We start from the raw sequence: 111,013 nt of genomic DNA on the forward strand, positions 1-111,013 counted from the left end.
GCAGCTCGCGGCGATGCTCGGGCTGCCTTACGCGTTCGCCAGCCATTTCGCGCCCGACGCGCTCGACGAGGCGCTCGACGTCTATCGCCGCCAGTTCAAGCCGTCGGAGCAGCTCGCCGAGCCCTATGCCGCGGCAGCGTTCAACATCTTCGCCGCCGACACCCGCGAGCAGGCCGAACTGCTCGCCTCGTCGCAGCAGCAGGCGTTCGTCGCGCTGCGCACCGGCAACCCTGGCAAGATGAAACCGCCGCTCGCGGGTTACAAGGACAGCCTGCCGCCTAATGCGCGCGCGATCCTCGACCATGTGCTGCAATGTTCGGCGGTCGGCACCGTCGATGATGTCCGCGACGGGCTCAAGGCGTTCGTCGCGCGCACCGGAGTGGATGAAGTGGTCGTGGCATCCTCGATGTACGATCACGAGGCGCGCAAGCACTCGGTCGCGCTGGCAATGGAAGCGGCGAAGAGCCTTTAGTTCCCGCACGCAATCCCTATTCCCATTCGTGTCGAGCGCAGTCGAGACACCCATGGGGAGCGCGTGCCCGCGCGTGTCTCGACTACGCTCGACACGAACGGGTCAATGGTTATTCCGGTCGAAAACTGAGGCTGGCTAACCGCCAAGCCTTATCACCCATGAGCTCTGCAGCGGTGGGAACAGCCGCTGGCGGCGCGCAATCGACTTCCGCGGCGATATAGCGGCCGGTTTCGCGCAGCCGCACCTCCCCATCGCCGAAGCGCGCCTTCAGCGCCGCGATCAACGCCTTGGCGTCGTCCGCGATCTCGTTCGAATCCAGCGCTCTTGGCGTCCCGTCGAGCAATTCGGCAACCGCTTGGCGCAGCGCCCCCACCGCATCCTTGATGATCGACAGCGCGATGAACAGCGCCGCGCTGGCGTCGGCCCACCACCAGCCGAGCCCGATGCCGGTAATCCCCGCAATCGCCGCGAGGCCGGTCTGCCAGTCGGCCTTTTGCATCAGCGCGTCGGTGTGGAGTACCTTGTCGTTGATGCGCTTCGCCACCGGCTGCTTGATCCGCCCGAGGATCAGCGGCGGGATCACCGAATAGACGAGCGCAGCCATCATCAGCCAGCCGAGCCAGATGGTGTGGCCGAAGAGGGTGATGCCCCCGACGGTCGGATGTTCCTGCCGCAGCAGCGTCGTGACGCTCTCATAGGCGAGGAAGCCGCCGACCGCGAGGAGGGCGGTCGCGGCGACGAGGAAGGCGAGGCTGTTGGCGCGGCGATAGCCGAAGGGGAAGCGGCTGTTGGCGTGCTTGCGCTCCCAATGCACCGACAGCAGGAAGACGATCGCGGGGATCAGGCTCAGCACATCCTCGATCACCGCCGATTTCATCGCCTGGCTCGCGCCCATCACCAGCGCCATCACGACGACGACGCTGCCGATCCACAGTAGAGTCCACCATTCGAGCCGCTCGCCGCGTCGGACGTCGGCTTCGATCGCCGCGGGGATTCCGCTGTGCAAGCTCATTGCGCGCTCTCGGCGACCAGCCGGTCGGTTGCGAGAATCAGCGCATTTTCGCCGTTGCGACGCGCGATGCGCAGCACCGGCCGGTGTTTGTCGTCCGGCTCTCCTCGCGCGACGGGTTTCGACAGGGAGATATCGGCCTGCCAGGGCGAGGCCTTGGCGAAATGACCGATCAGCGCGTCGATCTCGCCATCTTCCAATGCCTTATGCGCATGTTCGCCGTGGATCGCGACGAGCGTGACCCGCGCGTCATGCTTGCGCGCATAGCTGTCGAGCAAAGCCAGCGCTGGTCGTACATCTGGGGTGCCCGGCAGCACCGTGACGCGCATCGTGTGCGTCCGCTCAATTCCTTCGGTCGTACCGGCCGCATCGCGCGGCATCCCGTCGCAGCCGGTGAGCAGCAGCGCAGTGAAGGCAAGGGCGAACCGGTATCGCATCCTCGCTCATACGCCGCGCCTGTGCCTTGGTTGCCTTGCGCGGCGCCGTGTTGACGCGGCCAAGCGCGCGGCAGTATAGGGGCCGCCCGACCCAAGGGCGGCCCGTAGGGGGTCGCCTTTTTGCTTTGGCCGGTCTTTTTGATTTCTGGAAAGGTGCCCGACATGTCGATCACGCCGCTGATGCCCGTTTACCCCCGGTGCGGTGTGCGTCCGGTGCGAGGCGAGGGCGCCTATCTGATCGGCGAGCGCGGCGAGCGTTATCTCGACTTCGCGAGCGGTATCGCGGTGAATCTGCTCGGCCACGGCCACCCGCATCTGACCAAGGCGATCCAGGATCAGGCCGCGACGCTGATGCACGTGTCGAACCTGTACGGCAGCCCGCAGGGCGAGGCCTATGCGGCGCGGCTGGTCGAAAACACCTTCGCCGACACCGTCTTCTTCACCAATTCGGGCGCCGAAGCGGTCGAATGTTCGATCAAGACCGCGCGTGCCTATCATTCGAGCGCGGGCAATGCCCACAAACATACGCTGATCACCTTCAACAACGCCTTCCACGGCCGCACGCTCGGCACGATCTCCGCCACCAACCAGGAAAAACTGCGCAAGGGTTTCGATCCGCTGCTCCCCGGTTTCGCCTATGCGCCGTTCGACGACGTCAATGCCGCGCTCGACCTGGTCGACGACAATACGGCGGGCTTCCTGCTCGAGCCCGTGCAGGGCGAGGGCGGCATCCGCCCGGCGTCGCAGCCCTTCCTCCAGGCGCTGCGCGACATCTGCGACAAGCGCGACCTGATGCTGGTGTTCGACGAGGTCCAGTGCGGCGTCGCGCGCACGGGCTCGCTCTATGCCTATGAACAGTTCGGCGTCACCCCCGACATCCTCGCCAGCGCGAAGGGCATCGGCGGCGGCTTCCCGATGGGCGCGTGCCTCGCAACGGAAAAGGCCGCGCGCGGCATGGTGATCGGGACGCACGGCTCGACCTATGGCGGCAACCCGCTCGCGATGGCGGCGGGGCAGGCGGTGCTCGACGTCGTGCTCGAGGAGGGCTTCCTCGAAGGCGTCAAGGCGACCGGCGAGCGCCTGCGCGGCGCGCTCGAGCAGCTGATCCCGAACCACGACAATCTGTTCGAGAGCGTGCGCGGCATGGGGCTGATGCTCGGCGTCAAGATGAAGAGCGACAGCCGCGCCTTCGTCGCGCATCTGCGTGACGATCACGGGCTGCTGACAGTGGCGGCGGGCGACAATGTCATCCGCATCCTGCCCCCGCTCAACATCGAGGAAGCGCACATCAACGAGTGCATCGAGAAATTGTCGGCGGGCGCGGCGAGCTATACGCCGCCCGAGTCCTGATGGTTTCCGTTCCCGTGGAACGGAGGGCATAATGCCGAACTTCCTCAACTTGTCCGACGCGGGCGGGGATGCGATCGCGGCGATGCTGTCGGACGCGATCGACCGCAAGGCCGCGCGCGCCGGCTGGCCGAAGGCGAAGCCCGATGCCGACAAGCCGCTTGCCGACCATGTGCTGGCGATGGTGTTCGAGAAGAATTCGACGCGCACCCGCGCCTCGTTCGACATCGCGATCCGCCAATTGGGCGGCGTGGCGATGATCCTCGACGCGGGGACGACCCAGCTCGGCCGCGGCGAGACGATCGCCGACACCGCGCGCGTGCTGTCGCGCTATGCCGACGCGATCATGATCCGCACCGACGATCATGCGAAGGCCGAGGAACTGGCCGAATATGCTAGCGTGCCGGTGATCAATGGGCTCACCGACCTGTCGCATCCGTGCCAGATCGTCGCCGACCTGCTGACGATCGTCGAAAGCGGCAAGGCATTGCCCGGGCTCGAACTCGCATGGCTCGGCGACGGCAATAATGTGCTGGCGTCGCTGATCGAGGCGGCGGGGCTGTTCGGCTTCAACGTCCGCGCGGGCGTGCCGCAAGGTTACGAGCCCGAGGCGGCCTTCGTCGAGGCGGCGCGTGCGAAAGGCGCGCGCATCAACATCCTCCGCGACGCGCGCGAGGCCGTCGCTGGCGCCGACCTGGTCGTCACCGACACATGGGTGTCGATGGGGCAGGATCATGCGCACAACAAGGTCGCGGCGATGGCGCCCTATCAGGTCGACGAGCGGCTGATGGGCGCGGCGAAGGGCGACGCGCTCTTCCTCCACTGCCTGCCCGCGCACCGCGGCGAGGAAGTGACCGACGCGGTGATCGACGGCGTGCAGTCGCGGGTCTGGGACGAGGCCGAGAACCGCGTCCATGCGCAGAAATCCGTCCTGCTTTGGGCGCTGGGGAAGTTATGAGCGAGACCGTCGAAACCTGGTTCGACCAGCCTTTGGTCTTCACCATCGCCGAGCGCCATGTGCGCGGGCGCTTCGTGCGCCTCGGGCCCACGCTCAACACTATATTGAGCGCCCACAGCTATCCGCCGGTGGCCGAGAAACTGCTCGCCGAAGCGTTGGTGCTGACGGTCCTGCTCGGCTCGACGCTCAAGGCCGAGGGTGGACAGCTGACGCTGCAGGCGCAGACCGGCGGCGGGCCGGTCGAGCTGCTCGTGTGCGACTATCGCGGCGGCGAGCTGCGCGGCTACCTCAAGTTCGACGCCGAGCGGCTGGTCGAGGTCGGACCCGATCCGACGCTCTTCGCGCTGTTTGGAGAAGGCTTTCTCGCGATCACCTTCGACCAGCCGGCGACCGACGAACGCTATCAGGGCATCGTGCCGCTGGAAGGGACGTCGATCGGCGAGGCGGCCGAACATTATTTCGAGCAGTCCGAGCAGATTCCCAGCCTGATCCGCCTCGCCGCGCGCCACGATGCCGAGGCCGGCTGCGTCGCGGGCGGGCTGCTGCTCCAGCACCTGCCCGAGGGCGAGGTCGGGCGCGACCGGCTGCACACACGCCACGACCATCCCGAATGGGAGCATGCGCGCACCATCGCCGCGACGCTGAAGCCCGAGGAACTGACCGACCCGGCGCATTCGCTCGAAACGCTGGCCTGGCGGCTGTTCCACGAGGACGAGGTGCGGATCGAGCCGGGCGCACGCGTGTCGCGCGGCTGCCGATGCAGTGCCGATTATTATGCCGGCGTACTGCGCCAGTTCCCCGAGAGCGAGCGCGTCGACATGGCCGACGAGGCGGGCAATATCGTCGTCGATTGCGCCTTTTGCTCGCGGATTTTCCCGATCCCTCTCGAAGAGATCGCCACGCCTAACTGACCCCATTGGCGACGAAGCGAAGTGTTTCAGCGCCAAATGGTTGAAATCGCGCCGCCGAATCGCTACCTTGCGCTCACAGGGTCGCATTTGCCCGCGATAAGGGCAGCCGATGGATAGGGTGAAATGGCGATCTTCTCTCCCATGACGAAATATGGCCTCGCCGCGTGTGCCCTCGCGGGGGCGTCCGCTGTGCCTGCGCAGGCGCCGTCGCTGGCGATGCTCGATCGCCTCGAAAAGGGGCAGTGGCAGCTCAAGGGACGCGACAGCGACAAGGTCGTCCAGTCGATGTGCGTCGGCGACGCGCGGCGGATGATCCAGCTCTATCACCCGCGCGGCACCTGTTCGCGCTTCGTGATCGAGGATGGCGCGAAATCGGTCACCGTCCAATATACTTGCCCAGGCGCGGGGCACGGCCGCACGACGATCCGCTCCGAAACCAACCGTCTCGTCCAGATCGACACGCAGGGCATCGCCGAGGGCAAGCCCTTCTCTCAGGCGATCGAGGCGCGGCGCATCGGCGCCTGCCCCGCGGGCGACGGGCGCTGACCGGGCGCAACAAATTTGTTAACCATAGGCTGGTAAGAAGAGCGAACGACGCACCGATGTGTGTCCTTCTCCCTAACGGCTTTCATGCCGAACTGGGCCGTACGGAAACCCCGTGCGGCCCGTTTTCTTTGGTGCGGTGCAGCACTTGCGCCCCCGGCGGCGCGGGCCTATCTGGCGCCGATGCGCGATGTTGCCGGAAAAACCCTGATCGTCCTCCTTTCGGGCGGGCTCGACTCGATGGTCTGTGCGGGACTCGCGCGCGAGGCCGGGGCGCGCATCGTCGCGCTGACGATCGACTATAACCAGCGCCACCGCGTCGAACTGGAGTCGGCCGCGCGCATCGCGGACTATGTGGGGGCGGCCGAACATATCGTGCTGCCCCTCGACCTGCGCCGGTTCGGCGGCTCGGCGCTGACCGACGATATCGCTGTGCCCAAAAACGGCGTCGGCGACGACGTCCCCGTCACCTATGTCCCGGCCCGCAACCTGATCTTCCTGTCGCTGACGCTCGGCCTCGCCGAGGCAAGGGCGGCGCAGGACATCGTCATCGGGGTCAACGCGCTCGACTATTCGGGCTATCCCGACTGCCGCCCCGAGTTCATTTCGGGCTTCGAGAAACTCGCGCGGCTTGCGACGCGCGACGGCGACAAGGGTGTCGATTTCCGTATCCATGCGCCGCTCCAGCATATGACCAAGGCCGATATCGCCGCCGAGGCCGCGCGGCTGGGCATGGATGCCGGCATGAGCTGGTCGTGCTATGACCCGACCCCCGGGGGGCTGCACTGCGGCGCGTGCGACAGCTGCCGCCTGCGCAGTAAGGGCTTCGCCGACGCGGGGCTCGCCGACCCGACGCACTACGCCTGACCATGGCCTATGCGGTCAAAGAGATTTTCCTCACGCTGCAGGGCGAGGGGGCACAGGCGGGCCGCCGCGCGGTCTTCTGCCGCTTCGCCGGCTGCAACCTGTGGACCGGGCGCGAGAAGGATCGCGCCAAGGCGATCTGCCAATTCTGCGACACCGATTTTGTCGGCACCGATGGCACGCTCGGCGGCAAATATGGGGACGCGGCCGCGCTGGTTGCGACGATCGCGCAAAGCTGGGGCGAGGGAGCGGAAGATCGCTATGTGGTCCTTACGGGCGGCGAGCCGATGCTGCAGGTCGACGATGCGCTGATCGACGCGCTGCATGGCGAGGGCTTCACGATCGCGATCGAGAGCAACGGCACGCTGGCGATCCCGCGCAGCATCGACTGGATCTGCGTTAGCCCCAAGGCCGGCAGCGAGCTGGTGCAGACGAGCGGCGACGAGCTGAAACTGGTCTGGCCGCAGCCGGGCAGCGATGTCGCACGCCTCGCCGAACTCGACTTCGCGCATCGGCTGGTCCAGCCGCTCGACGATCCCGATGCCGCCGCAAACGTGCAGGCGTGCATCGACCTGGTGATGGAAGACCCGCGCTGGCGCCTGTCGCTCCAGACGCACAAGACCCTGGGGCTGCGCTAGCCTATTCGCCGGCCTTCTTCGCCGCCGGTGCCGAGGTTTCGGTCTTCTTGGCGACCGGCGTCGAAATCGTTTCGCCTTCGCCCGCGGTCTTCGACTCGGCGCTGCCTTCGGTCGCTTCCTCGTCCTTCTTCTCGGCGGGCTTGGCCGTGCCGTCGTCGGGGATGCTGTTATCGACCGCGGTGCCGTCGCCGCTCGCATCGTCGAGGATGATCATCGAATCGCTGATCGTGCCGGGCTCGACCTCGACCGCGTCGAGCTTGGTCGTGGTCTTGCCCGAGGGCTCGTTGCCGCAGGCGGCGAGGGCGAGGAGCAGCAGCGAGGCAATAGCGATACGGGTCATGGCTTTTTTCCTAGTCGCTGCCCGCCAGCTTGTCGAGAAAGGCGGGGAAGGCGGCTTCGAGCGCCGCGTCGACCTCGGTGAAACCTGCGGCCTTGCCGAGCGCGGCGAGGCTGGTCACCGGGAATTCGGCGATGCCGCACGGCACGATGCCGCCGAAATGCGCCAAATCGGGCGCGACGTTGAGCGAGAAGCCGTGCATGGTCACCCAGCGCTTCACGCGCACGCCGATCGCGCCGATCTTGGCCTCGCGGCCATTTTCGTCGTCGGTCCAGATGCCGATGCGCCCCTCGGCCCGCCGCGCTTCGACGCCGAGGCCCGCGAGCGCGTCGATCACCCAGCCCTCGAGCGCCGAGACATAAGCGCGCACGTCGCGCCCGCGCTTCGCGAGGTCGAGCAGGACATAGCCGACGCGCTGACCGGGCCCGTGATAGGTGTAGCGCCCGCCGCGCCCGGCGGCGTAGACCGGGAAACGCGGGTCGAGCAGTTCGGCGGGATCCGAGCTGGTGCCCGCGGTATACAGCGGCGGATGCTCGAGCAGCCAGATGCGCTCGCCGGCATCGCCCGCATAGATCGCCGCCGCGCGTTTTTCCATATCGGCGAGCGCGGCCGGATAGTCGGTCAGGCCCGGCGAGACGGTCCAATGGGGTGCGGGGAGGGCGTTCATCGCGCCGCCTGTTGCCCCCGTCCGCCGCGCGTTGCAAGGGGCGGTCGCTAAATCCCTGACAGGGCTGGACAAGCGGCGCCGACGCGGCCACTCTCCCGCGCCACGACATCATAAGAACAACGGGGTATCGATGCCGAAATTCGACTTGGGCGCGGCGTGGGACGACAGCATGGTCTTGCTGAAGTCGCATATCGCGCTGACTTCCACCGTCGCGGCGGTTTTCCTGTTTCTTCCGACGCTTGCTGTCAGCTGGTTCGGGCCGGTGCCGATCGAGCCCGCCGACACCGCGACCTTCGAGCAGATCATGACCGCGGCGCGCACCAGCGCGATGCAGGCGGCGCCGTACCAGGTGCTGGTCAGCGTGATCGCGGCGATCGGCGGCGTCGGCATCCTGCGGCTCTGGCTGTCGCGCACCGGGACGAGCGTCGGCGACGCTTTGGTCTTCGCGCTCAAGATGGTCCCGACGATGATCGCGATCCAGCTCATCCTCGGCGTCGGGCTCGGCCTTGGCGCGGTGCTGCTGATCATGCCCGGCATCGCCGCGGGCGGCGGCGCGATTTCGGTGCTGCTGCTGTTCGTCGGGGGGATCGCGCTGGTCGCCATACTGCTCTATCTTTGGGGCCGGCTCGCGGTCATCTCGCCCGCGCTGACCGACAAGACCCTGTACAACCCGATCGCCGCCATTCAGACGAGCTGGCAGCTCACCCGGGGCAATGGTTGGCGGATCTGCCTGTTCCTGTTCCTCGTCACCTTGGTCGTCCTGATCGTCGCGATCATGCTCGGCGGCGTGGTCGCGATCGTCGCTGGCACGGGCGAGGGTGTCGGGCGCATCTTGACCGGGCTGGTCGAGGCCAGCGTCGCCGCCGTCAGCGGCCTGGTGACCACCGCGATCGTCGCGGCAACCTATCGCCAGCTGGCGAGCGGCGACGGCAAGGACATCTTCTCCTGACCCTCGGGCGGGAACTGCGGGCTTTCCGTAACGTCGAGAAAAGTTCGCCAACGGGCCGGTAATCGGTTAACCAGAAAGCTCGGGACGCAAAAGAAGGATTGAAAGCAGGTTCAACAAAAGGGGGAAAAATCATGGTCAAGATGAGTATCGGTGCGGCCTTTTCGGAAACCTTCGCGTTTCTGCGGGCCAATTGGATGCAGATGCTGATATGGGTCGGCGGTGCGATGCTGGTGGTCGGATTGCTCGGCTATCTCTTGCTCGGATCGACCTTCACCGCTCTGGCGATGGCTCCCAACGATCCCACGATCATGATGGGCGCGTTCGGCAAGATCGGCTTGTTCGGACTGATCGCCATGGTCATCCTCTATGCCGCGTGCATGCTGATCTGGCGCGGCGGGCTGCATCCGGGTGAGGCTCCCAACTTCGGCTGGGCACTCCAGGCCGGGCCGGCCTTCGCATTCGGGATGCTCGTGGTGTTCATCGCCGCCTATATCGTCATCTTCATCGTGATGCTGATTTTCGGGCTGATCTTCGGCGCCGCGCTCGGCGGCATGGGCGGTTTTGGCGGCGGCGGCATGAACGCCGGCGCCGTGGGCGGCGGGGCGCTGGTGATCGGCGCGATCCTGTACATTGCCCTGATCGTCTTCATGCTCTGGGTGCAGGGGCGCTTCATCGTCGCCGGCCCGGTCATGGCGGACCGCCTGACCCGCAACCCGATCACCGGGCTCAGCGAATCTTGGAAACTGACCCAGGCTTCGCAATGGATCATCGTCGGCTTCTATCTGATCTTCACGATCCTGATGGTCGTTTACGGCTTCGTCGTCGGCATGATCTTCGGCGCGATCCTGGGCGGCCTTGCCGGCGGATCGGTCGGGGCGGCGATCGTCGCGATGGTGATTTCCGCGGCGGTCATCTATTTGCCGATTCTGATGCTGTCCTTCTCGATGCCGGTCGGCGTCTATCGGGCGCTCGGGGCGCGGTCTTCGGGCGACGTCTTCGCCTGATAGCTAGCGGGCTGCCAAAAAGGGGCGCTCCGGGAAACCGGGGCGCCCTTTTTCGTTCAGCTCCATTTGGCTAGCGGCGGCAGGCTCATCAGGATCGCGTCGATATTGCCGCCGGTCTTGAGCCCGAAGAGCGTGCCGCGGTCGTAGACGAGGTTGAATTCGGCGTAGCGGCCGCGCCAGATCAGCTGTTCTTCGCGCTCGGCCTCGGTGAAGGGCAGGCCCATGCGGCGCCGCACGATCTGCGGGAAGATATCGAGAAACGCCTCGCCGACCGCCTGCGTCAACGCGAAATTGCGATCGAACTCGGCATCGTCGCCGCATTCGAGATGGTCATAGAAGATTCCGCCGACCCCGCGATGCACCCCGCGGTGCGGGATGTAGAAATAATCCTCGGCCCATTTGGCGTAGCGCTGATAGACGTCGGGGCCGAAGGGCGCACAGGCGGCGCGCAGCCGAGCGTGAAAGGCGTCGGTATCCTTGGCATATTCGATCGGCGGATTGAGGTCGGCGCCGCCGCCGAACCAGCGCCGCGTCGTGACCAGGAAGCGCGTGTTCATATGCACCGCGGGCACATGCGGGTTGGCCATATGCGCGACGAGGCTGATTCCGGTCGCAAAGAAACTAGGGTCCTCGCCAGCGCCGTGGATCGACCCCGCGAAATCGGGGGCGAACTGGCCCGCCACGGTCGACACATTGACGCCGACCTTTTCGAAGACCTTGCCCGTCATCACCCCGCGCACGCCGCCGCCGCCTTCGCCCGGCTCCAGCCCTTCGGCCTCGCGGTCCCACGGGGTGTAGGCGAAGCGCGCGTCGCTGCCGGCCTCGGCCTCGATCGCCTCGAACTCGGCGCAGATCCGGTCGCGCAGCGACTCGAACCACTCGCGTGCGGCCTGTTGTTGGGGGTCGAGCGAAATCATGTGGGAAAGCCTTTCGTCTGCCGGAGCGCCTCGGCGAGCGCGATGCCAGCCGCGACCGCGACATTCAAGGAGCGAAAGCCCTCCTGCATCGGAATCAAGACCCGCGCCGCCGCGGCGTCATGAACGTGGGATGGAACACCCGAGGATTCTGCGCCGAGCAACAGCACGTCGCCTTGACCGAAGTCGAAATCGGGCAGGCGCGTTGCGCCGGCGGTGGTCAGCAGCACGATCCTCTTGCCCGCGCCGGCCGCCCAAGCCGTGAAGGCGGCCCAATCGGCGTGGCGCGTCACATTGGCGCGCGTCGCATAATCCATGCCCGCGCGTTTCAGCGCCGCGTCGGAAAAGGGAAAGCCGCACGGCTCGATGATATGCGCAGGCGTGCCGAGGCAGGCGGCGGTGCGCAGCGTGGTCCCGACATTGCCCGCAATATCCGGCTGAAACAGGGCGATTTCCATGGATGCTCCATAGAGCGCAAAAGCGCGCAAATCGAGGGCTGTGCAGACACTGTCTGCGACCGGTTCGCAAAGGGGAAATTGCCTGTTGGCAAGCCCCGGATGTGCGGCTATCAGGCCCGCAATTCCCGGAGGGGCCGCCGGGACGCGCCATTTCGTGCGCGTGCTGCGGGCGGCCGAAAAATCCGGGAAAATTGTCAGTTCAGCCATACAAGGGCAATCGAATGGCCAGTGAATCCGAACACAGCGCAGTCGTCGAAGATGGCGTGCGCCGCCGCGACTTTATCAATATCGCAGCGGTCAGCTTTGCCGGCGTAGGCGCGGTCGCGGTGGTCCTGCCGCTGGTCAACCAGATGAACCCGTCGGCGGACGTGCTCGCGCTGTCGACCACTGAAATCGACATCTCGGCGATCGGTGTCGGTCAGGCGATCAAGACCAGCTGGCGCAAGCAGCCGGTGTTCGTGCGCAACCTGCGGGCCGAGGAAATCGCCGAAGCCAAGGCGGTGCCGCTGGGCGACCTGCGCGATCCCGAAACGATCGACCAGCGCACCAAGCCGGGCAAGGAAAACTGGCTGATCACTCTGGGCGTCTGCACCCACCTCGGCTGCGTGCCGCTGGGCGCGGCCGAGGGCGAGAACAAGGGCGACTTCGGCGGTTATTTCTGTCCGTGCCATGGTTCGCACTACGACACCGCGGCGCGCATCCGTAAGGGCCCGGCACCCAAGAATCTGGTCGTGCCGCCCTATGAATTCACCAGCGACACCGTCGTGACGATCGGCTGAGGAGCGAGATAAGATGAGCTTTCCCTGGGCCAAGAATTACGAACCCAAGCAGCCGCTGATGGTGTGGCTGGACGAGAAGCTGCCGTTGCCGCGCCTCGTCTATAACGCCATCGGCGCCGGCTATCCGGTGCCGCGCAACCTCAACTATTTCTGGAACTTCGGCGTTCTCGCCGGCGCCGCGCTGGCGATCCAGATCATCACCGGCATCGTGCTGGCGATGCATTATGCCGCCAATGCGGGCGTCGCCTTCAACTCGGTCGAGCATATCATGCGCGACGTGAACGCCGGCTGGTTCCTCCGCTACGCGCATATGAACGGCGCGAGCATGTTCTTCATCGTCGTCTATCTCCACATCTTCCGCGGCCTCTTTTACGGATCGTACAAGGCGCCGCGCGAGATGGTGTGGCTGCTCGGCGTCGTGATCTTCCTCCTGATGATGGCGACCGCCTTCATGGGCTATGTCCTTCCGTGGGGGCAGATGAGCTTCTGGGGCGCGCAGGTGATCACCGGCTTCTTCTCGGCGATCCCGCTGGTTGGCGAACCGGTGCGCGAATGGCTGCTCGGCGGCTTCGTACCCGACAACGCCACGCTCAACCGCTTCTTTTCGCTGCACTATCTGCTGCCCTTCGTGATCGCGGGGGTCATCATCCTCCACATCTGGGCGCTGCACATTCCGGGGTCCAACAACCCGACGGGCATCGAGGTGAAGGACGAACAGGACACCGTCCCGTTCCACCCTTATTACACCGCGAAGGACGGTTTCGGACTTGGCGTGTTCCTGTTCGTCTTTGCGGCGCTGACCTTCTTCAGCCCGAACATGCTGGGCCATGCCGACAATTATATCCCGGCCAATTCGCTCTCGACCCCGGCGCATATCGTTCCCGAATGGTATTTCCTGCCCTTCTACGCGATCCTGAAGGCGTTCACCTTCAACTTCCTGTGGATCGACGCGAAGCTGTGGGGCGTCATCGCGATGTTCGCGTCGATCGCCGTGCTGTTCTTCCTGCCGTGGCTCGACACCTCGCCGGTCAAATCGTCGACCTATCGTCCGATCTATCGCTGGTTCTTCTGGGTTCTCGTCGCCGACGTGTTCCTGCTGGGCTGGTGCGGCATGCAGCCGGCGGAACAGCCGTGGGTGATCTTCAGCCAGATCGGCGCAATCTATTATTTCGCTCACTTCCTGGTGATCCTGCCCATCGTTTCGCGGATCGAACGTCCGCTGCCGATGCCGAATTCGATCACCGAGGCGGTTCTCGCCAAGCATGCCGACAAATCGTCGGCGGCCACGGCCTGAGCGCCGGACTTTAATAGGAGCTGATACAGCCATGGTTCGCCCGCTCGGTTTTCTCGTCGGACTCGGTTTCATCACCGCGCTCGTGCTCGCGATCTTGACGACGCCGCTCACGAATGAGCCCAATGTCGCGCATGAGATCCATAAGGACCCGCGCCACCTCGCGCTGACCAGCGACGGCCTGTTCCCGCACTGGGACAAGGCCCAGCTGCAGCGCGGGATGCAGGTTTACAAAGAAGTCTGCTCGGCCTGTCACAGCCTGAACCTCGTCGCTTTCCGCAACATCGCGGACCTCGGCTATACCGAGGGCCAGGTGAAGAGCTTCGCCAAGAGCTATGACACTATCCCGTCGGTCAATCCGGACACCGGCGAAGTGGCGACGCGGACCGGTCTGCCGTCGGATCATTTTCCGTCGCCCTATCTGAACGAGACGGCGGCGCGCGCGGCGAACAACAATGCGCTGCCGCCCGACCTGTCGCTGATCACCAAGGCGCGCGAAGGCGGCAAGGACTATGTCTATTCGCTGTTGACCGGCTATCAGAACCCGCCGGCGAACCTGCCGGCCGATCTGAAGCCGGGCACGGGGCTGCACTACAATCCCTATTTCGCGAACCTCAACCTTGCGATGGCCAAGCCGCTGAACGACGGTCAGGTGACCTTCGCCGACGGCAGCAAGAACGACGTCGAGCATATGGCGCGCGACGTCACCGCCTTCCTCGTCTGGACCGCCGAACCCAATCTGGTGAAGCGCGTGTGGACCGGCTGGGCCGTGCTGCTCTTCATCGCGATGTTCACGACGCTGACCTATTTGTCGTACCGTAATATCTGGGCCGACAAGAAGCATTGATCGGGCACGGAAGGGCGCGTCACCCATGATCGCCCTTCCTCCCGCTCCCGACCTGGACCTCGCGGCTCTCGTCCGCACCATCCCCGACTTTCCGAAGCCGGGCATCCAGTTTCGTGACATCACCACCCTGATCGGCGACGCCGCCGGCTTTACCGAAGCCGCGCGGCGTCTTGCCGTGCGCGCGGCCGAATACCGCCCCGACCTGATCGTCGCGGTCGAGGCGCGCGGCTTCCTGTTCGGCGCGGCGATGGCGACGATGATGGGGCTGGGCCTCGTCCCGGTGCGCAAGGCGGGAAAGCTGCCCGGCGTCACCATCGGCGTCGATTACGAGCTCGAATATGGCAGCGACCGGCTGGAACTGCACGAAGGCGCGGTGCTGCCGGGTCACCGCGTCGTGCTGGTCGACGACCTGCTCGCGACCGGCGGCACGATCCTCGCGACCGCCGAACTGATGCGCAATGTCGGGGCCGAGGTCGCGGCGGCACTGTTCGTGATCGACCTGCCCGATCTCGGTGGCTCGCAGCGGCTGAGCGCGGCAGGTCTGGCGTGCGAGACGCTGATCGCCTTCGACGGAGAGTAATGTCCGCGCCTCAAACGGTCAGTTGCGGCCCTCGACCCAGCGAATGACGCGAAGCCACAGCGGCAATATTGCCGAAAGGGCAATCAGGCCGAGGGCCGGCACCCAGATCAACACGGAATAGCTGTACAGCTGGAATGCCAGGCCCGGATCACTCCTGTCGAGCGGTTCGACAATCGGAAACGCGACGGCGCGGATGATCGCGACCACCAGGAGGATCATTCCCAATCTGAAAAGCCGTGCCGGTTGAAGCATGACCCCTGCCTATCATGAACTAGGCCCCCAGCAAAACGCCCGCGCGGTCAGGCACGGGCGTTCGCAGCGTCCAAGGGGGAAGGGCGCTTTAGAAGGGCATCCAGTTCTGCTTCTTGCGGAACTTCATATAGCCGACATTGGCGCCCAGCCGCGCGCCGACGCCGACGCGGATCGGGATCAGCACGACATCGCCGCGACGCAGGTACGAGGCGTTGAAGCCGCCGACGAGATAGGCAGCGCCTTCGCCCGCGGGGTAGCGCTTGTAGAGGTCTTCGCTGTCGAACAGGTTGTAGACGAGCACGAAAGTGTTGCCGGCGTTGGCGCCCGCGTCGAAGCCGATCGACGGGCCGGTCCAGTATGCGGGCTTTTCGCCTTCGACCTTGTGGAACAAGGTGCCCGAGCCGTAGCGCAGCCCGAGGACGAGCGCGCCGCCGGCCTCGCGGCCGACGATATAGGCATTGGGCTCGCCCTGCTTCTTGAGCACATCCTCGATCAGCCCGGCGAGCCCCTGCGCGCCCTTGCCGAACACGCCCTCGGCGGCGCCGATCAGATCGTCCTTCTTGTAGGTCGTGCCCGCGGGCGCGGCGTTGGTGACGGTGCCGGTATCCGATGTGACCGTCGTGTCGCCTGTGACGGTGACCTGGTCGTCGCCGGTCGCGAGGTCGCTGTCGTACGCGGTGTCGCTGCCGGTTACCGTGTCGGTGGCGGGCGGTGGCGGCGGGGCGGGGTTGTTGAGGTCGGCGTCGATAGCGGTGTTCGGATCGATCTCGGTCATCTGCGCCGCCGCAGGCAGCGCCGACAGCGCGAAGCCGAGCGACGCCGCCGCCGCCAGGACGAAGTTGGTGATCGATGAACGCATATTATCCCCCCAAATCTCGGGCCGTGGACGCGAAACCCGTCCGGGCACGCGTTTACCATGACTCGGATTGGCGCGCGGGCAATGAACCGGCGATGACCCGAGTCGATTTTGCGCCAGACCGAATCGCATCGCGCGACCGGTTGACGCGGCGGCGTCGAAAAAGGGCAATGTTAGGCGTTGCGGGGCGCGAGACGGCTGGCTATAGCGACCCGCCTAGGCCAGCCTGTCGTTAGCGCGATGGACCATGCGGAGACGTGGGTGAGTGGCTGAAACCAACGCTTTGCTAAAGCGTCGTACGGGGAACCGTACCGAGGGTTCGAATCCCTCCGTCTCCGCCACCTGGTCCTTGCGTGTCGCCCTCCACCCGCTAGACCCGGGCGATGCGCTATTTCCTCGATACCGAATTCAATGGTTTCTGCGGCGAGCTGATTTCGATCGCGCTCGTGCCGGAAGATGACGCGTTTGCGCCTTTCTATGCGGCGATCGCGATCGACCAGCCGACGGACTGGGTGCGCGTCCATGCGCTGCCGGTGCTGGGCATCGAGCCGCGGCCGCGCGACGCGGTGCGCGACCTGTTCGCGGCCTATCTGATGAACGATCCCGCGCCCTTGCTCGTCGCCGACTGGCCCGAGGATATCGCGCTCGCGGCGCGGCTGCTGATCACCGGGCCGGGCTATATGAAGCCGGTGCGGAGCCTGCGCTTCGAACTGGTCGATCCCGATATCATCGGCCCCGGGGTGCCGAGCGCGGTGCCACACAATGCGTTGCACGACGCAGTGGCGCTCCGAGCGACGGTGCTGGCGTGGGAAGCGCGGATGGCGCGCTAGGGGGCTCAGCCCCGGCTCGGTTCGAAATGCGCGACCATGTCGAACATGTCGCCGCGAAACACCTGGCGCACCGTGGTGACCAGCGCCTCGCCGCGCCACGTGCTGCGCTCGAGGATCAGACAGGCGGTGCCGGCGGGGACGCCGAGCGCGTCGGCCTCGTCGGGGGTTGCGCCCGCCGCGAGGATGCGGTGGCGCGCCGACGTCCAGGGGATATGCGCGAGCAGCCAGGTTCCGGGCGCGACGTCTGTGAAGCTTTCGACCGCGGCGTCGGGGACGGTCGCGACGGTGATCGCGCGGGTTTCGAAGGCGAGGGGGGTGCCGTTTTCGAAATGGAGCCCCTCGACGTGCAGTTCCGGTCCAGCCTGCCGACGTTCGCGGCATTGCCAGCGATAGGCGTGGCCGCGCGCGGCGATCAGCTGTTCGAGGTCGGGCACCTCGAGCACCGCCGAATGGACATGCTGGTCGGCGACGAACGACCCCGCCTTGCGCCGACGTTCGATCAGTCCGGCGCGGTGCAGCGCCGCCATTGCCTTGCTGACCGTCGCGCGCGAACAGCCGTGGTATGCGGCGAGCTCATGCTCGGACGGCAGGCGGTCGCCGGGGCGCAGCGCGCCGCTGCGGATATCGCCCTCGATCGCGGCGCGGATGCGCGCGTCGAAACTCATGCGAGCAGCGCTTCGACCACCGTGCAGTATCGCGCGGCGACCACATCGCGCGCGATATGGCGCCCGCCCGCGACCCACTCGCGCCCAGCGCGCCACACGCCGTCGATGACGGGCGTGCGCGCCGCGAAGATCCAGCGGTCGAGGATCGTGCGCTGGTCGGCGCCGGCGAAGATCGGATCGTCCGCCGCGAGCGTGAAGAAGTCAGCGGGCTGGCCGACCGCGATGCCGGTCCCCGCGTGCGTCGCCCGTGCGCCGCCCGCGAGCGCCTCGCGGAACAGCCGCTCGCCGATCGAGGGTGTCGTCTCGCTGCCGAGCATGGCGCGGCGGCAGTCGCGGAGGCGCTGGCTATATTCCAGCGCGCGCAGCTCGCCCGCGGCGTCGATCAGGATGTTCGAGTCGGTCCCGATACCGATCGCTCCGCCCGCCGCGAGATAGCGGTCCGCGGGAAAGATGCCGTCGCCGAGATTCGCCTCGGTCACCGGGCACAGCCCCGCGACCGCGCCGCTCGCGGCAAGGCGGTCGCATTCGTCGTCGGTCAGATGCGTCGCGTGGACGAGGCACCAGCGCGCGTCGATATCGGCGTTGTTGAGCAGCCATTCGACGGGGCGCTGCCCACTCCACGCGAGCGAGGCTTCGACCTCGCGCATCTGCTCGGCGGCGTGGATGTGAATCGGGCCGCCCTCGGCGAGCGGCAGGATCGCGGCGAGTTCCTCCGCGGTCACCGCGCGCAGCGAATGCGGCGCGATGCCGAAAGCGGCGTCGGCGGGCAACTTCGTCCGGCTCACCTCGACGAGCGTCGCGAAGCCATCGACGTCCGAGAGGAAGCGGCGCTGGCCCGACGCGGGCGGCGCACCGCCGAAATCGCCATGCGCGTAGAAGACGGGGAGGAGGGTGAGGCCGATGCCGCTTTCGTTGGCGGCGGCGATGACCGCGCCCGCCATCTCGGCGGGATCGGCGTAACGGCGCCCGTCAGCGTCGTTGTGGAGATAATGGAATTCGGCGACGCGGGTGAAGCCGCTCTCCATCATCTCGACGAAGGCGAGCGCGTTGATCGCGGCGATGTCCTCGGGCGTCAGCCGGTCGAGGAAGCGGTACATGATCTCGCGCCAGCTCCAGAAATCATCGTCAGGCCGCCCGCGCGTTTCGGACAGGCCTGCCATGCCGCGCTGGAAGCCATGGCAGTGGAGATTGGCGAGGCCGGGGAGGGCGATGGCGTGGCGCCCGTCGTCGGGCCGCGGTGTGGCGCCGGTCTCGACTGCGGAAATCCGCCCGGTATCGAGCGTCACGCGGACGCTGTCGGCCCAGCCTTCGGGAAGGAGTGCCCGCTCGAACCAGAGTGTCGTCATGCCTCGCTCCTCGTCTGTCCGATATTATGTCTAGACATAATAATCCAAGCTGGCAAGTTGGCGCCATGGATCGACTCTGGACAAATGCGCGACTCGCGACGCTGACCGGCGACGGGCTGGGGCTGGTCGAGCAGGGTGCGATCAGCGTCCGCGATGGACGGATCGCGTGGGTTGGACCCGCTGCCGAAGCGCCCGCCGCTACCGAAACCATCGATTGCGAGGGCCGGCTGCTCACCCCCGGGCTGATCGATTGCCATACCCACCTCGTCCATGGCGGCAGCCGCGCCAACGAATGGGCGATGCGGCTCGAAGGCGCGACCTATGAAGAGATTGCGCGGGCGGGCGGCGGCATCGTCTCGACGATGCGCGCGACGCGCGAAATGGACGAGGCCGCGCTGGTCACCAGCGCCTTGCCGCGGCTCGACGCGCTGATCTCCGAGGGCGTCACGACGGTCGAGATCAAGTCCGGTTATGGCCTGACCATGGACGATGAGATCAAGATGCTGCGCGCCGCGCGGACGCTTGGGCAGGCGCGCGCGGTGCGCGTCGCCACCACCTTGCTCGCCGCGCATGCCGTTCCGCCCGAATATAAGGGCGATGCCGACGCCTATGTCGATTTGGTCTGCGAGCAGATCATCCCCGCCGCGGGGGGGCTAGCCGACGCGGTCGACGGCTTCTGCGAGGGCATCGGCTTTTCGCCGGAGCAGATCGCGCGCGTCTTCGATGCCGCCAAGGTCGCCGGCCTGCCGGTCAAGCTCCACGCCGAGCAATTGTCGCACCTTGCGGGGGCAAGCCTCGCCGCCTCCTACGAGGCGCTGTCGGCCGATCATCTCGAACATATCGACGAGGCGGACATTGCCGCCATGGCCGAGGCGGGGACCGTCGCGGTGCTGTTGCCCGGCGCTTTCTACTTCATGCGCGAGACGAAAAAGCCGCCGGTTGCGGCGCTGCGCGACGCGGGCGTGCCGATGGCGCTCGCGACCGACTGCAACCCCGGCACCTCGCCGACGACCTCGCTGCTGCTGATGCTTAATATGGGCGCGACCTTGTTCGGGCTGTCGGTCATCGAATGTTTGCGCGCGGTCACCATCAATGCTGCCCGCGCGCTCGGCCTGCAGGGCGAGATCGGAACGCTCGAACCCGGCAAAGCGTCCGACTTCGCGATCTGGAACACGAGCGAGCCCGCCGAGCTTGTCTACCGCATCGGCTTCAATCCGCTTCATACGCGCATCAAGGACGGAACATGCACCTGACCCCCGGATCGATCAGCCTCGCCGACTGGCGCGAGATCTATACCGGCGCGCCGGTGCGGCTGGTGCCCGAGTGCCGTGCGGTCATCGCCGAGAGCGCCGCTGCCGTCGAGCGTATCCTCGCGCGCGGCGAGGCGGCCTATGGGATCAACACGGGCTTCGGTAAATTGGCGACTGTGCGGATCGAGGCCGACGACCTCGAAACGCTCCAGCGCAATATCGTGCTCAGCCATGCCGCGGGCGTCGGCGCGCCGATGCCCGAGCGGATCGCGCGGCTGATGATGGCGCTCAAGCTCGCGAGCCTCGCGCGCGGCGCTTCGGGCGTGTGCCCGGCGACGATCGAACTGCTCGAGGCGATGATCGACCGCCATCTGATCCCGGTGATCCCCGCGCAGGGTTCGGTCGGCGCCTCGGGCGACCTCGCGCCGCTGTCGCATATGGCGGCGGCGATGATCGGCGAGGGCGAGATTTTCGTCGACGGCGCGCGCGTGCCCGCGGCGATCGCGCTCGCCGATGCCGGGCTCGAACCGTTGATCCTAGGCCCCAAGGAAGGGCTCGCGCTGCTCAACGGCACGCAATTTTCGACCGCCTACGCGCTCGCCGGGCTGTTCGAGGCCGAGCGGCTTCACGGCAGTGCGCTCGTCACCGGCATCCTGTCGACCGAGGCTGCCAAGGGGTCGGACACGCCCTTCGACCCGCGCATCCACGCGCTGCGCGGACATAGGGGGCAGATCGAGACCGCCGCGGCGCTCGCCGCGCTCATGGAGGGCTCCGAAATCCGCGCCAGCCACATCATGGGCGATGTGCGCGTGCAGGACCCTTATTGCCTGCGCTGCCAGCCGCAGGTGATGGGCGCGGTGCTCGACCTGCTGCGGCAGGCGGCGGCGACCTTGCTCATCGAGGCCAATGGCGTCTCGGACAATCCCTTGATCTTCCCCGACACCGACGAAGCGCTGTCGGGCGGCAATTTCCATGCCGAACCCGTCGCCTTCGCCGCCGACATGATCGCGATGGCCTTGTGCGAGATCGGCAGCCTGTCCGAACGCCGCACCGCGATGCTCGTCGACCCGGCACTGTCGGGCCTGCCCGCCTTCCTTGTCGCCAAGCCGGGGCTTAACTCGGGCTTCATGATCCCGCAGGTGACCGCCGCCGCTTTGGTCTCGGAGAACAAGCAGCGCGCCTATCCCGCGAGCGTCGATTCGATCCCGACATCGGCGAACCAGGAGGATCATGTGTCGATGGCGGCGCACGGCGCGCGGCGGCTCATCGAGATGGCGGCGAATGTCGATGCGATCCTTGGCATAGAATTGCTCGCGGCGGGGCAGGGATGCGATTTCCATGACGGGCTCAAGTCGAGCGCGGTGATCGAACGCGTGCGCGGCCTGCTGCGCGCGTCCGTGCCGACGCTCGAAGTGGATCGCCATATGGCGCCCGATATCGCCGCGGCGCAGGCGATGGTAAGCAGCGGCCAACTCGTCGATCTCGTCGACGAGCTACCGGGGCTCGCGGCATGAGTTGGCTCCACGTCGAGCGCGCCGATACGCCGCTGATCCTCGCTTTCCCGCACGGCGGCACCGAGATACCCGAGGAATATCTTCCGGCCTTCCGCTCGCGCGACCTCGCGCTGCTCGACACCGACTGGCACATCCGCCGCCTCTACGACGGGCTGGTCGATGCGACCTTCGTGTGGACCGACATTTCGCGCAGCGTCGTCGACTGCAACCGCGACCCGTCGGGCGTCTCGCTCTATCCCGGGCAGGCGACGACCGGGCTCTGCCCCACCGAAACCTTCGACGGTGTGCCGCTCTACAACGAGGGCACCGCGCCCGATGTCGAAGCGCGCCGCCTCGCATACCACCAGCCCTATCACGCCGCGCTCGCCAACGAGATCGAGCGGCTGCGCGCGCGCCATTCGCGCGTCGTCCTCTACGACTGCCACTCGATCCGCGGCGTCGTGCCGCGCCTGTTCGACGGCGAATTGCCCGAGCTGAACGTCGGCACCGACAACGGCACGACCTGCGATATCGCATTGAGCGACGCGGTGATCGCCGAATGCGGGCCGCGCTGGTCGGTGCTCAACGGGCGCTTTCGTGGCGGCTGGACAACGCGCCACTATGGCCAGCCCGAGAGCGGCGTGCACGCGATCCAGATGGAAACCGCGATGCGCGCCTATCTCGACGAAAGCCCGCTTGCCGAGGGCCGTGCTCCCGCGTGGGACGACGGCCGCGCCGCCGGGCTGCGCACCGACCTCGCCCGCATCCTCGCCGCGGTGCTCGATTTTGCGAAAGGACGCCCATGACCCGTCTCGACAACAGCCGCCACATCCGCGCCGCGACCGGAACCGAGCTCTCGGCCAAGAGCTGGCTGACCGAAGCGCCACTGCGCATGCTGATGAACAATCTCGACGCGCGCGTCGCGGAGGCGCCGCAGGAACTGGTGGTCTATGGCGGCATCGGCCGCGCCGCGCGCGACTGGGAAAGCTATGACCGCATCGTCGAGACGCTGAAGCGGCTCGAGGGCGACGAGACCTTGTTGATCCAGTCGGGCAAGCCGGTCGGCGTGTTCAAAACGCACGCCGATGCGCCGCGCGTGCTCCTCGCCAATTCGAACCTCGTGCCCAAATGGGCCGATTGGGAACATTTCCACGAGCTCGATAAGGCCGGGCTGATGATGTACGGCCAGATGACCGCGGGCAGCTGGATCTATATCGGCAGCCAGGGGATCGTGCAGGGCACTTACGAAACCTTCGTCGAGGCGGGGCGCCAGCATTATGGCGGCGACCTGTCGGGCAGATGGATCCTCACCGCGGGCCTCGGCGGGATGGGCGGTGCGCAGACGCTCGCCGCGACGATGGCCGGCGCCTCGTGCTTGGCGGTCGAATGCCAGCCGAGCCGGATCGAGATGCGGCTCGAAACCGGCTATGTCGATCGCATGACGACCAGCCTCGACGAGGCGCTCGAGATTGTGACGACGTCGAAGACCCCCATTTCGGTCGGCCTGCTCGGCAACGCCGCCGACGTCTATCCCGAACTGGTGCGCCGCGGCGTGCGCCCCGACCTAGTTACCGACCAGACCTCGGCGCACGATCCGGTCAACGGCTATCTGCCGCAGGGCTGGAGCCTCGACGAGTGGTTTTCGAAGCGCGAGAGCGACCCCGCCGCGGTTGCTGCGGCGGCCAAGGCGTCGATGGCGGTGCACGTCCGCGCGATGCTCGATTTCAAGGCCGCGGGGCTGCCCGTGGTTGATTATGGCAACAACATCCGCCAGGTCGCCTTCGACGAGGGCGTGACCGACGCCTTCGACTTCCCGGGCTTCGTCCCTGCTTATGTTCGTCCGCTCTTCTGCCGCGGCGTGGGGCCGTTCCGCTGGGCTGCGCTGTCGGGCGATCCCGAGGACATTTACAAGACCGATGCCAAGGTGAAGGAGTTGCTGCCCGACAATGCGCATCTCCACAACTGGCTCGACATGGCGCGCGAGCGCATCCATTTCCAGGGCCTGCCCGCGCGCATCTGCTGGGTCGGGCTCGGCGACCGCCACCGCCTGGGCCTCGCGTTTAACGAAATGGTCGCATCCGGCGAACTCAAGGCACCGGTGGTGATCGGCCGCGATCATCTCGATTCGGGCTCGGTCGCCTCGCCCAACCGCGAGACCGAGGCGATGAAGGACGGCACCGATGCCGTGTCCGACTGGCCTTTGCTCAACGCGCTGCTCAACACCGCCTCGGGTGCGACCTGGGTGTCGCTGCACCATGGCGGCGGGGTCGGCATGGGCTATTCGCAGCACAGCGGCATGGTAATCGTCGCCGACGGTACGGCCGAGGCGGCGAAGCGGCTCGAACGCGTGTTGTGGAACGATCCCGGCACCGGGGTGATGCGCCACGCCGATGCCGGCTACGACATCGCGATCGACTGCGCCCGCGAAAAGGGGCTCGACCTGCCGAGCCTCTAGAAGGCGCTTGCCGCAAAATGGCTGAAAAGAGGGATTAGTTGTTGTAATTGCGAATCACTCTCGATAGTGGCGGCGCAACGCCATCATCAGAACGAATTCATGCACGCTCCCACCAAGTCCCGTCCGGCCCCGACCAGGAAGAGCCGCAAGGCCTTCTGGCTCAAGCAGCTTCATATGTGGCACTGGATGAGCTCGGCGGTCAGCCTGATCGGGCTGATACTGTTCGCAGTGACGGGTTTCACGCTCAATCACGCCGCCGACATCGAGGGTTCGCCGGTCGTCACCGAAAAGACGGCGCAAATCCCGTCGGCGCTACTCGCGCAGCTGACCAGGGCAGAACCTGCCGACGCCAAGGGACCGCTCCCCAGACCCGTCGCCGACTGGGTCGAGGCGAATTTCCCGGTCAAGGCCGGCGGCGAGGCCGAATGGGCGTCCGAAAATGTCTATCTGCCCGCGCCGCGCCCCGGCGGCGACGCGTGGGTCGATATCGACCGCGCGACGGGCGACGTGACCGGCGAAGTCACCGACCGCGGCTGGATCTCCTATCTCAACGATCTCCACAAGGGCCGCAATTCGGGCGGCGAGTGGAGCCTGTTCATCGACATCTTCTCCTTCGCCTGCCTCGTCTTCGGGATCACCGGGCTGTTCCTGCTGTGGCTCCACGCCGCGAAGCGCAAGAGCACTTGGCCGCTCGTCGGTGCCGGGCTCGCGATCCCCGCCGCCATCGCCATTGTCTTCATTCATTAGGAGTATGACCATGCAGCCTTCTCCCCGCGCGCTCGTCATCGGCGGATCGCTCAGCGCGGCGCTTGCCGTTCCCGTGCTTGCCGCCGCGCCGTCGACGATGGACGTCACGGTCAACATCCCGCGGCTGAAGGTCGCCGAATATCACAAGCCTTATGTGGCTTTCTGGGTCGAGAAGGCGGGCGCCAAGGCCAAGACCGTCGCGGTCTGGTACGACCATGACATGAAGGCCAATGAGGGCACCAAATGGCTGCGCGACGTGCGCCAGTGGTGGCGCGTCTCGGGCCGTTCGATGACCTTCCCCGCCAACGGCATCACTGGCGCCACCCGCGCGCCGGGCGCGCACAAGATCAGCTTCACCCGCGCGCAGCTCGGCGCGATGGCGGCGGGCGAATATGTGCTGGTGGTCGAAGCCGCGCGCGAAGTCGGCGGGCGCGAGATGCTGCGCATCCCCTTCACCTGGCCGGGAAAGGCCGGCGCCGGCGGCAAGGCCGCGGGCAAGGCCGAGCTCGGCGCCGTTTCCATTTCTTTCCGTTGATCGATCAGAAGAGGGCAGGACGATGAAAAAGCAGCTTTGGGGTTTTGCGGCGACTGCCGCGCTCGCGGCGATGAGCGCGGTTCCCGCCAATGCGCACCGTCAGTGGATGATGCCGTCCTCGACCGTGCTGTCGGGCGACGACGTCTGGGTCACCGTCGACGCCGCGGTGTCGAACGACCTCTTTTATTTCGAGCACCAGCCGCTGCGCCTCGACGCGATGAAGGCCTGGGCGCCCGACGGCACCGAAGCGACGATCGAGAATAAGGCGACCGGCCGCTATCGCAGCACCTTCGACGTGCACCTCACGCAGAAGGGCACGTGGAAGATCGCCTCGGCGGTCGACGGCGTGATGGGCAGCTATGATTTGAACGGCAAGACCGAGCGCCTGCCGCGCGGCACGACGACCGCGAACCTCGCCGAACGCATCCCCGCTGGCGCGACCAACGTCCAGACCGCCGAATCGAACAACCGCAACGAGATTTTCGTGACCGTCGGCGAGCCGACCGACACTTTGTTCAAGCCGACCGGCAAGGGCATCGAGCTGGTCCCCGTCACCCACCCCAACGACCTGATCGCGGGCGAGGCGGCGACCTTCCAGTTCCTGCTCGACGGCAAGCCCGGCGCGGGCCTGCCGGTGACGGTGATCCGCGGCGGCATCCGCTACCGCGACGACCTCGGCGAAGAAACGCTCAAGACCGATGGCGAGGGCAAAGTCGTGCTCAACTGGGCCGAGCCCGGGATGTACTGGGTGAACGTCACCACCCCGCGGACCGAAGGCGAGGGCGAAGGTCCGCCGCCGACAGGTGCTGCGCCGCAGCGCCGTGCAAGCTATGTCACGACGCTGGAAGTGCTCGCACCCTGACCGACCGCATCCTGATCCCCCGCGCGCTCACGCCCGCCGCTTTCGCCGGGCATGACGCCGGGGCAATCATCGAAAGCTTTGCCGGACAGACGATGGGGACCGACTGGTCCCTGCACGCCGTCGCGCCGCCCGCGGGAACGCGCGAGGGCGTGCAGGCGGCGCTCGATCGCGTGGTCGCGCAGATGAGCCAGTGGGAGTCCAAGTCCGACCTCGCGCGCTTCAACCGCGCTCCACCGGGCGAGTGGCAGGCGATCCCCGCCGAATTTGCTGAAGTCCTCGCAGCGGGCGTCGACATCGGCCATCGCAGTGCAGGCGCGTTCAGCCTGACGCTCGGCGAACTCAGCGAAGCCTGGGGCTTTGGCGCGGCTGGACCCGTTGATGCAATCCCCGAAACCGCTGCGCCGCAAAGCGGCCTCGAATTCGAACCCGCCGTGCGGCGCATCCGCCGCGGTGACGGCGCTCTCCTCGACCTCTCGGGCATCGCCAAGGGATATGGCGTCGATCTCGCCGCCGAATGGCTGCTCGCAAACGGCGTGCGCCATTTCCTGCTCGAGGTCGGGGGTGAATTGCGCGGCGAGGGCATCCGCCCCGACGGCCAGCCTTGGTGGGTCGACGTCGAGGTGCCGCCCTCCTGGCCCGGTGCCGGCTGGCGCGTCGCGCTCCACGACCTGTCGGCCGCGACCTCGGGGGACTATCGCCGCGGGCTCGATATCGACGGGCAGCATTATTCGCACAGCTTCGACCCGCGCACCGGACGCCCGATCGTCAATGGGGTGCGATCGGTTACCGTGCTGCACCGCAGTTGCACGATGGCCGACGGCTGGGCGACCGCGCTAACCGTGCTCGGCGCCGAGGCGGGCGTTGCGCTAGCCGACGAGCAGGAGCTCGCCGCCTGCATCCTCGCCAACGGCCGCGAACATGTCTCGCGCGCCTGGGCCGCGATGCTCGACTAGATGATGGTCAGGCGTCGGCCCAGCGGCGCAGCAGATTGTGATAGACGCCGGTCAGGCGGACCACCGCCGGATCGCCCTGACCCAGCCGGGCGACGGCGCCCTGCACGCCCATGTCGAGGTCAAAGAGCAGGTCGCGCTGGCCCTGGTCGCGGATCATCGACTGGATCCACATGAAGCTGGCGACGCGGGTCCCCGCAGTGATGGGCTCGACGCGGTGGACGGTCGACGAGGGGTAGAGGAGCAGATGCCCGGCGGGAAGCTTGATTCCCGGCGCCTCCGCCATCCCCTCGATCACCAGCCCGCCACCCTCATAGCTGCCCGGATCGCAGAGGAACAACGTCGCCGACAGGTCGCTGCGGATACGAAAATCGCTGCCACGGCGCATGCGGATGGCGTTGTCGATATGGTCGGCGAACTTGTCGCCGCCGGAATAGCGATTGAAAAAGGGCGGGTAGATTTTGAGCGGCAGCGCCGCCGCCATGAACAGTGGCACGCGGCCCAGCGCGTCGAGCACGATCCGCCCGGCCTCGGCCGCCGCCTCGCCAAATTCGGGGAGCTGCTGATTGTGCTTGGCGAGCGCGGCCTGCGGACCCGACGTTTCGTTGCCGTCGACCCACGGCGCAGCGTCGAGGATGGCGCGCAGCCTGGCGACGCCGTCGGCGTCGAGCACATCGGGAATGATCCGGATCATGCAGCGCTTCTAGAGCGAAAAGGGCAGGAACGGCAATCGCCGCGCCCGCCCTCGTCGATCAGAAGTTGTAGAAGAGGCTGAACACGGCCGAGCGTGCATCGCCCGGGGTCGCCCAGCCACCGCTGACGGCGCCGCCGGTAATTGTGCCCGGCGGGGGCGTGACGCTTGAAAGCGGAGCGACCGCGCCTGCGCCGACATTGTTGCGCACGCCGGTGTAATATTCCTCGTTCGTCAGGTTCGAAACGTTGAGCTGGGCCACCAGGCCGTTCTTGAAGTCGTACGACACGAACGCGCGGTGGATCAGATAATCGTCGACCATGAACTGGGTGCGCTGCGCGATGTTGCGCTGGTTCGTCGCGAACTTGCCCTGATAGGTCACGCCATAACCCACCTGCAGCCCGAAGGGGAACACATAGGTGGTGAACAGGCTGCCCGAATGCTTGGGCGTCTGGATCAACTGGTCACCCGCCTGCGGATCGCGAATGGCGGCATTGTTGTTGCACGGAGGGCGCGGAGGAATGGTCAGCGGCTGCGGATCGGGGTTGGCCAGGCAATAGTCCGACACGCTCTGGCGCACTTTGCTGTCGAGATAGGTGTAGTTGGCGAAGATCGCCCATTCGGGAGTGACATTGCCCGTGATGCCCAGCGCGACGCCGTCGACGCGCGACTTGCCGTCGAGAACCTGCAGCGAATTGGGCAGCGAAGGGTCGTTCGACGGGGTGCGGAAGTTGGTGCGCTCGTTGCGGAAGAGCGCGGCGGTCAGCAGCAGCTTCTTGTTCATCAGTTCGGCCTTGGCGCCGATTTCGAAGGTCCGGGCCTTTTCCGGCGCGACCGCGCAAGGGTCTGCCGCTCCCGGCGCTGCGGCGGGAAGGCCGCAACCGGCGCGCACGGTGGCCGAGGTCGGCGTCTTCGCATTGCCATAGGCGGCATAGAGGCTGATATTTTCGACCGGGTGGAACACCGCGCCGAAGCGATAGGAGAAGAGATTCTCGTCGCTGACCTGATCGACACCGCGCGTATAGACAGTGCCGGTTGCCGGCGTGGTCACCGTGTCGGCGCGGAATACCGTGCGGACGCTTTCATAGCGGACGCCGGCATTCAATTCGAACATCGGCGAGATTTCGACCGTGTCGAAAGCGTAGATGGCGAGGTTGCGGGTATCGCCATAGCTGTTGCCGGTGCGGATATAGTTGACCGGGCCGGTGTAGACGGTGTTCGGGCTCGACAGGCTGATCGGCGGCAGCACCGGGTTCGGCGTCGCGCCGCCTGGGTTGCGGATGAGCTGCGCCGTCTCGATCGAATAATCTTCCTGCGTCGCCGAAACGCCGATGACGAGGGTGTTGAAGAAGCCGCCCTTGGCGCCGCTCAGGATCGTCAGGTCGGTCTGGTTGTGGAGCAGGTCGTTGACCTGGTCGCGCACCAGCCCGCGCGGACCCGCCGGATAATAGAAACCGGGGGTGTTCTGCCCGGCGGGGCAGGGGAGGCCGACGGTGGCGTTCGGGCCGTTGCCGATCGGCTGGAGCCCGTTGGCGAGACAGAAGACGCCCTGCGGCGCGCTCGTCTGGCTATATTGCGCGACGCGCTGCCAGCGGGTCAGGTTGCGGATCGACACCTTGTCGCTGAATGCATGGCGGAACGTCGCGGTCAGGCGGTCGACTTTGGTCTTCTGTTCGTCGAGGTTGACGATGCCGAAATAGTCGCTGTCATCGACGCCGGGCAGCGGGCCATCGTTGACGCCGCTGAGATAGAAGGGCACGCCGAAGATCGGGACATTGTCGTCGTCCTGGTGATTATAGGCGAGGGTCAGGCTGGTGTCGCTGTCGACGCCGATCGTGATCGACGGCGCGACGCCCCAACGCTGGAAGCTCTCGACGTCGCGGCCGGGTACGTCATTCTCGTGATACATAGCGTTCAGGCGCACCGCGATCAGTTCGTTGATGCGCCAGTTGGTATCGACCGCGCCGCGGTAATAGTTATCGGTGCCGACCGCCGCCTGCACCGTCGTCGCGTTGCGCGCGAACGGGATCTTGCTGACGAGGTTGATCGTCCCGCCAACGCTGCCCGATCCGTTGAAGACCGAGTTGGCGCCGTTGTAGACTTCGATCTGCTGGAGGTTGAACGGGTCGGTGCGGCTGTATTGCGCGCTGTCGCGCACGCCGTCGACGGTCAGGTCGTTGTTCGCCGAATAGCCGCGCAGGTTGATCGAGTCGCCATAACCGCCGCCGCCTTCGCCCGCGCCGAAGGTGATGCCGGGGATCGTCTGCAGCGCATCGCGCAAGGTGAGGAGGTTCTGCTGGCGCAGCGTTTCCTGCGAGATCACGGTGACCGTCTGCGGCGTGTCGACGAGGGGAGCCGTAGACTTGGGCGATTCCACTTCGGTCGCGAGCGTGCCTGTAACGATGATCTCGTTACGGCCACCGGGCGCATCCTGCGCGGCGTCAGCTTCGGCGGCGAACGCCGGGGCGCTGATCAGGCTTCCGACGCAGGAGAGCGCAAGGAAAGATGCGGACGTCGATGGTTTCACGGTAAACCCCCTTCTGGTTTGTTCGAGGGCGCCGCTATTGAGAGTCGTTCGCACTGTCAACGCATATTGATAATCATTCGCGATATTGTCGCATTTTTATGGCGCGTTTTTTTGGGCGATAACGCGCTCTAGCGGTGTTCCAGCCACCAGGTCTGGCGCCAGCCATAGCTGCTGGCCACGGCGATTCCCCCAGCATTGGTCGCCGGTTTGAAGCGAAAGCGCTCCTCGATCAGCCGGCAGGTCGCGGCATCAAGCGCGGCGTCGCCGCTCGATTTGCTGACGCGGCAACCGGTGACGCGCCCCGTCGCCTCGATCGTGAAGCGCACCTCGACCTCGCCGCCGATCTTCGCACGGCGCGCCTCGCGCGGATAGTCCCGATCCTCGATGGTACCGCTGCGCCAGGCGGGGCGGGTGCCGCCACCGCTGCCGCTCCCCGATCCGCCCGCGCCGAGCCCGTCGCCGCGTCCGGCAGCGCCCGATCCCGGCCCCGCGACCGGCGCAGCGCCCGCCGAAGCGTCGCTGGCGCTGCCGGGCTTGGGCGCCGCGGCAACTGGCGGCGGAACGGGGGGAGGCAGTTTAGGCTTGGGGGCGACGACCGATGTGGCCTTGGCGTTCCGGTTGGCCGCCGAAGCGGCGCCCGCGGCCTTGTCCGACGGTGTTTCGGTCGGGACCGAAATCGGCTCGGGCGACTTGGGAGCGGGAAGGGCAATCGCGCTGATCGCCTCGCTCGCCGTGCGCACCGCGCTCAGGTCGAGCCCGCTCGCCAGCCCCAGCCCGACGACAAGCAGGCCGAGGAGGGCGCCGCCGCCGGCGATCACACGCTGTCCGTTCGAAACCTGCCCCGTGTAAGTCATTGCGCCACCCGGACCGCGCAACGCTGCGCGAGCCCGATGACCTTTAGAGGAAATCGTCTAGCGTGGACATGAACCGGTCGAACTGGTCGTGGTGCAGCCAGTGACCGGCATTTTCGAACTCGATGACCTTCGCGTTCCCGAAATGCTCGATGCGCCCGTCCTTTTCGGGGTTCGACGCCCAGCTGTCGGCGCCATAGAGTAACAGCGTCGGGCAGCTGATCTTCGCCCACAGCTTGTGCAGCTCCTCCTGCGGCATGTCGAAGATCGTCCAGATGTTGAGATAATTGTCGAACTTCCAGCTCCAGCTGCCGTCCTCGTTGCGGTTGATGCCGTGGATAGTCAGGTGCCGCGCCTGTTCGGGCGTAAGATAGGCATTTTCCGCCGCCATCCGCGCCAGCGCGTCGTCGAGCGTTGCATATCGCTTGGGCTGGCGCCCCGCGGCCTGGCGCTTGTCCTCGATCCACTGGCGCATGCGCTCGTCGAACGGCGTCTTGCCCCGTTCCTCCTGCACCGCCGGCGAGGGGCCGAGGCCCTCGATCGACACCAGCTTCTTCACCTTGTCGGGGAACAGCCCGGAGTAGCGCGTCGAGATATTGCCGCCCATCGAATGCGACACAATCGTTACCGGCGCGAGGTCGAGCTGATGGATCAGCTGCGCGAGATCATAGACGAAGGCGCCCATCTCGTAATTGCCGTCGGGCGACCAGGCGCTGTCGCCATGACCGCGGAGGTCGGGCGCGATGATATGATAGCGGTCGCGCAATTTCTCGGCGACCCAGTCCCAGCTGCGGCAATGGTCGCGCCCGCCATGCACCAGCAAAAGTGGGGGTGCGTCTTCATTACCCCAATCGGCATAGTGGAGCTTCAGCCGCTGCGAGATGAAGCTGTTCGAGGTGGGGCCGCTTGCCATCATTTGATCCTTGCTGTCTTGTCGCGTTTCAAAAGGCCACCGATTCCATTCCGTCAACCCCATGCGGGCGCGGAACGGATCATGCCAAAAGGGAGAAGGCAATGACGAGTGCGTTTCGCGACAATCTGCTGGCGGGCAAGACGGCATTCGTCGCCGGCGGCACCAGCGGCATCAACCTCGGCATCGCCAAGCGTTTCGCCGAACTCGGCGCGAAGGTTGCGGTGGCCGGGCGCGATCCCGACAAGGCGCAGCGCGCTGCTTCCGACATCGGGCATGACGCGATCGGCCTGTCGGGCGATGTGCGCGACTATGCCGCGATTCGAGGAGTGATGGAGACGGTCGTCGACAAATTCGGTCCGATGGACATCGTGATCTCGGGCGCGGCGGGCAATTTCCTTGCGCCGGTGCTCGGCATGTCGGCCAATGCCTTCCGTACCGTGGTCGACATCGACCTCAACGGCACCTTCAACGTGTTTCGCGGCTGTCACGACCTGCTCAACCGCCCCGGCGCGTCGCTGATCGCGATCACCGCGGGGCAGGCGATCAACGCCTCGGCGCTGCAAGCGCACGCCTGCGCCGCGAAGGCGGGGATCAACCAGCTCATTCGCGTGCTCGCGCTCGAATGGGGGCCCGAGGTGCGCGTCAACGGCATCTCGCCGGGGCCGATCGCCGGGACCGAGGGCATGGCGCGGCTCGCGCCCGACGCCGGCACGCGCCAGTCGCATTTCGACCGCATCGCGATGAAGCGCTGGGGCGAGATCGAGGAGGTCGCCGAATCGGCGGTGTTCCTGTGCAGCCCCGCAGCGGGCTATATCACCGGCACGATCCTAGACTGCGACGGAGGCAGCCAGATCGGCGACGCCTCGCGCGGCGACCTGGCGAAGGGCATGGCCTGAACGCAAAAAGGCCGCCAACCCAGAGGGAAAGCGGCCTTTTTAATGGTGGGCGTGGCAAGGATTGAACTTGCGACCCCTGCGATGTCAACACAGTGCTCTACCACTGAGCTACACGCCCATCCCTTGGGGTGACGCGCCCCCTAATATCCCCCGCACCGCTTGGCAAGCCCTTCGGTGCGGGAATGTCCTTATTGTTGGTGCGAGCGGTCGGCGCGGCCGAAGAGATTGTCGACCTCGCGCACCAGATCCTTGAGGTGGAAGGGCTTCGACAGCAATTTGGCCTGCGGTACATTTTCCTCGGCGCGCAGCGAAACCGCGGCGAAACCGGTGATGAACATGACCTGCGTCTGCGGCGCGACCTTTGCGGTGTGCTGCGCGAGCTCGATCCCGTCCATTTCGGGCATGACGATGTCGGAGAGCAGCAGGTCGAAGGTGCCCGAATCGATCAGCGGCACCGCCTCGGTGCCGCGGTCGACCGCGGTGACGTGATAGCCCGCGCTGGTCAGCGCGCGCGCGAGATATTCGCGCATCACGTCATCGTCTTCCGCCAGCAATATGCGAATCATGCTAATCGTCGCCCCCATGGTCCCGCCGCCGTGCCTCTGGGCATCGGGGCTATAATCGAAACCGTCTCATAGCGCGACAAACTTAACAAATTTCGGCGGCGCTGGATTCCCCGACCGATTTTTGCCACGTCATGCCGATGCGCCGCCGACCCGACCTTCCCGCCGCCATTGCCGTCGAGCGTCCGGCCGCCGGCGCGGCTCCGGTGGTGGTGTCGCTGGCGCACGCTGGACGCATCTACCCGCCCGAGATTCTGGCAGCCGCAAGAGCCTCCCAGCCCGAACTCGAGCGTCTGGAGGATGGTTGGTCCGACCTCATCGCCTCGCGCGCAACCGAGGCGGGGGCCACGGTGGTGCAGGCCCTGTGGGCTCGCGCCGTGGCCGATTGCAACCGCGGCGAGGGCCAAATGGCCCCCGGCGAGGTCGCACCGCAGTTGCGCGCGCAATTTTCGGCGCCGGGGCGCAAGGAGCGCGCGGGGCTGGGCGTGATTCCGACCCGGCTCGCAGATGTCGGTCCCTTGTGGAAAAAGCCGCTCGACCGCGCCGCGCTCGCCTGGCGCCTCGAATCGCTGCATCGCCCCTTTCATGCGGCTCTCACCGACGCGCTCGAAGCCACGCGGGCCCGGTTCGGGCATGCGATTCTCGTCGATCTGCACAGCATGCCCTCGATTCCGCCGGGGCAGGCGGGGCATGGCGCGCAGATCGTCGTGGGTGATCGTTTCGGCGACACCGCCGATCCGTGGCTGGTCGATGCGGTCGTCGCATCGGCGGAACGGTTCGGCGTGCCCGTCTCGCGTAACCAGCCCTATGCCGGCGGGCATATCGTCCGCACCCACGGGCGCCCCGACCGCGGGGTGCAGGCGGTGCAGATCGAGATCGACCGCAGCCTCTATCTGCGCCGCGATCGCACGCCCGACAGCGACAGACTGAAGCCTCTATCGAACTGGTTTTATGGACTTTTGCAGGAAATATCCGCCGCCTGGCCGGGCGCCGCGGCGCTGCCCCAGGCTGCCGAATGACGGCTGCCCAATAAAAAACCACCCCGTACCGAAGTACGAGGTGGCCAGGGTCCAGGGAGGACGCGCCCGCACCTTTCGGTGGGACACTGCGCCGCGATGGAAAGGGGGAAAACCATAGCGGCGTGACACCAATCTAGGTGTTCTGCCCGCATGTTACAAGGGGTGTTGATATCAAAAGAAACTGGTCGGGGAGAGAGGATTCGAACCTCCGGCCCCTGCCTCCCGAAGACAGTGCTCTACCAGGCTGAGCTACTCCCCGACCGATCTTGGCGAACGACCCTTGGGGCCGCCGCGAAGGCAGAGCGGTCCCCTAGACGCGCATCTTGCGAACTTCAAGCGCCAATCGGCATAGTCGCGAACATTGCCAGCATCAGAGCAATCCGGCACGCCAGAAGCTGAAATGGCCTTCCACGGTAAAGATCATATGGTCCGACAGCGCGATGCCGAGCGGCGACAGGAAGCGCGCGCATTCGCGCGTTGTCGCGATGTCGGCGTCGCTGGGGCGCGCGATTCCCGACGGGTGGTTGTGCGCGAGCAAGATCTGCGCGGGCCGCGCGCCGAGCGCCGCGCGCCAGACATGCGGCGGGATGACGCAGCGGCCGCTGCGGTCGCCCTCGGCATGTTCGACGCACAGCAGCCGGTCGAAGGCGTCGAAGCCCGCGATCAGCAGCATTTCGTCCTCGGCGGGGAAAAGCGGGCGCAGCAGCAGGCGCGCGAGTTCTTCCTCGTCGCCGCGCGGCACGAAACCGGGCGGCGCCGGCGTCGCGCCGGGCGTTTCGATGGGGTCATAGCGGGTCATGGCGCGCCTTCATGCGCCGCCGCGCGGCAAAGCCAAAGCGGGGATTGCCCCGCAATGGAGGATCGCCCGCGGCGCTTGCCGCGTCGTCGCAGCAAGCCTAGCAATGGGGCAAAGCCGGGAGCGAATCTTGCCTGAGTCCATCCATTATGAACTGCAATATCTCGACCTGATGCGCCGTATCTGGGTCGAGGGCGACGAACGCGTCGACCGCACCGGCGTCGGCACGCGCTCCCTGTTCGGCGAGACGATGCGCTTCTCGCTGAAGGACGATGCGATCCCGCTGCTCACCACCAAGCGCGTCTACTGGAAGACCGCGCTGCGTGAATTGCTGTGGTTCCTCACCGGCGACACCAATATCCGCGCGCTCGTGGCGCAGGGGGTCAAGATCTGGACCGACTGGCCGCTCGAAAAATATCGCCAGGCGACGGGCGAGGACATCAGCGCCGCGGATTTCGAGGCCCGGATCATTGCCGACGGGGATTTCGCTGCAAAATGGGGCGATCTGGGGCCCGTCTATGGCCACCAGTGGGTCAGCTGGCCGCGCTACGAGCCGGCGGGCGAGGGGCTCTATCGCCGTTCGGAGCAGGGCCACAACCAGATCGCGGCGCTGGTCGAGTCGCTGAAGACCAACCCCGGCTCGCGGCGCCACATCTTCACCGGCTGGAACGTCGCCGATCTCGATCGCATGGCGCTGCCGCCGTGCCACATGACCTATCAGTTCCACGTGCGCAGCGACGGCGGGCTCTCGTGCCTGCTCTTCCAGCGCTCGTGCGATCTCGGGCTCGGTTTCGCGTTCAACATCTTCGAGGCGGCGCTGCTGACGCGCATGATCGCCGAGCAGACCGGCCTCCACGCGCATGAGGTCGTGTGGACCGGCGGCGACGTGCATCTCTACCTCAACCACGCCGAGCTGGTCGAACAGCAGCTGCGCCGCATTCCCGACGGCGCGCCGAAGCTGCGCATCCTTCGCCGGGCTTCGAGCATTTTCGACTATCGGTTCGAGGATTTCGCGGTCGAGGATTATGCCCCGCAGGCGCATATTTCCGCGCCCGTCGCGGTCTGAGCGGCGCCGTTGCATTCGTATGGCGACCGAAATAATATGTCGCCACGTTGAAATATAACTAGGCGCAGTGATTCGCGCCTCAAAGGACGAGGACATGCCAGAGACGCCCCGGCCAGCGGCGAGCAACCTGCCGCCGCTGTCGCTCCATATTCCCGAGCCGCGCTACCGCCCCGGCGACACCCCCGACTTCGGCGACATCGTCGTGCCCGAGGTCGGTGCGACCCCGCGGCCGAGCGAGGACAGCAAGCCCGACGCGATGCGCGACCTGTGCTACGGCCTCGTGCGCGTGCTCGATTTCGACGGCGTCGCGACGGGGCCGTGGGATCCCAAGCTGACCCCCGAGCGGCTGCGCGTGATGCTGCGTTACATGATGCTGACCCGCGCGTTCGACGACCGCATGTTCCGCGCCCAGCGGCAGGGCAAGACCAGCTTCTACATGAAATGCACCGGCGAGGAGGCGACCTCGATTGCCTCGACGATGGCGATCGACCGCGCCGATATGTGTTTCCCCAGCTATCGCCAGCAGGGCATCCTGATCGCGCGCGACTATCCGCTGATCCAGATGATGAACCAGATTTATTCGAACCGCGGCGATCACCTGCTCGGCCGCCAGCTGCCGATCATGTATTCGGCGCCAGAGCACGGCTTTTTCAGCGTCTCGGGCAATCTCGCGACGCAATATCCGCAGGCGGTGGGCTGGGCGATGGCCTCGGCGTCGAAGGGCGACAATCGCATCGCGACCGTATGGTGCGGCGAGGGCTCGTCGGCCGAGGGCGACTTCCACTCGGCGCTGACCTTCGCGACCGTCTACAACGCGCCGGTCATCTTCAATATCGTCAACAACCAGTGGGCGATTTCCAGCTTCTCGGGCTTCGCCGGCAGCGAGCGCACGACTTTTGCGGCGCGCGCGGTGGGTTACGGGATCGCCGGCCTGCGCGTCGACGGCAACGACCCGCTCGCGGTCTATGCGGCCACGCAATGGGCGGCCGATCGCGCGCGGACGAACAACGGCCCGACCTTGATCGAGCATTTCACCTATCGCAGCGAGGGCCACAGTACGTCCGACGATCCGAGCGCCTATCGCCCCGCCGACGAGGCGACCGCCTGGCCGCTCGGCGATCCGATCGCGCGGCTGAAGCAGCATCTGGTCGCGCTCGGCGGATGGGACGAGGCGCGCCACGAAGCGCAGCGAAGCGAACTCGACGATCTCGTCAAGACGACCCAGAAGCAATCGGAAAAGCTCGGTATTTTGGGCCACGGTATGCACCAGCCCTTCGAGACGATGTTCCAGGACGTGTTCGAGGAGATGCCCTGGCACCTCAAGGAACAATGCGACCAGATGCTCGCCGAGCAAGAGGCCAAGTTCGGCCCCAATTGGAAGCCCGAATGATGAGCGGCGATGTGAAAACCATGAACATGATCGAGGCGATCAACAGCGCGATGGACGTCATGCTCGAGCGCGACCCCAACACTGTCGTGATGGGCGAGGACGTCGGCTTTTTCGGCGGCGTGTTCCGCGCGACCGCAGGCTTGCAGAAAAAGCATGGCAAGACGCGCGTCTTCGATACGCCGATCAACGAATGCGGCATCATCGGCGTCGCGGTCGGCATGGGGGCTTACGGTCTGCGCCCGGTCCCCGAGATCCAGTTCGCCGACTATATCTATCCGGGGCTCGACCAGCTCGTTAGCGAGGCGGCGCGGCTGCGCTATCGTTCGGCGAACGACTATATCTGCCCGATGACGGTGCGCACGCCTTTCGGCGGCGGTATCTTCGGCGGCCAGACGCACAGCCAGTCGCCCGAGAGCATCATGACGCACATCTGCGGCGTGAAGACGGTGATCCCGTCGAACCCCTATGATGCCAAGGGGCTGCTGATTGCGGCGATCGAGGATAATGATCCCGTCGTTTTCCTCGAACCCAAGCGCATCTACAACGGCCCGTTCAGCGGCTATTACGACCGTCCGGTCGAGCCCTGGTCGAAGCATGACGCGAGCGCGGTGCCCGAGGGCTATTACCGCATCGACCTCGGCAAGGCCGCGACGGTGCGCGAAGGCGAAGCGCTGACGATCCTCGTCTATGGCACGATGGTCCATGTGACCAAGACGATCGTCGAGGAAATGGGCATCGACGCCGAGATCATCGATCTGCGCACCCTGCTGCCGCTCGACATCGACGCGATCGAGGCGTCGGTGAAAAAGACCGGCCGCTGCCTGATCATCCACGAAGCGACGCGTACCTCGGGCTTCGGCGCCGAGCTTGCCGCATTGGTGCAGGAACGCTGCTTCTACCATCTCGAGGCGCCGGTCGAACGCGTCACCGGCTTCGACACGCCCTATCCGCACAGCCTCGAATGGGCCTATTTCCCCGGCCCGGTGCGCATCGCGACCGCGCTTACCAAGATTTTGAAGGACTGACGTCATGGCCCGCTATTCATTCCGTCTCCCGGACATCGGCGAAGGCATCGCCGAAGCCGAAATCGTCGCCTGGCACGTCAAGATCGGCGAGCGCGTCGAGGAAGACGCGCAGCTCGCCGACATGATGACCGACAAGGCGACCGTCGAAATGGAATCGCCGGTATCGGGGATCGTCGTCGAGCTGGCGGGCGAGGTCGGCGACCTGATCCCGATCGGCTCGACGCTGGCGGTGATCGAGACCGACGGGGATGGCAACGGCGACGTCGAAGCGCCGCCGGCCGATACGCCGGTCGAGGAAGAGATTGCGGCGGAAACGCCGGGTGCCGAGGAAGTGTCGGTCGCCGAAGTCGCCGCGCCGGCGCCCGTTGTCGCGCCTGCACCCACGCCGGCTCCCGCACCGGCGCCCACCCCGGTGGCCGCGCCGGCGCATGACCGCCAGGTCCTCGCATCGCCCGCGGTCCGCGCGCGCGCCAAGGATCTCGGCGTCGATCTCGGGCAGGTTCATGCCGAGGGCGACCGCATCCGCCATTCGGACCTCGACGCCTTCCTCCGCTACAGCGGCGGGCAGGGCTATCACGCGCCCGGCGCGAGCCGTGCGCGCGCCGACGAGCCGATCAAGGTCATCGGCATGCGCCGCAAGATCGCCGAGAATATGGCGGCGTCGAAGCGTGCGATCCCGCATTTCACCTATGTTGAGGAAATGGACGTCACCGCGCTTGAGGATATGCGCGCAGACCTTAACGCCAATCGCGGCGGGCGGCCCAAGCTGACGATGCTGCCCTTCCTGATCGTCGCGATCTGCCGCACCATCCCGCAATTCCCGATGATCAACGCGCGCTACGACGACGAGGGCGGCGTCGTGACGCGTTACGGCGCGGTGCATCTCGGCATGGCGACGCAGACCGATGCCGGGCTGATGGTCCCCGTCATCCGCGACGCGCAGGACAAGAATGTCTGGCAATTAGCGAGCGAAATCAGCCGCTTGGCGGAGGCTGCACGTACCGGGAAGGCGAAGGTCGAGGAACTGACCGGCAGCACCTTGACCGTGACCTCGCTCGGCCCACTCGGCGGCATCGCGACGACGCCGGTGATCAACCGCCCCGAGGTCGCGATCATCGGTCCGAACAAGATCGTCGAGCGTCCGGTGTTCGACGGCGACGAGCTCCGCCGCGCCAAGCTGATGAACCTGTCGATCAGCTGCGACCATCGCGTCGTTGATGGCTGGGATGCGGCGAGCTATGTCCAGGCGCTGAAGAAGCTGATCGAGACGCCGGTGCTGTTGTTCGCGGACTAAGGCCGACCCAATAACCCGTTCGTGTCGAGCGAAGTCGAGACACGTGAAGGCACGCGCGAACGCGGCGTGTCTCGACTTCGCTCGGCACGAACGGAATAGGGGTTGGGCCTACAAACCCAACCCCTGAAAGCTCGTCTGGTCGAACTTCAGCTTGAAGGTCACATAGGCCCCCGAGCGCGAATAGCGGCTGTCCTCGAAATCGCGGTCGTGGAAGCCCGCGAAATTATAGCCGAGCGTCACATTGGCATTCTTCATCGGCGACAGCGTGACCGTCGGCCCGCCCGCCCAGTTCACCGTGTCGCCGCCGGTGCCGACGCGCACGGTGCCCGACGCGCCGACATCGACATGCTCGCCCAAGTTGAAGCGGAAATCGGCGCCGAGCAGGTTCGACCAGCCCTTGACGTCGTCGGCACCGAACTTGTCGAAGTTATAGCGCGTGCCCCAGAAGACGCCGACTTCGGCGCATTCGTACCACATGCGGTCGCCGCCGCGGCGGTCGCCCACCTCGCGGTTGCCCATCGGGGTCCAGTTCACCGACAGGCTGTTGAGCGCGCGGCGGCTCGTCGCGTCGCCGTCGATCGTCAGCGCGCCGCCGCCGATCGGGCCAGGCTGGCCGGCGATCGCATCGCGGACCTTGTCCGAACGGAACTCGGTCTTGTTGAGCCACGACACGCGCGATTCGGCGGGGCGGTGCGCCCAGCTCATCTCGAAGCTCATGACTTCGGTCGTCGGTACCGTGCCGGCGCCGCTCGCCTTGGCGTAAGTGAAGAGCGCGCCCAGCGCGCCTCCTTCGCCGAGCTGGCGGAGGGTGCCGAGCGTCAGGCCGTAACGGTTCACGAGCTCGCCATCGCGATATTCGGCGCGCCCGGTCAGCGTCCAGCGCTCGGTGCGGTACGTCGCGCCGGTGCTGATCGCGACGAAATCCTCGGTCAGCGTGCCGTTGCCGCCGAGGAAGCCGCCCGAGGCGACCGGCTGGTCGGGGTTGAGCACATCGCCGGCGCGGATTCCGCCGAGCGTGCGATTGCCGTCGACCGAAATATCGACCGTCAACTTCTTGCCGAGCCGCAGCGACTGAGACAGGCCGTAAGCGGCGAAGCTGCGCGGGCCATATTCGCCGATATCCTGCTGGTTCGCGGTCGCGAGCAGCCGCGCGCCGGCCCAGGGGGCAAGGTCGAAGCCCAGCCGCGCGGTGCGCGCCTTGATGCTGTCGCCGTCGGCGATCTCGTAGCTGCCGACCAGGTTGACGTCGCGCGTGATCGCGAAGCGCGCGCCGAGCCGGTGGCGGGTCGGGAAATCGACGCTCGCATCCTTGCCGCCCAAGGCAAATTCGGTCTGCGCATCGAGTTCGAGGCGCTTTTCGAACAGGCGCTGCGTCGCGCCGAACTGGACGATGTTCGAGGTGTTGCGCGTGCCGTCGCTCAGCCGGTCGTCGGCATGGGTCAAACCTGCGCGGGCGACGGTGGTGCCATTGTCATATTCGACCAGCGCGCGTGCGGCGCGGCGGCGGCTGCCGACGTCGAGAAAATCTTCCTGCCACGCGCTGCCGGTCAGCGACAGCGTGCGTGTGGCACGGAGGCGGGCATCGACGCCGAACTTGCGCGTGCCGTCCTCGCCGCGGTTGAGCTGGCCCGCGCCGAAGCCGGTCTCGCGCTCGCGGACATAGGCGAGTACGTCGATGCTGCGGCTGTGGTGCTCGGCCTCGACCAGCCAGGCGGTGGCGCGGCCCGCGGCGGCGACCGCGCTGCCGCCCTTGGCCGAGGCGTCGCTCACCGCGATTTCGGCGCGGATCTCGGTGTCGACATTCGGGCGATAGCGCGCATCGACCCCGCCGAGGTTGGTCTTCGCGTCGCTGTCCTCGTCGTGGATGAAGGTCGCGCCGACGCGCAATTTCTCGTCGTCCGACTGATAGCTGACGCGGCCGCCGGCGTTGAGCACGCGCTCGCCGATGCCGTCGACCTCATATTCGGCGACGATGAACTGCGGGTCCAGCCCCGACGAGCGGCTGAGCACCGGCTCGCGGAAGCGCAAGGTGCCCGCGAAATAGTCGATGTCGTAATCGATGTGGCGCGTTAGGCTGCGCGTCTCGACGATGCGCTCGCTGTGCAGCCGGTCGCGCGTTTCGATCACGACGCGCTCGCTGTTCGGCAGGATATCCTTGGCGCCGAGCTGGTACGGGCCGGTCAGGCCGTTGCCCTGGATCTCGTCGCGGCGGAAACGGTAGGGGGTGTCGGCGGCGAAGGCGGCCGCGGCAACGTTGGGCCCGCGATATTCGGCCTTGCCGCCGTTGAGCGCCCGCTGGTAGCGGGCGAGCTGCGGTTCCGAGATACCGGTCTCGAAATCGCCGAACATGGCGTAGAATTGTGGGCGTTCGAGGCGCAGATAGAGCTTGCGCACCGAGGCGGCGTCGTAACGCGTCTCGTTGCGATCGGCGTAGATCGTGTAATAGGCGCGCGGGTCGATCACGCCGCCGAAGCGCGCGTCGTCCTTGTCCTTGTCGCTGTCATAAGCGAGCGTCATCAGCCATTTGCCGCGCACCCGGCCCTTGGCATAGAGCGCGAGGCGCGCGTCGCCGTTGAGGTCGTCGAGCGTTTCGGCGACCGGCTCCATGCGGTCGTCGAGCGTGTTGTAGCCGATCGTGCCGGCGGCGAAGCCGACGACGGTCCACGGGCGATCGCCGGGATCGAGCCAGGTTTCGATCGTCTGGTTGCGCGTCACTTTGTCGTCGCGGAAGGCGAAATCGATCGTCAGCGTGCCCGACGCGGTGGTCGGTTCGAGCTCGATATAGGCGATGCCGTCGTCGCCCGCGATCTTCCACACCGGCCGCGCGCGTTCGAGCCCCGAGAGCTGGCGCGCCTGCTGCGCATCGGCTTCCACGGCGGGGTAATAGGGGGCGGGGACGCTGAAATCGCCGGTGAGGCCGCTGCGAATGGGCTTGCCGTCGCGGTCGGTCAGGCGGACCGCGAGCACCGGGCGCGTCACGCCGTCGGCGACCAACACCGATTTCTCGCGGATCAGCGCTGCGCGCATCGGGGTGATCGAATAATGGATGCTGCGCTCGAGCGTTTCGATCGTGACGCCATTGGCGTCCTTGACCGTCGCGACGAGGCGGTTTTCGCCCTCGCGGATCTCGATCCCGCGCCAGATGCTCACTGCGACCTGGCCGTCGCCCGACTTGCGCGCGCCTTCGTAAGCGAGCGGGTCGACGGGTTTGCCGTTGATCGTCAGCGTCACCGTCTGCCCCGGCGCATGCTTGATCGCGGCGCGAACCGCCTTGGCGCGCGGATTATGGTCGGGGGCGGGGAAGAGCCAGGCGATGCCCGGGCCTTCGCCCTCAAGCCAGTCGCGGTTGGCGCCCGCGGCGTCGGGATCGCTGAGCACCACCGGCGCTTCGGCAGACTTGACGTCGGGCGCGGCGCGCGGGGCGCTGGCGATAGCGCGGAAATCGGCCCGCTTCAGCGAGCCGCCGCGGCCCTGCACGAAGCGCGAGATTGCGCTGCCGGCGCTCGCCGTCGAGCGTGCGCAGTCGATCGGTGCACGGTCGAGCGGCAGCGTCGAGGGATCGATCTGCACGACGTGCAGGCCGGGGCGCACGCCTTCGAAATGATAACGCCCGTCCTGGTCGGTGACCGCATAGCTGCCGTCCTGCAGCATCACGCGCACGCCGCCGATCCCTGCGGCCTTGCCCGGATTGACGCCGCAGCCACCGTCGGTGATGCGCCCGATGATCGTCATCCGGTCGCCGAGCTGGTCGCGCTTGATCGACACCGTCGCCTCCGAGACGTTCGACGTCGCGCCGCGACTGTCGGTCGCGGTGGCGCGGTTGAGCGCGTTGCCGGGCTGCGCCGAGACGATGACTTCGGCCAAATAAGTGAGCAGGACGCGCTGCCCCGCCGCGAGCGCGGGCAGGGTGACGCTGAATTCGCGGCCGTTTTCGGCTACGACCGGGTCGATGCGCACGCCGTTGGCGCGCACGCTGTCGAGCCGCAGCCGCATGCCCTTGGGCAGCGCGTCGCGCACCGTCACCACGCCGCTGGCGCGCCGCGAATCGCGGTTCGCGACCTCGATCCGGTACTGGATCACGTCGCCGGGCACCGCGACCTGCGTCGAGGTGGTCTTGCGCAGGATCAACTCGCCGCCGGGCTGGTCGACCGGGATGTCGATCCGCACCGGCGCCGGGTCGGCCAGCGTGAACGCCGCGCCATAACTCGCGGTGGTGATCGTATAGGGCAGGCCGTCGTCGGGCCTCCGGAAACCGGCCAGCGCCGCGGGATCGGCGGTCGATGGCGCGGTGAAGGGCGCCGGCGGATCGACTATCAGGCGATAGGTGCCGGGCGCCACAAAGGGGAAACGATAGTCCCCGGGCGGGAAATTATAGACGGTGCCGCCGCTGTCGGTCACCGTCTGGCCGGTGATGACGCTCGACGGATAGGTCGATACGCCGTCGTCGCCGAATACCTCCGCGGGCTGGCCGGTCGCGGCGTCGACGATCCTCACGCGGCTGCCTGCGACCGGGGCGCCGTCGCCGCTGTCGAAGACGATGCCGAAGGGATCGACGAGGAAGCTGATCTCGGCCGTCGCGACCAGGTCGGCGTGCGCTGCGTCAGTCACACGCATCGTGACGGTCGATCCGGGCGCAACCGACAGGCGGCAATCGCCTTGGACCAAAGGCGGCGGCATGCCGATGGTGTTGATGATGCCGATGAATTCGCCGCTGTTCGCCGCGGTTTCGGACAGGGTGATACGCTCGCGATCGCCATTTTCGAGCTCGAGCGTCACGACGAGCGTGTCGCGAGCATTGGCATCGATGTTGGCGCTGGTGAGCGTGACGCCCACCACGAGGACTTCACCCGCGTGAAAGCGCCCCGTGGGCTGCAGCGAGGCGGGATCGGTCGGAAGCGAGGCGAAAACGCCGCTCGGTTCGATCAGGCTGGGACCGTCGGTGCCCTGGCAGCGCGTCGGGACGACCGGTGCAGAGACGGAGCCGAGGTTGTTGCTCAGCCGGTAGGTGCGGATTCCCGGCCGCTCGGGGGGCAGGGGCGTCACGGTCACGTCGACGCGGTTCGACAGCGTTTGGGCGCTGGAGCCGCTCGCGGTCCATTCGGCCGTCGCGGTATTGGAAATGACCTGGGCGTGCGCGGTCGTCGCGGGCAGCGTCGCTGCCGCAATCAAAGAGGCCGCAAATGCCAGATATTTCGAGAAAAGGGCCATGGGCGCTCGGGCAAGGGGGGAGCGCCGCCGGAATGACCCGGCGTCGCTGCCCTTACCCTGGTCCGCGATCAGTTGACGGTGGCGCGGAAGACCAGCGTGCGCGTCGCGCCCGCCGCCACCGTGGCGATCGTCCCTGACACGACGGGCGCGGCATAGCTGCCGCCCGCCGTACCATCGGCGTTGCACGTGCCGCCGCTGACCGTCCCGCCCAGCAGGATCGTGCTCGCGGTATAGGTCAGCTGCGTTGGCACGCTATCGCTGATCGACACGCTCGTCGCATCGGCAGCGCCCGTATTGGCCACCGCGATGCAATATTCGACCGTCGCGCCCGGGATCATCTTGGGATTCGAGGTCAGGTTGAACGGGTCGGAGATCACGCGGCTGGTCTTGGTGACCGTCAGCGTCGCCGTCTGCACCGTATAATCGTCGGCGGCGCTGTGCGCGGCGTCGCGATTGGCGTCGTTGACGCCGATGCCGTCGGCAAAGACGGTGTCCTTGGCCGCGGTGTTGGCGCCCGCAGTCTGCGTCACCGCCGCACCCTGGCTGCCCGCGGTGCCGCCTTCACGCGCCGTAGCGCGCAATTGCACCCCCGCCACCGAGCCGTTGGCGAGGCCGGTGGGGATGTCGGCGAGCACGAAGATCCGCGCCGTCGCGTCGGCGGCGAGTTCGTCGACATAGGTGACGAGGGCGTCGCCCACGTCCCAGCTGCCGACCGTCCCGGTCGTCGGATTGTCGCGATAGACGCGGATATTGGTCGCGTTGAAGCTATCGGTGCCGCCATGCGCCGCGGTGCCGCCTGTGATCTGGGTGGCCGCGAGCAGGAAGTCGAGGACCTCGTTCGACGTGTTGGTCACCTGGAAGGTGGTCACGGCGTTGGTCTGCCCCGGAACGACGCTAGTCGTCACGGTGCCGACTTCTTCGACGAGCAGATTCACCTTGCGGTCGACCACGAAAGTGTCCGACGCGCTTTGCTGAACCTGGCTCACGCCCCCGACCTGGAAATCGACGGTGGCGGTATTCGTAATCGAGCTGCCCGCGGTCGTGCCGGCGGCGAACGCCGGCGCGGAGGCGAAAGTTGCAATCGCCGCCAGACCCAAGGTGCCCATGTTCGCCAGCTTGGTCATCAGCTGAACTCCTAGGCTTTGGTTGGTTGCCAATCCCCACCGCCGGCAACCTCTAGGCGGTTTATCCTACTGGATTACTTTACAATTCCCCGGAACATCAGCTTGCCCGTTCCGCCCGCCGGGATCGGCTTCTGGAACGCCCAGCGGACGTGCGTGACATCGCCCGGCTGCGCCGCGCGCGCCGATCCGTCGCTCATCCGCACGGTCATTTCGGGAAGCAGACCCCACGTCTTGCCTCCGTCGACCGAAACGAACGGGCGGGTGTCCCCGGCGTCGGCAAAGCTGACCGCGGCGGGCATCGGATTGGTGATGACGAACTTGTCGGCCGGCTGCGCGCTCGCGTTGCGATAGTTGAGCACGAAGACCAGCTTGTCGCCGGGAACGACGACCTTGGGCTCTTCGAGCAGCACGCGCTGCTTGCCGGCGGCGTCGGTCGAGACGCGTTCGACGAACACATTGTTGTCGAGCGCGACCTGATTGGCCGCCAAAGCCTGGCCGGGCAGGATTGCCGCGGCTAATGCCAGAAAAAACAGGCGCATAATCTGCTCCATCAGTCGATAGTGGTCCGGAAAGTGACGGTGCGGGTCTGGCCGCCGGCGACGGTGCCGAGCGCGACGTTGATCCGCGTTCCATTGAAGTCGCCGGCGTCGGTGTCGGCCGCGTCGGTCTGGGTTGTGCCGCCCAGCGTGATCGAACCCGCGACATAGCTGGTGTCGGAGGGGATATTGTCGGTGACCGCGAGGCCGTTCACTGACCCGCTGCCCGCCACGGTGGCGACGATCGTGTAGGTGATCGTCGCGCCCGGAACGGGCTCGCTGCCGCCGAAGGGATCGACGACGACTGCCGACTTGACGAGCGAAACGGTCGCGGCCGAGACGACATAAGCGCCCTGGTCCTGCCCGTCGGCGCCGGTCGACCCGACGACCGCGTCGCCGCCGCCTTCGCCCTGGCCTGCAAAGCTGGTGCCCGGCGCGCCGGTGCCCGTCCGCGCTGCCGCGACCAGGTTCACCGTGCCGCGATCGCCGTCGGCGACGCCCGCGGGGGTCGTCGAAAGCACGAAGATCGTAACGCTTTCGTCGGGATCGAGGACCGGGTCGTTGGCGCCCGGCGTATAGAGCGTGTCGGTGTTGGCGTCGAAAACGCCGTCGCCATTGTCGATGTAAATCTGCGTGACCGCCGGGTCATAATCGTCGCCGCCGCCGTTCGCGACGGTGGAAAGGGCGAAACTTTCCTCGCCATTGCCGTTGTTGGTGATCGAAAAGGTCAGGAGCTGCGCGGTCGCGCCGGGCGTCGTCGGGACGTCGGCGGGGTCGCTCGAATCGACGGTGACGTCGAGCAGTTCGTCGACGCGCAGATCGACCTGGTTCGAATCGACCGTCTGCGTGCCGCCGCCGCTGTCGTAGCTGGCGCTGGCGGTGTTGCTGATGGTCGAGCCCGCGCGCGTTCCGGCGGCCTGGGCCTGCATCGGCAGGGCCAGCGCGAACGCGAGGGCAAGGATGGAAATGGCAGGGATGCGGTACTGATGCATCGCGCCCCCCACAGGCGCTTTCATCATGGATTTTGACTCCGATTGGCTGGTCCGTGAGCCGTCAATCGCGGAAAAAGAGAAATTTCTGGTTAAGACGCTGGTGACCATGGGCGATTCTGATCCAGAACCGGACAGAAGCGACGCCGTTCGCGCTTTTCGCGCGCCGTCTGGCGCCCCGCCGCAAGCTCGCGTAAGACGAGGGACTTAACAGGGAGACGGCGGCGTGGCGGAGAAGAAGGGGGACCAGGACGCCGAGGCGCGCCGCAATCCCCTCGCGCAGATCGAGATCGACGATTTCCGCCGCGACCGGCTGCTCGCGGCGCTGACGCTCATCATCGGCGCGGCCTTCTGCCTGGCCTTTCCCTTCGCCTTGAAGGCGGGGGCCGAATTTTTCTTGCCGCTGACCGCCGCGATCGTCATCGCGATCGCGCTGGTGCCTTTGCTCGAATGGCTCGAGCGGCGCGGCGTACCTTCGGCGCTCGCCTCCTTCCTGTCGCTCGCGGCCTTCCTGATGCTCGTCAATGCCGCGCTCGCGATCATCGTCGTACCCGCGACGGGCTGGTTCGCGCGGCTCCCCGAATCGATCCCGCGGATCCAGAGCAACCTCGCGCCGCTGATCGACTTCTATTCGACGCTGCAGAAATTCGTCGACAGCACCTTGATGTCGGTCGCCAGCGGCACCGAGGCGACGGCGCAGGCGGTCGCGGCGCAGGCGCCGTCGTCGGTGATCGACTATTTCATCTCGGCCGCGCCCGCCGCGGCTATTCAGCTCTTTTTCGCGGTGCTGGTGATCTTCTTCTTCCTCGCGGGCTGGACGCGGCTGCGGCGCGGCACGATTCGCCGCCGCGGCAGCTTCGACGGCGCGATGCAGACCGCGCGCGTGATCCAGAATGTCGTCGACGCGACCGCCGACTATCTCGCGACGATCACGATGATCAACGCGATCCTCGGCCTGCTCGTCTCGCTGCTGCTGTGGGCGCTCGGCATGCCTTCGCCCTTCATGTGGGGCGGGATCGTCAGTCTGTGCAATTTCGTGCCCTATCTGGGACCGATCGTCGCCGCGACCTTGCTGGGGCTCGGCGGGCTGATGACCTTCGACGCGGTGGGGCTGGCGCTGCTCCCGGCGCTGATCTTCATTGCGGTGCACACGATCGAGGCGAATCTGGTCACCCCGCTGGTGCTCGGGCGGCGGCTGACGATCAATCCGCTGCTGATTCTCGTGTCGCTGAGCTTCTGGGGCTGGGTCTGGGGGGCGCCCGGTGCGTTGCTCGCGGTGCCTCTGCTGCTGATCCTCCAGACCGTGCTGCAGTCGACCGGAACCCCGGATCTGGCGGGTTTCCTGTTCGAGCACGGCACGCTGACGACCACCGACGAGGTGCGCGACCGATTAAATCGCACCCACCCCGAAAGCGACGGTTGACAGGCCGGGACGCGGCGCATATTGGCGCTGCTCCCAAGCACACGCGGGTGTAGCTCAGTTGGTTAGAGTGCCGGCCTGTCACGCCGGAGGTCGCGGGTTCGAGCCCCGTCACTCGCGCCATTCCTTGGTCCCTCGGGACGGAATGGCCACCGCAGCTTGGAACGCTTTTCAGCAAAAAATATGGGGATTGGCGCGGCTTTTCAGCCGCGCCACCGCCCCAGCTCCATCCAGCGCAGCAGCGGCTTCAGCGGCAGGATCCAGACGATCCCCGCGATGACGTAGAACAGGCCCTGCACCAGCACCGGCCATTCGCCCACCCACGGCGACAGGCTGGCGACCAGTCCTGCCCAGACGACGATCAGCAGGATGATCAGCAAGATGCCGGCGGGCTTGCGCCAGCTGGGCTGCGGGTCGGTCACAATCTCTCTCCGGTCACGATAAATTCCTGTTCGGTCAGCACCGCGTCGAGCGGCATGTCGGTGGCCTCCAGCGGCATGGCATCGACTTCCTGCACCGACCAGCCGATTCCGATGCGCAAAGCGGTGGAATGCGCGGCGAACCAGCGGTCGTAGTGCCCGCCGCCCTGGCCGATGCGCGCGCCGCGGCGGTTGAAGCCGACGAGCGGGCAAAAGACCAGCGTCGGCACCGCCGATTCGGCCTCGTCGGCGGGCTGGCGGCTGCCCCACGGCCCTTTGACGAGCGCATCGCCGGGGTTCCATCGCCGGAAGCCCATCGTCTCGATACGGCCTTCATGGTGGGGCAGGGCGAGCTTCCCTGCTGCGGCATGGTCGCCGAGCATCTGCAGGACGTCGGGCTCGTCGCCCCAGGCGGCATAGGCGCCGATCATAGACTGCGCGCCCAGCAGTTCGGCGAGCGGCGCAGGAACGGCGCGAAACGCCGCAAAGCGCGTGAACTCGTCGAGGTTCGCGGCGAAATGGCGCCGGCGAAAGCGCAGCTTCTCGCGCAATTGTTGTTTCTGGCCGGACATGTCGGTCATCGCCGTCTCTCGGCCCTTTTTGTCCGGTCGGCTGCAGGGGGTTGGCGGGCCCACCATGGGTCGTTTGCTGGAAGATCCTCTGACGCCAGTAACGTCAGGTGGGGACCATATACGTCGGACCAGGGTCCGGGTAGGGACAGCCCCCTAGGATGATGTATCGCCTCAGGGATTTTCGCAAAAGCTCGTGCCGGGCAGTACCCGCCGCCCCTTATGTAGGGCCGCGGCCGCGCTTTCTCAAGGGAGTTGCTCGACCTTCGCCGCCAGCGCTTCGATCCGATCGGCGATTTGATCCAGCGCGCGGCCATGGTCGGGGCCCGCCGGTGCCGGCACGATCGGCGCACCCTGCCGCAGTTTCTCGATCTCGGCGGTCAGGGCGGCTTCACGCTCCGAGCCCTGCTTCACCTGGTCGAGCGCCGCCGATTCGCGCGATACCGCCGCGCGCAGTTCGTCGCGCGCCGCCGCCTCGCGGCTCTCGGCGAGCGCCACCGCGGCGCGCAGCGCATCGAGCTGCGGCTCGGCATGGCCCGCCTTGTTCTGGGCCTCCTGCGTCTCGTCGGCGAGCATCAGCGCCGCAAACAGCAGTTGCCGCACCTCGGTGCCGCCCGGGATGTCGCGCGCCTTGGCATCGACGATGCTCGCGAGCTGGATCAGCTGCGCTTCCTGCCCGTCGGCGCAATGCACGTCATAGGGGCGCCCGGCGATAGTGAGTTTGACGTCAGCCACGTTCGGCCTCCGCGATGAGCCGGTCGAGTTCGCCGATCACCGCGGCGACTTCGGCCTTCAGGGCGGACTGGTCGGCGGGGGGCAGGGCGGTCGCGGTAACGGCGGGAGCGGGGGCGGGGCGCGCGGTGCGGTCGGTGAGCGCCTTTTCCATCCGGCTCAATGCCCGTTCGATGCGGCCGATGGCGAGGCTGGCTTCGTCGAGTTCCATGACCCATGGCGTAGCAGCGCAATATTGCGCTCTCAAGCGCGCATTTCTTTGTGCTGGCGGTTGACTCCGGGGCATCCCCCCGCAAAGGCCTGTCCCCACCGAATCCCGCCACCTGCACATCCTTTTCCGGGGGACTTATGACATTGCCCGAACGTCAGCTCGCCAACGCGATCCGCGCGCTTGCGATGGACGCGGTCCAAGCCGCAAACAGCGGCCATCCGGGGATGCCGATGGGCATGGCCGACGTCGCGACGGTGCTCTATTCGGACTATCTGCGCTTCGATCCCACCGACCCGCATTGGCCCGACCGCGACCGATTCGTGCTGTCGGCGGGCCATGGCTCGATGCTTGCTTATGCGACTTTGCACCTCGCCGGCTATGCGCGCCCGACGATCGGCGACATCCGCAATTTCCGCCAGCTCAACAGCCCGTGCGCGGGCCACCCGGAGAATTTCGAGCTCGAAGGCGTCGAGACGACGACCGGGCCGCTGGGGCAGGGGCTCGCGACCGCGGTCGGTATGGCGATCGCCGAACGGCACCTCAACAGCCTCTACGGCGATGATTTGGTCAACCACCGCACCTGGGTGATCGCGGGCGACGGTTGCCTGATGGAGGGCATCAACCACGAAGCCATCGGGCTGGCGGGTCACCTCGGCCTCGGCCGTATGACTGTGCTGTGGGACGACAACAAGATCACCATCGACGGCTCGACCGACCTGTCGACCAGTGACGATATCGCTGCGCGCTACGCCGCCACGGGCTGGCACGTCGAAAGCTGCGACGGGCACGACCCCGCCGACATCCGCCGCGCGATCGACGCCGCGCTTGCCGACGACCGCCCGTCGCTGATCGCTTGCCGCACGCTGATCGGCTTCGGCGCCCCGAACAAGCAGGGCACCTCGGCCACCCACGGCTCGCCGCTCGGCGTCGACGAGGTCGCCGCGGCGCGCGAAAATCTGGGCTGGACCTACGAGCCTTTCGATATCCCGGCCGACATCGCAGCCGCTTGGGCGGCGTTCGGCGAAGAAGGCAAGAAGCGTCACAATTTGTGGAAGCTCCGCCTTGCAAATAACGAAAAGAAGGACGAATTTTCGGCGCGCATTGCGGGCGACGTGACGCCCGGTGCAGCGTTCGACGCTTACCTCAACGGCCTCCTCACCGAGCCTCCGAAGGTCGCCACGCGCAAGGCGTCGGAGAACACGCTGACCGCGCTTACCGCCGATATCGCCGCGATGCTCGGCGGCAGCGCCGACCTCACCGGTTCGAACAACACCAAAACGTCGTCGACCAAACCATTGACGAAGAACGACTATTCGGGCCGCTACATCTATTACGGCATCCGGGAATTCGGCATGGCGGCGGCGATGAACGGAATGGCGCTGCATGGCGGGGTCATCCCCTACGGCGGCACTTTCCTCGTCTTCGCCGATTATTGCCGCGCCGCGATCCGCCTGTCGGCGCTCCAGCAGCAGCGCGTGGTCTATGTGATGACCCACGACAGCATCGGACTCGGCGAGGACGGGCCGACGCACCAGCCGATCGAGCATCTCCAGTCGCTACGCGCGATGCCGAACCTGCTCGTCATGCGCCCCGCCGACGCGGTCGAAACCGCCGAATGCTGGGCGCTGGCGCTGGCGCAGACGGACCGCCCGTCGCTGCTCGCGCTCACCCGGCAGAACCTGCCGCCGCTGCGTCATGACGTCACGGAAAATCTTTGCGCCAAAGGCGGTTACCGCCTTCGCGATGCTGCGGCCGCGCGCAAGGTTGTGCTCGTGGCGACGGGCTCCGAAGTGTCGCTCGCGGTCGAAATCGCCGACAAGCTCGAAGCGGCGGGCCATGGAGCTGACGTTGTCTCGATGGTGTCGACCGAACTGTTCGACGAGCAGGACAAGAGCTATCAGGATGCGATCCTGCCGCGCGATGCGCTGATCGTCTCGATCGAGGCGGGCACCACCTTTGGCTGGGAACGCTATACCGGCCGCGACGGGCTGCGCTTCGGCATCGACGGCTTCGGCGCCTCGGCCCCGATCGAAGACCTATTCAAGCATTTCGGCATTACCGTCGATGCTATCACCCCCCAGATCTTGGCAAAGCTCGGCGCATAAGGACCGGCTTACCACACGCAGAAAGGAATTTTTCGACATGGCAGTGAAGGTTGCAATCAACGGTTTCGGGCGCATCGGCCGCAATGTGGCGCGCGCGATTCTGGAGCGTGACGACCACGACCTCGAACTGGTGTCGATTAACGATCTCGCCGACGCCAAGGCGAACGCCCGCCTGTTCCAGCGCGATTCGGTCCATGGCCCGTTCAACGGCACCGTCGAAGTCGACGGCAACGACCTGATCGTCAACGGCAAGCGCATCCAGGTGACCGCCGAGCGCGATCCCGCCAAGCTGCCCCACGCCGCCAACGGCATCGACATCGCGCTCGAATGCACGGGCTTTTTCACCGACCGCAAGGGCGGCCAGGCGCATCTCGACGCCGGCGCCAAGCGCGTCCTGATCTCGGCCCCCGCCAAGGAAGTCGACCTGACCGTCGTTTATGGCGTCAACCACGACAAGATCGGCGCCGAGCATGTCATCGTCTCGAACGCGTCGTGCACCACCAACTGCCTCGCGCCGATGGCCAAGGTGCTGCACGAGAAGATCGGCATCGAGCGCGGCCTGATGACGACGATCCACGCCTATACCAACGACCAGAAGATCCTCGACCAGATCCACTCGGACCCGCGCCGCGCCCGCGCCGCCGCGATGTCGATGATCCCGACCTCGACCGGTGCCGCCGTCGCCGTCGGCCTCGTCCTGCCCGAACTCAAGGGCAAACTCGACGGTTCGTCGATCCGCGTCCCGACCCCCAATGTTTCGGTGGTCGACCTGACCTTCACGCCGCTCCGCGACACCACAAAGGAAGAGGTCAATGCGTTGCTCAAGGAAGCCGCCGAGGGCGAACTCAAGGGCGTGCTCGGCTTCACCGACGAGCCGCTGGTCTCGATCGATTTCAACCACGACGCGCACAGCTCGACGATCGACAGCCTCGAAACCGCGGTGATCGACGGCAAGCTGGTGCGCGTGCTCAGCTGGTACGACAATGAATGGGGCTTCTCGAACCGCATGATCGACACCGCGGGCGTGATTGCCAAGTTCCTCTGAACCAAAGGAAAGCAGCAATGACCGCGTTCAAGACCCTCGACGACATCGGCGACGTCACCGGCAAGAAGATACTGGTGCGCGTCGACCTCAATGTCCCGATGATCGACGGCGCGGTCGGCGACAAGACGCGGATCGAGGCGGCGATGCCGACGATCCGCGAATTGTCCGACAAGGGCGCGATCGTCCTGCTGCTTGCCCATTTCGGTCGCCCGAAGGGCGCGAAAAACCCGACGCAGTCGCTGAGCCTCGTGATGGGCGGCGTCGAGGATGTGCTGGGCCATTCGGTGATGTTCATCCCCGAATGCGTGGGCGAGGGCGCCAAGGCGGGCATCGCGGTGCTCGCCGCGGGCGATGTCGCGGTGCTCGAAAACACCCGCTTCAACCCCGGCGAGGAAACGAACGACCCGGCCTTCGCCGATGCGCTCGCCGAGATCGGCGATCTTTACGTCAATGACGCCTTTTCGGCGGCGCACCGCGCGCATGGCTCGACCGAAGGCATCGCGCACCGCCTGCCGGCCTATGCCGGCCGCGCGATGGAGGCCGAACTGAAGGCGCTCGACGCCGCGCTCGGCAATCCGGTGCATCCGGTCGCCGCGGTCGTCGGCGGTGCCAAGGTGTCGTCGAAAATCGACGTGCTCAGGAACCTGGTCGGCCAGGTCGATCATCTGATCATCGGCGGCGGCATGGCGAACACCTTCCTCGCCGCGCGCGGGGTCGATGTCGGCAAGTCGCTCTGCGAACATGACCTGGTCGAGACCGCCAACGCGATCTTCGACGCCGCCGACAAGGCGGGCTGTACGATCCATCTCCCCTATGACGTCGTGGTGGCAAAGCAGTTCGCCGCCAATCCGCCGACGCGCACGGTCAACGTCCACGAAGTCGCTGCCGACGAGATGATCCTCGACATCGGCCCCGCCGCGACCGAAGCGCTCGCCGACGTGCTCAAGAATTGCCGCACGCTCGTGTGGAACGGCCCGCTCGGCGCGTTCGAGACCCCGCCCTTCGACACCGCGACCGTCGCGCTTGCCAAGACCGCCGCAGCGCTGACCCGCAGCGGCACCTTGACCTCGGTCGCGGGCGGCGGCGACACCGTCGCGGCGCTCAACCACGCCGGGGCGGCCGCCGACTTCACTTTCGTCTCGACCGCGGGCGGCGCCTTCCTCGAATGGATGGAAGGCAAGCCGCTGCCTGGCGTGGACGCGCTTAGCCGATGAGCGCGCAGCTCGTCGGCCTTTTCGATACCCCGATCGTCGTCGACGACCTGCCGAATGCGGCCGCGGTCAATGCCGCGCTCAAACCGCTGATCCTCGCGCGGCGCGCCGAGCGGCCCGGGGTGACGATCTCGAACATCGGCGGCTGGCAGTCTGAGCATGACGTCGCCGACTGGGGCGGCGAACCCGTTCAGCATCTGCTGCGCCATGTCTTCGCGCTGGCCGACGCGCATTGCGTCGACATCGCCTCGCCTGGCGCGCCGCGGCACCGCTGGGTGACTGACATCTGGGTCAATGTCTCGCCGCCGCAGGCCTCGAACCAGATGCACACGCACCCGGGCGCCTATTGGTCGGCGGTCTATTATGTCGACGACGGGTCCGAAAAGGGCGATGGCGCGATCGGCGGCGAGCTAGTGATCGAGGACCCGCGCATGCCCACGGTGCTGATGACGATGCCGAATCTGCGGCTGCGCAGCGCCAACGGGTCGGTCCACGAGCCGCAGCTCAAGATGAAGGTGCGCAGCGGGCGGATCATCATGTTCCCGTCGTGGCTCAGCCATGGCGTCGTTCCACATCAGGGGGTTAGCGACCGGATTTCGATCGCGGTCAACCTCGCTGCGGTGCCGCGACACCCGGCCTGAGCCGACGCGGCGCGCGCGGATTGCATCCGGCACGCCGGGCCGCTATGCGCGCCGCCACATACGTATGCAAAGCCACGGAGATGTTATGACCGCCAACGCCGCCATGCTCGAACAGATCAAATCGGGGCAGGGTTTCATCGCCGCGCTCGACCAGAGCGGCGGCTCGACGCCCAAGGCGTTGAAGGGTTATGGCATCGAGGGCGACGCCTTTTCGAACGACGAGGAAATGTTCGCGCTGATCCACGACATGCGCAGCCGCATCGTCACCGCGCCCTGCTTCAACGGGCAGAAGGTGATCGGCGCGATCCTGTTCGAGCGCACGATGGACGGCGACGCCGGCGGCAAGCCGGTGCCCGCGCTGCTCTGGGAGCGCGGCGTGGTGCCCTTCCTCAAGGTCGACAAGGGGCTCGAGGACGAAGCCGACGGCGTCCAGCTTATGAAGCCGAACCCCGGCCTCGACGATCTCTGCGCGCGCGCGGTCGCCAAGGGTGTGTTCGGCACCAAGATGCGCAGCGTGATCAACCTCGCCAACGAAGAGGGCGTGAAAGCGATCGTCGAACAGCAGTTCGCCGAAGCGGCGCGCATCGCCGCACACGGGTTGGTGCCGATCATCGAACCCGAGGTGAACATCAAGAGCGCTGAGCGCGACGCCGCCGACCGCTTGCTTCTCGAGGAGGTGCTGGCGGCGCTCGACGCCTGGACCGGCGAGCCGGTGATGCTCAAGCTGTCGCTGCCGACCGAGGCCGGGCTGTTCCAGCCGCTGGTCGATCACCCCAAGGTGTTGCGCGTCGTCGCGTTGTCGGGCGGTTTCGCCCGCCCCGAGGCCTGCGTCGAACTCGCGAAGAACCCGGGCATTATCGCGAGCTTCAGCCGCGCGCTGCTGGAAGATCTGCGCCACCAGATGAGCGACGACGAGTTCAACAAGTCGCTCGGCAGCGCGATCGACGAAATTCATGCGGCCTCCGTGGCCTGACGTGATGGGAGAGAGGTGGCAAGCCGTCGACGATTATATCGCCGGGCATTTGCTCGGCGCCGACGACGCGCTTGCCGCCACCCTCGCCAACAATGAAAAACACGGCCTGCCGCCGATCGACGTGTCGCCGGCGCAGGGCAAGATGCTCTTCCTGCTCGCGCAGATGGCGGGGGCGCGGCGCATCCTCGAAGTCGGCACGCTCGGCGGCACTTCGACGATCTGGCTGGCGCGTGCGCTGCCCGAGGATGGCCTGCTGGTGACGCTGGAGTTGGAAGCGCATCATGCCGCGGTCGCGCGCGAAAATCTGGAGCGCGCCGGGGTGTCGGCCAAGGTCGACATCCGCACCGGTCCGGCCGCCGACAGCCTCGCTGCGATGGCGGCGGGCGACCCCTTCGACTTCGTCTTCATGGACGCCGACAAGCAGAACAATGCGCTCTACGTCGCCGAAGCGATCCGCCTCGGGCGCAGCGGCACGACGATCATCGTCGACAATGTCGTGCGCGAGGGCGGGGTGCTCGATGCCGAGAGCCGCGACGAGCGCATCCTCGGCACCCGCGCGCTGTTCGACATGCTGAGCGCCGACCCGCGTTTGGATTCGACAGCCGTGCAGACGGTCGGCGCCAAGGGTTGGGACGGCTTTGTGCTGGCGCGGGTGCGCTAGCTCGTACGTCCGTCATTGCGAGCGAAGCGAAGCATTCGGCTCCTGGCAATGACGATGGTGAATTACATTCCGCCGTCGAATCGGAAGCTGAACCGGTAATCCGACGGCTTCAGCGTCACATTCGTCATCTTCTCCGGCCGCACCGACTCCAGCCGGATCGCGCCATCGGCGAGCGGCGTCGATTCGCCGAGCGTGACCTCGAATGGCTGCTTTTCGCCATTGCCGCGCCACCAGATCATCTTCACCCGCACGCGCCCGGCCCAGATGCAGCGCGCGTTCATCGGGCAGCGGCTGTCCTCCAGCACCTCGACCGGCTGGACGATCGGGCCGTCGACCATCGCTTTCTGGCCAAGCGCCACGTCGCTGCCGTCCTGGAGCGGGGTCTGCTGGCTGTTCGCGGCGCATCCCGACAGGAGCAACAAGGCGAGGGGGATGGCGGAGAGGCGGGTGATGTTCTGCATTTGCGGGCAGGTAGCCGCATCGCTATGAACCCGCCATGACCCAAGACAATCGCGTCCCGTGCCAGCTCTATCTCATCTCGCCGCTCGACGTCGGCGGCGACTTTCCCGCTCGCCTCGAAGAAGCGCTGAGTGCCGCGCCAGTCGCGGCGTTCCAGTTCCGCGTCAAGGGGCTCGACCAGCATGAGGCCGCGCGCCTCGCCGAGCCGCTGCAGGCGATCTGCGCCGCGCACGACACCGCCTTCATCGTCAACGACGATGTCGCGCTCGCCAAGCGGCTCGGCGCCGACGGCGTGCATCTGGGGCAGGGCGACGGCGATCCCAAGGAGGCGCGCCGCATCCTCGGCGCCGACGCGCAGATCGGCGTGACCTGCCACGCCAGCCGCCACCTCGCGATGGAAGCGGGCGAGGCGGGGGCGGACTATGTCGCTTTCGGCGCCTTCTTCCCGACCACGACCAAGACCGTCGAGCACCATGCCGACCCCGAGATCCTGACCTGGTGGCAGGGCATGTTCGAGCTGCCGTGCGTGGCGATCGGCGGTATCACTGTCGACAATGCGGCAGGGCTCGTCGAGGCGGGCGCCGACTTTCTCGCAGTGTCGGGGGGCGTCTGGGCCTATCCCGAGGGACCCGCTGCCGCGGTCATGCGGTTCGAAAAGCTGCTCGCGGGGTGAACCGCATCGCGTTCCGGGCGTTGGACAGCCAGCTCCAACTGCAGGAATTGCCATGAAATTCTCGTATCTGCTCTGCGCCGCCGCCCTTTTTCCGCTCGCCGCCTGCGGCGACGGCATCGGCTCGGGCGACGCCGAAAAGTCCGCCGAAACCGCGCCCAAACAGCCCGAATGGACGGGCGACGGCATGACGTCACGCGACGGCGAAGCCGCCAAGGACGACGTCGCGCGCCCCGAAATGCAGCTGCAAGTCGTGCTCGACCGCCTCGGCTTCTCGCCGGGCGTGGTCGACGGCAAGCTGGGGCTATCGACGACCAATGCGCTCAAGGGCTTCCAAGAGGCGAAGGGCCTAACCGTCACCGGCGACTGGGACGAGGCGACCAAGGCCGCGCTCGCCGAGTGGAACGCGATCCCGGCGACGCGCATGGTGACCGTGCCCGAAAGCTATACGTCGGGCACCTATGCGCCGCTACCCGAAAAGCCCGCCGAGCAGGCCAAGCTGGCGGCGATGGGCTATGAGGGTCTGCTCGAAAAGCTCGCCGAGCGGTTCCACACCACGCCCGAGGTGCTGAAGGCGCTCAACCCCGAACTCGATACCGCCGCCGACCCGTCCGCGAGCCCCGTCGCCGCAACGCCGACCATCAAGACGGGCGCCACGCTCCGCGTGCCCAATGTCGGCGCCGACACCGTCGTCGCGGCCGATATCGACAACAAGGCCTGGCTCGAAACGCTCGCCTCGCTTGGCGTCGGCACCACCCAACTCAAGGCGGGCAAGATCGAGGTGTCGAAGAAGGCCGGCACGATGAAGGTCTTCGACGCCGCCGGCAAATTGATCGCGCTGTTCACGGTCACCACCGGCTCGGCGCACGACCCGCTGCCGATCGGCAGCTGGAAGGTGCGCGGCGTCGGGCGCAATCCCGATTATGCCTTCGACCCCGCGCTGCTCCGCGGCGTGCCCGCGAGCGAAGGCAAGCATCGCCTGCCGCCGGGGCCGAACAGCCCGGTTGGCGTCGTGTGGATCGATCTCGACAAGGAACATTATGGCCTGCACGGCACCCCCGAGCCGCAGAATATCGGGCGCAGCGAGAGCAACGGCTGCGTGCGGCTGACCAATTGGGACGCGGCGCGGCTCGCGCAGATGGTCGCGCCGGGCACGAAGGTGGACTTCGTCGCCTGATGCGCTGGCAGGCCGCCATCAAGCTGATGCTGTGGACGGCGCTGGTCACCGCGATCCTGACCTCGCTCTACTGGATCACGGCTTATGATCTGCTGGGCCGCCCCGCAACCGCCTCGACCGGGGGGTCGGAATGGAGCCCCGAGGAGGAGGCCGACCGGCGGACCGGTCTTGCCATCGTGATCCCGGTCCAGGGCATCAAACCGTCCGAGCTGATCAACAGCTGGGACCAGAGCCGCGCCGAGGGCCGCCTGCACCGCGCGATCGACATCCCCACGCCCGTCGGCACCCCGGTGCTCGCCGCGATGGATGGCCGGATCGAGAAGCTTTTCAATTCGGATCGCGGCGGGCTGACGATCTACCAGCGCGCCGACGACGGGCGGCTGATGCTCTACTACGCGCATCTGCAGGGCTATCGCCGCGGCTTGGCCGAAGGGCAGGCGGTGACGCGCGGACAGGTGATCGCGACAGTCGGCGCCAGCGGTAACGCCGATCCGGCCTTTCCGCATCTGCATTTCCAGATGCTGGAAACGACGCCGGAAAGCCCGTGGAACGTAGGCGAGCCGATCAATCCCTATCCCCTGCTCGCCGGAAAACGCGCGCCGCGCTGAGCCTCAGCCGGGCGGATGATCGAGCGGATCGGGGCCGGGCTTCGTCGCGGGGCGCTCGCGCTTTACGCACGGCGCCTCGCTCTCGCTCCGCCAGCCAAACAGCCCGGCGCAGGGCGCCGCGCGGCGGGGGAGGGGCTTGCGTTGGCGCCGGGAGGGGCGCAGCTCGTCTGAAAGTTTCCACGTCATCATGGCCGCTCCTCTGCCACCGCGGCCCGGCGCCTTATTGGATCGTTGCGTCAAAACACCCTCGGCCCGTCGCTTTTGGCGTTTCGGTCCAACAGGCTTCATTCCATGGCTTTTCGCTTGCGCTCGACGCGGCGCCCCGCAACACAGCGACCGGGGAGACAATTGATGAACGATACCACCAAGCCGACCACCCGCGGGCGCGAACTGACGCTGCGCGCGATTCTGCTCGGCGGCTTGCTGACGCTGATGTTCACCGCGGCGAACGTCTATCTCGGCCTCAAGGTCGGGCTGACCTTCGCGACTTCGATCCCCGCCGCGGTGATCTCGATGGCGCTGCTGCGCTATATGGCGGGTTCGACGATCCTCGAGAATAATATCGTCCAGACGATCGCCAGCGCGGCGGGAACGCTTGCGGCCATCATCTTCGTGCTCCCCGGCCTCGTCATGGTCGGTTACTGGCAGGGCTTCCCGCTGCTCGAGACCACCGCGATCACGATGCTCGGCGGCATCTTGGGCGTGCTCTTCTCGGTCCCGCTGCGCCGCGCACTCGTCGTCGATTCGGACCTGCCCTATCCCGAAGGCCGCGCCGCCGCCGAAGTGCTGCAGGTCGGCGCCGCGAGCGCCGAGGGTGCGGCCGAGAATAAGGCGGGGCTGTCGGCCCTGCTGTGGAATTCGATCGTCGCCGCGGGTTTTACGCTGCTCACCCAGATGAAGCTCGCGGGCGCCGAGGTCGCGCGCTGGTTCGCGGTCGGCAGCGGCGCGACGGGCATCGCGGGCGGACTCGCCTTCGCGCTGTTCGGCGTCGGCCACCTCGTCGGCCTGTCGGTCGGGATGGCGCAGCTCGTCGGGCTGATCACCGGCTGGTGGGTGCTGCTTCCGATCCTCACCCAGGGCGGACCCGGCGATGCCGAGACGCTCGCCAACACCGTCTTCCGTGCCGACGTGCGCTTCTTCGGCGCGGGCGTCATCGCGGTCGCCGCAATCTGGACGCTCGTCAAGATCGCCGCCCCTGTGCTCGGCGGCATCCGCTCGGCGATGGCGGCCAGCCGCGCGCGCCAGGGCGGGCAGGCGCTGGCGATCGAGGAACAGGATATGTCGATCACCTGGGTGTTCGGCGGCTCGCTGTTCCTGATGCTGCCGATCGGCGTGCTGCTCTGGTCCGAGCTCGCGGGCGGGCCGCTCGCGGACGCCTCGATCGCGCTGGTCGCGGGCGCGATCCTGTTCATCATCATCGTCGGACTGATGATCGCCTCGGTCACAGGTTATATGGCGGGCCTGATCGGTGCGTCGAACTCGCCCGTATCGGGGATCGGCATCCTTGCGATCATCGCCTCGTCGCTGCTGCTCCTCGGCCTGCTCGGCCGCGGCGGCGGCGAGGCCGAAATCAGCGCGATGGTCGCTTATGCGCTGATCGTCACCGGGCTTGTCTTCGGCATCGCGACGATCTCGAACGACAACCTCCAGGATCTCAAGACCGGCCAACTCGTCGGCGCGACGCCGTGGAAGCAGCAGGTCGCGCTGATCGTCGGCGTGATCTTTGGCTCGCTCGTCGTGCCGCCGGTGCTCAACGTGCTCAACGAGACCGTCGGTTTCGTCGGTGCGCCGGGCGCCGGACCCAATGCGCTCGCGGCGCCGCAGGCAGGGCTGATCTCGTCGCTCGCGCAGGGCGTGCTCGGCGGCGACCTCAACTGGACGATGCTCGGCTATGGCGCGCTCGCCGGGGTCGGCTTCATCATCGTCGATGCGCTTCTCGGCCGCGCCGGCAAGCTCCGGCTCCCTCCGCTCGCCATCGGTATCGGCATCTATTTGCCGATGGCGGTGATCCTGCCCGTCGTGATCGGTGCGGCCGGCGGCTGGTTCTACGACCGCTGGGCATCGCGGCGCCCGAACGCCAGCTTCGCGCACCGCATGGGCGTGCTCACCGCGACGGGCATGATCGTCGGCGAGAGCCTGTTCGGGGTGCTCTATGCCGGCATCGTTGCGGGCACCGGCAGCGATGCGCCGCTCGCGGTGGCCGGCGACGGCTACGCACCCTATGCGCCGTGGGTCGGCCTGCTGCTGTTCATTGGCCTCGTGTGGCTCAGCTACAAGCGCACGCGCAATATGGTCACCGCGACGCCCTGACTTGCCCTTTGCCGCACCCGCGGCTAAAGGCGCGCTCCTGTAACCGGCATGCGGATGCGCGCCGGCGGCTCTTTCCATCCTTGAACCAGCGAGTGTGCGCGATGAAAATCACCGGCGTTGAAATCCGTCCCGGCAATATTATCGAATTTGAAAAGGGGATCTGGAAGGTCACCAAGATCCAGCACACCCAGCCGGGCAAGGGCGGCGCCTACATGCAGGTCGAGGCCAAGAATCTGATCGACGGCCGCAAGCTCAACAACCGTTTCCGCAGCGCCGACACGGTCGAAAAGGTCCGCCTCGACACCAAGGATTTCCAGTTCCTCTACGCCGAGGGCGACGATCTGGTGTTCATGGACAAGGACAGCTTCGAACAGATCAACATCTCGAAGGACGTCGTCGGCGAAGCGCATGAATTCCTGCAGGACGGCATGGACGTCGTGCTGGAGCTCTGGGAAGAGCGCCCCATCTCGGTCGAACTCCCCGAAACGATCGAGGCGACGATCGTGGAGGCCGACGCGGTGGTGAAGGGCCAGACGGCCTCCTCGTCGTACAAGCCTGCGATCCTCGACAATGGCGTGCGCGTCATGGTGCCGCCGCACATCACCAGCGGGACCAAGATCGTCGTGCACGTCTACGACCGCGAATATGTCCGCCGCGCGGACTGACTGAGTTCCCCTCCCGCTTGCGGGAGGGGCTAGGGGTGGGCGACAGGCCCGCCCATATTGCTACCCACCCGCGTTCAGAGGCACGTGACTCTGAACGCCCCCTCCCACAAGCCGGAGAGCGGAGAATATCATGGCCGTATCGGGCATCATCACCGTCATGGAACGCGCCGCGCGCAAGGCGGGCGCCAAGCTCCGCCGCGATTTCGGCGAGGTCGAGCATCTGCAGGTCTCGCAAAAGGGTCCCGCGGACTTCGTGTCGAAAGCCGACCAGGCCGCCGAGCGCACCCTCTATGACGAACTGACCCGCGACCGTCCGGGCTGGGGCTTCCTGATGGAAGAGGCCGGCGAGATCGAGGGCGAGCCCGGCAAGCCGCGCTTCATCATCGACCCGCTCGACGGCACCTCGAACTTCCTCCACGCGATCCCGCATTTCGCGATTTCGATCGCGGTGCAGGAGCCCAAGCTCGGCGGCGGCTGGGGCGATGTCACCTCGGCGCTGATCTATCACCCGGTGACCGACGAAAGCTATTGGGCCGAGCGCGGCCGCGGCGCCTGGCTGCACGATCGCAGGCTCCGTGTCTCGTCGCGCCGCCATCTCAACGAGTGCCTGATCGCCACCGGCATCCCCTTCATGGGCCATGGCAATATGGCGCAGTGGAGCCGGGTGTTCGGCGCCGTCGCCCCCGAAGTCGCCGGTATCCGCCGCTTCGGCGCCGCCAGCCTCGACCTCGCCTGGGTCGCGGCGGGGCGTTATGACGGGTTCTGGGAAAGCGATCTCCATATCTGGGACGTCGCGGCGGGCATCCTGCTCGTGCGTGAGGCCGGCGGCTTCGTCAGCGATTTCCGCGGCGGCGACCGCGCGATCGAGCGCAGCGAATTTATCGCGGGCAGCGCCGCGGTGCACTCGAAGCTGCAGAAGCTCGTCGCGGGCGCGCTCCGCAACGCCTGACCTATTCGTCGTAGATGAAGTCGGAGAAGACCGACATCAGCTCGTCCCACAGCTCGACATTGTCGAGGAACATGGCTTTCGACATGCCGCCCGCGGCGAGGTTGAAGTCCATCCGCAGGCCCGCATCGCCGTTGCTCTCCATCACCCCGCGTCCATAGCGGCGGTCGAGGTTGAACTGGTTCATCTTTTCGACGGTCGCGGTGCTGCCGCTGTATAGGGTGTGGAATTGCAGCGAGCTGCACCCCGCGCCATTGGTGCAGCCATAGAAATAGATGGTGAATTTGGCGCCGTCGCCGAACTGCGTCTGCAGCACCGGGCTGTTCTCGCTATCCTTCTCCTGCGTGACCGGCATCCCGCGGCCCTTGAGCGCCGCAGTAATTGCGGCGGGATCGGCGGAGATGCTCTGCGCGGTCGCGGGCGAAGCGACGGTAAGGAGCGCGGCGGAGAGCGCGAGCATGGTCAGGCTTTTGATCGGCGACATGAAATTCCCCCAGATGGTGCGACCCGATCGCGTCGGATCATATGGCAAGGCACGCTGCTTGGCCAGTGGCCGCGAGATTCGTCTTACCCGCGCACGAAAGTGCGGAAGCTGTCCATCAGACCGGTCCAAGTGTTGACCAGTTCGCCGACATTCTCGCGCGGTAGCCCGCTGAAATCGAGGTCGACATCCATCGCCAGCACCGGATCGCCCTCGCCGTCGCGATAGGCGCGCGCGAAACGCCTGTCGCGGTTCCACTCATTGAGTTTGTCGAGCGTGACCTCTTTCGCATCGGCGAAGCCCATCAGGAATTGCAGCGTCTTGCAATTTTTGCCGTCGGTGCAGTTCATGAAATCGATCACGAACAGTTCGCCGTTGCGGGTCGCCTTCAGGACGGGGGATTCGCCGGGTCTGGCATCGATCGCGGTCTTCCACCCTTGCGACTCGATCAGCGTCGCGATGACCTTGGGCGACTTGGCGTCGATCAGCTCGGCGCTCGCCGGCGACGTCAGTGCCAGCGCGAGCCCCGCGGCCCAAATTCCAGCGATTTTCCGCATATATGCCCCCGTTTTGCACCCCGCGCCCCGCGCGGCGCTACCGACCCCTCGGGCGGTCTATCACGCTCTTTGCCGACGCCGCCAGCGCGGGCTGTGGCCTTGGTCACAAAAGAGACCATTTTTCCTGCCCGCGGTGCTTGCGAGGCGCGCCCGGCTGGCCTAAAGCGCCCGCAACCAAAGGGCGCCCAAGCGTCCCAAAAAGACTGCGAGCTCCCATGGTCGATCTGACGCAATATCTGCCGATCCTGATCTTTCTGTTCGTCGCCGTCGGGCTTTCGGCGGCGTTCGTGTTCCTGCCGATGGGCGTGTCGCGCCTGACCGGCGCGCACCGGCCCGATCCGGCGAAGCTGACCGAATATGAATGCGGCTTTCCCGCGTTCGAGGATGCGCGCAGCCAGTTCGACGTGCGCTTCTACCTCGTTGCCATCCTCTTCATCATCTTCGACCTCGAAGCGGCGTTCCTCTTTCCCTGGGCGGTCAGCCTCGAGGAAATCGGCTGGGCCGGCTGGGCCACGATGATGATTTTCCTCGCCGAACTCGCGCTCGGCCTTGTTTACGCATGGAAGAAAGGGGCGCTGGATTGGGAATGACCCGCTCTTCGATCATCACCGACACCCGGGGTCTAACGCCGGAAGGCACCGCGCCGGGCCTGCACCTTGCCGAAGGCACCCAGCCTGATCAGGGCTTTTTCGACGACCTCAACAGCGAAGTCGGCGATAAGGGCTTTCTGGTCACTTCGACCGAGGATCTGTTCAACTGGGCGCGCACCGGATCGCTCTGGTGGATGACCTTCGGGCTCGCCTGCTGCGCGGTCGAGATGATCCATGTCAACATGCCGCGCTACGACATGGAGCGCTTCGGCGTCGCGCCGCGCGCCTCGCCGCGCCAGTCCGACGTGATGATCGTCGCTGGCACGCTCTGCAACAAGATGGCCCCGGCGCTGCGCCGCGTGTACGACCAGATGTCGAACCCGAAGTACGTCATCTCGATGGGCAGCTGCGCCAATGGCGGCGGCTATTACCACTATAGCTACAGCGTCGTGCGCGGCTGCGACCGTATCGTGCCTGTGGACATCTATGTCCCCGGCTGCCCGCCGACCGCCGAGGCCCTGCTCTATGGCGTGATGCAGCTGCAGCGGAAGATCCGCCGCACCGGGACGATCGAACGCTGATGGGCCATCCCGCTCCCCTCGTTGCGCCGCAGCCCTCGCTGGCGGCCGCGCTCAAGAAGCTGCTCGGCACCGATCTGCTGTCGCATGATTTTGCCGCCGACGAAGACAGCATCACCGTCGATCGCGATGCCATCGCGGGCGTGATGATCGCGCTGCGCGACAATCTCGAATATCAGCAGATGATGGAGATCGCCGGGGTCGACTATCCCGAGCGCGGCGAGCGCTTCGAGGTCGTCTATCACCTGCTTAGCGTGACGAAGAACCATCGCCTGCGCGTCCGCGTCACCACCGACGAGGCGACCCCGGTGCCGACGATAGTCCCCGTGTGGCCGAACGCCGGCTGGCTCGAGCGCGAAGTGTTCGACATGTATGGCGTGCTCTTCGCGGGCAACCCCGACCTCCGCCGCATCCTCACCGATTACGGTTTCCAGGGCCATCCGCAGCGCAAGGACTTCCCGCTGACCGGCTATACCGAGCTTCGCTATAGCGAAGAGGACAAGCGCGTGGTCTATGAGCCGGTGAAGCTCGCGCAGGATTTCCGCAACTTCGACTTCATGTCGCCTTGGGAAGGCGCCGATTATGTGCTGCCCGGCGACGAAAAGGCCGGCGGCACGGGCGAGGCCCCGGGCAAGGGCGCGCCGACGCCGATGACCGCGAAAGAGGTCAAGGCCGCCGACGACAAGGCGAAGGCGCCACCGCCGCCGACCCCCAAGACCACCGACAAGCCCGAGCAGACCGGGGCAGGGGCCAAGGCCAATATCAAGGCGGCGAAGACCAGCCGCGACGGCGCGAGCGCAAAAGCGGCAACCAAGCCCGCCAAGACCCCCGCGACGACCAAGGCCGAAAAGGCGCCCGCCAAGCCGCGCGCGCCGCGCAAGCCTAAAGGAGGCGACGCATGACCGACTCTCCCCCCAATTACTCGGCTGGCGTGGAGCACCACGGCAGCGACATGTTCGAGGGCTATCCGGTCGATACCGCCGACACCGCGGGCGACCAGACGGTCACCAACTACACGATCAACTTCGGCCCGCAGCACCCCGCGGCGCACGGCGTGCTGCGCATGGTCATGGAGCTCGACGGCGAGATCATCGAGCGCGTCGACCCGCACGTCGGGCTGCTCCACCGCGGCACCGAAAAGCTGATCGAGTATAAGACTTATCTGCAGGCGCTGCCGTACTTCGACCGCCTCGACTATTGCTCGCCGCTCGGCATGGAGCACTCCTACGTGCTGGCGATCGAGAAATTGCTCGATCTCGAGGTTCCGGCGCGCGCGCAGTACCTCCGCACCCTGTTCGCCGAGCTGACGCGCATCTGCAATCACATGCTCAACATCGGCAGCCACGTCATGGACGTCGGCGCGATGACGCCGAACCTGTGGATTTTCGAGCTGCGCGAGGATTGCCTCAACTTCTTCGAACGCGCCTCGGGCGCGCGCATGCACTCGGCCTATTTCCGTCCGGGCGGCGTGCATCAGGATGTGCCGGAGAAGCTGCTCGTCGATATCGGCGAATGGTGCGACAAGCGGCTGCCCGAATTGTTCGGCGACGCGATGAGCCTCGTCATCGACAACCGCATCTTCAAGCAGCGCAACGTCGATATCGCGACGGTGTCGAAGGAAGACGCGCTCGCTTGGGGCTTCTCGGGCCCGATGATACGCGGCAGCGGCATCGCGTGGGACCTGCGCAAGTCGCAGCCCTATGACGCCTATGCCGCGATGGACTTCGACATCCCCGTCGGCACCCGCGGCGACTGCTACGACCGCTTCATGGTGCGCGTCGAGGAAGTCTATCAGTCGGCGAAGATCATCAAGCAGTGCCTGCGCGACATGCCCACCGGCCCGATCGCCAGCCTCGACCGCAAGGTCGTCCCGCCCAAGCGCGGCGAGATGAAGCAGTCGATGGAATCGCTGATCCATCACTTCAAGCTCTACACCGAGGGTTTCCACGTCCCCGCGGGCGAGGTTTACGTGGCGACCGAAAGCCCCAAGGGCGAGTTCGGCGTCTATCTGGTCAGCGACGGCAGCAACAAGCCGTACCGCTGCAAGATCCGCCCGACGGCGTTCAGCCACCTCCAGGCGATGGATTTCATGTGCAAGGGCCATATGCTCGCCGACACCACCGCGATCATCGGCGCGATCGACGTCGTGTTCGGGGAGTGCGACCGGTGAGGCGGCGTACTTTCGGAGCGGTTGCGCTCGCCCTGTGCGCGCTTGGCGTCGGATTGATCGCCGCGGATGTCCTCGGATTGTCGCCCCTGCCGACATGGTTCGGCCCCTTCGTATTCTTACTCAATCTGACTGTGTTGACCGGCGATTATTGGCTCCGCGACAAAAACGCAGAAGCAGGCAAAGAAATTCATGGCTGACGCACCCCAAATCCCCGACGAGGCCGAAACCCGCGCGCGCTGGGGCGCGTTTGCCTGGACCGCCGAAAATGCCGAGCAGGCAAAGACCATCATCGCGCGCTACCCCGCGGGGCGCCAGCGTTCGGCGGTGATGCCCTTGCTCGACCTCGCGCAGCGCCAGGTCGGCGCCGAGACGAACACGCAGGGCTGGCTGCCCGTGCCGGTGATCGAATATGTCGCGGCGCAGCTCGATATGCCCTTCATCCGCGCCTATGAGGTCGCGACCTTCTACACCATGTACAATATGGCGCCGGTCGGCCGTTATCATGTCCAGGTGTGCGGCACGACGCCGTGCCTGCTGCGCGGCTCGGACGATGTGATGGCGGCGTGCAAGAACCGCGGCATGGCTAAGGGCAAGACCACCCCCGACGGCCTGTTCACGCTGACCGAGGTCGAGTGCATGGGCACCTGCACCAACGCGCCGATGGTCCAGATCAACGACGACAATTACGAAGACCTCGATTTCGATCGCATGGCGGCGATCCTCGACGCGCTGGCCGCGGGCGAGACGCCCAAGGCGGGGACGCAGCTTCCCGGGCGCCACACCAGCGAGCCCGAGGGCGGCCCGACGACGCTCGTCGAAATGGTCTCGGCGAACCACGATTACCGGAATGAGTGGTGAGATGACCCAGAAGGACATCATCCTCATCCTCGCGGTGATCGGCGCACTCGCCATCCTCGGCTTCGTGCTGCGCGTCACCTTCGCGCTGCTGGGGCCGCTTGTGCTGATCGCCATCGGCTATTTTATCTATCGTGCCTGGCAAAAACAGGGCGGGGGACGTTAAATGCTCGCCGACAAGGATCGCATTTTCACCAATATCTACGGCTTCCAGCCGTGGAACCTGAAGTCGGCGCAGATGCGCGGCGACTGGGACAAGACCAAGGACCTGATGAAGCGCGGCCAGGACGCGATCATCGAGGAGATCAAGGCGTCGGGGCTGCGCGGCCGCGGCGGCGCGGGCTTCCCGACGGGCCTCAAATGGTCGTTCATGCCCAAGGAGCCGCGCGCCGACCGCCCGAGCTTCCTCGTGATCAACGCCGACGAATCCGAACCCGGTTCGTGCAAGGATCGCGAGATCATCCGTCACGATCCGCACAAGCTGATCGAAGGCGCGTTGATCGCGGGCTATGCGATGCGCGCGCGCGCCGCCTATATCTACATCCGCGGCGAATTCATCCGCGAGGCCGAGACGCTCTTCGCCGCGGTGCAGGAGGCCTATGACGCGGGCCTGCTCGGCAAGAATGCCGCCAAGTCGGGCTACGACTTCGACGTCTTCGTCCACCGCGGCGCCGGCGCCTATATCTGCGGCGAAGAAACCGCGATGATCGAAAGCCTCGAGGGCAAGAAGGGCCAGCCGCGCCTCAAGCCCCCGTTTCCGGCAGGCGCGGGCCTCTATGGCTGCCCGACGACGGTGAACAATGTGGAGTCGATCGCGGTCGTCCCGACGATCCTGCGCCGCAGCCCGGCTTGGTTCGCCTCCTTCGGGCGCGAGAATAACAAAGGCACCAAGCTCTTCCAGATCAGCGGCCATGTGAACAAGCCGTGCGTCGTCGAGGAAGAGATGAGCATCCCCTTCCGCGAGTTGATCGACAAGCATTGCGGCGGCATCCGCGGCGGATGGGACAATCTGCTCGCGGTGATCCCCGGCGGCTCGTCGGTCCCGCTCGTTCCCGCGGCCGAGATCATCGACTGCCCGATGGACTTCGACGGGCTGAAAGCCGTCGGCTCGGGCCTCGGCACCGCCGCCGCCATCGTGATGGACAAGTCGACCGACGTCGTCCAGGCGATCAGCCGGATCAGCTATTTCTACAAGCATGAAAGCTGCGGCCAGTGCACCCCGTGCCGCGAGGGCACCGGCTGGATGTGGCGCGTGATGGAGCGGCTGCGCACCGGCGACGCCGACATCGGCGAGATCGACACGCTGTACGACGTCACCAAGCAGGTTGAAGGCCACACCATCTGCGCGCTCGGCGATGCGGCGGCCTGGCCGATCCAGGGCCTGATCAAGCATTTCCGCCCCGAACTCGAACGCCGCATCCGCGACAATGGCGGCGCGCTGGAGGCGGCCGAGTGAAATTTTTCGCCCAATGTTTCCAATCGGTCGTCGAAGTAGGAGCTAAGCCATGATCACGCTTGCATTCGCCCTTCTTGCCGCAGCGCAGGCGCCCGAACAGGCGCCGCAGGTGGACAACACGCCGACCCCGTGGCCGGAGCGCGACCGTGGGTTCGGTCCCGGAGTCGATCGGGTCGCGGCCTCGGATTCCGACGCGCGTCAAACGCTGGCGCGCTATGCCGTGTGCGTGGCTGCAAAAAGCCCGGACAAGGTTGCAGACGTGCTCACGCAGGATTTTCGCCAAAGTTCTTACGGCAACGGCCTGCGCAACCTCGTGCGCGCCAACGAAGGCTGCGCGCGGCAGGTCGGTTCGCGCGGCGAGCGGCTGAGCGGCCAGAATTTGCCCTTCGCGGCGGCGCTCGCCGAGGCGATGATGGCGCGCGAGGCCGCGCCGCTGAAGACGCGCCTCGCCAGGGCCGCGACCGGCAGGGAAGCGGCGACCTATGCGCCGTCGGACAAGGTCGCGATGTGCGTCGCACGCTCGACCCCCGACGAAGTCGCTGCGCTGTTCGCGACCGAAGTCGGATCGGCCGCCGAGGAACAGGCCGCGACCAAATTGCTGCCCGTCGTCAAGCTGTGCGCGCAGGACGTGAAGCTCGAAACGAGCGTCGCCGGCCTGCGCTCGATCGTCGCCACCGCAAGTTTCCGCCTGCTCAAGGCCCAGGAAAGCTGATTCATGCCTAAAGTAACCGTAGATGGCGTAGAACTCGACGTCCCGCAGGGTGCCACCGTCCTGCAGGCGTGCGAGCTGGCGGGGAAGGAAATCCCGCGCTTCTGCTATCACGAACGCCTGTCGATTGCCGGCAATTGCCGCATGTGCCTGGTCGAGGTCGCCCCCGGGCCGCCGAAACCGCAGGCGTCGTGCGCGCTGCCGACCGCCGAGGGGCAGGTGATCAAGACCGACAGCCCGATGGTCAAGAAGGCGCGCGAGGGGGTGATGGAGTTCCTGCTCATCAACCACCCGCTCGACTGCCCGATCTGCGATCAGGGCGGCGAATGCGATTTGCAAGACCAGTCGGTCGCCTATGGCCGCGGCGCGACGCGCTACGACGAGAACAAGCGCGCGGTGACCGAGAAATATATGGGTCCCATCGTCAAGACGGTGATGACCCGCTGCATCCAGTGTACCCGCTGCGTCCGCTTCGCCGAGGAAGTTGCGGGCGTCGAGGATATCGGCGCGATCTATCGCGGCGAAAATATGCAGATCACGTCGTATCTGGAACATGCGGTCGCGAGCGAGCTGTCGGGCAACATCGTCGATCTGTGCCCCGTCGGCGCGCTGACGTCGAAGCCGTACGCCTTCGAAGCGCGCCCGTGGGAGCTCACCAAGACGCTCGGCATCGACATGATGGACGCGGTCGGCACCAACGTCCGCATCGACAGCCGCGGGCGCCAGGTGCTGCGCGTGCTGCCGCGTGTGAACGACGATGTGAACGAGGAATGGGCGAGCGACAAGACGCGCCACCATGTCGACGGCCTCGTGCGCCGCCGCCTCGACCGGCCCTATGTGCGCAAGGACGGCGCGCTCGTCGAAGCGAGCTGGGGTGAGGCATTCGAAGCCATCAAGGCGGTGAACGCCGGATCGTCGGTCGCGGCGATCGCTGGCGACCTAGCCGATTGCGAGACGATGTTCGCGGCCAAGGCGCTGGTGACCGCGCTCGGCGGCAGCCTCCTCGAAGGGCGCCAGACGGGGCTCGACTACGACGTCACCAGCCTGTCGGCGGTCAATTTCAACACCACGATCGCCGAGGCCGAGAATGCCGACGTGATCCTGCTCGTCGGCACCAACCTCCGCTGGGAAGCGCCGCTGATCAACACGCGCGTCCGCAAGGCGGTGTGGAAGAAGGGCGCCAAGGTCTTCGCGATCGGCCCCGAAACCGACCTCACCTACAAGGCCGAGTGGCTCGGCGACGACGCGTCGCTGGTCGCGAAGTTGCCGCAGCATGTGGCCGACGCGCTGAAGGGCGCCGAGCGGCCGATGCTGATCTTCGGCGGCGGCGCGCTGTCGGTGCCCGGGGTCCATGGCGCGGGCCTGGCGCTCGCCAAGGCGGTGAACGCGGTCAAGGACGGCTGGAACGGCTATAATGTCGTGCATTTCTCCGCCGCGCGCATGGGCTCGCTGATGCTCGGCTACGGCCTGCCCGGCGGGATCAAGGATGTGATCGCGGCGAAGCCCAAGCTTGCCTTCTTCCTTGGCGCCGACGAGGTCGATTTCGCGGCGCTGGCCGATAGCTTCAAGGTCTATGTCGGCCATCATGGCGACAAGGGCGCGCACGCCGCCGACGTCATCCTGCCCGCCGCGGCATGGACCGAAAAGGACTTCACCACGGTCAACACCGAGGGCCGCGTCCAGCGCAGCGACAAGGCGGTGTTCGCTCCCGGCGACGCGCGCGAGGACTGGAGCATTTTCAGGGCCTTGGCCGACGCGCTCGGGGTCTCGCTCGGCTTCGACAGCTTCGCCGAATGCCGCGCCGCGATGATCGCCGTGGTGCCCGCGCTGGGTGTCGAAGGCCTCGCCGACTATGGCTGGACGGTGCCCAAGCTGCCCGCCAAGCCCGAGGCGCGCACGATCCCGTCGCCGATCAAGGATTTCTACCTCACCAACGCCATCTGCCGCGCGTCGCCAACGATGCAGCGCTGCTCGGAAGAGCTGATCCATGGCGTCGACTTTGCGGAGGCCGCGGAATGACCCCGGTACATGCCATTGCGTCCATCCTGTTCGTCGGGATGGGCTATTCGGTCTGGCGGGGTTTCAACCCCAAGAACAAGTCGGACAAGCCCGGCCCGCATAACGGCTGGCGCAACCAGGACGGCGCGAAGAAATGACCGGGGCTAAACAGATCCTCCCCGCTTGCGGGGAGGGGGACCGCCGCGAAGCGGTGGTGGAGGGGGCTCGCGTCCTCGCGCAACGTGGGTGGGCTACGACAGCCCCCTCCGTCAGTCGCTACGCGCCTGCCACCTCCCCGCAAGCGGTGAGGATTTAAGAAATGACCGAGACCTTCATCTCGTGGGGCATGGACCCGACCTGGGCGTGGGGCGTCGCGACGATCGCCGGCATCCTGCTCATCGCGCTGCCGCTGATGCTCGCGGTCGCGATGATCATCTATGCCGATCGCAAGATCTGGGCGGCGATCGCGCTGCGCCGCGGCCCGAACGTCGTCGGCCCCTTCGGCCTGCTCCAGAGCTTCGCCGATGGCCTGAAAGTTTTCCTGCAGGAAACGATCATCCCCACCTCGGCCAACCGCGGGCTGTTCCTGATCGCGCCGATCATCACCTTCTCGGTCGCGCTGATGGCGTGGGCGGTGATCCCGTTCAACTCGGGCGCGGTGCTCGCCGACATCAACGTCGGATTGCTCTATATTCTCGCGATCAGCTCGCTCGGAGTCTATGGCGTCATCCTGTCGGGCTGGGCGTCTAACTCGAAATATCCCTTCTTTTCCGCGCTTCGCGCCTCGGCGCAGATGATTTCCTATGAAGTCTCGATCGGGTTCATCCTGATCGGCGTCGTGCTCTATGCCGACAGCTTCAACATGAACGCGATCGTGAAAGCGCAGGAAGGGCACGGGTTCGGCATCGTCAACGCCTTCGGCTTCAACCTGCTGCTGTTCCCGCTCGCGGTGATGTTCCTGATCTCGGCGCTCGCCGAAACCGCGCGCGCGCCGTTCGACCTGACCGAGGCCGAGAGCGAGCTGGTCGCGGGCTACCAGACCGAATATTCGTCGATGAGCTTCGCGCTCTTCTGGCTCGGCGAATATGCCAACGTGTTGCTGATGTGCACGCTCAACGCGGTGCTTTTCTGGGGCGGCTGGCTGCCGCCGCTCAACATCGACCTGATCCCCTGGTTCGACATTCCGGGCGTGATCTGGCTGTTCGCGAAGATCCTCTTCTTCTTCTTCGTGTTCAGTTGGGTGAAGGCAACCGTGCCACGCTACCGCTACGACCAGCTGATGCGGCTGGGCTGGAAGGTCTTCCTGCCGATCTCGCTGATCTGGATCTTCCTGATTTCCGGCTGGCTGATGCTGACGAGGTATTCATGAGTTCTATCGCCCATCTCGTCAAAAGTTTCACCCTGTGGGAATTCGTGAAGGCGCACGCCCTCACGCTCAAATATTTCTTCAAGCCGAAGGCGACGATCAACTATCCGTTCGAGAAGAACCCGCTGTCGCCGCGCTTTCGCGGCGAGCATGCGCTGCGTCGTTATCCGAACGGCGAGGAGCGCTGCATCGCGTGCAAGCTGTGCGAAGCGGTGTGCCCGGCGCAGGCGATCACGATCGAGGCCGAGCCGCGTGACGACGGCAGCCGTCGCACGACGCGCTACGACATCGACATGACCAAATGCATTTATTGCGGCTTCTGCCAGGAAGCGTGCCCGGTCGATGCGATCGTCGAGGGGCCGAACTTCGAATTCGCGACCGAAACGCGCGAGGAACTGCTCTATGACAAGGCCAAGCTGCTCGCCAATGGCGACAAATGGGAACGCGCGATCGCGGCGAATCTTGCCGCCGACGCGCCCTATCGATAAGGGCGCGCGCACATGATTCAGGTCGCTGCTTTCTGGCTCTTCGCCACCCTCGTGATCGCTTCGGCGGCGATGGTGATCTTTGCCCGCAACCCGGTCCACAGCGTGATGTGGCTGATCCTCGCCTTCTTCAACGCGGCGGGGCTGATGCTGCTCGCGGGGGCCGAGTTCATCGCGATGCTGCTCGTCATCGTCTATGTCGGCGCGGTCGCGGTGCTGTTCCTCTTCGTCGTGATGATGCTCGACATCGATTTCGCCGAGCTGCGTGCCGGTTTCGTGCGCTATCTGCCGCTGGGCGCATTGGTCGCGATCATCCTCGCCGCCGAGTTGGTCTTCGCGGTCGGCGCCTGGAGCGCGGGCGGGGTCGATCTCGCGGCCAAGGCAGCGCCGGTTGTCGCCGACAAGAGCAATATCCAGCAGATCGGCGAACTGCTCTACACCAAGTACATCTTCCTGTTCGAGGCGGCGGGCATCGTCCTGCTCGTCGCGATGATCGGCGCGATCGTGCTGACGCACCGCCAGCGCGGCGGCGTGCGCACCCAGAATATCTCGGCGCAGAACCAGCGCCGGCCCGAGGATGCGACGCGCCTCGTCGATCCGGGCGTCGGGCAGGGGGTCCAGCTGTGATTTCGGTCGGCCATTATCTCGCCGTTTCGGCGGTGCTGTTCACCATCGGCGTGCTCGGCATCTTCATCAACCGCAAGAATATCATCGTCATCCTGATGGCAATCGAGCTCATCCTGCTCGCGGTGAACATCAACCTCGTCGCGTTCAGCGCCGCGCTGAACGACCTCATCGGACAGGTCTTCTCGATGTTCGTGCTGACCGTCGCCGCGGGCGAAGCGGCGATCGGGCTCGCCATTCTCGTGATCTATTTCCGCGGCCGCGGCACCATTGCGGTCGATGACGCCAACCGGATGAAGGGGTGAGCCGGTGATTCAGGCGATCGTTTTCCTGCCGCTGCTCGCGGCACTTGTCGCAGGGCTCGGCCAGCGGGCCATAGGGCCCTTCGCGTCGAAGCTGGTCACCACCGGCGCGCTGTTCACCAGCTGCGCGCTGAGCTGGCCGATCTTCCTGTCCTTCGTGTTCGGCACGGGTCAGACCGAGGTCGTGACGGTCCTCCACTGGGTCAGCTCGGGCGCGCTCGAATTCAACTGGGAGCTGCGCGTCGATACGCTGACCGCGGTGATGCTCGTCGTCATCACGACGGTATCGGCGCTCGTCCACCTCTATAGCTGGGGCTATATGGAGGAGGACCCGGACCAGCCGCGCTTCTTCGCCTATCTCTCGCTCTTCACCTTCGCGATGCTGATGCTCGTGACCGCGAACAACCTCGTCCAGATGTTCTTCGGCTGGGAAGGCGTCGGTCTCGCATCCTATCTGCTCATCGGTTTCTGGTACAAGAAGCCGAGCGCCAATGCCGCGGCGATCAAGGCGTTCGTCGTGAACCGCGTCGGCGATCTCGGCTTCATGCTCGGCATCTTCGGGACCTTCCTCGTCTTCGGCACCGTCTCGATCCCCGCGATCCTCGACGCCGCGCCGGGCATGGCGGGCTCGTCGATCACCTTCCTCGGCATGCGCCTCGACACGATGACGATCCTCTGCCTGCTGCTGTTCATAGGCGCGATGGGCAAGTCGGCGCAGCTCGGCCTGCACACCTGGTTGCCCGACGCGATGGAGGGCCCGACCCCGGTGTCGGCGCTGATCCACGCCGCGACGATGGTCACCGCGGGCGTCTTCATGGTGTGCCGCCTGTCGCCGATGTTCGAGACCGCGCCGATCGCGCTCGGCGTCGTCACCTTCGTCGGCGCTGCGACCTGCTTCTTCGCCGCGACGGTCGGCACGACGCAGTGGGACATCAAGCGCGTCATCGCTTATTCGACCTGTTCGCAGCTCGGCTACATGTTCTTCGCCGCGGGCGTCGGCGCCTATGGCGCGGCGATGTTCCACCTCTTCACCCACGCCTTCTTCAAGGCCTTGCTGTTCCTCGGCGCGGGCTCGGTCATCCACTCGATGCACCACGAACAGGACATGCGCTATTATGGCGGCCTTCGGAAACACATCCCCATCACTTTCTGGGCAATGACGCTCGGCACGCTGGCGATCACCGGCGTCGGTATCGCGGGCGTCGCGGGCTTCGCGGGTTTCCATTCGAAGGACGGCATCCTCGAGGCGGCCTTTGCCGCGGGCGGCGGCGGCACGATCGCCTTCTGGGTCGGCATCTTCGCCGCGCTGCTGACGAGCTTCTATTCGTGGCGCCTGGTCTTCCTGACCTTCTACGGCAAGCCGCGCTGGGAACAGAGCGAGCATATCCAGCATGCCGTCCACGACCATCACGGCCACGGCCATGACGATCATCCGGCGGACGAACATGCCGCCGACGAGCATGCGCATCACCACGACACGCACGGCGACGGCACCGCGGGCTACCACCCGCACGAAAGCCCGGTCACCATGCTGATCCCGCTGATCATCCTTTCGATCGGCGCGGTCTTCGCGGGCTACGTCTTCGCGCACCCCTTCATCTATCCGGAGGAAGGCGCCCAATTCTGGGCCGGCAGCATGCTCGCGTTCGACGAGCATCTGATGCACGCCGCGCACGAGGTGCCGACCTGGGTCAAATGGACGCCGTTCACGGTGATGGCGATCGGGCTGTTCCTCGCGTGGAACAGCTATATCCGCAACACCACGCTGCCGGGGCGCTTCGTGGCGCAGTTCAAGCTGCTCCACCAGTTCCTCTACAACAAATGGTATTTCGACGAGTTGTACAACGTCCTCTTCGTCAAGCCGGCGTTCGCGATCGGCCGCTTCTTCTGGAAGCGCGGCGACGAGCAGACCATCGACCGCTTCGGTCCCGATGGCGCGGCGACGCTCGTCGCAGGGGGAACGCGGCTCGCGGTGCGGCTGCAATCGGGTTATGTTTATGGATATGCGTTCGTGATGCTGCTCGGGCTTGTCGGCCTCGCCAGCTGGGCCATGGTGAATTTCCTGTGAGCGGGTTTCCTTTCCTCTCGCTGCTGCTGGCGATACCCGCGATCGCGGCCGTCGCCTGCCTGTTCGTCGGCGACCGCAACGCGAAGTTCGTCGCGCTCGGCGCCACGCTGGTCAATTTCGCGCTCAGCGTCGTCATGTGGTCGCAGTTCGATATCGGCGGCGCGCAGTGGCAGTTCCAGGAACGCATCGAAGGCCTGTTCGGCCCCTTCAACTGGGCGCTCGGCATCGACGGCCTCGCGCTGCTGCTGATCGTGCTCAGCACCTTCCTGATGCCGCTCTGCATCCTCGCCAGCTGGGAGGCGATCACCAAGCGCGTCGGCCTCTACATGGCGATGTTCCTCGCGATGGAAGTCGTGATGATCGGCGTCTTCGCGGCGCAGGACCTGCTGCTCTTCTACATCTTCTTCGAAGCCGGCCTGATCCCGATGTATTTCATCATCGGCATCTGGGGCGGCGCAAACCGCAAATATGCGGCGTTCAAATTCTTCCTCTACACGTTGCTCGGCTCGGTGCTGATGCTCATCGCGATGATCGCGATGATCGCGGAGGCCGGCACGACCGACATCCCGACGCTAATGAGCTATAATTTCCCGGTCGACATGCAGACTTGGCTGTGGCTCGCCTTCTTCGCCAGCCTCGCGGTCAAGATGCCGATGTGGCCGGTGCACACCTGGCTGCCCGACGCGCATGTGCAGGCGCCGACCGCAGGCTCGATGATCCTGGCGGGCGTGCTTTTGAAGATGGGCGGTTACGGTTTCGTCCGCTTCATGATGCCGATGTTCCCCGAGGCGTCGGCGCAGCTGATGTGGATCGTCTTTGCGCTGTCGATGGTCGCGGTGGTCTACACCAGCCTCGTCGCGCTGGTGCAGAGCGACATGAAGAAGCTGATCGCCTATTCGTCGGTCGCGCATATGGCGATCGTCACCGCGGGCCTCTTCGCCTTCAACCAGCAGGGCATCGAGGGCGCGATGATCGTCATGCTCAGCCATGGCGTCGTCTCGGCCGCGCTCTTCTTCTGCGTCGGGGTGATCTACGACCGGCTCCACACGCGCGAGATCGACCGCTACGGCGGGCTCGCGGTGAACATGCCGGCCTATGCCTTGTTCTTCATGCTGTTCACCATGGCGTCGATCGGCCTGCCGGGGACCAGCGGCTTCGTCGGCGAATTCCTGAGCATTGCGGGTATTTACGAGGCCTCCAGCTGGGTCGCCTTCGTCTGCACCACCGGCATCATCCTCGGCGCCGCTTACATGCTCTATCTCTACCGCCGCGTCGTTTTCGGCGAACTCACCAAGGACGATGTGAAGGCGATGCCCGATCTCAATCCCCGCGAATGGGCGATCATGGTGCCGCTCGCGGCCGTGGCGCTGTGGATGGGCGTCTATCCCGAAAGCTTCCTCGCGCCGATGCGCGGCGACGTGACCACTGTGGTCGCGCGCCTCGCCCCGGCCAGGCCCGCGGGCGACGCGCATGTCAGCGCAGGCAAGCCCCAGGCGGCTGAGAAGCATGGCGAAGGTCATGAGGCACCCGCCGGCGAAGCGCATCATGCGGGAGGCAGCCAATGACCGCCGATCTCGCCCTCATCTGGCCCGAGCTGATCCTGACGATCGGCGGGCTCGTCACCTTGATGCTCGGCACCTTCCTCGGCGATCGCCAGGTCGGGCTGTACCAGCTCGCCGCGCTGCTGACGCTCGGCGCCGCCGCGGTCGCCGTGGTCGCGCTGTTCGGCGTCAACGCCACGGTCTTCTCGAACACGCTGTCGGTCGACGCCTTCGGCGGCTTCGCCAAGCTGATCATCTACGGCGCCAGCGCCGTGTCGATCCTCGTCGCGCCGCGCTTCTTCACCAGCGGCATGCGTGCCGAATATCCGGTGCTGATCCTGTTCGCCGCGCTCGGCATGGGGATCATGGCCTCGTCGCGCGACCTGATGACGCTCTACGTCGGGCTCGAGCTCAACAGCCTCGCTGCCTATGTTCTGGCCAGCTTCATGCGCACCGACGAGCGGTCGAGCGAAGCGGGGCTCAAATATTTCGTCCTCGGCGCGCTCGCCTCGGGCATGCTGCTCTACGGCATCTCCTTGCTCTACGGCTTTGCAGGGTCGACCGATTTCGCGACCATCGCCACGCGCATGGGCGGCGAGCTCAATATCGGGCTGATCTTCGGCATCGTCTTCGTGCTCGCGGGCCTCGGCTTCAAGGTCAGCGCGGTGCCGTTCCACATGTGGACCCCCGACGTCTATGAAGGCGCGCCGACCCCGGTCACCGCCTTCTTCGCCAGCGCGCCCAAGGTGGCGGCGATGGCGCTGATGACGCGCGTCGTGATCGACGCGATGGGGCCCGCGGTAGGTGCGTGGCAGCAGATCATCATCTTCCTCGCGCTCGCCTCGATCATCCTCGGCGCGGTCGGCGCGATCGGGCAGAAGAATATCAAGCGCCTGCTCGCTTACTCGTCGATCAACAATGTCGGCTTCATGCTCATCGGCCTCGCCGCGGGAACGCAGCTCGGCGTACAGGCGGTGCTGACCTATCTGCTGGTTTACGTGGTGACGACGCTCGGCGCCTTCCTCGTCGTACTCCAGCTGCGCGACGCCGACGGCAACCAGATCGAGAGCATCCCGGCGCTCGCCGGCCTGTCCGAGCGTCGCCCCGGCCTCGCCGCGGCGATGGCGGTGTTCATGTACAGCCTCGCGGGCATCCCGCCCCTGTTCGGCTTCTGGCCGAAATATCTGGCCTTCCAGGCCGCGGTGGACGCCAATCTCGTACCGCTCGCGGTTGCGGGCATCGTTGCCTCCGTCATTGGCGCGTATTATTACATCATGATCATCAAGACGATGTACTTCGACGACAAGTCGGAGGTCGAGATCAGCGGCGGCGGCAATATCGTCGAGGGCACGATCATGACCGTCAGCGCGCTGTGGCTGTCGATTATCGGCTATCTCTTCATTCCGATGCTCGGCGCCGCGTCGGCGGCCGCCGCGGCGGTGCTCTTCTGATCCCGCCGATCGAGCGGATCGCGGAGACAGGTTCGACCAACGCCGACCTGCTGGCGCGGCTGGCTGGCGGCGAGCATGTGGGCGAGGGGCATTGGCTCGTCGCCGATCGCCAGACCGCGGGCCGCGGCCGCCTCGGGCGGGCATGGGGTGACGGGCACGGCAATTTCATGGGCTCGACCGTCGTCCGCCTGACCGCCGGCGACCCGTCGCCCGCGACGCTGGCGCTCGTCGCCGGGGTGGCGCTGGCGAAGGCGGTAACTGCTATGGCCCCCGGGTTTGGCGCGCAGCTCAAATGGCCCAACGACCTGCTGGTGGATGGCGCCAAATGCGCGGGCATATTGATGGAGCGCACCCGTGACAGCATCGTGATCGGCATCGGGGTCAACCTCGTCGTCGCGCCCGACCTGCCCGATCGCCCGACCGCTTCGCTCTCCGACAAGGGGGCCAGCCTCGACCGCGACCGCTTCGCCGACGCGCTCGCCATCGCGATGACCGACGCGCTGTGGACCTGGCGCCAGGAAGGCGTCGGCCGCATCATCGCCGCCTGGCTGCCGCAGGCGCATCCGGTCGGCACGCCGCTCCGCGTCTCCGAACAGGGCATCGACGGCTTTTTCGACGGCCTCGCCCCCGACGGCGCGCTGCGCTTGCGCCGCGAGGGCGGCGAGACCATGTTGGTACATGCCGGGGACGTCGAGCTGCGCCGCCCGGTGGGTGAGGGGAAGTAGCCATGCTGCTCGCGATCGACGTCGGCAACACCAACGCCAAATTTGCGCTGTTCGAGGGCACCGAGCTGCTCGCGCGCTGGCGCATCGCGACCGACGACCGCCGCACCGCCGACGAATATATGGTCTGGCTCGACCAACTGATGCGCATCGAGGGCCGCGACCGCGCCGATGTCGAGGCGGTGATCATCTCGACGGTCGTCCCGCGCGCGCTGCACAATCTGCAATTGCTCGCGCATAAATATTTCGGCGTCGACGCGCTCGTCGCGGGGCGCGAGCCGGTGACCTGGGGCATCGCGCTCAAGGTCGACGAGCCGCAGTCGGTCGGCGCCGACCGCGCGGTCAACGCGATATCGGCACAGGCGATCGAGCCCGGCAAGGACAAGCTGGTCATCAGCTTCGGCACCGCGACGACGCTCGACCATATCGGCCCCGATGGCGCCTATCTCGGCGGCATCATCGCCCCCGGGGTCAACCTCTCGCTCGAAGCCCTCGTCGCCGCCGCCGCCAAGCTGCCGCGCATCGCGATCGAGGCGCCCGCGACGACCAGCGTCATCGGCCGTACGACCGAAAGCCAGATGCTCATCGGCGTTTATTGGGGCTATGTTTCGATGATCGAGGGGCTTATCGCACGCATGAAGGCCGAAATCGGCAAGCCGCTCACCGTCATCGCCACCGGCGGCCTTGCGACCTTGTTCCAAGAACAGGCGCACCTCTTCGACCGGATCGACCCCGATCTGACTCTCAACGGATTAATGCATTTGTACAATCAACGGAACGCCGCATGACCAACCCCGGCAAGGAATTACTCTTCCTCGCGCTCGGCGGATCGGGCGAGATCGGCATGAACGCCAATCTCTACGGCTGCGACGGCAAATGGATCATGCTCGATCTCGGCGTAACCTTCGGCACGCACGATTATCCGGGCATCGACATCATCATGCCCGACCTCGAATTCATCGAGGATCGCAAGAAGGACCTGCTCGGCATCGTCCTCACCCACGGGCATGAGGATCATATCGGCGCCTTGCCCTATCTGGCCGCCGAACTCGGCGTGCCGCTCTACGCCAACCGCTTCACCGCGGGGCTGATTGCGCACAAGCTCGCCGAGGAGGGGCTCACGAATGAGGTCAAGATCAAGACCGTCGATATCGACGCGCAGTTCCAGCTCGGTCCCTTCGGCATTCGCCTGATGCCGCTCGCGCACTCGATCCTCGAGATGAGCGCGGCGGTCATCGACACGCCCTATGGCCGCGTCTTTCACACCGGCGACTGGAAGCTCGACGACGATCCGGTGCTCGGCACCCCGTCGTCGGCGAAGGCGCTGACCGCGCTCGGCAATGAGGGCATCGACGTCCTCGTCGGCGATTCGACCAACGCGTTCAATCCCGAGGCATCGGGCAGCGAAGGCGGACTGTTCGACGGGCTGCTTGCGTCCGTCGGCGCTGCGAGGGGCCGGGTGATCGTCACCACCTTCGCGTCGAACGCCGCCCGCCTCAAGACGCTGGGCGAGGTCGCCAAGGCCACGGGGCGCAGCCTCTGCGTCGCGGGCCGCTCGCTCGACCGCATCATCGGCGTCGCGCGCTCGGTCGGCTATCTGAAGGACTTCCCCGCCACGGTCGATTTCGACGAGGCGATGCGCCTGCCGCGCAACAAGGTCATGGTAATCGCGACGGGCGGGCAGGGCGAACCGCGCGCCGCGCTCGCGCGCATGGCCGCCGACATGCACCAGATCAAGCTTGAGCCCGGCGACACCGTCGTCTTCTCGTCGAAGCAGATCCCGGGCAACGAGGTCGCGATCGGCCGCATCATGAACCAGCTCGCCGCCAAGGACGTGCTGACCGTGACCGAAAAACAGGCGCATATCCACGTCAGCGGCCACCCCGGCCAGCCGGAGCTCGCCGCTCTCTACGGCTGGCTGCGGCCCAAGCTCGTCGTGCCGGTGCATGGCGAGATCCGCCATATGCACGAACAGGCGCGCTTCGCGCTCGAACGCGGCGTGCCCGACGCGCTGATCCAGGAAAATGGCGACCTCGTCCGCCTCGCGCCCGGCCCTGCGAAGATTGTCGAACGCGTCCGCGCCGGCCGCCTGATCCTCGACGGCGACGTGATCCTGCCCGCCGATGGCGAGACGATCAACGAACGGCGCAAGCTGTCGCTCCACGGCCACGTCACCGTCGCCGCGATCTTCACGAATGGCAAGTTCGCCAAAAGCGCGGTCAGCTATCGCGGTGTGCCCGTCGAGGACGACCGCGAGGCCTTTATCGACGAGATGCGCGAAGCCGCCGAAATGGCCGCGCTCGCGCCCGCCAAGGACATCGAGAAGATGCGCGAGGCGATCCGCCTCGGCGTCCGCCGCATCGCCACCGACTGGACCGGCAAAAAACCGGTGGTCGACGTCATGCTCGTCGATCTGTAGGGAGCAGCCCCATGAAATGGACCTCGGCGCTCGCCATCTACCTGCTCTTCTGGGCGTTCAGCACCTTCTTCGTGCTCCCCTTCCACGGCCGCCGCGTCGAGGACGAGTCGGAGCCCTTGATCGCCGGCCAGGACCGCGGCGCCCCCGCGCGCTTCCGCCCGGGCCGCATCCTGCTCCAGATGACGATCGTCGCGACGATCGCCTTCGCGGTCTATTATGTGGCCTATGTGAACGGCTGGGCCGATCCCGACGTTCTGGGCGGGCGGACGTAGGCTATTTTCGCGTTTCCTTGCAGACGTTCACTTTGAGCTGCGTATCAAATCGACATTTGTGTCCGCACTCATAGTCGCCTTGTTCAGCGGCACCCGTTGCGCGGAGCCTATCCATCGCGGCGCGCTGACACAGCTCGAACGTTTTGAATCCCTCGATAGTTTCGAATTTGGATAGATCGTCAGCATCAGAATAGATGAAAGCATTCCACTGATCTGGCCGGTCGTCAGCGCAGCCAGTCAGAGCAAAAATTGCTGTCAGCAAAAATGCTCTCATCCTTGGCTACCCCCTCAGGCGATCGATCGCCTGCGCCAGCGCCACGTACAGCTTCCCGATATCCGACGACAGCAGGGTCACGCTGATCGCGGAGCCGTCGCGCGTGTTCATCAGCAGGCGCAGCATCGCCTCGAAATCGTGGATGAACTGGTTGACCGAGGCGTGGAAGCCGTCGTCATTCTGATAGACGCGCAGGATTTCTTTCGCCTCGCTATTCTCGACCAGCTTGACCGCGCGTCGCGCAAATACCCCGCGGTCGCCCTTGAGATAGGCGTCCCATGCGGTGTCGCTGACCTCGCTCGACAGTATCTTGGTGAGGTCGATCGCGGTCGATTTGAGCGACTCGGTGAGCAGACCGACCTGCTTCGCCAGCGAATCGCGGTCCGACGCCGCGATCGCCGCTTCGGCCTCGGCGGCGCGCGCCTCGACGCTCGCGCTGGTGTCCATGATCGTGATCAGCTGGCGCATCAGCCGGTCGGTGGCGTTGTTCGCCGCCGCGACCGCGCGTTCGGAGGCTTCGCCGATCGCGTCGAGCTGGGCCATGATCTCGGTGCGGAACGCCGCATCGATCGCTTCGGTCGCGGTCGACTGCATCGCTTCGCGCGCGCCCTCGACCAGCCGTTCGAGCGTTGCCTGCGCCTGGCTCGCCGCCGAATCGGCGGTCTGTCGTACCTCGCCCAGCGTCGCGATCATCTTCGCGCCGCCCTGCTCGGCGAACTGGTCGGCGCCGTCGCGCAGCTTGGCGAGCGCGGTATCGGCCTCGGCGAGCGAGGCGTTGATCCGCTCGACCAGTGCGCGCTGGCTGTCGGCATGATCCGACATCTGGTTCTCGTTCGCCGCCAGCGTCGCCTGCACCGCATTGACGTGCGACAGCGTCGACTGCGCGACCAGCTCGGACGCTTCGAGCAGCGGCTTGAGGTCGCTCAGCGAGGCCTTGGTCGCTAGCCCGTGCGCCGCCATGCGGTCGATGGCGTGCGGCAGCGTCTCGTCCATCTCGCGCGTCACCGCGTCGAGCGCGAGCAGCAGCGCCTCGGCATGACCGACCAGCTGCTGCGCCGAAGCATTGCCGCGCGTCACCTGCTCCGCAAAACTGCCGAGCTGCGCCTTCGTGTCGCCGATCGCACGCCCGATGACATCGGCGCGCCCCGCGATGGTCGCGTCCAGCGTCGCGAGGCTTTGCTCGATCGCGCCGACATGCCCCGAAATCCGCGTCGCCAGCTCCTCGCTCGCAATGCCATACGCGACGAGCTGTGCGCCGATGTCGTCGCCGGCGCTGCGTGCGACGGCCAGCCGGTCGTCGAGCTGCCCCGCCGACGTGGCGACGCCGTCGCGAAACGCCTGCCAGGTCTCGCCCAGCCGCGCGCTCATCGCCTCGACCGTCGCGGTCAACTCATGGTGCAGCGCCGCCGCGACCTGCGTCACCTGCGCCAGCGTCGTCTCGTGCGCGCCGGTCACCTGCGCAGACGCCGCGAGCAATTCACTCTCGGCCTGCTTGGTCCGCGCCTCGAGCGACCCGATCGCTGCGTCGAGCGTCGCGGCCGACGCTTCGCCGGTCTCGGCCGCTTTCACCGCTTCCTCGGCGAGCGCGGCAAGCTTGGCTTCGAGGCTCGCGCCCTGCTGGTGCGCCACCAGCCCCGCCTCGCGGAAATTGCCCGCGAGCCGCTGCGCCACATCGTCGATCCGCGGCAGCCCGGCGAGCAGTCCGTCCATCCGCTGCAGCGCGACGTCGCCCGAGCGCGCGAGCTGGTCGTGCGCATTGGCGATCACCGAGGCGTTGGTGGCGAGCTTGTCGCTGCTCTCGGTCAGCCGCGCGACGGTGTCGAGCCCCAGCTGCTGGACGATATTCGCCTGCTCGGCGAGCTGGCGCTGCGCATCGGCGATATGCAGCCCCAAAGAATGCATCGACTGGTTGAGCTGCGCATTCTCTTCGCGGAGCGCCGCGGTGACGCGCGCGAACCGCGCCTGCTCCGACTTGCTCGAACGCAGCAGCGCCATCCACAGCACGACAAGCAGCGTCAGCGGCATCGCGATCGTCGCGATCACGCCAGGCCATTCGGCCGTCGCCGGCGCACGGACGAAGCCGTCGGTCGCCGCCATAGTCGCAAAAACGGTCCAGCCTAGCCCGAGCAGGACCAGCAGGGCAGGGGCGATGCGGTCGCGGAAGGTCGAGGCGCTCGCCGCCTCTTCCTCGGCGCCGTCGGCATCGTCGATCGCGCTCCGGTCGAGCCAGTCGCGTTCGACGCGCGCGGGCGCGGGGTCGGGCGCCGCCGCCTCGATGGGTGCTGCGCTCGCGGCCTCGGGCTCCGCCGTCTGGCCTTCCTGGTCTCCGTTCGCCGCGGAATCCCGCCACAAACCGACGATCTTCTTGTCCCCCGTCATCCCCCCATCATAGCATCAAATGCCCGCCACGAAACGGAAACTTAACCACGGCGTGACAAGGCTGTGGAATGTCCTTCGACAGTGGCCCCCTTGACCGATATCTGATCGCCGCGATCGGCGACGATGCGGCGATGGCGGCCGACCTGCGCAACGCCTTCACCGGCAGCGCGCGCGACCTCGCCGACCTGATGCGCCGCGCGCGCTGCGACGCGAACTGGAACGTGGCCGCGCTTCGCCTCAAGGGCCTCGCCGCCACCTTCGGCATCATCCCGCTGATCCAGCTCGCCGAAGCGGCGATGGCGGGCGCGCCGGGCGACCCCGCGGTGCTACGCGACATCAACCGGGCGATCGACGAAGTCGCCTGACCGGGCCGCGCTGCGCCGGTTCAATCGCCGTTCAGCCGCCTCGCACCATAGCAATTTTCGACACCCCGTCTTGCCTTGGCAACGCTAGAGGTTTAGCCGCGTTTTCCGACAGCGGCTTCCCAATGGCGTGTCCGGAACGCGGGGCCGAATCGAAGGAGAGATTTCAGATGTTCACCCGTTTTCGCTCGATGCCCGCGACGGCGCTCGCCGCCGTGCTCGGCTGCGCGCTGATGGCTACCGCCGCCGTTCCCGCCGCGGCGCAGGACAAGCCCAAGAAGGAAAAGAAGGGCAAGAAGGAAGAGGCAGCCGCCACCGGACAGGTCGCGATCACGCCCAGCAAGGCCTTTGGGCCGGTGGTCCAGAAGATTCAGGCGGCTGCCAATGCCAAGGACGCTGCAGCGCTTCAGGCGGCGCTGGCGGAAGGCGAGCCGCAGGCGACTACGCCCGAGGACAAATATTGGCTCGGCCACTTCACGCTCCAGCTCGGCATCCTGAACAAGGATAAGGCGACGCAGGGCAAGGGCCTTGAAGCGATGCTCGCGTCGGGCAAGACCCCGCCCGAGAGCGCCGCGCTCTATAATTATTATACCGGCAGCTTCGCCTATGACGAAAAGAACTACGCCAAGGCGATCGAGCGGCTCGAGGCGGCGAAGGCCGGCGGGGCGAAGGAAGCCCAGCTGCCGACGCTGCTGATGGACAGCTATCTCGCCAGCGGCCAAGTCGACAAGGGCATCGCCCTCGCAAAGGAAGCGATCGAGGCGACCCGCGCCGCGGGCCAGCGTCCGTCGGACGAACTCTATGTCCGTCCGATCCGCGCGCTGCAGGCCGCGAACCGCAACGAGGAAGTCCTCGACATGATGACGCTGCGCATGCGCGACTATCCGCAGCCGCAGGTCTGGCGCCAGACCCTGTTCATCCTGCTCCAGCAGACCGGCGAGAACAAAGAAGTCGCGCTCGACACGCTGCGCCTGATGCGCGCGACCAATTCGATGCTTCAGCGCCCCGAATATCTCGAATATGCCAATCTCGCGACCGAAGCCGCCCTGCCCGGCGAGGTCGTCTCGCTGGTCAGGGCGGGCAAGGCTTCGAAGGTCATCCCCGAAAAGGATGCCAAGTTCGACGAGATCGCCAAGACGCAGGGCGATCGCATCGGCGACGAGGAAACCACACTGACCGCCTATGCCGCCAAGCCCACGACCTTGGCCGATCCAAAGCGCGCCGGTGCGACCGGCGACGTGATGGTCGGCTACGGCCGCTACGCCGATGCCGTGAAGCTGTACGACGCCGCGCTGGCGGCGGGCGGCGACCAGGAACTCTGGACCTATCGCAAGGGCGTCGCGCAGGCGCTCGCCGGCGATGGCGCGGGCGCCAAGGCGACCCTCGCCACGATCACCGGCCCGCGCAAGCGCCTCGCGCAGCTCTGGACGGTCAAGATCGACACCCCGGCCGCGGCTCCGGCCGCAGCGGCGGCCCCGGCGGCAGCCGCGCCGACGACCTGACCGGTTCGATCCGCTGATCGAGAAGGGCGCCGTCCGAAAGGACCGGCGCCCTTTTTCGTGGCCGGAAGCGACGCGGGCTGCGATCTGGAGCCGGCCTAAGGTGACTCCCGCTGCTCCTTTGCGTCCGGCTTTTCCTTCAGGATAAGATACCGATACACCCCGATTGCATTGATGATCAGCAGCGCGATATTCTGCCACCCGATGCCTTCGCTGTCGGGCTGCAGGAATCCCCACAGGATCAGCGCGATGCTGCTCGTCACGAACACCACGAACGCCCAGCCGGTCCAGCGCCGCCCGAGGTTGAGCGACACCACCAGCGCCGCCAGCGTCGCCGCGCCCGCGCCATAATATTGCAGTCCTGTCAGGATCGCTTCGCTCACACCCATGCTCCGATCAACGCCAGCACTCCTGAGCCCGCGAGGAAGGGCCAGATGATGTGCCGTCCCCCGGTACACGCGGCGTTGACCAGTCCGGTTCCCACCCAGCCGATCCCGATCACGATAATCAATCCACGCGGCGTGCCCGGCCAGGCGACCGTCGCCGCCGACAGCAGCATCAGCACCGCCATCGCGTGCCACGCGAAGCGGAAGACCTTGCGCGGCAGGTCGGCCAGCAAGATGCCGCGCTTGATGCGCAGCAACGGCTGGATCAGCCGTTTTTCGCCGAGGACCGAGTGGGTGAGGGCGGACAGCGTCATCGCCGCCGCGGCAAGCCACAGCCAGTTCATGTCCGGATCGCTCCGGTGCCTTCAGCCCCCATGTTCCCCCCTCGATTGAAACTTCAGCCCGCGCCTATCAGCTCGCGGCCGATCAGCATGCGCCGAATCTCGTTCGTCCCGGCGCCGATATCGAGCAGCTTGGCGTCGCGCCAGTAGCGCTCGACCGGCCAGTCCTTGGTATAGCCCGCGCCGCCCAGCGCCTGGATCGCCTCGCCCGCGACCTTCACCGCATTCTCGCTCGCGAGCAGGATGCAGCCCGCGGCGTCGAAGCGGGTCGTCTGCCCCGCGTCGCATGCCTTGGCGACGTTATAGACATAGGAGCGCGCCGACTGGAGCATCACATACATGTCGGCGACCTTGGCCTGCATCAGCTGGAACGATCCGATCGGCTTGCCGAACTGCTTGCGCTCGCGAACATAGGGAATCACGGTATCGAGGCACGCCTGCATGATGCCGAGCTGCAGCCCCGAGAGCACGACGCGCTCGTAATCGAGCCCCGACATCAGCACGCCGACCCCGCCATTCTCGGGGCCCATCACCTGCTCTTCGGAAATCTCGCAATCGTCGAAGACCAGCTCGGCGGTGGGCGAACCGCGCATGCCGACCTTGTCGATCTTCTGCCCGATCGAAAAGCCCGGCATGTCCTTTTCGATAAGGAAAGCGGTGATCCCGCGCGATCCGGCCTCGGGGCTGGTCTTGGCATAAACGACGAGCGTGTCGGCGCAGGTCGCGTTGGTGATCCAGAATTTCGTCCCGTTGAGCACATAGCCGCCCTGGACGCGTTCGGCCTTCAGTTTCATCGACACGACGTCGCTGCCGGCGCCGGCCTCGGACATCGCGAGGCTGCCGACATGCTCGCCCGAGATCAGCTTGGGCAGATATTTCGCTTTCTGCTCCGGATTGCCCCAGCGACGGATCTGGTTGACGCACAGGTTCGAATGCGCGCCGTACGAGAGCCCGATCGCGCCGCTCGCGCGGCTCACTTCCTCGACCGCGATGACATGCTCGAGGTAACCGAGCCCCAGCCCGCCGAACTCCTCTTCCACCGTGATGCCGTGCAGCCCCAGTTCGCCCATCGCTGTCCATAATTTGTCGCGCGGAAACCAGTCCTCGGCGTCGGCGCGCGCCGCCAGCGGCGCGATCTTCTCGTCGGCGAAGCGGGCGGTGCTCTCGCGGATCATCTCGGCATTCTCGCCGAGCGCGAAGTCGAAATCGGGGGTAGCGCGCATAAGTTCCTCTATTCTCTTGTCGGTTGCGACTAGCAGGAAGGTGCCGCAAACAGAAGGGGATGCACAAGTCAGACTATTATGCCGAAAAGCCCATACTGCTTGCCTGCCGTCCAACGCGGCGGCAAGGGGCAGGCCATGACGAGCGATATGACGCATCTGGACCGCCTCGAGGCGGAAAGCATCCACATCATGCGCGAGGTGATGGCCGACGCCGCAAAGCCCGTAATGCTTTATAGCGTCGGCAAGGACAGCGCGGTGATGCTGCATCTCGCGCGCAAGGCCTTCTATCCGTCGCCGCCGCCGTTCCCGCTGCTGCACGTCGACACGACGTGGAAGTTTCAGGCGATGTACGAGCTTCGCAACCGGATGGCGGCCGAGTCGGGCATGGAGCTCATCGTCTACCAGAACCCCGAGGCGAAGGCGCGGGGGATCAACCCGTTCGACCATGGCCCCTTGCACACCGACATGTGGAAGACCGAGGGGCTGAAGCAGGCGCTCGATTTGCACGGCTTCGACGTCGCCTTCGGCGGCGCGCGGCGCGACGAGGAGAAGAGCCGCGCGAAGGAGCGCATCTTTTCGTTCCGCACCGCGTCGCACGGCTGGGACCCCAAGAAGCAGCGGCCGGAGCTCTGGAACCTCTACAACGCCCGCAAGGCCAAGGGCGAGAGCATCAGGGTGTTCCCGATCTCGAACTGGACCGAGCTTGACATCTGGCAGTATATCGCCCGCGAGGCCATTCCGATCGTCCCGCTCTACTTCGCCGCTCCGCGCCCGACGGTGGAGCGCGACGGCCTGCTGCTCATGGTCGACGACGAGCGCTTCCCGCTGCGCGATGGCGAAGTGCCCGTCGAGCGCTCGATCCGCTTCCGCACCCTCGGCTGCTACCCGCTGACCGGCGCGGTCGAGAGCGAGGCGACGACGCTTTCCGAAGTCATCCAGGAGATGCTGCTGACCACCACCAGCGAGCGTCAGGGCAGGGCGATCGACAAGGATGGCGGCGACGCGTCGATGGAGAAGAAGAAGCAGGAGGGGTATTTTTGATGGCGGGCCTCATTAAATCCTCCCCGCTTGCGGGGAGGTGGCAGCGCGAAGGGCTGACGGAGGGGGCTCTCGGCCTTGCGCCGCGCCAGACAGCCAACCCCCTCCACCACCGCTTCGCGACGGTCCCCCTCCCCGCAAGCGGGGAGGATCGCTGTGACTGACCCCATCTACGTCACCGACGCGCTGATCGCCGAGGATATCGACGCTTACCTGGCGCAGCATCAGCAGAAGTCGCTGTTGCGCTTCATCACCTGCGGCTCGGTCGACGACGGCAAGTCGACGCTGATCGGGCGGCTGCTCTACGACAGCAAGATGATCTTCGAGGACCAGCTGGCGGCGCTCGAGGCCGACAGCAAGCGTGTCGGCACGCAGGGCCAGGAGATCGACTTCGCGCTGCTGGTGGATGGCCTCGCCGCCGAGCGCGAGCAGGGGATCACGATCGACGTCGCTTACCGCTTCTTCACGACCGAGAAGCGCAAGTTCATTGTCGCCGACACACCCGGCCATGAGCAGTATACGCGCAACATGGTCACCGGCGCCTCGACCGCCGACCTCGCGGTGATCCTGATCGACGCGCGCAAGGGCGTGCTCACCCAGACACGCCGCCACAGCTTCCTCGCGCACCTGATCGGCATCAAGCATATCGTGCTGGCGGTGAACAAGATGGACCTCGTCGATTACGACAAGACGGTCTTCGAGCGCATCCTCTTGAGCTACCGCGCCTTCGCGACCGAGATCGGTATCACCCACTTCACCGCGATCCCCATCTCGGGGTTCAAGGGCGACAATATCACCGGCCTCTCGGACAACACCCCCTGGTACAAGGGACCGGCGCTGGTCGAGCATCTGGAAAGCGTCGACGTCGCCGCCCAGCGCGACGCCGGGAAGCCCTTCCGCATGCCCGTGCAATGGGTCAACCGGCCCAACCTCGACTTCCGCGGCTTCTCGGGCCTCGTTGCCGGCGGCTCGGTCAAGCCCGGCGATCCGGTGCGCATCCTGCCCAGCGGCAAGACCACGACCATCGCCCGCATCGTCACCCTCGGCGGCGACCTCGAAGAGGCGGTCGCGGGCCAGTCGGTGACGCTGACCTTGGCCGACGAGGTCGATTGCTCGCGCGGCGACGTCATCGCACTCGCCGATGGGCCGCCCGAGGTGGCCGACCGGTTCGAGGCGACGCTCGTGTGGATGGCCGACGAGGCGATGATCCCGGGCCGCGCCTATTGGCTCAAGCTCGCGACGCAGACGGTATCGGCGACGGTGGCGGCGCCGAAGTATGAGATCAACGTCAACACGCGCGACCATCTCGCGGCGAAGACGCTCGACCTCAACGGCATCGGCGTCGTCGAGGTCGCGACCGACAAGCCGCTGGTGTTCGAGGCCTATAATGACAACCGCACGCTCGGCGGCTTTATCCTGATCGACAAGCTGACCAACGCCACCGTCGCCGCGGGCATGCTGCACTTCAGCCTGCGCCGTGCGCAGAACGTCCATTGGCAGGCGACCGACATCGACCGCACCGCGCATGCCGCCCTCAAGAACCAGAAGCCGGCATTGCTCTGGTTCACCGGCCTCTCGGGCTCGGGCAAGTCGACGATCGCCAACCTCGTCGAGAAGAAGCTCCACCGGATGAACCGGCACACGTTCCTCCTGGACGGCGACAATGTCCGCCACGGGCTGAACAAGGACCTGGGGTTCACCGAGGCCGACCGCATCGAGAATATCCGCCGCGTCGGCGAGGTCGCCAAGCTGATGACCGACGCCGGCCTAATCGTCATCACCGCGTTCATCAGTCCGTTCAAGGCCGAACGCGACATGGTCCGCGCGATGCTGCCCGAAGGCGAGTTTATCGAGATCTTCGTCGATACCCCGCTCGCCGAGGCCGAGAAGCGCGACGTCAAGGGTCTCTACAAGAAAGCCCGCGCCGGACAGCTCAAGAATTTCACCGGCATCGACAGCCCCTATGAGGCGCCCGAAGACGCCGAAATACGCATAGACACGACCGCGATGACGCCCGAAGAAGCAGCGGACCTGATCGTCGATCGCCTGCTGGGGTAAATGATGGAATTCGAAAGCGATGAAGCGCTCGCCGAGCGGCTGGCCGCGGCGGCAGGGCAAATCTTGATCGATCTGCGCGCCACGAGCGGGCTCGAAGGCAAGGAACTCGGCAAGGCCGGCGATGAGCAGGCGAACGCGATGCTGATGCGCGAACTGCGCGCCGCACGCCCCGACGACGCGATCCTCTCCGAAGAAGAAAAGGACAGCCTCACCCGCTGCGCCTTCGCGCGCTGCTGGGTGGTCGACCCGCTCGACGGCACGCGCGAATATGGCGAGGGCCGCACCGACTGGGCCGTCCATGTCGCGCTCGCGGTCGAAGGCGTGCCGACGGTCGGCGCGGTCGCGCTGCCCGGCCTCGGCATCACCTTGAGCTCGGCCAATCCCTGGCCGCTCGGCGCCGCCAATGTGCCGCCGAAGATGCTGGTCAGCCGCACACGTCCCGCCGCCGAGGCGCTGTTCGTCGCCGAGAAGATCGGCGCCGAGCTGGTCGGCATGGGCTCGGCGGGCGCCAAGGCCATGGCGGTGGTGCGCGGCGAGGCCGACATCTACCTCCACACCGGCGGCCAATATGAATGGGACAATTGCGCCCCCGCGGCGGTCGCGGCGGCAGCGGGGCTGCATGTGAGCCGCGTCGACGGGTCGCCGCTCGTCTATAATTGCGAAAATCCCTATCTGCCGGATTTGCTGATCTGCCGGAAGGAGTTCACGGATGAAGTGCTGCGGCTGGCGGGGGAGTTTGTGATGAGCCGATAGGTGCATCCTCCCCCTCGATGGGGGAGGCAGCGAGACTTGGAAGCTTGCTTCCTAGTCGCAGCGGTAGGGGTGCTCTCTCGTCCTGGGGCGGCGGTGCAAGGATGCGGCATCACCCCCATCCAACTTCGCCTAGCCGCTTCGCGACAAGGCTTCGTATCCTTCCCCCATCAAGGGGGAAGGAAGGCGATTGCCACCGCGCGCCGCGCCCCCTAAAACCAGTTGCATCGAAAAACCGAAACCATGGGAGACGCGCGATGACCGACCTGCCTGCCACCAACCTCGTGATGCTGACGCTGGTGAAGCCCGAGGGCCAGCTCGAGGTCTTTTTCGAGCGCCGCCCGATGCCCGAGCCGCAGGCGCACGAGGTGCTGGTCAAGGTGCTGACCACCCCGATCAACCCCTCGGACCTCGGCCTGCTGTTCGGCGGCGCCGACATGGCGACGGCGCGCGCGTCCGAACGCGACGGGCTCCCCGTCATCACCGCCGATATCCCGCCCGCGGGCATGCGCGCGATGACGGGCCGCGTCGGCGACGCGCTGGCGATCGGCAACGAAGGCTGCGGGCTAGTGGTCAAGGCCGGCTCGTCGCCAGAGGCGCAGGCGCTGCTCGGCAAGACCGTCGCGCTGCTCGGCGGCGAGATGTACGCCGAATATCGCTGCCTGCCGGTGCAGATGACGATGGCGCTGCCCGACGGCACCGACCCGGTCGACGGCGCCTCCTGCTTCGTCAACCCGCTGACCTCGCTGGCCTTTACCGAGACGATGCGCATGGAGGGGCATAGCGCGCTTGTCCACACCGCCGCGGCGTCGAACCTCGGCCAGATGCTCGTCAAGATCTGCGCCAAGGACGGCATCCCGCTGGTCAATATCGTGCGCAGCGATGCGCAGGTCGAAATTCTCAAGGGCATCGGCGCGACGCACATCGTCAACAGCAGCGCCGAGGATTTCCAGGACCGGCTGGTCGATGCGATCGTCGAAACCGGCGCGACCCTGGGCTTTGACGCGATTGGCGGCGGCAAGCTCGCGGGCCAGATCCTCGCGGCGATGGAAGTCGCCGCGGTCAAGCGCATGACGACCTACAGCCGCTACGGCTCGGACAGCTACAAGCAGGTCTATATCTACGGCGCGCTCGACCTCGGCCCGACGGTGCTGAACCGCAGCTTCGGCCTGACCTGGGGCCTCGGCGGCTTCCTCCTCACCCCCTTCATGCAGAAGGCGGGCTGGGAGGTCGTCGGCCGCATGCGCCAGCGCGTCGTCGATGAACTCACGACGACGTTCAAGAGCCACTACAGCCATGAAATCTCGCTGACCGAGGCGCTGAACCTCGACACAGCGCACGCCTACAACGCCAAGCGCACGGGCGAGAAATATCTGATCCGGCCGTGATCAGGCCGTAGGAGCGGGGATCGGGCGATTGCGACATCTTAATCCTCCCTGAGGCGAAGCCGTGGGGAGGGGGACCACCCGCAGGGTGGTGGGGGGGCGCGGGAGGTGATACGCCGAGCTCGGCTGCACGCACCCCTCCACCATGCTTCGCATGGTCCCCCTCCCCATCGCTTCGCGACAGGGAGGATTAGGACGGTCCGCGCCCCACCCCAAATCTGCCTGTTACCGCTTCATGCACTGCCGCACATCGTCGCGCTTATATTCGCTGCAGTTCCACAGCGCCTTCTCGAACCCCGCCTTATCGTCGCGGAGGTAAGAGAAGGTCATCGCCGCGCGCTGGGTGTCGCTCATCGCCTCGGTCTCGGGCTTGAGCACCGGGTTGGTCCAGCCCATGAACTTGCAATATTCGCGCGTACCGCAAAGCCTCAGCGCGAGCGTCACGAAGCTTTCGGGGGTCGCCTTGCGGTCGAGCGTGATGGTGATCGTCTCGCGCCCGCCCGACACGACCTGTCCCGGCACTGCGACGCCGGTGATCCGCGGCTCGCCGACCGCGGCGTCGACCTCGGCGGCGAGTTCGGTCGCGGCGCCCGCCATGTGCAGCGGCGACAGCGCCGCCATCTTGGCGATCGGCGTCTCGACCCCCGATATCGCGCCGCGGAACGCGCCCGGCGTGCCCCAATAGCCCGGCCAGCGGAAGAAGAGGTGGGTGTCGACGATCGCGATCTTCTCGAGGCTGTCGCTCCAATAGGGGCGCACCCAGTCGGTGTGGTAATGCGTCGCGAGCCCGACGCGCGGGTCGACTCCGCCCGCGAGCACGATCTCGGCATTGACCTGCGCGCGCGTCCACGCCGCGTCCGAATAGCGGCGCGCCAGCGCGCCGTCGCAGGTGAAGGTGAACTGGCAGCCGGTGACGCGTTCCGACCCCTGGAACACCACGCCGCAGATCGACTTGGGGAAAGCGGGGTGGCGCGCGCGGTTCACGATGACCTGGCCGACCGCGCGCTGGCCCATATTGTCGTCGCCCGCCTCGTAGAGCATCGCCGCCGCAAGGCAGTCGCGCGCGCGGCCGCGGTTGTCGGCATCGCCCGAATAAACGAAGGGCCGCGCCGCGACGACGCCCTTGGTGATCAGCGGGATCTTCGCATTGGCGGCGCGCGCGTCGTCCTCGGTCACCGGGGCGAGTTCCATCGGCAGCACCTCAGGCACCGTGCTCGCGGGCGGCGCGACGGGGGGCAGGCGCACGCTGTAGCTCGCGGGGCCGCTCAGGCTGCTCGCATAGAGCACGCCCACGATCGCCGCGACCGTAAGCAGCGCGAACAGCCACGCCGACCGGTCGCGCCACAGCGGCGTCGTCGATTTGGGCGCCTCGGGCGCCATGGCGGGGGCTCAGATTTCCGGGAGGAAGTCGGGGACCGAGAGGTAGCGCTCGCCGGTGTCGTAGTTGAAACCGAGGACGCGGCTGCCCGCGGGCAATTCCTTCAGTTTCTGCGCGATGGCCGCGAGGGTGGCGCCCGACGAGATGCCGACGAGCATGCCTTCCTCGGTCGCTGAGCGGCGCGCATAATCCTTGGCGTCGGCGGCGTCGACCTTGATCACGCCGTCGAGCAGGTCGGTGTGCAGGTTGCGCGGGATGAAGCCGGCGCCAATGCCCTGGATCGGGTGCGGCGCGGGCTGGCCGCCCGAAATCACCGGCGAGGCTTCGGGCTCGACCGCATAGACCTTGAGGTCAGGCCAGCGTTCTTTCAGGAACTGCGCCGTGCCGGTGATATGCCCGCCGGTGCCTACTCCGGTGATCAGCACGTCGATCGGGCTGTCCTTGAAATCCTCGTAGATTTCGGGGCCGGTGGTGCGGACATGGACGTCGATATTGGCTTCGTTTTCGAACTGCTGCGGCATCCACGCGCCGGGGGTGGTCTCGACCAGCTCGATCGCGCGCTCGATCGCGCCCTTCATGCCCTTTTCGCGCGGCGTCAGGTCGAAGGTCGCGCCATAGGCGAGCATCAGCCGGCGGCGTTCGAGCGACATGCTTTCGGGCATCACGAGCACGAGCTTGTAGCCCTTGACCGCGGCCGCCATCGCCAGGCCGATGCCGGTGTTGCCCGACGTCGGCTCGACGATGGTGCCGCCCTGCTTGAGGCTGCCGTCGCGTTCGGCGGCCTCGATCATCGCGAGGCCGATTCGATCCTTGATCGACCCGCCCGGGTTGCTGCGTTCCGACTTCACCCAGACCTCGGCGTCGGGGAACAGCTTGGCGACCCGGATATGCGGGGTGTTGCCGATGGTATCGAGGATCGAATTGGCTTTCATGGTCGGAATGCACTTTCCCTATGTTCGAAGCGCGGATCGCGGCGGACCCGGTTGGGCCAGTCGCCGGCCCGGACCCACAGCTTTTCGTCAGCCAGGGCGGGCACGGGCGCGGGTTGTAACGAGGCGAGAAGATACTGTCCATAAGGCCAGTCGCCGATCCCCGAGTCGGCGTTGATATGCCCGAACGGCCCCGCGTTGACGAAGCGCGCGTCCCACTGCCGCGACAGGCGCCAGACATGCGCGGTCTTGGCATAGGGGTCGTTGTCGCTGGCGACGACGATCATCGGGGTGCGCGAGGTGAAGCTCGCGGGCTCGGTGAAGCTGGCCACGCGATTGTCGCGGCGCAGGTCGCCGAGGTCGGGCGGCGCCACGAGCAGCGCGCCGAGCACGCGGGCGCGGGACAAGCCCCCGGCCGAAGCGAACCAGTCGGCGAAGGCGTGGCAGCCGAGGCTGTGCGCGGCGATGAGCACCGGTTCGTCCTCGGCGTCGATCGCGTCGGCGATGCGGCGCTTCCATACGTCGCGGTCGGGGGCGCTCCAGTCGCCGAGATCGACTCGCTCGCAATCGGCGAACTTATGCTCCCACAGGCTCTGCCAGTGGCGCGGGCCGCTGTTGTCGAGCCCCGGAATTGTCAGGATTTTGTGGCGGATCGGGGAAAATTGCATCTCGGATTCTCCGTTGGTTGGGCCAGGGGAACCGCGGTGACGGGTGCAATCGAGATAATTCAACTAAATAAATTGACAATCACTTTGTGGCGAAAGGAAGGCAGTTTGCGACGAGTTGAAATCGCCTGTTCGGGAGGGCGCGGAAATGCGTCACTCGGCCTTTTTGAACTGCGGTTCGAAGGTGCGCGCGCGGCGCAGTTCGGGGAAGAGCCACGCCCATAGCGCGGTCACGCCGACCGCCGCGGCGCCGCCCGCGACGACCGCGAAAACCGGACCGAAGGCGGCGGCCATCGAGCCCGCGCGCATCTCGCCGAGCTCGTTCGACGCCGAGATTGCGAGCCCCGACACCGCGCTGACGCGCCCGCGCATATGGTCGGGGGTGTTGAGCTGGATCAATGTGCCGCGCACGAAGACCGAGAACATGTCGGCGGCGCCGAGCAAGGCGAGCATCGCCAGCGACAACAGGAAGTTGGTCGACAGCCCGAAGGCCATCGTCGCGAGGCCGAAGACGACCACCGCCCACAGCATCTTGACCCCGACATTGCGCTCGATCGGGCGCCACGCGAGCCCGAGCGCGACCAGCGCGGCGCCGACCGCGGGCGCGGCGCGCAGGAAGCCGAGGCCCTCGGAGCCGGTCATCAATATATCGCGCGCATAGACCGGCAGCATCGCGGTCGCGCCCGACAGGATCACCGCGAAAAGGTCGAGCGTGATCGTGCCGAGCAGGAAGCGCTCGCGCCAGGTGAATTGCAGCCCGTCGGCCATTTCGCGCAAGGGATGGCGGCGCACCTCGGTCGGCGGCGGGAGCACCGGGCGCACGCGGCTGATCGTGAAGGCCGAGATGGCGAGCAGCACGGCGGCGAAGATATAGACCGAGGTCGGATGCGCCGCGTAGATCAATCCGCCCGCCGCGGGGCCGATCACCGAGGCCGACTGCCACGCGATGCTGCTCATTGCGATCGCACGCGGCAGCACCGCGGGGGGCACGATGTTCGGCGCGATCGCGCTCATCGCGGGGCCGGAGAAAACGCGCGCGACGCCGTGCAGCGCAGCGAGGCCGAAGAGCAGGGGCAAGGTCAGCCCGTCGGTGTACGTAAACCAGCCCAGCGCCGCGGCGATCAGCAGGTCGATGAGGTTCGAGAAGATCGCGACGCTCCGCCGCTCGAAGCGGTCGGCGACCCAGCCCGCGACGGGGGTCAGCACCGCGAGCGGCACGAACTGGAACAGCCCGAGCAACCCCAGCTGGAACGACGCCTCCTTGATGGACATGCCATAGTCGGTGCGCGCGGTGTCGTAGAGCTGGTAACCGATGACCACGACCATCGCGATCGTCGCCATCACCGCGGTGAAGCGCGCGAGCCAATAGTAACGGTAATCGGGGAAACTGAGCGGCGAGGGAGCTTTGGACGGGCTTTCGGGCAGGACCGGCTCGTCGTCGTCGGGGGGGAGGATCGTCGCCATCGCGATCCGCCCTAGCGGGGTTTGTGGGGGTGTCTAGGAGGATTGTGCGGGAAGGGCGGGCGGTTACGGACCTGATAATCCTCCCTGTAGCGAAGCGATGGGGAGTGGGACGGCTCGCGAAGCGAGTGGTGGAGGGGCGGAGGCCTCGAACCGACGTTTATGGCATCGGCGCCTGCACCGCCCTGCGGGTGGTCCCCCTCCCCACGGCTACGCCGCAGGGAGGGTTATGATGGCCGCTCCCCACCCCAAAGCCGCCGTTCGTCGATTAGCTCGTGCGACCCATCCCGCGCGGTGGCACACCGCCGCCATCACCATCGGGGAGACACCGGATATGACACGCAAATTCGCCCGCAGCGCCACCGCCATGGCCGCCGCATTGCTCGTCCTCAGCGGCTGCAACGCCTCGGAAAACAAGTCCGCGTCGGCGCCGAGTGCAAAGACCTGGACCCAGTTCCGCGACAATTTCCTCGCTGGCTACTTCCCGCTCAACCCCAATTTCGCGGTCTATCAGGGCAAGCACGAATTCGACGGCAAGCTCCCCGACTGGTCGCCCGAGGGGCTCGAAAAACAGGCCGCCTTCCTCGAAAAGACGATCGCCGACGCCAAAGCCTTCGACGCCGAGATGACCGACGCCGAAAAATTCGAGCGCGACTATCTGATCAAGGTTGCCGAGGGTCAGCTCTTCTTCCTCCGCGATACCGACTTCGCCGCGAAGAACCCGTCCTTCTATACCGGCGCGCTCGACCCCAATGTCTATATCGCGCGCCCCTACGCCGATGCGACGACGCGAATGAAGGCGTTCATCGCCTATGCCGAAAATGTTCCCGCCGCCGCGGCGCAGATCAAGGCCAACCTCAAGCTGCCGCTGCCCGCGACCTTCGTCAAATATGGCACCGCGGGCTTCGGCGGCTTCGCCGATTATTACAAGGGCGACGCCAAGGCCGCCTTCGCCTCTGTCAAGGACGAGGCGCTGCAGAAGCAGTTCGACGACGCCGTCGCCAAGGCCGGCGCCGCCATGACTGACCTCGCCGAATATGTGGGCTCGCAGCCCGGCACCCCCGACGGCTATGCCCTCGGCGCCGACAAATTCGCCAAGATGATCCTCACCAACGAGGGCGTCGATACGCCGCTCGACGAACTCGAGCGCATCGGCCAGGCCGACCTCAAGCGCAACCAGGACGCGCTCAAGGCCGCCTGCGCCACCTATGCCGCGGGCGCGACGATCGCCGACTGCATGAAGAAGATGAATGCCGACAAGCCCGCCGACGGCCCCGTCGCCGAGGCGCGGCGCCAGCTGCCGGCGCTCCGCGCCTTCCTGGTCGAAAAGAACCTCGTCACCATCCCCGGCACCGAACAGGCGCTGGTCGAGGAATCGCCGCCGTATAACCGCCAGAACAGCGCCTATATCGACATCCCCGGACCCTATGAGAAAGGCTTGCCGTCGGTCTATTATATCTCGCCGCCCGACCCCGCGTGGGACCAGGCGACGCGCGACGGGTTCGTGCCGGGCCGCAAGGACCTGCTCTTCACCTCGGTCCACGAGGTGTGGCCCGGCCATTTCCTGAACTTCCTCCACTCGAACCGCGCCGAGAGCATCTTCGGCAAGCTCTTCGTCGGCTATGCCTTCGCCGAGGGCTGGGCGCATTACACCGAGGAGATGATGTGGGACGCGGGGCTGGGCGAGGGCGCCCCCGAGACGCATATCGGCCAGCTGTCGAACGCGCTGCTGCGCGACTGCCGCTATCTCTCGGCGATCGGCCTGCACACAAAGGGCATGACCGTCGCCGAGTCGGAAAAATTGTTCAAGGAGCAATGCTATCAGGACGCGGGCAACGCGCAGCAGCAGGCGGCGCGCGGCACATACGATCCCGCCTATCTCAATTACACGATGGGCAAGCTGATGATCCGCAAGCTCCGGGACGACTGGACAGCCAAAAATGGTGGGGCGGGCGACAAGACCAAGTGGAAAGCCTTCCACGACGAATTCCTGTCCTACGGCGGCCCCCCGATCCCGATGGTCCGCGCCGCGATGATGAAGGAAGAAACGCCGAAGGCGGTGTTCTGACGTTCGGATGAAGCCTCCCCCTCGATGGGGGAGGCAGCGAGACTTGGCAGCTTGCTGCCTAGTCGCAGCGGTGGGGTGCGGTCCCGGCCTGACGCGGTCGTTCGAGGCCGCGCCGTTACCCTCATCCAACTCCGCCTAAGCCGCTTCGCGGCCAAGGCTTCATATCCTTATCCCATCGAGGGAGAAGGATCTGATCGCGAGCACTGGCAATCCCTATCGCGCCCCGCTAGCCTCGCTCGCGACAGCAGGGGGCAAGCCGATGGTCGACGTCTTCATTTCCTATTCGCGCGAGAACAAGGAGCGCGTCGCCCAGATCGCGCATGCGGTAAAGGCCGCGGGTTACGATCTGTGGTGGGACGCCGAGCTGCCGCCGCACCGCAGCTATGGCGACGTGATCACCGAAAAGATCAGCAGCGCCAAGGCCGCGATCGTCGTCTGGTCGCACGCCTCGGCGCAGTCCGAATGGGTGCGCGCCGAGGCCGACGTCGCGCGCAACCAGAAGAAGCTCGTCCAGACCGCGATCGATGACGTCATGCCGCCGCTCCCCTTCAACCAGATTCAGTTCGCCGAGCTCGCCGACTGGAACGGCGAGCCCGACCATCGCGGCTGGCGCAAGGTGCTGATGAGCCTCGAGGATCTGTGCGGCCGTCCGCCATTGACGGGCGGGGAGGGGGCGGTTGCGCCGCCGCCAACCACCACGCCTGCGCCGTCTCCGGCACCCGCACCGACGACTGCGCCGACGCCGGCCCCGCCGCCGCCCGAACCGGCGCCCGCCAAGAGCTCGCCGCTTCCCTGGATCATCGGCGCGGTTGCGATCATCGGCGCGGCGCTCGCCTGGTGGCTGCTCCAGCCGACCCAGATGCGTACCGTCGAGGGCAGCGGCCCAGCCGTGGGCGCCGGCAGCACGCCGACGACCGGCGAGATCGCCACCCCCGCCGCCCCCGGCGAGGCCTTCACCCTCGCGGCGGTGATCAACGACCCCGAAGGTTTCACCAACATCCGCGCCGAACCCTCGTCCAGATCGGCCATCCTCGGCAAGGTGCTCGATGGCGAGAAATTCCTGACCTATCAGCAGAGCGGCCCATGGTGGCGCGTACGCAAGGCCGACGGCACCACCGGCTTCATGTTCCGCAAGCTGATCCGCGTGCTCGACGGCGCCAGTCCCGACCCCGCGCCCATGGCGGGGCCGCCCGTCGTCGCTCCCACCGGCGTCGGCGGCAGTGGGGTGGTCATCCCCGATTCGTCCGAGCGGCTGCTGACCACGGACGACATCGCCTATTTCGGCGCCAACGAACTGCGCATCGCGCGCAACGAGATTTTTGCGCGCAACGGCTTCCGCTTCAAGGATCCGTCGCTGCGCGCGCATTTCAGCCGCTTCACCTGGTACCAACCGACCACCGACAATGTGCAGCTTTCGGCAATCGAAAAGGCGAATGTCGCGCTGCTGAAATCGGCCGAAGCGGCGGCGCAATGAGCGAGACGGCGACGGCGGACCTCGCCGCCGCCGAGGCGGAGGTCGCGCATCGCCTTGGGCACGGCGATGCGCTGAGCGCCTTCGACTGCGCCGCCGCCGCACGCAAGCAGGGGCTCGAAAGCGACCGGCTGCGCTACCTGATGGTCCGCGCGCTCGCGGCATCGGGCGACAGCCTCGGCGCTATGCACCTCTACGAAAAGCTCGGGCTGGCCGACACCGGCGACGTCGACTGCCTCGCGCTCGCCGGGCGCATCTGGAAGGACCGAGCCTTCGACCGCGGCCTCGACGAGCGCCGGGCCTGGCTCGAAAAGGCCGCCGCCGCTTATGCCCATGCCTGGGACGTCTCGGGCGCCAGCTTCCCCGCGATCAACGCCGCCAGCCTCTATGCCATGCTCGGCGATCCCGAGCACGCCGCGGCGCTGGCTGAACCGATCGCGGCAGTGGGGGCGGCGGGCAATTATTGGGACGCGGTCACGCTGATCGAGGCGCTGCTGCTGCTCGGGCGCGGCGAGGAAGCGCTCGCGCATGCCGCCGCCGCCGATACGATGGGCGGCGCGCGCGCCGGCGACCGCGCCTCGACTTGCCGCCAGATCATGCGGCTCGCCAACAGCGGCGCCGTGGAACACGAATGGGCGGCGGCGGTCGCCGACCGGCTGCGCCCGCCCCCCGTCGGCGTCTATTGCGGCCGCATGTTCCGCGAGGGCGGCGAGGGCGAGGCCCGCGCGCTGGGGGCGATATCGGACGCTCTCGACGCGCAGCCCTTCTCCGCGCTGATCGGCCCGCTCGCCTGTGGCGCCGACATCCTCTTCGCCGAAGAAGCGATAAGGCGCGGCATCGACCTCACGGTAATCCTGCCCTTCGCCGAAGAGGATTTTATCGCCCAGTCCGTCCGCCCGGGCGGCGAAGACTGGGTGACGCGCTACCTGCACTGCCGCGACGCCGCGGCAATGGTCCATTTCGCCAGCAACTCGCGTTATGTCAGCGACGACTGCCAGTTCATCCTCGGCTCGCACACCGCGATGGGGCTCGCGAAGCTGCGCGCGCGCGAGCTCGAGACCGAGGCGGTTCAGCTCGCCGTCGTCGATCCCGAGGTGCTGGCGCGCAGCCAGGGTGCGATCGCCGGCACCAACGCCGACATCGCCTTGTGGGAGACCTATGGCGGACGAACCCAATTGATTGCTGTAGGCGGGCTCGACCGGCGGCTCGATTTCCCCGCGCCGGTTCCACCGCCTGAAGGCCACCGCCGTGGGCTGTACGCGATCCTCTTCGCCGACTTCGCGGGCTTCTCGAAGCTCGGCGAGCGCGAACTGCCCATCTTCGCGCGCGAGGTGATGGGCGGCATCGGCCGTGTTCTCGACAGCTTCGGCGAGCATGTGCTGTTCCGCAACACCTGGGGCGACGCGGTCTATGCCGTGATATCCGAGCCCGCGATCGCCGCACAAACCGCGCTCGCGATGCAGGAACAGCTCGCGGTGCTGCCGCCCGGGCTCGGGCTCGAGGGTCACCACGCAGGCATGCGCACCGGCATCCATTTCGGCCCGATCTATCGCGGGCGCGACCCAGTCGTGGGCAACGAGCTCTGGTACGGCACCGAAGTCACCCGCACCGCCCGGATCGAGCCCGTGACCCTGGTGGGGCAAATCTACTGCACCCAGCCGATGGCCGCGATGCTCGCGCTGATGAATATCCGCGATTTCGACTGCGACTATGTCGGCAAGGTCCAGCTCGCCAAGGACTATGGCGACCTCGCGCTCTACCGCCTGTCGCGGCGGGCGCGTTAGGGCGCGCGCAGCCGCGCGACGAAGAAGCCGTCGAGCCCGCCCGCATCGGCCAGCATGTCGGGCAGGGTGCGCACGAAGCCTTCGGCGGTCGGTGTGACGCCCGCCGGAAGTTCATCGGCGCGCGCCGCTTCGACGCTCCACCCCGGATGCGCCGCAAGGAAGGCTGCGACCTGATCCTCGCCCTCGGGGCGTTCGAGCGAGCAGGTGGCATAGACGAGCGTCCCGCCGGGCTTCACCCACGCGGCTGCACGCACGAGCAATTCGGCCTGCAGCGCTGCCATCTCCGCGATCTCGCGCGCTTCGATGCGATGAAGCACGTCGGGATGGCGGCGAAAGATGCCCGTCGCCGAACAGGGCGCGTCGAGCAGCACCGCATCGGCGGCCTCGCCGGGCTGCCACTGACGGATGTCGCCCTGCACGACCGCGGCCTCCAGCCCGGTGCGGTCGAGATTTTCTTCGAGCCGCGCCAGCCTCTTGGCGCTCGAATCGACCGCGAGCACCGACCAGCCCGCCGCGGCGAGCTGCATCGTCTTGCCCCCGGGCGCGGCGCAGAGGTCGAGCACGGTGCGGCCCTCGCCGGTGCCGAGCAGCCGCGCGGGGATGCTCGCCGCGATATCCTGCACCCACCAGCCGCCAGCTTCGAAACCGGGCAGGTCGGTCACCGCCTGCCCGCGCGGCAGGCGCAAATGGCGCGGCGCCAGGCTCACGGCGTCGGGCCAGGTCGCCGCCTCGGGTTCCTTGGCAAAGATCAGATCGAGCGGCGGTGCGGCGCTCCACGCCGCCTCGGCCGCCGCTACCATTGCATCGCCCCACGCCTCCGCCCAGCGCGCGGCGGTGGCCGCGGGCAGGGTGGCGCGCTCGGGCAGCGTCCATTCGTCCTGCTGCGCACGCGACAATAAGGCATGGACCAGCCGCCGCGGCCCGCCGTCGACCAGCGGCAGCGCGGTCGAGACCACCGCATGCCCCGGGCTCTTCAGCACCAGCAGTTGCGCGAGCGCGAGGCGCAGCACCGCGCGCGACTTGACGTCTTCGGGCAGCGGCTGCGCGGTCGCGCCGTCGATCAGCGCGTCGATGTCGACCATCCAGCGCAGCGTCTCCGACACGATCGCGACGGCAAAGGCACGGTCGGCGGGCGCCAGCCCCTGCGTCGCGGCGTGCGAGGCGATGTCGAGCGGGTCGCCGCGGCGCAGGATCGCGTCGAGCAGACGCAGCGCTGCGCGCCGCGGCGCGGTGCCCGGCGGCTCGGCGTCGGGTCGGCCGCGGCGGGCATGGGGGCGGCGATCAGCCATGGTTGGCGAAGCGGACGAAAGGGCTTATCATGGTGTCATGACCCAGAGCAGCAATCCGGACAGCATCGGCGGCACGCCCCGCGCGACCAGGCGCCCGGCGCATGTGAAGCCGCCCGCGGGCTGGCAGAACAACCCGGTGCCTGAACCCGAGGCGATCAAGGAGGAACCCGCCGAGGATCAGCCCGGCGGGCGCAACCCGGTGCGCTATGGCGACTGGGAACTCAAGGGAATCGCGATCGACTTCTGAAACCGGGCGACGCGGCGCGGCGCGGCATGCGCGTCCGATCCGCGTCGCCGGGGTCATCAGGCGGTCAGCGTGGCGGCGATCTCGGGCACCTTGCCCGCCTTGATCTGCTCGGCAAAGACTTCGCGCATCAGCTGCAGCGAGAAGAGGTGCGCAAAGATCAGGCCGAGCATGCCGTTCTGCATCATCTTGCGCAGCACGTCGCCGCGCAGTTCGCGCAGCTTGTTCTCGTCGACCATCTGGAAGCCGCGATAGATGAAAGGCTTGTCGCTGCCGTCGGGCTGGATGCTGACTTCGCCGTCCATCAGCAGGTCGGCCTTTTTCAGCTCTTCCATGAAGAAACCCGTGCGCTGGCCGGCCTCCTCGAAATTCTTGCAGAATTCCAGCACCGCCTTGGTCGGCTCGGTCGGCTCGCCATTTTCGAACAGCGCATCGCCCTCGTCGAATTCGCCGAGCGCACCCGAGGTCGGGTCGAAGCACAGCGACAGCTCTTCGGTGTCGGGACGCAGCTTGGCGAGCAGGAACGGGTAGCGACGGACATAGGCCGGGACGTAAACCGGGTTCAGCAGCTTGCCGTCCTCGCCGACGAAAGTGTTGACGCCCTCGTTCAGGCCCATCAGCGCCAGCGGCACCGGGTTGTCGCCCGCCGAAAAGACGATCGGGTAGAAACGGCTGGCCGAAGCAAACTCGTCCGAGGTCAGCGGCACCGCGTGCTGGTTGATCAGGAAGTCGGCCTTGTCGAGCGCACGCGCGCGAAAATTGGCGTGGTCGATGCTCGAAAGCGGCACCAGGTCCTGATAGAAAAGCGGCAGATTGGCAGCGGGCGCAGTGGCCATGATCGAACTCCGAAAACATTGAGCCCGCACGCGGGCAAAAGAAAAGCGATTGCGCGCCTTATTGGCCCCAGCGCCGCGGCGCAAGGGGGCGATGACGGTGCAGCGGTGTTGCGCGGTGGGATTGTGGGGGATTGTGGCGGGAGGCGAGGGCTGTTTTGGGGTGGGAGCGGACCTTCTCCATCCTCCCTGTCCCGCAGGGTGGTGGAGGGGTCGAGGCCTGACACGATCGTTTCAGGCCTCGACCCCTCCACCATGCTTCGCATGGTCCCCTCCCCTTCGCGACAGGGAGGATTATCATGGCAGCTATCGCCCGTAACCCGCCGTCAGCGCGTCCAAGAAAAAACCGCTTTCCTAATAAATCGCGCCATGATCTACCCTGCGGAATGAAGCCTATGTCCTTTCGCAACGCCACGCGCCGGTCGCGGCTAACCCGTTGTTCGCGCACGCGATGGGGCGTCAACTTAGTCAACTTCCGTCCAGCGCGCGCGTCCTTATCCTTGGTCTCCGCATGGACCTTTTCGGCCCGCCCGCCGGCCAGCGACGATTTCATGGAGACCGCTCGCAACCATATCACCCCCAGCGCGTCTCTGCGACCATGAGCGAGGGTGCGCTTTCCCCGATCGTCGTCGAGGGCCGCAATTGCTGGCGGATCGAACGCGCCGACAAGGCGCGGATGATCGTCGACGCCGCCGATTATTACGCGCTGCTCAAAGACCTGATGGCGGGCGCGAAACAGCGTATCCTGCTCATCGGCTGGGATTTCGACCCGCGCATCCCCCTATGCCCCGACGACAGGGGCAGGGGCGAGGCGCTCGGCCATTATCTGCTCCGCCTCGCCAAAAACTGCCCCGACCGCGACATCGACATCCTCCGCTGGAACTTCGGCGGGCTGAAGCAATATTTTTCGCCGGCCATCATCGCGATGATCGCGCGCTGGAAACTGACGCGCGCGATCAGCTTCCGCATGGACAGCGCCCACCCCTTCGGATGCAGCCATCACCAGAAGGTCGCGGTGTTCGACGATCATCTCGCGGTGTGCGGCGGCATCGACGTCAGCTCGCGGCGCTGGGACACGCGCGACCACCCCGACGGCGACGGCCACCGCACCGACCCCGACGGCAAATCCTATATGCCGTGGCATGATTCGACGATGATCCTCGCCGGGCCCGTCGGCAATGCCCTCGCCGAACTCGGCAACGAGCGCTGGCAGCGCGCGACCAAGAAACCGCTGCGCGAGATCGAAGGCGACGGCGAGAACTGGCCCGACGACCTCGAGCCCGATTTCTTCGGGGTCGACGTCGCCATCTCGCGCACCCGCGCCGAATATGACGGTTATGAGGAAATCCGGGAGATCGAGCAACTCTATCTCGACATGATCGCGGCCGCCAAGCGCTTCATCTATTTCGAGAATCAATATTTCACGAGCGCCAAGATCGCCGCCGCGATCGCCGAGCGGCTGAACGAGGACGACGCCCCCGAATTCGTGATGGTCATGCCCAAGACCGCCGACGGCTGGCTCGAGCAGATGGCGATGGACGCCGCGCGCGTGCAACTGGTGCGCGAGATCGCCAAGGCGAAGCACGGCGATCGCCT

The 111,013-nt window shown here is 66.4% G+C and carries 111 protein-coding genes and 4 tRNA genes (2 of these 115 cut by a window edge); 75 read left to right on the forward strand and 40 right to left on the reverse strand.

Features of this window, described 5'->3' with window-relative positions; translation table 11 throughout:
* Positions 1-472 carry the 3' end of an LLM class flavin-dependent oxidoreductase gene (locus tag BWQ93_RS04665; RefSeq protein ID WP_077032204.1) on the forward strand. 515 nt of this gene lie to the left of the window's left edge, so 472 of the gene's 987 nt are visible here — the last part of the coding sequence; its start codon lies beyond the left edge, outside the window; the stop codon is at positions 470-472.
* 109 nt (positions 473-581) lie between these two features.
* Here BWQ93_RS04665 and BWQ93_RS04670 read toward each other — a convergent pair whose 3' ends face one another.
* The gene (locus BWQ93_RS04670; RefSeq protein WP_077029500.1) at positions 582-1,484 is read right to left on the reverse strand and encodes a cation diffusion facilitator family transporter; all 903 of its coding nucleotides are present in this window, start codon (positions 1,482-1,484) and stop codon (positions 582-584) included.
* A complete protein-coding gene (locus BWQ93_RS04675; protein ID WP_077029501.1) occupies positions 1,481-1,918 on the reverse strand; it encodes a hypothetical protein in 438 nt (145 codons plus the stop codon). The genes BWQ93_RS04670 and BWQ93_RS04675 overlap by 4 nt, the downstream gene beginning before the upstream one ends.
* A 162-nt stretch (positions 1,919-2,080) precedes the next feature.
* Between BWQ93_RS04675 and BWQ93_RS04680 the strand changes: the two genes are divergently transcribed.
* From BWQ93_RS04680 to queE, 6 genes are all read left to right on the forward strand, one after another.
* Positions 2,081-3,268, forward strand: a complete 1,188-nt coding sequence (locus tag BWQ93_RS04680; RefSeq protein WP_077029502.1) for an aspartate aminotransferase family protein — start codon at positions 2,081-2,083, stop codon at positions 3,266-3,268.
* Positions 3,269-3,299: 31 nt separating this feature from the next.
* Positions 3,300-4,223 (forward strand): ornithine carbamoyltransferase, encoded by a 924-nt coding sequence (argF, locus tag BWQ93_RS04685; protein WP_077029503.1) that lies wholly within the window; start codon positions 3,300-3,302, stop codon positions 4,221-4,223.
* On the forward strand, positions 4,220-5,134 hold the full coding sequence (gene hslO, locus BWQ93_RS04690) for an Hsp33 family molecular chaperone HslO (protein WP_077029504.1): 915 nt from the start codon (positions 4,220-4,222) through the stop codon (positions 5,132-5,134). Before argF ends, hslO begins: the two co-directional genes overlap by 4 nt.
* 141 nt (positions 5,135-5,275) lie before the next feature.
* Positions 5,276-5,680: a DUF3617 domain-containing protein gene (locus tag BWQ93_RS04695; protein ID WP_232314738.1), complete on the forward strand. Its 405-nt coding sequence runs from the start codon at positions 5,276-5,278 to the stop codon at positions 5,678-5,680.
* Positions 5,681-5,860: 180 nt separating this feature from the next.
* Positions 5,861-6,544 (forward strand): 7-cyano-7-deazaguanine synthase QueC, encoded by a 684-nt coding sequence (gene queC / locus BWQ93_RS04700; protein ID WP_077029506.1) that lies wholly within the window; start codon positions 5,861-5,863, stop codon positions 6,542-6,544.
* Positions 6,545-6,546: 2 nt separating this feature from the next.
* On the forward strand, positions 6,547-7,179 hold the full coding sequence (gene queE, locus BWQ93_RS04705) for a 7-carboxy-7-deazaguanine synthase (protein ID WP_077029507.1): 633 nt from the start codon (positions 6,547-6,549) through the stop codon (positions 7,177-7,179).
* A gap of 1 nt (position 7,180) precedes the next feature.
* Here the strand turns inward: queE and BWQ93_RS21230 are convergent, their stop codons facing one another.
* Together BWQ93_RS21230 and lipB are read right to left on the reverse strand one after the other, a co-directional pair.
* Positions 7,181-7,519 (reverse strand): hypothetical protein, encoded by a 339-nt coding sequence (locus BWQ93_RS21230; RefSeq protein ID WP_077029508.1) that lies wholly within the window; start codon positions 7,517-7,519, stop codon positions 7,181-7,183.
* Between the two features lie 10 nt (positions 7,520-7,529).
* Positions 7,530-8,183 carry a lipoyl(octanoyl) transferase LipB gene (gene lipB, locus BWQ93_RS04715; protein WP_077029509.1) on the reverse strand — a complete coding sequence of 218 codons (654 nt, stop codon included), beginning with the start codon at positions 8,181-8,183 and terminating at the stop codon, positions 7,530-7,532.
* 130 nt (positions 8,184-8,313) lie between these two features.
* Between lipB and BWQ93_RS04720 the strand changes: the two genes are divergently transcribed.
* Positions 8,314-9,132 carry a hypothetical protein gene (locus BWQ93_RS04720; protein ID WP_077029510.1) on the forward strand — a complete coding sequence of 273 codons (819 nt, stop codon included), beginning with the start codon at positions 8,314-8,316 and terminating at the stop codon, positions 9,130-9,132.
* Positions 9,133-9,263: 131 nt separating this feature from the next.
* Positions 9,264-10,136: a hypothetical protein gene (locus BWQ93_RS04725; RefSeq protein WP_077029511.1), complete on the forward strand. Its 873-nt coding sequence runs from the start codon at positions 9,264-9,266 to the stop codon at positions 10,134-10,136.
* A 56-nt stretch (positions 10,137-10,192) separates the two neighbouring features.
* Here BWQ93_RS04725 and hemF read toward each other — a convergent pair whose 3' ends face one another.
* Together hemF and BWQ93_RS04735 are read right to left on the reverse strand one after the other, a co-directional pair.
* Entirely contained in the window at positions 10,193-11,053 is an 861-nt protein-coding gene (gene hemF, locus BWQ93_RS04730) for an oxygen-dependent coproporphyrinogen oxidase (RefSeq protein WP_077029512.1), read from the reverse strand.
* Positions 11,050-11,508 carry a tRNA (cytidine(34)-2'-O)-methyltransferase gene (locus BWQ93_RS04735; protein WP_077029513.1) on the reverse strand — a complete coding sequence of 153 codons (459 nt, stop codon included), beginning with the start codon at positions 11,506-11,508 and terminating at the stop codon, positions 11,050-11,052. Before BWQ93_RS04735 ends, hemF begins: the two co-directional genes overlap by 4 nt.
* Before the next feature lie 221 nt (positions 11,509-11,729).
* On the opposite strand from BWQ93_RS04735, the gene petA reads away from it, so the two are divergent.
* From petA to BWQ93_RS04755, 4 genes are read left to right on the forward strand one after another with little or no spacing between them, the layout of a single operon-like run.
* The gene (gene petA / locus BWQ93_RS04740) at positions 11,730-12,287 is read left to right on the forward strand and encodes a ubiquinol-cytochrome c reductase iron-sulfur subunit (RefSeq protein WP_077029514.1); all 558 of its coding nucleotides are present in this window, start codon (positions 11,730-11,732) and stop codon (positions 12,285-12,287) included.
* Between the two features lie 13 nt (positions 12,288-12,300).
* Positions 12,301-13,581, forward strand: coding sequence for a cytochrome b (locus BWQ93_RS04745; protein WP_077029515.1), 1,281 nt, complete (start codon positions 12,301-12,303; stop codon positions 13,579-13,581).
* Positions 13,582-13,612: 31 nt separating this feature from the next.
* Complete coding sequence (locus tag BWQ93_RS04750) at positions 13,613-14,425, forward strand: cytochrome c1 (protein WP_077029516.1); 813 nt, start codon at positions 13,613-13,615, stop codon at positions 14,423-14,425.
* Positions 14,426-14,450: 25 nt separating this feature from the next.
* Entirely contained in the window at positions 14,451-15,005 is a 555-nt protein-coding gene (locus tag BWQ93_RS04755; RefSeq protein WP_077029517.1) for an adenine phosphoribosyltransferase, read from the forward strand.
* A gap of 18 nt (positions 15,006-15,023) precedes the next feature.
* Here the strand turns inward: BWQ93_RS04755 and BWQ93_RS04760 are convergent, their stop codons facing one another.
* The gene (locus BWQ93_RS04760) at positions 15,024-15,224 is read right to left on the reverse strand and encodes a hypothetical protein (RefSeq protein ID WP_077029518.1); all 201 of its coding nucleotides are present in this window, start codon (positions 15,222-15,224) and stop codon (positions 15,024-15,026) included.
* A 121-nt stretch (positions 15,225-15,345) separates the two neighbouring features.
* Positions 15,346-16,116 (reverse strand): DUF1134 domain-containing protein, encoded by a 771-nt coding sequence (locus BWQ93_RS04765; RefSeq protein WP_077029519.1) that lies wholly within the window; start codon positions 16,114-16,116, stop codon positions 15,346-15,348.
* A 248-nt stretch (positions 16,117-16,364) separates the two neighbouring features.
* Here BWQ93_RS04765 and BWQ93_RS04770 point away from each other — a divergent pair.
* Together BWQ93_RS04770 and BWQ93_RS04775 are read left to right on the forward strand one after the other, a co-directional pair.
* Positions 16,365-16,454: transfer RNA gene (locus BWQ93_RS04770), tRNA-Ser, on the forward strand.
* 42 nt (positions 16,455-16,496) lie between these two features.
* Positions 16,497-16,943 carry a hypothetical protein gene (locus BWQ93_RS04775; protein ID WP_077029520.1) on the forward strand — a complete coding sequence of 149 codons (447 nt, stop codon included), beginning with the start codon at positions 16,497-16,499 and terminating at the stop codon, positions 16,941-16,943.
* 5 nt (positions 16,944-16,948) lie between these two features.
* Here BWQ93_RS04775 and BWQ93_RS04780 read toward each other — a convergent pair whose 3' ends face one another.
* Together BWQ93_RS04780 and BWQ93_RS04785 are read right to left on the reverse strand one after the other, a co-directional pair.
* Positions 16,949-17,608 (reverse strand): UTRA domain-containing protein, encoded by a 660-nt coding sequence (locus BWQ93_RS04780; protein WP_077029521.1) that lies wholly within the window; start codon positions 17,606-17,608, stop codon positions 16,949-16,951.
* Positions 17,605-18,954, reverse strand: coding sequence for a formimidoylglutamate deiminase (locus BWQ93_RS04785; protein ID WP_077029522.1), 1,350 nt, complete (start codon positions 18,952-18,954; stop codon positions 17,605-17,607). Before BWQ93_RS04785 ends, BWQ93_RS04780 begins: the two co-directional genes overlap by 4 nt.
* Positions 18,955-19,019: 65 nt before the next feature.
* Here BWQ93_RS04785 and hutI point away from each other — a divergent pair, with 65 nt between their 5' ends.
* From hutI to BWQ93_RS04825, 8 genes are all read left to right on the forward strand, one after another.
* Positions 19,020-20,207 carry an imidazolonepropionase gene (hutI, locus tag BWQ93_RS04790; RefSeq protein ID WP_077029523.1) on the forward strand — a complete coding sequence of 396 codons (1,188 nt, stop codon included), beginning with the start codon at positions 19,020-19,022 and terminating at the stop codon, positions 20,205-20,207.
* On the forward strand, positions 20,198-21,718 hold the full coding sequence (hutH, locus tag BWQ93_RS04795; protein ID WP_077029524.1) for a histidine ammonia-lyase: 1,521 nt from the start codon (positions 20,198-20,200) through the stop codon (positions 21,716-21,718). Before hutI ends, hutH begins: the two co-directional genes overlap by 10 nt.
* The gene (gene hutG, locus BWQ93_RS04800) at positions 21,715-22,503 is read left to right on the forward strand and encodes an N-formylglutamate deformylase (RefSeq protein WP_077029525.1); all 789 of its coding nucleotides are present in this window, start codon (positions 21,715-21,717) and stop codon (positions 22,501-22,503) included. Before hutH ends, hutG begins: the two co-directional genes overlap by 4 nt.
* Positions 22,500-24,152 (forward strand): urocanate hydratase, encoded by a 1,653-nt coding sequence (hutU, locus tag BWQ93_RS04805; protein WP_077029526.1) that lies wholly within the window; start codon positions 22,500-22,502, stop codon positions 24,150-24,152. The genes hutG and hutU overlap by 4 nt, the downstream gene beginning before the upstream one ends.
* A 99-nt stretch (positions 24,153-24,251) precedes the next feature.
* On the forward strand, positions 24,252-24,899 hold the full coding sequence (locus BWQ93_RS04810) for a PepSY-associated TM helix domain-containing protein (protein ID WP_077032205.1): 648 nt from the start codon (positions 24,252-24,254) through the stop codon (positions 24,897-24,899).
* Between the two features lie 10 nt (positions 24,900-24,909).
* The gene (locus BWQ93_RS04815; protein ID WP_077032206.1) at positions 24,910-25,434 is read left to right on the forward strand and encodes a DUF2271 domain-containing protein; all 525 of its coding nucleotides are present in this window, start codon (positions 24,910-24,912) and stop codon (positions 25,432-25,434) included.
* 22 nt (positions 25,435-25,456) lie between these two features.
* Entirely contained in the window at positions 25,457-26,296 is an 840-nt protein-coding gene (locus BWQ93_RS04820; protein WP_077029527.1) for a DUF4198 domain-containing protein, read from the forward strand.
* Positions 26,297-26,388: 92 nt separating this feature from the next.
* Positions 26,389-27,249 (forward strand): FAD:protein FMN transferase, encoded by an 861-nt coding sequence (locus tag BWQ93_RS04825; RefSeq protein WP_077029528.1) that lies wholly within the window; start codon positions 26,389-26,391, stop codon positions 27,247-27,249.
* 7 nt (positions 27,250-27,256) lie between these two features.
* Here the strand turns inward: BWQ93_RS04825 and BWQ93_RS04830 are convergent, their stop codons facing one another.
* The 4 genes from BWQ93_RS04830 to BWQ93_RS04845 all read right to left on the reverse strand — a co-directional run bounded on the left by BWQ93_RS04830 (position 27,257) and on the right by BWQ93_RS04845 (position 32,231).
* Positions 27,257-27,940 (reverse strand): Fe2+-dependent dioxygenase, encoded by a 684-nt coding sequence (locus BWQ93_RS04830; RefSeq protein ID WP_077029529.1) that lies wholly within the window; start codon positions 27,938-27,940, stop codon positions 27,257-27,259.
* A gap of 58 nt (positions 27,941-27,998) precedes the next feature.
* Complete coding sequence (locus tag BWQ93_RS04835) at positions 27,999-30,464, reverse strand: TonB-dependent receptor (protein WP_077029530.1); 2,466 nt, start codon at positions 30,462-30,464, stop codon at positions 27,999-28,001.
* 128 nt (positions 30,465-30,592) lie between these two features.
* Positions 30,593-31,318 carry an energy transducer TonB gene (locus BWQ93_RS04840; RefSeq protein WP_077029531.1) on the reverse strand — a complete coding sequence of 242 codons (726 nt, stop codon included), beginning with the start codon at positions 31,316-31,318 and terminating at the stop codon, positions 30,593-30,595.
* A 43-nt stretch (positions 31,319-31,361) separates the two neighbouring features.
* The gene (locus BWQ93_RS04845) at positions 31,362-32,231 is read right to left on the reverse strand and encodes an alpha/beta fold hydrolase (RefSeq protein WP_077029532.1); all 870 of its coding nucleotides are present in this window, start codon (positions 32,229-32,231) and stop codon (positions 31,362-31,364) included.
* Between the two features lie 98 nt (positions 32,232-32,329).
* Between BWQ93_RS04845 and BWQ93_RS04850 the strand changes: the two genes are divergently transcribed.
* Positions 32,330-33,124 carry an SDR family oxidoreductase gene (locus BWQ93_RS04850; RefSeq protein WP_077029533.1) on the forward strand — a complete coding sequence of 265 codons (795 nt, stop codon included), beginning with the start codon at positions 32,330-32,332 and terminating at the stop codon, positions 33,122-33,124.
* A gap of 43 nt (positions 33,125-33,167) precedes the next feature.
* Here BWQ93_RS04850 and BWQ93_RS04855 read toward each other — a convergent pair.
* Positions 33,168-33,242: transfer RNA gene (locus tag BWQ93_RS04855), tRNA-Val, on the reverse strand.
* Between the two features lie 70 nt (positions 33,243-33,312).
* Positions 33,313-33,690 carry a cell cycle two-component system response regulator CpdR gene (cpdR, locus tag BWQ93_RS04860; RefSeq protein WP_058808920.1) on the reverse strand — a complete coding sequence of 126 codons (378 nt, stop codon included), beginning with the start codon at positions 33,688-33,690 and terminating at the stop codon, positions 33,313-33,315.
* A gap of 131 nt (positions 33,691-33,821) precedes the next feature.
* Between cpdR and BWQ93_RS04865 the strand changes: the two genes are divergently transcribed.
* Positions 33,822-34,706: an N-formylglutamate amidohydrolase gene (locus tag BWQ93_RS04865; protein ID WP_232314739.1), complete on the forward strand. Its 885-nt coding sequence runs from the start codon at positions 33,822-33,824 to the stop codon at positions 34,704-34,706.
* Positions 34,707-34,888: 182 nt separating this feature from the next.
* Here BWQ93_RS04865 and BWQ93_RS04870 read toward each other — a convergent pair.
* Both BWQ93_RS04870 and BWQ93_RS04875 read right to left on the reverse strand, forming a co-directional pair.
* Positions 34,889-34,965, reverse strand: a tRNA-Pro gene (locus tag BWQ93_RS04870).
* Positions 34,966-35,076: 111 nt separating this feature from the next.
* Positions 35,077-35,505 carry a JAB domain-containing protein gene (locus tag BWQ93_RS04875; RefSeq protein ID WP_077029534.1) on the reverse strand — a complete coding sequence of 143 codons (429 nt, stop codon included), beginning with the start codon at positions 35,503-35,505 and terminating at the stop codon, positions 35,077-35,079.
* Between the two features lie 103 nt (positions 35,506-35,608).
* Between BWQ93_RS04875 and thyA the strand changes: the two genes are divergently transcribed.
* From thyA to BWQ93_RS04895, 4 genes are all read left to right on the forward strand, one after another.
* Entirely contained in the window at positions 35,609-36,568 is a 960-nt protein-coding gene (gene thyA / locus BWQ93_RS04880) for a thymidylate synthase (protein ID WP_077029535.1), read from the forward strand.
* Positions 36,569-36,662: 94 nt separating this feature from the next.
* Positions 36,663-37,958 (forward strand): 3-methyl-2-oxobutanoate dehydrogenase (2-methylpropanoyl-transferring) subunit alpha, encoded by a 1,296-nt coding sequence (locus BWQ93_RS04885; RefSeq protein ID WP_077032208.1) that lies wholly within the window; start codon positions 36,663-36,665, stop codon positions 37,956-37,958.
* Positions 37,959-37,978: 20 nt separating this feature from the next.
* Positions 37,979-38,983, forward strand: a complete 1,005-nt coding sequence (locus tag BWQ93_RS04890) for an alpha-ketoacid dehydrogenase subunit beta (RefSeq protein WP_077032209.1) — start codon at positions 37,979-37,981, stop codon at positions 38,981-38,983.
* 4 nt (positions 38,984-38,987) lie between these two features.
* Positions 38,988-40,277, forward strand: coding sequence for a dihydrolipoamide acetyltransferase family protein (locus BWQ93_RS04895; protein ID WP_077029536.1), 1,290 nt, complete (start codon positions 38,988-38,990; stop codon positions 40,275-40,277).
* Positions 40,278-40,385: 108 nt separating this feature from the next.
* Here the strand turns inward: BWQ93_RS04895 and BWQ93_RS04900 are convergent, their stop codons facing one another.
* From BWQ93_RS04900 to BWQ93_RS04915, 4 genes are all read right to left on the reverse strand, one after another.
* Positions 40,386-45,485: a DUF11 domain-containing protein gene (locus tag BWQ93_RS04900; protein WP_077029537.1), complete on the reverse strand. Its 5,100-nt coding sequence runs from the start codon at positions 45,483-45,485 to the stop codon at positions 40,386-40,388.
* A 68-nt stretch (positions 45,486-45,553) separates the two neighbouring features.
* Positions 45,554-46,609 (reverse strand): DUF11 domain-containing protein, encoded by a 1,056-nt coding sequence (locus tag BWQ93_RS04905; protein ID WP_077029538.1) that lies wholly within the window; start codon positions 46,607-46,609, stop codon positions 45,554-45,556.
* 74 nt (positions 46,610-46,683) lie between these two features.
* Positions 46,684-47,148 carry a hypothetical protein gene (locus BWQ93_RS04910; RefSeq protein ID WP_156878137.1) on the reverse strand — a complete coding sequence of 155 codons (465 nt, stop codon included), beginning with the start codon at positions 47,146-47,148 and terminating at the stop codon, positions 46,684-46,686.
* Between the two features lie 11 nt (positions 47,149-47,159).
* The gene (locus tag BWQ93_RS04915) at positions 47,160-48,164 is read right to left on the reverse strand and encodes a DUF11 domain-containing protein (protein ID WP_077029540.1); all 1,005 of its coding nucleotides are present in this window, start codon (positions 48,162-48,164) and stop codon (positions 47,160-47,162) included.
* Between the two features lie 196 nt (positions 48,165-48,360).
* Between BWQ93_RS04915 and BWQ93_RS04920 the strand changes: the two genes are divergently transcribed.
* The gene (locus BWQ93_RS04920; RefSeq protein WP_077029541.1) at positions 48,361-49,557 is read left to right on the forward strand and encodes an AI-2E family transporter; all 1,197 of its coding nucleotides are present in this window, start codon (positions 48,361-48,363) and stop codon (positions 49,555-49,557) included.
* Between the two features lie 43 nt (positions 49,558-49,600).
* Positions 49,601-49,677: transfer RNA gene (locus tag BWQ93_RS04925), tRNA-Asp, on the forward strand.
* Positions 49,678-49,757: 80 nt separating this feature from the next.
* Here BWQ93_RS04925 and BWQ93_RS04930 read toward each other — a convergent pair.
* From BWQ93_RS04930 to BWQ93_RS04945, 4 genes are all read right to left on the reverse strand, one after another.
* Positions 49,758-49,976 carry a DUF2842 domain-containing protein gene (locus BWQ93_RS04930; protein ID WP_077029542.1) on the reverse strand — a complete coding sequence of 73 codons (219 nt, stop codon included), beginning with the start codon at positions 49,974-49,976 and terminating at the stop codon, positions 49,758-49,760.
* Positions 49,973-50,554, reverse strand: a complete 582-nt coding sequence (locus BWQ93_RS04935; RefSeq protein ID WP_077029543.1) for a 5-formyltetrahydrofolate cyclo-ligase — start codon at positions 50,552-50,554, stop codon at positions 49,973-49,975. The genes BWQ93_RS04930 and BWQ93_RS04935 overlap by 4 nt, the downstream gene beginning before the upstream one ends.
* Before the next feature lie 234 nt (positions 50,555-50,788).
* Positions 50,789-51,277 (reverse strand): cell division protein ZapA, encoded by a 489-nt coding sequence (locus BWQ93_RS04940; RefSeq protein WP_077029544.1) that lies wholly within the window; start codon positions 51,275-51,277, stop codon positions 50,789-50,791.
* On the reverse strand, positions 51,270-51,485 hold the full coding sequence (locus BWQ93_RS04945; protein ID WP_077029545.1) for a hypothetical protein: 216 nt from the start codon (positions 51,483-51,485) through the stop codon (positions 51,270-51,272). The genes BWQ93_RS04940 and BWQ93_RS04945 overlap by 8 nt, the downstream gene beginning before the upstream one ends.
* A gap of 137 nt (positions 51,486-51,622) precedes the next feature.
* Here BWQ93_RS04945 and tkt point away from each other — a divergent pair, with 137 nt between their 5' ends.
* From tkt to BWQ93_RS04975, 6 genes are all read left to right on the forward strand, one after another.
* Complete coding sequence (tkt, locus tag BWQ93_RS04950) at positions 51,623-53,590, forward strand: transketolase (RefSeq protein WP_077029546.1); 1,968 nt, start codon at positions 51,623-51,625, stop codon at positions 53,588-53,590.
* A 37-nt stretch (positions 53,591-53,627) separates the two neighbouring features.
* Positions 53,628-54,635, forward strand: coding sequence for a type I glyceraldehyde-3-phosphate dehydrogenase (gene gap / locus BWQ93_RS04955; RefSeq protein WP_077029547.1), 1,008 nt, complete (start codon positions 53,628-53,630; stop codon positions 54,633-54,635).
* A 17-nt stretch (positions 54,636-54,652) separates the two neighbouring features.
* Entirely contained in the window at positions 54,653-55,849 is a 1,197-nt protein-coding gene (locus BWQ93_RS04960; RefSeq protein WP_077029548.1) for a phosphoglycerate kinase, read from the forward strand.
* Entirely contained in the window at positions 55,846-56,487 is a 642-nt protein-coding gene (locus BWQ93_RS04965; protein WP_077029549.1) for a TIGR02466 family protein, read from the forward strand. The genes BWQ93_RS04960 and BWQ93_RS04965 overlap by 4 nt, the downstream gene beginning before the upstream one ends.
* 85 nt (positions 56,488-56,572) lie before the next feature.
* Positions 56,573-57,460, forward strand: coding sequence for a fructose bisphosphate aldolase (locus tag BWQ93_RS04970; RefSeq protein ID WP_443029359.1), 888 nt, complete (start codon positions 56,573-56,575; stop codon positions 57,458-57,460).
* Positions 57,461-57,464: 4 nt separating this feature from the next.
* On the forward strand, positions 57,465-58,121 hold the full coding sequence (locus tag BWQ93_RS04975) for an O-methyltransferase (RefSeq protein WP_077029550.1): 657 nt from the start codon (positions 57,465-57,467) through the stop codon (positions 58,119-58,121).
* 62 nt (positions 58,122-58,183) lie between these two features.
* On the opposite strand, the gene BWQ93_RS04980 is transcribed toward BWQ93_RS04975, so the two are convergent.
* Positions 58,184-58,582, reverse strand: coding sequence for a hypothetical protein (locus BWQ93_RS04980; RefSeq protein WP_232314740.1), 399 nt, complete (start codon positions 58,580-58,582; stop codon positions 58,184-58,186).
* Positions 58,583-58,617: 35 nt separating this feature from the next.
* On the opposite strand from BWQ93_RS04980, the gene thiE reads away from it, so the two are divergent.
* From thiE to BWQ93_RS05010, 6 genes are all read left to right on the forward strand, one after another.
* Positions 58,618-59,253, forward strand: a complete 636-nt coding sequence (gene thiE, locus BWQ93_RS04985) for a thiamine phosphate synthase (protein ID WP_077029551.1) — start codon at positions 58,618-58,620, stop codon at positions 59,251-59,253.
* A 52-nt stretch (positions 59,254-59,305) separates the two neighbouring features.
* Positions 59,306-60,427 carry a L,D-transpeptidase family protein gene (locus BWQ93_RS04990; RefSeq protein WP_077029552.1) on the forward strand — a complete coding sequence of 374 codons (1,122 nt, stop codon included), beginning with the start codon at positions 59,306-59,308 and terminating at the stop codon, positions 60,425-60,427.
* The gene (locus BWQ93_RS04995; protein WP_232314741.1) at positions 60,427-61,035 is read left to right on the forward strand and encodes a M23 family metallopeptidase; all 609 of its coding nucleotides are present in this window, start codon (positions 60,427-60,429) and stop codon (positions 61,033-61,035) included. Before BWQ93_RS04990 ends, BWQ93_RS04995 begins: the two co-directional genes overlap by 1 nt.
* A 351-nt stretch (positions 61,036-61,386) precedes the next feature.
* A complete protein-coding gene (locus BWQ93_RS05000) occupies positions 61,387-63,345 on the forward strand; it encodes an OPT family oligopeptide transporter (RefSeq protein WP_077029553.1) in 1,959 nt (652 codons plus the stop codon).
* Between the two features lie 101 nt (positions 63,346-63,446).
* On the forward strand, positions 63,447-64,010 hold the full coding sequence (gene efp / locus BWQ93_RS05005; protein WP_077029554.1) for an elongation factor P: 564 nt from the start codon (positions 63,447-63,449) through the stop codon (positions 64,008-64,010).
* A 130-nt stretch (positions 64,011-64,140) separates the two neighbouring features.
* Complete coding sequence (locus BWQ93_RS05010) at positions 64,141-64,959, forward strand: inositol monophosphatase family protein (protein ID WP_077029555.1); 819 nt, start codon at positions 64,141-64,143, stop codon at positions 64,957-64,959.
* Position 64,960: 1 nt separating this feature from the next.
* Here the strand turns inward: BWQ93_RS05010 and BWQ93_RS05015 are convergent, their stop codons facing one another.
* Complete coding sequence (locus BWQ93_RS05015) at positions 64,961-65,440, reverse strand: YbjN domain-containing protein (RefSeq protein ID WP_077029556.1); 480 nt, start codon at positions 65,438-65,440, stop codon at positions 64,961-64,963.
* A gap of 83 nt (positions 65,441-65,523) precedes the next feature.
* Positions 65,524-65,994 (reverse strand): YbjN domain-containing protein, encoded by a 471-nt coding sequence (locus tag BWQ93_RS05020; protein WP_077029557.1) that lies wholly within the window; start codon positions 65,992-65,994, stop codon positions 65,524-65,526.
* A 215-nt stretch (positions 65,995-66,209) separates the two neighbouring features.
* On the opposite strand from BWQ93_RS05020, the gene BWQ93_RS05025 reads away from it, so the two are divergent.
* From BWQ93_RS05025 to BWQ93_RS05115, 21 genes are all read left to right on the forward strand, one after another.
* Positions 66,210-66,584 carry an NADH-quinone oxidoreductase subunit A gene (locus tag BWQ93_RS05025; protein ID WP_058809097.1) on the forward strand — a complete coding sequence of 125 codons (375 nt, stop codon included), beginning with the start codon at positions 66,210-66,212 and terminating at the stop codon, positions 66,582-66,584.
* The gene (locus BWQ93_RS05030; RefSeq protein WP_443029360.1) at positions 66,575-67,165 is read left to right on the forward strand and encodes a NuoB/complex I 20 kDa subunit family protein; all 591 of its coding nucleotides are present in this window, start codon (positions 66,575-66,577) and stop codon (positions 67,163-67,165) included. Before BWQ93_RS05025 ends, BWQ93_RS05030 begins: the two co-directional genes overlap by 10 nt.
* Positions 67,165-68,064 carry an NADH-quinone oxidoreductase subunit C gene (locus BWQ93_RS05035; protein ID WP_077029558.1) on the forward strand — a complete coding sequence of 300 codons (900 nt, stop codon included), beginning with the start codon at positions 67,165-67,167 and terminating at the stop codon, positions 68,062-68,064. Before BWQ93_RS05030 ends, BWQ93_RS05035 begins: the two co-directional genes overlap by 1 nt.
* 50 nt (positions 68,065-68,114) lie before the next feature.
* On the forward strand, positions 68,115-69,332 hold the full coding sequence (locus BWQ93_RS05040) for an NADH-quinone oxidoreductase subunit D (protein WP_077029559.1): 1,218 nt from the start codon (positions 68,115-68,117) through the stop codon (positions 69,330-69,332).
* A 189-nt stretch (positions 69,333-69,521) separates the two neighbouring features.
* Positions 69,522-70,190, forward strand: coding sequence for a complex I 24 kDa subunit family protein (locus BWQ93_RS05045; protein WP_077029560.1), 669 nt, complete (start codon positions 69,522-69,524; stop codon positions 70,188-70,190).
* A 1-nt stretch (position 70,191) separates the two neighbouring features.
* Positions 70,192-70,353 (forward strand): hypothetical protein, encoded by a 162-nt coding sequence (locus tag BWQ93_RS20705; RefSeq protein ID WP_156878139.1) that lies wholly within the window; start codon positions 70,192-70,194, stop codon positions 70,351-70,353.
* A complete protein-coding gene (gene nuoF, locus BWQ93_RS05050) occupies positions 70,354-71,643 on the forward strand; it encodes an NADH-quinone oxidoreductase subunit NuoF (protein ID WP_077029561.1) in 1,290 nt (429 codons plus the stop codon).
* 49 nt (positions 71,644-71,692) lie between these two features.
* Positions 71,693-72,355: a hypothetical protein gene (locus tag BWQ93_RS05055; protein ID WP_077029562.1), complete on the forward strand. Its 663-nt coding sequence runs from the start codon at positions 71,693-71,695 to the stop codon at positions 72,353-72,355.
* A 3-nt stretch (positions 72,356-72,358) separates the two neighbouring features.
* Positions 72,359-74,371 carry an NADH-quinone oxidoreductase subunit NuoG gene (gene nuoG, locus BWQ93_RS05060; RefSeq protein ID WP_077029563.1) on the forward strand — a complete coding sequence of 671 codons (2,013 nt, stop codon included), beginning with the start codon at positions 72,359-72,361 and terminating at the stop codon, positions 74,369-74,371.
* A complete protein-coding gene (locus tag BWQ93_RS20710; RefSeq protein WP_156878140.1) occupies positions 74,368-74,508 on the forward strand; it encodes a hypothetical protein in 141 nt (46 codons plus the stop codon). Before nuoG ends, BWQ93_RS20710 begins: the two co-directional genes overlap by 4 nt.
* A gap of 161 nt (positions 74,509-74,669) precedes the next feature.
* Positions 74,670-75,719, forward strand: a complete 1,050-nt coding sequence (nuoH, locus tag BWQ93_RS05065; protein ID WP_077029564.1) for an NADH-quinone oxidoreductase subunit NuoH — start codon at positions 74,670-74,672, stop codon at positions 75,717-75,719.
* Positions 75,716-76,204 carry an NADH-quinone oxidoreductase subunit NuoI gene (gene nuoI / locus BWQ93_RS05070; RefSeq protein WP_077029565.1) on the forward strand — a complete coding sequence of 163 codons (489 nt, stop codon included), beginning with the start codon at positions 75,716-75,718 and terminating at the stop codon, positions 76,202-76,204. Before nuoH ends, nuoI begins: the two co-directional genes overlap by 4 nt.
* 12 nt (positions 76,205-76,216) lie before the next feature.
* Positions 76,217-76,828 carry an NADH-quinone oxidoreductase subunit J gene (locus BWQ93_RS05075; protein ID WP_077029566.1) on the forward strand — a complete coding sequence of 204 codons (612 nt, stop codon included), beginning with the start codon at positions 76,217-76,219 and terminating at the stop codon, positions 76,826-76,828.
* Positions 76,825-77,130 (forward strand): NADH-quinone oxidoreductase subunit NuoK, encoded by a 306-nt coding sequence (nuoK, locus tag BWQ93_RS05080; RefSeq protein ID WP_077029567.1) that lies wholly within the window; start codon positions 76,825-76,827, stop codon positions 77,128-77,130. The genes BWQ93_RS05075 and nuoK overlap by 4 nt, the downstream gene beginning before the upstream one ends.
* Before the next feature lie 4 nt (positions 77,131-77,134).
* On the forward strand, positions 77,135-79,195 hold the full coding sequence (gene nuoL, locus BWQ93_RS05085; RefSeq protein WP_077029568.1) for an NADH-quinone oxidoreductase subunit L: 2,061 nt from the start codon (positions 77,135-77,137) through the stop codon (positions 79,193-79,195).
* Positions 79,192-80,760: an NADH-quinone oxidoreductase subunit M gene (locus tag BWQ93_RS05090; RefSeq protein ID WP_077029569.1), complete on the forward strand. Its 1,569-nt coding sequence runs from the start codon at positions 79,192-79,194 to the stop codon at positions 80,758-80,760. The genes nuoL and BWQ93_RS05090 overlap by 4 nt, the downstream gene beginning before the upstream one ends.
* A complete protein-coding gene (gene nuoN / locus BWQ93_RS05095; protein ID WP_077029570.1) occupies positions 80,757-82,187 on the forward strand; it encodes an NADH-quinone oxidoreductase subunit NuoN in 1,431 nt (476 codons plus the stop codon). Before BWQ93_RS05090 ends, nuoN begins: the two co-directional genes overlap by 4 nt.
* A complete protein-coding gene (locus tag BWQ93_RS05100) occupies positions 82,109-82,912 on the forward strand; it encodes a biotin--[acetyl-CoA-carboxylase] ligase (RefSeq protein ID WP_083720623.1) in 804 nt (267 codons plus the stop codon). Before nuoN ends, BWQ93_RS05100 begins: the two co-directional genes overlap by 79 nt.
* Positions 82,913-82,914: 2 nt before the next feature.
* Entirely contained in the window at positions 82,915-83,697 is a 783-nt protein-coding gene (locus BWQ93_RS05105; RefSeq protein ID WP_077029571.1) for a type III pantothenate kinase, read from the forward strand.
* Positions 83,694-85,328 (forward strand): ribonuclease J, encoded by a 1,635-nt coding sequence (locus BWQ93_RS05110; RefSeq protein ID WP_077029572.1) that lies wholly within the window; start codon positions 83,694-83,696, stop codon positions 85,326-85,328. The genes BWQ93_RS05105 and BWQ93_RS05110 overlap by 4 nt, the downstream gene beginning before the upstream one ends.
* Positions 85,329-85,339: 11 nt before the next feature.
* The gene (locus tag BWQ93_RS05115; RefSeq protein ID WP_077029573.1) at positions 85,340-85,600 is read left to right on the forward strand and encodes a DUF1467 family protein; all 261 of its coding nucleotides are present in this window, start codon (positions 85,340-85,342) and stop codon (positions 85,598-85,600) included.
* A 1-nt stretch (position 85,601) separates the two neighbouring features.
* On the opposite strand, the gene BWQ93_RS20715 is transcribed toward BWQ93_RS05115, so the two are convergent.
* Both BWQ93_RS20715 and BWQ93_RS05120 read right to left on the reverse strand, forming a co-directional pair.
* Positions 85,602-85,874: a hypothetical protein gene (locus BWQ93_RS20715; protein WP_156878141.1), complete on the reverse strand. Its 273-nt coding sequence runs from the start codon at positions 85,872-85,874 to the stop codon at positions 85,602-85,604.
* A 6-nt stretch (positions 85,875-85,880) separates the two neighbouring features.
* Complete coding sequence (locus BWQ93_RS05120; RefSeq protein WP_077029574.1) at positions 85,881-88,253, reverse strand: hypothetical protein; 2,373 nt, start codon at positions 88,251-88,253, stop codon at positions 85,881-85,883.
* 68 nt (positions 88,254-88,321) lie between these two features.
* On the opposite strand from BWQ93_RS05120, the gene BWQ93_RS05125 reads away from it, so the two are divergent.
* Together BWQ93_RS05125 and BWQ93_RS05130 are read left to right on the forward strand one after the other, a co-directional pair.
* Positions 88,322-88,618 (forward strand): Hpt domain-containing protein, encoded by a 297-nt coding sequence (locus BWQ93_RS05125; RefSeq protein WP_077029575.1) that lies wholly within the window; start codon positions 88,322-88,324, stop codon positions 88,616-88,618.
* Positions 88,619-88,785: 167 nt separating this feature from the next.
* The gene (locus tag BWQ93_RS05130) at positions 88,786-90,117 is read left to right on the forward strand and encodes a hypothetical protein (protein WP_077029576.1); all 1,332 of its coding nucleotides are present in this window, start codon (positions 88,786-88,788) and stop codon (positions 90,115-90,117) included.
* A gap of 95 nt (positions 90,118-90,212) precedes the next feature.
* Here BWQ93_RS05130 and BWQ93_RS05135 read toward each other — a convergent pair whose 3' ends face one another.
* Genes BWQ93_RS05135 through BWQ93_RS05145 form a run of 3 tightly spaced genes read right to left on the reverse strand, consistent with a single transcriptional unit; the run spans position 90,213 to position 92,064 of the window.
* The gene (locus tag BWQ93_RS05135; protein WP_077029577.1) at positions 90,213-90,497 is read right to left on the reverse strand and encodes a hypothetical protein; all 285 of its coding nucleotides are present in this window, start codon (positions 90,495-90,497) and stop codon (positions 90,213-90,215) included.
* Complete coding sequence (locus tag BWQ93_RS05140) at positions 90,494-90,844, reverse strand: hypothetical protein (RefSeq protein ID WP_077029578.1); 351 nt, start codon at positions 90,842-90,844, stop codon at positions 90,494-90,496. The genes BWQ93_RS05135 and BWQ93_RS05140 overlap by 4 nt, the downstream gene beginning before the upstream one ends.
* Positions 90,845-90,897: 53 nt before the next feature.
* Entirely contained in the window at positions 90,898-92,064 is a 1,167-nt protein-coding gene (locus tag BWQ93_RS05145) for an isovaleryl-CoA dehydrogenase (protein WP_077029579.1), read from the reverse strand.
* 78 nt (positions 92,065-92,142) lie between these two features.
* Between BWQ93_RS05145 and cysD the strand changes: the two genes are divergently transcribed.
* From cysD to BWQ93_RS05165, 4 genes are all read left to right on the forward strand, one after another.
* On the forward strand, positions 92,143-93,105 hold the full coding sequence (cysD, locus tag BWQ93_RS05150) for a sulfate adenylyltransferase subunit CysD (RefSeq protein WP_077029580.1): 963 nt from the start codon (positions 92,143-92,145) through the stop codon (positions 93,103-93,105).
* A 153-nt stretch (positions 93,106-93,258) separates the two neighbouring features.
* Complete coding sequence (gene cysN, locus BWQ93_RS05155; protein WP_077029581.1) at positions 93,259-95,160, forward strand: sulfate adenylyltransferase subunit CysN; 1,902 nt, start codon at positions 93,259-93,261, stop codon at positions 95,158-95,160.
* Positions 95,161-95,913 (forward strand): 3'(2'),5'-bisphosphate nucleotidase CysQ, encoded by a 753-nt coding sequence (locus BWQ93_RS05160; protein ID WP_083720625.1) that lies wholly within the window; start codon positions 95,161-95,163, stop codon positions 95,911-95,913.
* A gap of 254 nt (positions 95,914-96,167) precedes the next feature.
* On the forward strand, positions 96,168-97,298 hold the full coding sequence (locus BWQ93_RS05165) for a zinc-binding dehydrogenase (protein WP_077029582.1): 1,131 nt from the start codon (positions 96,168-96,170) through the stop codon (positions 97,296-97,298).
* Positions 97,299-97,520: 222 nt separating this feature from the next.
* Here the strand turns inward: BWQ93_RS05165 and BWQ93_RS05170 are convergent, their stop codons facing one another.
* From BWQ93_RS05170 to BWQ93_RS05185, 4 genes are all read right to left on the reverse strand, one after another.
* A complete protein-coding gene (locus BWQ93_RS05170; protein WP_077029583.1) occupies positions 97,521-98,675 on the reverse strand; it encodes a cell wall hydrolase in 1,155 nt (384 codons plus the stop codon).
* Positions 98,676-98,684: 9 nt separating this feature from the next.
* Positions 98,685-99,605 carry a cysteine synthase A gene (cysK, locus tag BWQ93_RS05175; protein WP_077029584.1) on the reverse strand — a complete coding sequence of 307 codons (921 nt, stop codon included), beginning with the start codon at positions 99,603-99,605 and terminating at the stop codon, positions 98,685-98,687.
* Positions 99,602-100,270, reverse strand: a complete 669-nt coding sequence (locus BWQ93_RS05180; protein ID WP_077029585.1) for an RBBP9/YdeN family alpha/beta hydrolase — start codon at positions 100,268-100,270, stop codon at positions 99,602-99,604. The genes cysK and BWQ93_RS05180 overlap by 4 nt, the downstream gene beginning before the upstream one ends.
* A 150-nt stretch (positions 100,271-100,420) precedes the next feature.
* Positions 100,421-101,731, reverse strand: coding sequence for an MFS transporter (locus tag BWQ93_RS05185; protein ID WP_083720627.1), 1,311 nt, complete (start codon positions 101,729-101,731; stop codon positions 100,421-100,423).
* A 331-nt stretch (positions 101,732-102,062) separates the two neighbouring features.
* On the opposite strand from BWQ93_RS05185, the gene BWQ93_RS05190 reads away from it, so the two are divergent.
* The 3 genes from BWQ93_RS05190 to BWQ93_RS05200 all read left to right on the forward strand — a co-directional run bounded on the left by BWQ93_RS05190 (position 102,063) and on the right by BWQ93_RS05200 (position 107,051).
* Positions 102,063-103,796 (forward strand): DUF885 domain-containing protein, encoded by a 1,734-nt coding sequence (locus BWQ93_RS05190; RefSeq protein WP_198040471.1) that lies wholly within the window; start codon positions 102,063-102,065, stop codon positions 103,794-103,796.
* A gap of 259 nt (positions 103,797-104,055) precedes the next feature.
* Positions 104,056-105,270, forward strand: a complete 1,215-nt coding sequence (locus BWQ93_RS21080) for a TIR domain-containing protein (protein WP_077029586.1) — start codon at positions 104,056-104,058, stop codon at positions 105,268-105,270.
* Complete coding sequence (locus tag BWQ93_RS05200; protein WP_077029587.1) at positions 105,267-107,051, forward strand: adenylate/guanylate cyclase domain-containing protein; 1,785 nt, start codon at positions 105,267-105,269, stop codon at positions 107,049-107,051. Before BWQ93_RS21080 ends, BWQ93_RS05200 begins: the two co-directional genes overlap by 4 nt.
* On the opposite strand, the gene BWQ93_RS05205 is transcribed toward BWQ93_RS05200, so the two are convergent.
* Positions 107,048-108,340 (reverse strand): RsmB/NOP family class I SAM-dependent RNA methyltransferase, encoded by a 1,293-nt coding sequence (locus tag BWQ93_RS05205; protein ID WP_077029588.1) that lies wholly within the window; start codon positions 108,338-108,340, stop codon positions 107,048-107,050. The two genes, BWQ93_RS05200 and BWQ93_RS05205, sit on opposite strands and share 4 nt — an antisense overlap.
* Before the next feature lie 37 nt (positions 108,341-108,377).
* Between BWQ93_RS05205 and BWQ93_RS05210 the strand changes: the two genes are divergently transcribed.
* Entirely contained in the window at positions 108,378-108,587 is a 210-nt protein-coding gene (locus tag BWQ93_RS05210) for a DUF1674 domain-containing protein (protein ID WP_077032218.1), read from the forward strand.
* Positions 108,588-108,643: 56 nt separating this feature from the next.
* Here BWQ93_RS05210 and BWQ93_RS05215 read toward each other — a convergent pair whose 3' ends face one another.
* A complete protein-coding gene (locus BWQ93_RS05215) occupies positions 108,644-109,420 on the reverse strand; it encodes a SapC family protein (RefSeq protein WP_077029589.1) in 777 nt (258 codons plus the stop codon).
* Between the two features lie 595 nt (positions 109,421-110,015).
* Between BWQ93_RS05215 and BWQ93_RS05220 the strand changes: the two genes are divergently transcribed.
* Positions 110,016-111,013, forward strand: partial view of a phospholipase D-like domain-containing protein gene (locus tag BWQ93_RS05220; protein ID WP_077029590.1) — the 5' portion only. 505 nt of this gene lie beyond the right edge of the window; 998 of the gene's 1,503 nt are visible here — the first part of the coding sequence; its start codon is at positions 110,016-110,018; its stop codon lies beyond the right edge, outside the window.

This window comes from Sphingopyxis sp. QXT-31, assembly GCF_001984035.1.
Lineage (GTDB): Bacteria > Pseudomonadota > Alphaproteobacteria > Sphingomonadales > Sphingomonadaceae > Sphingopyxis.

Bases quoted from the DNA above. Each gene is read 5' to 3' on its own strand.
- BWQ93_RS04670 (WP_077029500.1), bottom strand. From the start codon at position 1,484: ATGAGCTTGCACAGCGGAATCCCCGCGGCGATCGAAGCCGACGTCCGA.
- BWQ93_RS04675 (WP_077029501.1), bottom strand. From the start codon at position 1,918: ATGCGATACCGGTTCGCCCTTGCCTTCACTGCGCTGCTGCTCACCGGC.
- BWQ93_RS04680 (WP_077029502.1), top strand. From the start codon at position 2,081: ATGTCGATCACGCCGCTGATGCCCGTTTACCCCCGGTGCGGTGTGCGT.
- argF (WP_077029503.1), top strand. From the start codon at position 3,300: ATGCCGAACTTCCTCAACTTGTCCGACGCGGGCGGGGATGCGATCGCG.
- hslO (WP_077029504.1), top strand. From the start codon at position 4,220: ATGAGCGAGACCGTCGAAACCTGGTTCGACCAGCCTTTGGTCTTCACC.
- BWQ93_RS04695 (WP_232314738.1), top strand. From the start codon at position 5,276: ATGACGAAATATGGCCTCGCCGCGTGTGCCCTCGCGGGGGCGTCCGCT.
- queC (WP_077029506.1), top strand. From the start codon at position 5,861: ATGCGCGATGTTGCCGGAAAAACCCTGATCGTCCTCCTTTCGGGCGGG.
- queE (WP_077029507.1), top strand. From the start codon at position 6,547: ATGGCCTATGCGGTCAAAGAGATTTTCCTCACGCTGCAGGGCGAGGGG.
- BWQ93_RS21230 (WP_077029508.1), bottom strand. From the start codon at position 7,519: ATGACCCGTATCGCTATTGCCTCGCTGCTGCTCCTCGCCCTCGCCGCC.
- lipB (WP_077029509.1), bottom strand. From the start codon at position 8,183: ATGAACGCCCTCCCCGCACCCCATTGGACCGTCTCGCCGGGCCTGACC.
- BWQ93_RS04720 (WP_077029510.1), top strand. From the start codon at position 8,314: ATGCCGAAATTCGACTTGGGCGCGGCGTGGGACGACAGCATGGTCTTG.
- BWQ93_RS04725 (WP_077029511.1), top strand. From the start codon at position 9,264: ATGGTCAAGATGAGTATCGGTGCGGCCTTTTCGGAAACCTTCGCGTTT.
- hemF (WP_077029512.1), bottom strand. From the start codon at position 11,053: ATGATTTCGCTCGACCCCCAACAACAGGCCGCACGCGAGTGGTTCGAG.
- BWQ93_RS04735 (WP_077029513.1), bottom strand. From the start codon at position 11,508: ATGGAAATCGCCCTGTTTCAGCCGGATATTGCGGGCAATGTCGGGACC.
- petA (WP_077029514.1), top strand. From the start codon at position 11,730: ATGGCCAGTGAATCCGAACACAGCGCAGTCGTCGAAGATGGCGTGCGC.
- BWQ93_RS04745 (WP_077029515.1), top strand. From the start codon at position 12,301: ATGAGCTTTCCCTGGGCCAAGAATTACGAACCCAAGCAGCCGCTGATG.
- BWQ93_RS04750 (WP_077029516.1), top strand. From the start codon at position 13,613: ATGGTTCGCCCGCTCGGTTTTCTCGTCGGACTCGGTTTCATCACCGCG.
- BWQ93_RS04755 (WP_077029517.1), top strand. From the start codon at position 14,451: ATGATCGCCCTTCCTCCCGCTCCCGACCTGGACCTCGCGGCTCTCGTC.
- BWQ93_RS04760 (WP_077029518.1), bottom strand. From the start codon at position 15,224: ATGATCCTCCTGGTGGTCGCGATCATCCGCGCCGTCGCGTTTCCGATT.
- BWQ93_RS04765 (WP_077029519.1), bottom strand. From the start codon at position 16,116: ATGCGTTCATCGATCACCAACTTCGTCCTGGCGGCGGCGGCGTCGCTC.
- BWQ93_RS04775 (WP_077029520.1), top strand. From the start codon at position 16,497: ATGCGCTATTTCCTCGATACCGAATTCAATGGTTTCTGCGGCGAGCTG.
- BWQ93_RS04780 (WP_077029521.1), bottom strand. From the start codon at position 17,608: ATGAGTTTCGACGCGCGCATCCGCGCCGCGATCGAGGGCGATATCCGC.
- BWQ93_RS04785 (WP_077029522.1), bottom strand. From the start codon at position 18,954: ATGACGACACTCTGGTTCGAGCGGGCACTCCTTCCCGAAGGCTGGGCC.
- hutI (WP_077029523.1), top strand. From the start codon at position 19,020: ATGGATCGACTCTGGACAAATGCGCGACTCGCGACGCTGACCGGCGAC.
- hutH (WP_077029524.1), top strand. From the start codon at position 20,198: ATGCACCTGACCCCCGGATCGATCAGCCTCGCCGACTGGCGCGAGATC.
- hutG (WP_077029525.1), top strand. From the start codon at position 21,715: ATGAGTTGGCTCCACGTCGAGCGCGCCGATACGCCGCTGATCCTCGCT.
- hutU (WP_077029526.1), top strand. From the start codon at position 22,500: ATGACCCGTCTCGACAACAGCCGCCACATCCGCGCCGCGACCGGAACC.
- BWQ93_RS04810 (WP_077032205.1), top strand. From the start codon at position 24,252: ATGCACGCTCCCACCAAGTCCCGTCCGGCCCCGACCAGGAAGAGCCGC.
- BWQ93_RS04815 (WP_077032206.1), top strand. From the start codon at position 24,910: ATGCAGCCTTCTCCCCGCGCGCTCGTCATCGGCGGATCGCTCAGCGCG.
- BWQ93_RS04820 (WP_077029527.1), top strand. From the start codon at position 25,457: ATGAAAAAGCAGCTTTGGGGTTTTGCGGCGACTGCCGCGCTCGCGGCG.
- BWQ93_RS04825 (WP_077029528.1), top strand. From the start codon at position 26,389: ATGGGGACCGACTGGTCCCTGCACGCCGTCGCGCCGCCCGCGGGAACG.
- BWQ93_RS04830 (WP_077029529.1), bottom strand. From the start codon at position 27,940: ATGATCCGGATCATTCCCGATGTGCTCGACGCCGACGGCGTCGCCAGG.
- BWQ93_RS04840 (WP_077029531.1), bottom strand. From the start codon at position 31,318: ATGACTTACACGGGGCAGGTTTCGAACGGACAGCGTGTGATCGCCGGC.
- BWQ93_RS04845 (WP_077029532.1), bottom strand. From the start codon at position 32,231: ATGATGGCAAGCGGCCCCACCTCGAACAGCTTCATCTCGCAGCGGCTG.
- BWQ93_RS04850 (WP_077029533.1), top strand. From the start codon at position 32,330: ATGACGAGTGCGTTTCGCGACAATCTGCTGGCGGGCAAGACGGCATTC.
- cpdR (WP_058808920.1), bottom strand. From the start codon at position 33,690: ATGATTCGCATATTGCTGGCGGAAGACGATGACGTGATGCGCGAATAT.
- BWQ93_RS04865 (WP_232314739.1), top strand. From the start codon at position 33,822: ATGCCGATGCGCCGCCGACCCGACCTTCCCGCCGCCATTGCCGTCGAG.
- BWQ93_RS04875 (WP_077029534.1), bottom strand. From the start codon at position 35,505: ATGACCCGCTATGACCCCATCGAAACGCCCGGCGCGACGCCGGCGCCG.
- thyA (WP_077029535.1), top strand. From the start codon at position 35,609: ATGGGGCAAAGCCGGGAGCGAATCTTGCCTGAGTCCATCCATTATGAA.
- BWQ93_RS04885 (WP_077032208.1), top strand. From the start codon at position 36,663: ATGCCAGAGACGCCCCGGCCAGCGGCGAGCAACCTGCCGCCGCTGTCG.
- BWQ93_RS04890 (WP_077032209.1), top strand. From the start codon at position 37,979: ATGAACATGATCGAGGCGATCAACAGCGCGATGGACGTCATGCTCGAG.
- BWQ93_RS04895 (WP_077029536.1), top strand. From the start codon at position 38,988: ATGGCCCGCTATTCATTCCGTCTCCCGGACATCGGCGAAGGCATCGCC.
- BWQ93_RS04900 (WP_077029537.1), bottom strand. From the start codon at position 45,485: ATGGCCCTTTTCTCGAAATATCTGGCATTTGCGGCCTCTTTGATTGCG.
- BWQ93_RS04905 (WP_077029538.1), bottom strand. From the start codon at position 46,609: ATGACCAAGCTGGCGAACATGGGCACCTTGGGTCTGGCGGCGATTGCA.
- BWQ93_RS04910 (WP_156878137.1), bottom strand. From the start codon at position 47,148: ATGCGCCTGTTTTTTCTGGCATTAGCCGCGGCAATCCTGCCCGGCCAG.
- BWQ93_RS04915 (WP_077029540.1), bottom strand. From the start codon at position 48,164: ATGATGAAAGCGCCTGTGGGGGGCGCGATGCATCAGTACCGCATCCCT.
- BWQ93_RS04935 (WP_077029543.1), bottom strand. From the start codon at position 50,554: ATGACCGACATGTCCGGCCAGAAACAACAATTGCGCGAGAAGCTGCGC.
- BWQ93_RS04945 (WP_077029545.1), bottom strand. From the start codon at position 51,485: ATGGAACTCGACGAAGCCAGCCTCGCCATCGGCCGCATCGAACGGGCA.
- tkt (WP_077029546.1), top strand. From the start codon at position 51,623: ATGACATTGCCCGAACGTCAGCTCGCCAACGCGATCCGCGCGCTTGCG.
- gap (WP_077029547.1), top strand. From the start codon at position 53,628: ATGGCAGTGAAGGTTGCAATCAACGGTTTCGGGCGCATCGGCCGCAAT.
- BWQ93_RS04960 (WP_077029548.1), top strand. From the start codon at position 54,653: ATGACCGCGTTCAAGACCCTCGACGACATCGGCGACGTCACCGGCAAG.
- BWQ93_RS04965 (WP_077029549.1), top strand. From the start codon at position 55,846: ATGAGCGCGCAGCTCGTCGGCCTTTTCGATACCCCGATCGTCGTCGAC.
- BWQ93_RS04970 (WP_443029359.1), top strand. From the start codon at position 56,573: ATGACCGCCAACGCCGCCATGCTCGAACAGATCAAATCGGGGCAGGGT.
- BWQ93_RS04975 (WP_077029550.1), top strand. From the start codon at position 57,465: ATGGGAGAGAGGTGGCAAGCCGTCGACGATTATATCGCCGGGCATTTG.
- BWQ93_RS04980 (WP_232314740.1), bottom strand. From the start codon at position 58,582: ATGCAGAACATCACCCGCCTCTCCGCCATCCCCCTCGCCTTGTTGCTC.
- thiE (WP_077029551.1), top strand. From the start codon at position 58,618: ATGACCCAAGACAATCGCGTCCCGTGCCAGCTCTATCTCATCTCGCCG.
- BWQ93_RS04990 (WP_077029552.1), top strand. From the start codon at position 59,306: ATGAAATTCTCGTATCTGCTCTGCGCCGCCGCCCTTTTTCCGCTCGCC.
- BWQ93_RS04995 (WP_232314741.1), top strand. From the start codon at position 60,427: ATGCGCTGGCAGGCCGCCATCAAGCTGATGCTGTGGACGGCGCTGGTC.
- BWQ93_RS05000 (WP_077029553.1), top strand. From the start codon at position 61,387: ATGAACGATACCACCAAGCCGACCACCCGCGGGCGCGAACTGACGCTG.
- efp (WP_077029554.1), top strand. From the start codon at position 63,447: ATGAAAATCACCGGCGTTGAAATCCGTCCCGGCAATATTATCGAATTT.
- BWQ93_RS05010 (WP_077029555.1), top strand. From the start codon at position 64,141: ATGGCCGTATCGGGCATCATCACCGTCATGGAACGCGCCGCGCGCAAG.
- BWQ93_RS05015 (WP_077029556.1), bottom strand. From the start codon at position 65,440: ATGTCGCCGATCAAAAGCCTGACCATGCTCGCGCTCTCCGCCGCGCTC.
- BWQ93_RS05020 (WP_077029557.1), bottom strand. From the start codon at position 65,994: ATGCGGAAAATCGCTGGAATTTGGGCCGCGGGGCTCGCGCTGGCACTG.
- BWQ93_RS05025 (WP_058809097.1), top strand. From the start codon at position 66,210: ATGGTCGATCTGACGCAATATCTGCCGATCCTGATCTTTCTGTTCGTC.
- BWQ93_RS05035 (WP_077029558.1), top strand. From the start codon at position 67,165: ATGGGCCATCCCGCTCCCCTCGTTGCGCCGCAGCCCTCGCTGGCGGCC.
- BWQ93_RS05040 (WP_077029559.1), top strand. From the start codon at position 68,115: ATGTTCGAGGGCTATCCGGTCGATACCGCCGACACCGCGGGCGACCAG.
- BWQ93_RS05045 (WP_077029560.1), top strand. From the start codon at position 69,522: ATGGCTGACGCACCCCAAATCCCCGACGAGGCCGAAACCCGCGCGCGC.
- BWQ93_RS20705 (WP_156878139.1), top strand. From the start codon at position 70,192: ATGACCCAGAAGGACATCATCCTCATCCTCGCGGTGATCGGCGCACTC.
- nuoF (WP_077029561.1), top strand. From the start codon at position 70,354: ATGCTCGCCGACAAGGATCGCATTTTCACCAATATCTACGGCTTCCAG.
- BWQ93_RS05055 (WP_077029562.1), top strand. From the start codon at position 71,693: ATGATCACGCTTGCATTCGCCCTTCTTGCCGCAGCGCAGGCGCCCGAA.
- nuoG (WP_077029563.1), top strand. From the start codon at position 72,359: ATGCCTAAAGTAACCGTAGATGGCGTAGAACTCGACGTCCCGCAGGGT.
- BWQ93_RS20710 (WP_156878140.1), top strand. From the start codon at position 74,368: ATGACCCCGGTACATGCCATTGCGTCCATCCTGTTCGTCGGGATGGGC.
- nuoH (WP_077029564.1), top strand. From the start codon at position 74,670: ATGACCGAGACCTTCATCTCGTGGGGCATGGACCCGACCTGGGCGTGG.
- nuoI (WP_077029565.1), top strand. From the start codon at position 75,716: ATGAGTTCTATCGCCCATCTCGTCAAAAGTTTCACCCTGTGGGAATTC.
- BWQ93_RS05075 (WP_077029566.1), top strand. From the start codon at position 76,217: ATGATTCAGGTCGCTGCTTTCTGGCTCTTCGCCACCCTCGTGATCGCT.
- nuoN (WP_077029570.1), top strand. From the start codon at position 80,757: ATGACCGCCGATCTCGCCCTCATCTGGCCCGAGCTGATCCTGACGATC.
- BWQ93_RS05105 (WP_077029571.1), top strand. From the start codon at position 82,915: ATGCTGCTCGCGATCGACGTCGGCAACACCAACGCCAAATTTGCGCTG.
- BWQ93_RS05110 (WP_077029572.1), top strand. From the start codon at position 83,694: ATGACCAACCCCGGCAAGGAATTACTCTTCCTCGCGCTCGGCGGATCG.
- BWQ93_RS05115 (WP_077029573.1), top strand. From the start codon at position 85,340: ATGAAATGGACCTCGGCGCTCGCCATCTACCTGCTCTTCTGGGCGTTC.
- BWQ93_RS20715 (WP_156878141.1), bottom strand. From the start codon at position 85,874: ATGAGAGCATTTTTGCTGACAGCAATTTTTGCTCTGACTGGCTGCGCT.
- BWQ93_RS05120 (WP_077029574.1), bottom strand. From the start codon at position 88,253: ATGACGGGGGACAAGAAGATCGTCGGTTTGTGGCGGGATTCCGCGGCG.
- BWQ93_RS05125 (WP_077029575.1), top strand. From the start codon at position 88,322: ATGTCCTTCGACAGTGGCCCCCTTGACCGATATCTGATCGCCGCGATC.
- BWQ93_RS05130 (WP_077029576.1), top strand. From the start codon at position 88,786: ATGTTCACCCGTTTTCGCTCGATGCCCGCGACGGCGCTCGCCGCCGTG.
- BWQ93_RS05140 (WP_077029578.1), bottom strand. From the start codon at position 90,844: ATGAACTGGCTGTGGCTTGCCGCGGCGGCGATGACGCTGTCCGCCCTC.
- BWQ93_RS05145 (WP_077029579.1), bottom strand. From the start codon at position 92,064: ATGCGCGCTACCCCCGATTTCGACTTCGCGCTCGGCGAGAATGCCGAG.
- cysD (WP_077029580.1), top strand. From the start codon at position 92,143: ATGCCGAAAAGCCCATACTGCTTGCCTGCCGTCCAACGCGGCGGCAAG.
- BWQ93_RS05160 (WP_083720625.1), top strand. From the start codon at position 95,161: ATGATGGAATTCGAAAGCGATGAAGCGCTCGCCGAGCGGCTGGCCGCG.
- BWQ93_RS05165 (WP_077029582.1), top strand. From the start codon at position 96,168: ATGACCGACCTGCCTGCCACCAACCTCGTGATGCTGACGCTGGTGAAG.
- BWQ93_RS05170 (WP_077029583.1), bottom strand. From the start codon at position 98,675: ATGGCGCCCGAGGCGCCCAAATCGACGACGCCGCTGTGGCGCGACCGG.
- cysK (WP_077029584.1), bottom strand. From the start codon at position 99,605: ATGAAAGCCAATTCGATCCTCGATACCATCGGCAACACCCCGCATATC.
- BWQ93_RS05180 (WP_077029585.1), bottom strand. From the start codon at position 100,270: ATGCAATTTTCCCCGATCCGCCACAAAATCCTGACAATTCCGGGGCTC.
- BWQ93_RS05185 (WP_083720627.1), bottom strand. From the start codon at position 101,731: ATGGCGACGATCCTCCCCCCCGACGACGACGAGCCGGTCCTGCCCGAA.
- BWQ93_RS05190 (WP_198040471.1), top strand. From the start codon at position 102,063: ATGACACGCAAATTCGCCCGCAGCGCCACCGCCATGGCCGCCGCATTG.
- BWQ93_RS21080 (WP_077029586.1), top strand. From the start codon at position 104,056: ATGGTCGACGTCTTCATTTCCTATTCGCGCGAGAACAAGGAGCGCGTC.
- BWQ93_RS05200 (WP_077029587.1), top strand. From the start codon at position 105,267: ATGAGCGAGACGGCGACGGCGGACCTCGCCGCCGCCGAGGCGGAGGTC.
- BWQ93_RS05205 (WP_077029588.1), bottom strand. From the start codon at position 108,340: ATGGCTGATCGCCGCCCCCATGCCCGCCGCGGCCGACCCGACGCCGAG.
- BWQ93_RS05210 (WP_077032218.1), top strand. From the start codon at position 108,378: ATGACCCAGAGCAGCAATCCGGACAGCATCGGCGGCACGCCCCGCGCG.
- BWQ93_RS05215 (WP_077029589.1), bottom strand. From the start codon at position 109,420: ATGGCCACTGCGCCCGCTGCCAATCTGCCGCTTTTCTATCAGGACCTG.